At 71.8% G+C, this 115,343-nt stretch carries 99 protein-coding genes and 1 pseudogene (2 of these 100 only partly in view); 37 read left to right on the plus strand and 63 right to left on the minus strand.

Annotated elements, in window-relative coordinates:
* Positions 1-834: the 5' portion of an ABC-F family ATP-binding cassette domain-containing protein gene (locus tag ACIF83_RS36620; protein WP_399733666.1), read on the minus strand. It extends 786 nt beyond the left edge of the window; only the first 834 of its 1,620 coding nucleotides appear in the window; its start codon is at positions 832-834; the stop codon falls past the left edge of the window.
* Between the two features lie 160 nt (positions 835-994).
* On the minus strand, positions 995-1,651 hold the full coding sequence (locus ACIF83_RS36625) for a histidine phosphatase family protein (RefSeq protein WP_399733669.1): 657 nt from the start codon (positions 1,649-1,651) through the stop codon (positions 995-997).
* A gap of 71 nt (positions 1,652-1,722) precedes the next feature.
* Here ACIF83_RS36625 and ACIF83_RS36630 point away from each other — a divergent pair, with 71 nt between their 5' ends.
* Together ACIF83_RS36630 and ACIF83_RS36635 are read left to right on the plus strand one after the other, a co-directional pair.
* Entirely contained in the window at positions 1,723-3,216 is a 1,494-nt protein-coding gene (locus ACIF83_RS36630; RefSeq protein ID WP_393481357.1) for a bifunctional phosphatase PAP2/diacylglycerol kinase family protein, read from the plus strand.
* A gap of 99 nt (positions 3,217-3,315) precedes the next feature.
* Entirely contained in the window at positions 3,316-4,158 is an 843-nt protein-coding gene (locus ACIF83_RS36635; RefSeq protein ID WP_399733674.1) for a class I SAM-dependent methyltransferase, read from the plus strand.
* Here the strand turns inward: ACIF83_RS36635 and ACIF83_RS36640 are convergent.
* The 4 genes from ACIF83_RS36640 to ACIF83_RS36655 all read right to left on the minus strand — a co-directional run bounded on the left by ACIF83_RS36640 (position 4,139) and on the right by ACIF83_RS36655 (position 8,563).
* Entirely contained in the window at positions 4,139-4,804 is a 666-nt protein-coding gene (locus tag ACIF83_RS36640) for a GvpL/GvpF family gas vesicle protein (protein WP_393481363.1), read from the minus strand. The two genes, ACIF83_RS36635 and ACIF83_RS36640, sit on opposite strands and share 20 nt — an antisense overlap.
* A 53-nt stretch (positions 4,805-4,857) precedes the next feature.
* Complete coding sequence (locus ACIF83_RS36645; protein ID WP_393481366.1) at positions 4,858-6,705, minus strand: transketolase; 1,848 nt, start codon at positions 6,703-6,705, stop codon at positions 4,858-4,860.
* Positions 6,702-8,024 (minus strand): NAD(P)/FAD-dependent oxidoreductase, encoded by a 1,323-nt coding sequence (locus tag ACIF83_RS36650; RefSeq protein ID WP_399733679.1) that lies wholly within the window; start codon positions 8,022-8,024, stop codon positions 6,702-6,704. The genes ACIF83_RS36645 and ACIF83_RS36650 overlap by 4 nt, the downstream gene beginning before the upstream one ends.
* Before the next feature lie 116 nt (positions 8,025-8,140).
* A complete protein-coding gene (locus ACIF83_RS36655) occupies positions 8,141-8,563 on the minus strand; it encodes a phage holin family protein (protein ID WP_399733682.1) in 423 nt (140 codons plus the stop codon).
* Between the two features lie 101 nt (positions 8,564-8,664).
* Between ACIF83_RS36655 and ACIF83_RS36660 the strand changes: the two genes are divergently transcribed.
* Complete coding sequence (locus ACIF83_RS36660; RefSeq protein ID WP_393481373.1) at positions 8,665-9,012, plus strand: VOC family protein; 348 nt, start codon at positions 8,665-8,667, stop codon at positions 9,010-9,012.
* 13 nt (positions 9,013-9,025) lie between these two features.
* Here the strand turns inward: ACIF83_RS36660 and ACIF83_RS36665 are convergent, their stop codons facing one another.
* The 8 genes and pseudogenes from ACIF83_RS36665 to ACIF83_RS36700 form a co-directional block, all read right to left on the minus strand.
* Positions 9,026-11,056, minus strand: coding sequence for a DUF5107 domain-containing protein (locus tag ACIF83_RS36665; RefSeq protein ID WP_399733685.1), 2,031 nt, complete (start codon positions 11,054-11,056; stop codon positions 9,026-9,028).
* A gap of 40 nt (positions 11,057-11,096) precedes the next feature.
* Complete coding sequence (locus tag ACIF83_RS36670; protein ID WP_399733688.1) at positions 11,097-11,669, minus strand: GNAT family N-acetyltransferase; 573 nt, start codon at positions 11,667-11,669, stop codon at positions 11,097-11,099.
* A 33-nt stretch (positions 11,670-11,702) separates the two neighbouring features.
* Positions 11,703-12,050, minus strand: a pseudogene (locus ACIF83_RS36675) (CocE/NonD family hydrolase C-terminal non-catalytic domain-containing protein); the annotation flags it as partial.
* Between the two features lie 155 nt (positions 12,051-12,205).
* Positions 12,206-13,129 (minus strand): LD-carboxypeptidase, encoded by a 924-nt coding sequence (locus ACIF83_RS36680; protein WP_399733691.1) that lies wholly within the window; start codon positions 13,127-13,129, stop codon positions 12,206-12,208.
* A complete protein-coding gene (locus tag ACIF83_RS36685; protein WP_399733693.1) occupies positions 13,126-15,144 on the minus strand; it encodes a prolyl oligopeptidase family serine peptidase in 2,019 nt (672 codons plus the stop codon). Before ACIF83_RS36685 ends, ACIF83_RS36680 begins: the two co-directional genes overlap by 4 nt.
* Before the next feature lie 3 nt (positions 15,145-15,147).
* Positions 15,148-16,455: a M20/M25/M40 family metallo-hydrolase gene (locus tag ACIF83_RS36690; RefSeq protein WP_398140284.1), complete on the minus strand. Its 1,308-nt coding sequence runs from the start codon at positions 16,453-16,455 to the stop codon at positions 15,148-15,150.
* Positions 16,448-17,281, minus strand: a complete 834-nt coding sequence (locus ACIF83_RS36695) for a M55 family metallopeptidase (RefSeq protein ID WP_399733697.1) — start codon at positions 17,279-17,281, stop codon at positions 16,448-16,450. Before ACIF83_RS36695 ends, ACIF83_RS36690 begins: the two co-directional genes overlap by 8 nt.
* Before the next feature lie 114 nt (positions 17,282-17,395).
* A complete protein-coding gene (locus tag ACIF83_RS36700) occupies positions 17,396-18,115 on the minus strand; it encodes a class I SAM-dependent methyltransferase (protein ID WP_393481393.1) in 720 nt (239 codons plus the stop codon).
* Positions 18,116-18,394: 279 nt separating this feature from the next.
* Here ACIF83_RS36700 and ACIF83_RS36705 point away from each other — a divergent pair, with 279 nt between their 5' ends.
* A complete protein-coding gene (locus ACIF83_RS36705; RefSeq protein ID WP_393481752.1) occupies positions 18,395-20,014 on the plus strand; it encodes an ABC-F family ATP-binding cassette domain-containing protein in 1,620 nt (539 codons plus the stop codon).
* Between the two features lie 50 nt (positions 20,015-20,064).
* On the opposite strand, the gene ACIF83_RS36710 is transcribed toward ACIF83_RS36705, so the two are convergent.
* The 5 genes from ACIF83_RS36710 to blsE all read right to left on the minus strand — a co-directional run bounded on the left by ACIF83_RS36710 (position 20,065) and on the right by blsE (position 25,804).
* A complete protein-coding gene (locus tag ACIF83_RS36710) occupies positions 20,065-20,637 on the minus strand; it encodes a TIGR00730 family Rossman fold protein (RefSeq protein WP_393481396.1) in 573 nt (190 codons plus the stop codon).
* 10 nt (positions 20,638-20,647) lie between these two features.
* On the minus strand, positions 20,648-22,528 hold the full coding sequence (locus ACIF83_RS36715; protein ID WP_399733702.1) for a hypothetical protein: 1,881 nt from the start codon (positions 22,526-22,528) through the stop codon (positions 20,648-20,650).
* A 104-nt stretch (positions 22,529-22,632) separates the two neighbouring features.
* Positions 22,633-23,817, minus strand: coding sequence for a DegT/DnrJ/EryC1/StrS family aminotransferase (locus tag ACIF83_RS36720; RefSeq protein ID WP_393481402.1), 1,185 nt, complete (start codon positions 23,815-23,817; stop codon positions 22,633-22,635).
* A gap of 35 nt (positions 23,818-23,852) precedes the next feature.
* Positions 23,853-24,719 (minus strand): CGA synthase-related protein, encoded by an 867-nt coding sequence (blsF, locus tag ACIF83_RS36725; protein WP_393481404.1) that lies wholly within the window; start codon positions 24,717-24,719, stop codon positions 23,853-23,855.
* A 77-nt stretch (positions 24,720-24,796) separates the two neighbouring features.
* Positions 24,797-25,804, minus strand: a complete 1,008-nt coding sequence (blsE, locus tag ACIF83_RS36730; protein ID WP_393481407.1) for a cytosylglucuronate decarboxylase — start codon at positions 25,802-25,804, stop codon at positions 24,797-24,799.
* 568 nt (positions 25,805-26,372) lie between these two features.
* On the opposite strand from blsE, the gene ACIF83_RS36735 reads away from it, so the two are divergent.
* From ACIF83_RS36735 to ACIF83_RS36745, 3 genes are read left to right on the plus strand one after another with little or no spacing between them, the layout of a single operon-like run.
* Entirely contained in the window at positions 26,373-27,104 is a 732-nt protein-coding gene (locus ACIF83_RS36735) for an FAD binding domain-containing protein (RefSeq protein WP_399733706.1), read from the plus strand.
* The gene (locus tag ACIF83_RS36740; RefSeq protein WP_393481412.1) at positions 27,101-27,601 is read left to right on the plus strand and encodes a (2Fe-2S)-binding protein; all 501 of its coding nucleotides are present in this window, start codon (positions 27,101-27,103) and stop codon (positions 27,599-27,601) included. Before ACIF83_RS36735 ends, ACIF83_RS36740 begins: the two co-directional genes overlap by 4 nt.
* 10 nt (positions 27,602-27,611) lie before the next feature.
* The gene (locus ACIF83_RS36745; protein ID WP_399733710.1) at positions 27,612-30,995 is read left to right on the plus strand and encodes a molybdopterin cofactor-binding domain-containing protein; all 3,384 of its coding nucleotides are present in this window, start codon (positions 27,612-27,614) and stop codon (positions 30,993-30,995) included.
* A 98-nt stretch (positions 30,996-31,093) separates the two neighbouring features.
* Here the strand turns inward: ACIF83_RS36745 and ACIF83_RS36750 are convergent, their stop codons facing one another.
* Both ACIF83_RS36750 and ACIF83_RS36755 read right to left on the minus strand, forming a co-directional pair.
* On the minus strand, positions 31,094-32,365 hold the full coding sequence (locus ACIF83_RS36750) for an MFS transporter (protein ID WP_398140290.1): 1,272 nt from the start codon (positions 32,363-32,365) through the stop codon (positions 31,094-31,096).
* A complete protein-coding gene (locus ACIF83_RS36755; RefSeq protein WP_398140291.1) occupies positions 32,362-33,591 on the minus strand; it encodes an ATP-dependent carboxylate-amine ligase in 1,230 nt (409 codons plus the stop codon). The genes ACIF83_RS36750 and ACIF83_RS36755 overlap by 4 nt, the downstream gene beginning before the upstream one ends.
* Before the next feature lie 337 nt (positions 33,592-33,928).
* Here ACIF83_RS36755 and gntD point away from each other — a divergent pair, with 337 nt between their 5' ends.
* Both gntD and ACIF83_RS36765 read left to right on the plus strand, forming a co-directional pair.
* The gene (gntD, locus tag ACIF83_RS36760; RefSeq protein ID WP_393481424.1) at positions 33,929-34,912 is read left to right on the plus strand and encodes a guanitoxin biosynthesis L-enduracididine beta-hydroxylase GntD; all 984 of its coding nucleotides are present in this window, start codon (positions 33,929-33,931) and stop codon (positions 34,910-34,912) included.
* A gap of 72 nt (positions 34,913-34,984) precedes the next feature.
* Positions 34,985-36,310 (plus strand): hypothetical protein, encoded by a 1,326-nt coding sequence (locus ACIF83_RS36765; RefSeq protein ID WP_393481427.1) that lies wholly within the window; start codon positions 34,985-34,987, stop codon positions 36,308-36,310.
* A 204-nt stretch (positions 36,311-36,514) separates the two neighbouring features.
* On the opposite strand, the gene ACIF83_RS36770 is transcribed toward ACIF83_RS36765, so the two are convergent.
* From ACIF83_RS36770 to ACIF83_RS36780, 3 genes are all read right to left on the minus strand, one after another.
* Positions 36,515-38,968: a SpoIIE family protein phosphatase gene (locus ACIF83_RS36770; RefSeq protein ID WP_399733715.1), complete on the minus strand. Its 2,454-nt coding sequence runs from the start codon at positions 38,966-38,968 to the stop codon at positions 36,515-36,517.
* Positions 38,969-39,121: 153 nt separating this feature from the next.
* A complete protein-coding gene (locus ACIF83_RS36775) occupies positions 39,122-41,518 on the minus strand; it encodes an MFS transporter (protein WP_399733718.1) in 2,397 nt (798 codons plus the stop codon).
* Between the two features lie 166 nt (positions 41,519-41,684).
* The gene (locus tag ACIF83_RS36780) at positions 41,685-42,128 is read right to left on the minus strand and encodes an SRPBCC family protein (protein WP_393481436.1); all 444 of its coding nucleotides are present in this window, start codon (positions 42,126-42,128) and stop codon (positions 41,685-41,687) included.
* A gap of 134 nt (positions 42,129-42,262) precedes the next feature.
* Between ACIF83_RS36780 and ACIF83_RS36785 the strand changes: the two genes are divergently transcribed.
* The 4 genes from ACIF83_RS36785 to ACIF83_RS36800 all read left to right on the plus strand — a co-directional run bounded on the left by ACIF83_RS36785 (position 42,263) and on the right by ACIF83_RS36800 (position 46,091).
* A complete protein-coding gene (locus ACIF83_RS36785) occupies positions 42,263-43,327 on the plus strand; it encodes an Rv2578c family radical SAM protein (RefSeq protein WP_393481439.1) in 1,065 nt (354 codons plus the stop codon).
* Positions 43,328-43,463: 136 nt separating this feature from the next.
* Complete coding sequence (locus ACIF83_RS36790; protein ID WP_399733722.1) at positions 43,464-45,026, plus strand: alpha/beta hydrolase; 1,563 nt, start codon at positions 43,464-43,466, stop codon at positions 45,024-45,026.
* A 69-nt stretch (positions 45,027-45,095) separates the two neighbouring features.
* The gene (locus ACIF83_RS36795) at positions 45,096-45,533 is read left to right on the plus strand and encodes a RidA family protein (RefSeq protein ID WP_399733725.1); all 438 of its coding nucleotides are present in this window, start codon (positions 45,096-45,098) and stop codon (positions 45,531-45,533) included.
* A gap of 39 nt (positions 45,534-45,572) precedes the next feature.
* Positions 45,573-46,091 carry a GNAT family N-acetyltransferase gene (locus ACIF83_RS36800; RefSeq protein ID WP_399733728.1) on the plus strand — a complete coding sequence of 173 codons (519 nt, stop codon included), beginning with the start codon at positions 45,573-45,575 and terminating at the stop codon, positions 46,089-46,091.
* 7 nt (positions 46,092-46,098) lie between these two features.
* Here ACIF83_RS36800 and ACIF83_RS36805 read toward each other — a convergent pair whose 3' ends face one another.
* Positions 46,099-46,680 carry an adenylosuccinate lyase gene (locus ACIF83_RS36805; protein ID WP_393481451.1) on the minus strand — a complete coding sequence of 194 codons (582 nt, stop codon included), beginning with the start codon at positions 46,678-46,680 and terminating at the stop codon, positions 46,099-46,101.
* Positions 46,681-47,068: 388 nt separating this feature from the next.
* On the opposite strand from ACIF83_RS36805, the gene ACIF83_RS36810 reads away from it, so the two are divergent.
* The 10 genes from ACIF83_RS36810 (at position 47,069) to ACIF83_RS36855 (ending at position 59,448) form a co-directional block, all read left to right on the plus strand.
* Complete coding sequence (locus tag ACIF83_RS36810) at positions 47,069-48,874, plus strand: 3-hydroxyacyl-CoA dehydrogenase family protein (RefSeq protein WP_399733732.1); 1,806 nt, start codon at positions 47,069-47,071, stop codon at positions 48,872-48,874.
* 151 nt (positions 48,875-49,025) lie between these two features.
* A complete protein-coding gene (locus ACIF83_RS36815) occupies positions 49,026-49,865 on the plus strand; it encodes a TetR family transcriptional regulator (RefSeq protein ID WP_399733735.1) in 840 nt (279 codons plus the stop codon).
* A gap of 432 nt (positions 49,866-50,297) precedes the next feature.
* On the plus strand, positions 50,298-51,641 hold the full coding sequence (gene ccrA, locus ACIF83_RS36820) for a crotonyl-CoA carboxylase/reductase (protein ID WP_393481460.1): 1,344 nt from the start codon (positions 50,298-50,300) through the stop codon (positions 51,639-51,641).
* A gap of 9 nt (positions 51,642-51,650) precedes the next feature.
* Positions 51,651-53,678, plus strand: coding sequence for a protein meaA (locus ACIF83_RS36825; RefSeq protein WP_398140298.1), 2,028 nt, complete (start codon positions 51,651-51,653; stop codon positions 53,676-53,678).
* The gene (locus tag ACIF83_RS36830; protein ID WP_393481466.1) at positions 53,675-54,634 is read left to right on the plus strand and encodes an HpcH/HpaI aldolase/citrate lyase family protein; all 960 of its coding nucleotides are present in this window, start codon (positions 53,675-53,677) and stop codon (positions 54,632-54,634) included. Before ACIF83_RS36825 ends, ACIF83_RS36830 begins: the two co-directional genes overlap by 4 nt.
* A gap of 5 nt (positions 54,635-54,639) precedes the next feature.
* Complete coding sequence (locus ACIF83_RS36835; protein WP_189980545.1) at positions 54,640-55,152, plus strand: MaoC family dehydratase; 513 nt, start codon at positions 54,640-54,642, stop codon at positions 55,150-55,152.
* Positions 55,152-56,357 carry an acyl-CoA dehydrogenase family protein gene (locus ACIF83_RS36840; protein ID WP_393481470.1) on the plus strand — a complete coding sequence of 402 codons (1,206 nt, stop codon included), beginning with the start codon at positions 55,152-55,154 and terminating at the stop codon, positions 56,355-56,357. The genes ACIF83_RS36835 and ACIF83_RS36840 overlap by 1 nt, the downstream gene beginning before the upstream one ends.
* A 170-nt stretch (positions 56,358-56,527) precedes the next feature.
* The gene (locus tag ACIF83_RS36845; RefSeq protein ID WP_399733741.1) at positions 56,528-57,184 is read left to right on the plus strand and encodes a phosphatidylserine decarboxylase; all 657 of its coding nucleotides are present in this window, start codon (positions 56,528-56,530) and stop codon (positions 57,182-57,184) included.
* A 22-nt stretch (positions 57,185-57,206) separates the two neighbouring features.
* Positions 57,207-58,025, plus strand: a complete 819-nt coding sequence (pssA, locus tag ACIF83_RS36850; RefSeq protein ID WP_393481755.1) for a CDP-diacylglycerol--serine O-phosphatidyltransferase — start codon at positions 57,207-57,209, stop codon at positions 58,023-58,025.
* 205 nt (positions 58,026-58,230) lie between these two features.
* A complete protein-coding gene (locus ACIF83_RS36855) occupies positions 58,231-59,448 on the plus strand; it encodes an alpha/beta fold hydrolase (protein ID WP_398140299.1) in 1,218 nt (405 codons plus the stop codon).
* Positions 59,449-59,469: 21 nt separating this feature from the next.
* Here the strand turns inward: ACIF83_RS36855 and ACIF83_RS36860 are convergent, their stop codons facing one another.
* Positions 59,470-60,588 (minus strand): glycerate kinase, encoded by a 1,119-nt coding sequence (locus ACIF83_RS36860; protein WP_398140344.1) that lies wholly within the window; start codon positions 60,586-60,588, stop codon positions 59,470-59,472.
* Positions 60,589-60,770: 182 nt separating this feature from the next.
* Between ACIF83_RS36860 and ACIF83_RS36865 the strand changes: the two genes are divergently transcribed.
* On the plus strand, positions 60,771-61,844 hold the full coding sequence (locus ACIF83_RS36865) for an ADP-ribosylglycohydrolase family protein (protein WP_393481477.1): 1,074 nt from the start codon (positions 60,771-60,773) through the stop codon (positions 61,842-61,844).
* 28 nt (positions 61,845-61,872) lie between these two features.
* The gene (locus tag ACIF83_RS36870; RefSeq protein ID WP_393481479.1) at positions 61,873-62,388 is read left to right on the plus strand and encodes an NUDIX domain-containing protein; all 516 of its coding nucleotides are present in this window, start codon (positions 61,873-61,875) and stop codon (positions 62,386-62,388) included.
* A 39-nt stretch (positions 62,389-62,427) separates the two neighbouring features.
* Here ACIF83_RS36870 and fdxA read toward each other — a convergent pair whose 3' ends face one another.
* The 13 genes from fdxA to gap form a co-directional block, all read right to left on the minus strand.
* Positions 62,428-62,748 carry a ferredoxin gene (fdxA, locus tag ACIF83_RS36875; RefSeq protein WP_393481482.1) on the minus strand — a complete coding sequence of 107 codons (321 nt, stop codon included), beginning with the start codon at positions 62,746-62,748 and terminating at the stop codon, positions 62,428-62,430.
* Entirely contained in the window at positions 62,745-63,881 is a 1,137-nt protein-coding gene (ispG, locus tag ACIF83_RS36880) for a flavodoxin-dependent (E)-4-hydroxy-3-methylbut-2-enyl-diphosphate synthase (protein ID WP_393481485.1), read from the minus strand. The genes fdxA and ispG overlap by 4 nt, the downstream gene beginning before the upstream one ends.
* Positions 63,882-63,894: 13 nt before the next feature.
* Positions 63,895-65,742: a 1-deoxy-D-xylulose-5-phosphate synthase gene (locus ACIF83_RS36885; RefSeq protein ID WP_399733747.1), complete on the minus strand. Its 1,848-nt coding sequence runs from the start codon at positions 65,740-65,742 to the stop codon at positions 63,895-63,897.
* A gap of 28 nt (positions 65,743-65,770) precedes the next feature.
* Positions 65,771-66,760 carry a 4-hydroxy-3-methylbut-2-enyl diphosphate reductase gene (ispH, locus tag ACIF83_RS36890; RefSeq protein ID WP_393481491.1) on the minus strand — a complete coding sequence of 330 codons (990 nt, stop codon included), beginning with the start codon at positions 66,758-66,760 and terminating at the stop codon, positions 65,771-65,773.
* A complete protein-coding gene (gene ptlI, locus ACIF83_RS36895; RefSeq protein ID WP_399733751.1) occupies positions 66,757-68,154 on the minus strand; it encodes a pentalenene oxygenase in 1,398 nt (465 codons plus the stop codon). Before ptlI ends, ispH begins: the two co-directional genes overlap by 4 nt.
* Positions 68,155-68,186: 32 nt before the next feature.
* Positions 68,187-69,197 carry a pentalenene synthase gene (gene ptlA / locus ACIF83_RS36900; protein ID WP_393481497.1) on the minus strand — a complete coding sequence of 337 codons (1,011 nt, stop codon included), beginning with the start codon at positions 69,195-69,197 and terminating at the stop codon, positions 68,187-68,189.
* A 298-nt stretch (positions 69,198-69,495) separates the two neighbouring features.
* Positions 69,496-70,509, minus strand: a complete 1,014-nt coding sequence (locus tag ACIF83_RS36905; RefSeq protein WP_393481500.1) for a polyprenyl synthetase family protein — start codon at positions 70,507-70,509, stop codon at positions 69,496-69,498.
* Positions 70,506-71,429, minus strand: coding sequence for a neopentalenolactone/pentalenolactone F synthase (gene ptlD, locus ACIF83_RS36910; RefSeq protein ID WP_393481503.1), 924 nt, complete (start codon positions 71,427-71,429; stop codon positions 70,506-70,508). Before ptlD ends, ACIF83_RS36905 begins: the two co-directional genes overlap by 4 nt.
* 53 nt (positions 71,430-71,482) lie before the next feature.
* A complete protein-coding gene (gene ptlE / locus ACIF83_RS36915) occupies positions 71,483-73,243 on the minus strand; it encodes a neopentalenolactone/pentalenolactone D synthase (RefSeq protein WP_393481761.1) in 1,761 nt (586 codons plus the stop codon).
* Between the two features lie 62 nt (positions 73,244-73,305).
* Complete coding sequence (gene ptlF / locus ACIF83_RS36920) at positions 73,306-74,118, minus strand: 1-deoxy-11-beta-hydroxypentalenate dehydrogenase (protein ID WP_393481506.1); 813 nt, start codon at positions 74,116-74,118, stop codon at positions 73,306-73,308.
* Between the two features lie 143 nt (positions 74,119-74,261).
* Positions 74,262-75,713 (minus strand): MFS transporter, encoded by a 1,452-nt coding sequence (locus ACIF83_RS36925; RefSeq protein ID WP_393481509.1) that lies wholly within the window; start codon positions 75,711-75,713, stop codon positions 74,262-74,264.
* Positions 75,714-76,568 (minus strand): 1-deoxypentalenic acid 11-beta-hydroxylase, encoded by an 855-nt coding sequence (gene ptlH, locus ACIF83_RS36930; protein WP_399733757.1) that lies wholly within the window; start codon positions 76,566-76,568, stop codon positions 75,714-75,716.
* Positions 76,569-76,682: 114 nt separating this feature from the next.
* Positions 76,683-77,687, minus strand: coding sequence for a type I glyceraldehyde-3-phosphate dehydrogenase (gene gap, locus ACIF83_RS36935; RefSeq protein WP_399733760.1), 1,005 nt, complete (start codon positions 77,685-77,687; stop codon positions 76,683-76,685).
* Between the two features lie 135 nt (positions 77,688-77,822).
* Between gap and ACIF83_RS36940 the strand changes: the two genes are divergently transcribed.
* From ACIF83_RS36940 to ACIF83_RS36950, 3 genes are all read left to right on the plus strand, one after another.
* A complete protein-coding gene (locus ACIF83_RS36940) occupies positions 77,823-78,284 on the plus strand; it encodes a MarR family winged helix-turn-helix transcriptional regulator (RefSeq protein ID WP_399733763.1) in 462 nt (153 codons plus the stop codon).
* Between the two features lie 95 nt (positions 78,285-78,379).
* The gene (locus ACIF83_RS36945; protein WP_399733766.1) at positions 78,380-78,730 is read left to right on the plus strand and encodes a hypothetical protein; all 351 of its coding nucleotides are present in this window, start codon (positions 78,380-78,382) and stop codon (positions 78,728-78,730) included.
* A gap of 115 nt (positions 78,731-78,845) precedes the next feature.
* Positions 78,846-79,580, plus strand: a complete 735-nt coding sequence (locus ACIF83_RS36950; RefSeq protein WP_393481523.1) for an NAD-dependent deacetylase — start codon at positions 78,846-78,848, stop codon at positions 79,578-79,580.
* A gap of 81 nt (positions 79,581-79,661) precedes the next feature.
* Here ACIF83_RS36950 and ACIF83_RS36955 read toward each other — a convergent pair whose 3' ends face one another.
* The 5 genes from ACIF83_RS36955 to ACIF83_RS36975 form a co-directional block, all read right to left on the minus strand.
* Positions 79,662-80,153, minus strand: coding sequence for a methylated-DNA--[protein]-cysteine S-methyltransferase (locus ACIF83_RS36955; protein WP_393481526.1), 492 nt, complete (start codon positions 80,151-80,153; stop codon positions 79,662-79,664).
* A 22-nt stretch (positions 80,154-80,175) separates the two neighbouring features.
* Entirely contained in the window at positions 80,176-81,663 is a 1,488-nt protein-coding gene (locus tag ACIF83_RS36960) for a DNA-3-methyladenine glycosylase 2 family protein (RefSeq protein WP_393481529.1), read from the minus strand.
* Positions 81,664-81,804: 141 nt separating this feature from the next.
* The gene (locus ACIF83_RS36965; RefSeq protein ID WP_399733770.1) at positions 81,805-83,883 is read right to left on the minus strand and encodes a hypothetical protein; all 2,079 of its coding nucleotides are present in this window, start codon (positions 83,881-83,883) and stop codon (positions 81,805-81,807) included.
* Positions 83,884-83,909: 26 nt separating this feature from the next.
* Positions 83,910-85,463, minus strand: a complete 1,554-nt coding sequence (locus tag ACIF83_RS36970) for a serine/threonine-protein kinase (RefSeq protein ID WP_399733773.1) — start codon at positions 85,461-85,463, stop codon at positions 83,910-83,912.
* Complete coding sequence (locus tag ACIF83_RS36975) at positions 85,460-87,190, minus strand: FHA domain-containing protein (protein WP_399733776.1); 1,731 nt, start codon at positions 87,188-87,190, stop codon at positions 85,460-85,462. The genes ACIF83_RS36970 and ACIF83_RS36975 overlap by 4 nt, the downstream gene beginning before the upstream one ends.
* Positions 87,191-87,300: 110 nt before the next feature.
* On the opposite strand from ACIF83_RS36975, the gene ACIF83_RS36980 reads away from it, so the two are divergent.
* Together ACIF83_RS36980 and ACIF83_RS36985 are read left to right on the plus strand one after the other, a co-directional pair.
* The gene (locus tag ACIF83_RS36980) at positions 87,301-88,371 is read left to right on the plus strand and encodes a hypothetical protein (protein WP_399733779.1); all 1,071 of its coding nucleotides are present in this window, start codon (positions 87,301-87,303) and stop codon (positions 88,369-88,371) included.
* Positions 88,372-88,374: 3 nt separating this feature from the next.
* Positions 88,375-88,896, plus strand: coding sequence for a hypothetical protein (locus ACIF83_RS36985; protein WP_399733782.1), 522 nt, complete (start codon positions 88,375-88,377; stop codon positions 88,894-88,896).
* 152 nt (positions 88,897-89,048) lie between these two features.
* Here ACIF83_RS36985 and ACIF83_RS36990 read toward each other — a convergent pair whose 3' ends face one another.
* The 4 genes from ACIF83_RS36990 to ACIF83_RS37005 form a co-directional block, all read right to left on the minus strand.
* Positions 89,049-89,924, minus strand: a complete 876-nt coding sequence (locus tag ACIF83_RS36990) for a methylenetetrahydrofolate reductase (RefSeq protein WP_393481544.1) — start codon at positions 89,922-89,924, stop codon at positions 89,049-89,051.
* Between the two features lie 753 nt (positions 89,925-90,677).
* On the minus strand, positions 90,678-91,130 hold the full coding sequence (locus tag ACIF83_RS36995; protein WP_393481547.1) for a hypothetical protein: 453 nt from the start codon (positions 91,128-91,130) through the stop codon (positions 90,678-90,680).
* A gap of 33 nt (positions 91,131-91,163) precedes the next feature.
* A complete protein-coding gene (locus tag ACIF83_RS37000; protein WP_393481550.1) occupies positions 91,164-91,634 on the minus strand; it encodes an SHOCT domain-containing protein in 471 nt (156 codons plus the stop codon).
* Positions 91,635-91,790: 156 nt separating this feature from the next.
* A complete protein-coding gene (locus ACIF83_RS37005; RefSeq protein ID WP_399733786.1) occupies positions 91,791-92,435 on the minus strand; it encodes an HdeD family acid-resistance protein in 645 nt (214 codons plus the stop codon).
* A gap of 246 nt (positions 92,436-92,681) precedes the next feature.
* Between ACIF83_RS37005 and ACIF83_RS37010 the strand changes: the two genes are divergently transcribed.
* A complete protein-coding gene (locus ACIF83_RS37010) occupies positions 92,682-94,091 on the plus strand; it encodes a DUF2252 domain-containing protein (protein ID WP_393481556.1) in 1,410 nt (469 codons plus the stop codon).
* A 9-nt stretch (positions 94,092-94,100) separates the two neighbouring features.
* Here ACIF83_RS37010 and ACIF83_RS37015 read toward each other — a convergent pair whose 3' ends face one another.
* The 6 genes from ACIF83_RS37015 to ACIF83_RS37040 form a co-directional block, all read right to left on the minus strand.
* Positions 94,101-94,298 carry a hypothetical protein gene (locus tag ACIF83_RS37015; RefSeq protein ID WP_386576123.1) on the minus strand — a complete coding sequence of 66 codons (198 nt, stop codon included), beginning with the start codon at positions 94,296-94,298 and terminating at the stop codon, positions 94,101-94,103.
* Positions 94,299-94,398: 100 nt separating this feature from the next.
* Positions 94,399-94,917, minus strand: coding sequence for a hypothetical protein (locus tag ACIF83_RS37020; protein ID WP_393481559.1), 519 nt, complete (start codon positions 94,915-94,917; stop codon positions 94,399-94,401).
* Between the two features lie 18 nt (positions 94,918-94,935).
* Positions 94,936-96,555 (minus strand): MFS transporter, encoded by a 1,620-nt coding sequence (locus tag ACIF83_RS37025; RefSeq protein WP_398140310.1) that lies wholly within the window; start codon positions 96,553-96,555, stop codon positions 94,936-94,938.
* 14 nt (positions 96,556-96,569) lie between these two features.
* Positions 96,570-99,227 (minus strand): LuxR C-terminal-related transcriptional regulator, encoded by a 2,658-nt coding sequence (locus ACIF83_RS37030; RefSeq protein WP_399733791.1) that lies wholly within the window; start codon positions 99,225-99,227, stop codon positions 96,570-96,572.
* Positions 99,228-99,339: 112 nt separating this feature from the next.
* Positions 99,340-100,680 (minus strand): hypothetical protein, encoded by a 1,341-nt coding sequence (locus ACIF83_RS37035; protein ID WP_399733794.1) that lies wholly within the window; start codon positions 100,678-100,680, stop codon positions 99,340-99,342.
* 164 nt (positions 100,681-100,844) lie between these two features.
* The gene (locus ACIF83_RS37040) at positions 100,845-101,813 is read right to left on the minus strand and encodes a YhjD/YihY/BrkB family envelope integrity protein (protein WP_399733797.1); all 969 of its coding nucleotides are present in this window, start codon (positions 101,811-101,813) and stop codon (positions 100,845-100,847) included.
* Between the two features lie 249 nt (positions 101,814-102,062).
* On the opposite strand from ACIF83_RS37040, the gene ACIF83_RS37045 reads away from it, so the two are divergent.
* A complete protein-coding gene (locus ACIF83_RS37045; RefSeq protein WP_393481573.1) occupies positions 102,063-102,521 on the plus strand; it encodes a DUF6325 family protein in 459 nt (152 codons plus the stop codon).
* Between the two features lie 88 nt (positions 102,522-102,609).
* On the plus strand, positions 102,610-102,918 hold the full coding sequence (locus ACIF83_RS37050) for an SHOCT domain-containing protein (RefSeq protein ID WP_393481576.1): 309 nt from the start codon (positions 102,610-102,612) through the stop codon (positions 102,916-102,918).
* A 12-nt stretch (positions 102,919-102,930) separates the two neighbouring features.
* Here ACIF83_RS37050 and ACIF83_RS37055 read toward each other — a convergent pair whose 3' ends face one another.
* Complete coding sequence (locus tag ACIF83_RS37055; protein WP_393481578.1) at positions 102,931-103,344, minus strand: CBS domain-containing protein; 414 nt, start codon at positions 103,342-103,344, stop codon at positions 102,931-102,933.
* 447 nt (positions 103,345-103,791) lie between these two features.
* On the opposite strand from ACIF83_RS37055, the gene ACIF83_RS37060 reads away from it, so the two are divergent.
* Positions 103,792-104,268, plus strand: coding sequence for an SRPBCC family protein (locus tag ACIF83_RS37060; RefSeq protein WP_393481581.1), 477 nt, complete (start codon positions 103,792-103,794; stop codon positions 104,266-104,268).
* A gap of 206 nt (positions 104,269-104,474) precedes the next feature.
* On the opposite strand, the gene ACIF83_RS37065 is transcribed toward ACIF83_RS37060, so the two are convergent.
* The 5 genes from ACIF83_RS37065 to ACIF83_RS37085 all read right to left on the minus strand — a co-directional run bounded on the left by ACIF83_RS37065 (position 104,475) and on the right by ACIF83_RS37085 (position 110,025).
* Positions 104,475-104,984, minus strand: coding sequence for an O-acetyl-ADP-ribose deacetylase (locus ACIF83_RS37065; protein ID WP_393481584.1), 510 nt, complete (start codon positions 104,982-104,984; stop codon positions 104,475-104,477).
* Positions 104,981-106,390: a phytoene desaturase family protein gene (locus ACIF83_RS37070; RefSeq protein ID WP_393481587.1), complete on the minus strand. Its 1,410-nt coding sequence runs from the start codon at positions 106,388-106,390 to the stop codon at positions 104,981-104,983. The genes ACIF83_RS37065 and ACIF83_RS37070 overlap by 4 nt, the downstream gene beginning before the upstream one ends.
* 88 nt (positions 106,391-106,478) lie before the next feature.
* Positions 106,479-107,324, minus strand: coding sequence for an inositol monophosphatase family protein (locus ACIF83_RS37075; RefSeq protein ID WP_399733803.1), 846 nt, complete (start codon positions 107,322-107,324; stop codon positions 106,479-106,481).
* A 91-nt stretch (positions 107,325-107,415) separates the two neighbouring features.
* Positions 107,416-109,224, minus strand: a complete 1,809-nt coding sequence (locus ACIF83_RS37080) for a gamma-glutamyltransferase family protein (protein ID WP_399733806.1) — start codon at positions 109,222-109,224, stop codon at positions 107,416-107,418.
* A gap of 39 nt (positions 109,225-109,263) precedes the next feature.
* Complete coding sequence (locus ACIF83_RS37085) at positions 109,264-110,025, minus strand: lysostaphin resistance A-like protein (protein WP_399733810.1); 762 nt, start codon at positions 110,023-110,025, stop codon at positions 109,264-109,266.
* Between the two features lie 225 nt (positions 110,026-110,250).
* On the opposite strand from ACIF83_RS37085, the gene ACIF83_RS37090 reads away from it, so the two are divergent.
* Positions 110,251-111,315: a biotin/lipoate A/B protein ligase family protein gene (locus ACIF83_RS37090; RefSeq protein WP_393481598.1), complete on the plus strand. Its 1,065-nt coding sequence runs from the start codon at positions 110,251-110,253 to the stop codon at positions 111,313-111,315.
* A gap of 196 nt (positions 111,316-111,511) precedes the next feature.
* The gene (locus tag ACIF83_RS37095; RefSeq protein ID WP_398140320.1) at positions 111,512-112,177 is read left to right on the plus strand and encodes a hypothetical protein; all 666 of its coding nucleotides are present in this window, start codon (positions 111,512-111,514) and stop codon (positions 112,175-112,177) included.
* A 21-nt stretch (positions 112,178-112,198) separates the two neighbouring features.
* Here the strand turns inward: ACIF83_RS37095 and ACIF83_RS37100 are convergent, their stop codons facing one another.
* Positions 112,199-112,741 (minus strand): TlpA family protein disulfide reductase, encoded by a 543-nt coding sequence (locus ACIF83_RS37100; protein ID WP_393481604.1) that lies wholly within the window; start codon positions 112,739-112,741, stop codon positions 112,199-112,201.
* Between the two features lie 115 nt (positions 112,742-112,856).
* Between ACIF83_RS37100 and ACIF83_RS37105 the strand changes: the two genes are divergently transcribed.
* Positions 112,857-113,342: a DUF3515 family protein gene (locus ACIF83_RS37105; protein WP_399733813.1), complete on the plus strand. Its 486-nt coding sequence runs from the start codon at positions 112,857-112,859 to the stop codon at positions 113,340-113,342.
* 30 nt (positions 113,343-113,372) lie between these two features.
* Here the strand turns inward: ACIF83_RS37105 and ACIF83_RS37110 are convergent, their stop codons facing one another.
* On the minus strand, positions 113,373-113,912 hold the full coding sequence (locus ACIF83_RS37110; RefSeq protein WP_399733816.1) for an FHA domain-containing protein: 540 nt from the start codon (positions 113,910-113,912) through the stop codon (positions 113,373-113,375).
* Positions 113,896-115,343, minus strand: the 3' portion of a protein-coding gene (locus ACIF83_RS37115) for an AAA family ATPase (protein ID WP_398140323.1). 556 nt of this gene lie beyond the right edge of the window; the window shows 1,448 of its 2,004 coding nt (coding positions 557-2,004); its start codon lies beyond the right edge, outside the window; its stop codon occupies positions 113,896-113,898. The genes ACIF83_RS37110 and ACIF83_RS37115 overlap by 17 nt, the downstream gene beginning before the upstream one ends.

Raw genomic sequence — 115,343 nt, forward strand, 5'->3', positions numbered from 1 at the left:
CTTCTTCAGCTGGGCGTGCTTCTCGTCCCAGCGGCGGCGCAACTCCTCGAAGCGGGCGAAGCGTTCGCGGCGGGCCTCGTGGTAGGTGGCGAAGCCGCCGCCGTGCACCCAGGCGTCGGCACCGGCCGGACCGGGCTCCACGGAGACGATCTTCTCGGCGGCGCGGGCGAGGAGTTCGCGGTCGTGGGAGACGAACAGGACCGTCTTGCGGGTCTCCTTCAGCTGCTGTTCCAGCCAGCGCTTGCCGGGCACGTCCAGGTAATTGTCGGGCTCGTCCAGCAGCAGGACCTCGTCGGTGCCGCGCAGCAGTGCCTCCAGGACGAGACGCTTCTGCTCACCGCCGGAGAGGGTGCGCACCTGCCGCCACTGGGCCCGCTCGTACGGCATGCCGAGGGCGGCGGTGGTGCACATGTCCCAGAGGGTCTCGGCCTCGTAGCCGCGCGCCTCGGCCCAGTCGGCGAGGGCCTGCGCGTACTGCAGCTGGGCGGCCTCGTCGTCGACGGTCATCATGGCGTGCTCGGCCCGGTCCACGGCCTCGGCCGCCTCACGGATGCGGGGCGTGGCGACGGAGACGAGCAGGTCGCGGACGGTCGTCTCGTCCCGGACGGAGCCCACGAACTGGCGCATCACGCCGAGGCCGCCGCTGACGGTGACCGTGCCGCCGTGCGGTTTCAGTTCGCCGGAGATCAGCCGCAGGAGGGTGGTCTTCCCCGCGCCGTTCGGGCCGACCAGAGCTACGGCGGCGCCTTCGCCGACCCGGAACGAGACATCGCCGAGCAGCGTCCTCCCGTCGGGGAGGTGGTACTCGAGGTGTGCGGCTTCCAGATGTCCCATGAGGAGGCATTCTGTGGGGCGCCGCCGACCTGGGGCAAACGCATATCCCGCGCACTCCGACGGCGCCTGCCTCATCGTCCCGGCGCACTCGACGGCGCCTGCCCCCTCAGCCCGACCCGCTCCGACGACGCCCGCCCCTCAGCCCGCCGACGCCCGCCCCTCAGCCCGCCGCGCCCACCGGCGCCCCGGCGGGCCCGCCCTCGCCGACCGGTTCGACCGTCGCGCCGGCCCAGGACAGCGCCTTGAAGCCGTCGGACGGGGAGCCCTCCAGGATCACCACGCCGGTGTTCTCCAGCGGGCGGGCGGCGGCGAAGGCCACGTCGACGTTGTCGGCGCGGGCGGCGGTCCACATGCGGATGGCGGCACCGTGGCTGATCATCGCGACGCTCCCGGCGCCGCTCGCTGCGGCCTCGGCGATCACGGCGTCGTACCGGGCCAGGACCTCCTCCCCGTTCTCCCCACCGGGGATCCTGAGCGTGGTGTCTCCGGCCGCCCACGCGAACACCGTGCGCATGTAGCGCTCGCCCTCCGGGGAGTCGCCGGGCACCATCTCCAGGTCGCCGGCGGTGATCTCACGGATGCCGTCGCGGACGATCACCCCAAGGGCGCGGGCCGCGGCCAGCGGGGCGGCCGTGAGCTGGGTGCGGGTCAGGGTGGAGGCGTAGAGGGCGTCGATGTCCTCGTCCGCGAGCGCGGCGGGCAGGGCGGCGGCCTGCGCCTCGCCGAGCGGGGTCAGGCCAGGGCCGGGTACGGCGGTGTCCAGCAGATGGTCCAGGTTGGACGGGGTCTGGCCGTGGCGGATGAGCAACAGACGCATGGCAGGGCCCTCCGGGTGTCGATCATCGCCCGCCGGACAGGAAACGTCCGGTTCAGGGTACCCGGCAGCCTATGAGCCCAGACGTCGATCTCACTGTCGCCAAGCCCGGCCCCCATCCCCTGCGCCACCGGCTGCTCGCTCTCGACAGCCGGCTGTTCGCGTTCGCGGCGGCGCGGCACTGGCCGTTCGCCGAGCCCGTGCTGCCGCGGCTGAGCCGGAGCGCGAACCAGGGTGTCCTGTGGTTCGCGACCGCGGCCGCGATGGCGGCGAGCCGTACGCCGCGGGCCCGCCGGGCGGCCGCCCGCGGGCTGGCGTCGCTGAGCCTGGCCTCGCTGGCCATCAACACGCTCGGCAAGCGCTCGGTGCGCCGCCCCCGGCCCGCCCTGGATCCGGTCCCGCCGGTCCGGCACCTGAAGCGGCAGCCGATCACCACGTCGTTCCCGTCCGGTCACTCCGCGTCGGCGGCCGCGTTCGCGACCGGCGTCGCCCTGGAGTCACCCGCGTGGGGCGCGGTAGTGGCTCCCGTCGCCTGGTCCGTCGCGCTCTCCCGCGTCTACACCGGCGTCCACTTCCCGAGCGACGTGCTCGCGGGCGCCGTGCTGGGCGCGGGTGCCGCGTTCGCCGTACGGGGCATGGTGCCGACCCGCGCCCAGGTCGTGCCGCCGGCCCGGCCCCGCGCCGAGGTCCCGGCTCTGCCCGACGGGGCGGGGCTGGTCGTCGTGGCCAACTCCGGCTCGGGCACCGCGGACCGCGTGCGCGCCCTGCGCCTGGGCCTGCCGCTCACCGAGGTCGTCGAGTGCGAACCGGCCGACGTGTCGGTCGAGTTGGAGAAGGCGGCGGCGCGTGCGCGGGTGCTCGGCGTGTGCGGCGGGGACGGGACGGCGAACGCCGCCGCCGAGGTCGCCCTGCGCCACGGCCTGCCGCTCGCGGTGCTGCCCGGCGGCACCCTGAACCACTTCGCCTACGACCTCGGCGTGGAGGACGTCCGCGACCTCGCGCGGGCGGTCCGGCGGGGCGAGGCGGTGCGCGTGGACGTCGGCCGGTTCGCCTGCGGCGACCGGCGGGGCATCTTCCTCAACACGTGCAGCCTGGGCGTGTATCCGGAGCTGGTGCGGGAGCGGGAGCACTGGTCGCGCCGGATCGGCGGCTGGCCGGCCGGGGTGCTCGCGGCACTGCGCGTGCTGCGCGCGCACGGGCATCCGATGGAGGCCGAATTCCGTGGCCAGGTACGACCGTTGTGGCTGCTGTTCGCCGGGAACGGCACCTACCACCGGATGGGCCTCGCCCCCGGCCGCCGCGTCGACCTGGCCGACGGGCTGCTCGACGTGCGGGTGGTGCACGGCGGCCGCCGCCCCGCACTGCGCCTGCTGGCGGCGGCACTGGCCGGCCCGCTGACCCGCTCCCCCGCACATGCGGCGGTCCGGGTGAGCCGCCTGCACATCGCGGGTCTCGCGCCCGGCACGCTCCTGGCCCACGACGGCGAAGTCACCGAGGTCTCGGGCGAAGTGGCGCTGGAGAAGCTCCCCGAGGCGCTCACCGTGTACCGCCCCCTGCACGGACACTGACGCCCCATCAGTCCACATGGCAAAACGCAGTTCTCACCATTCGACATGGAGACCTACGGTGAGGTGTAGCGACCGAAGCTCGGACAGGGGAGTTCAACCATGCCGAAATCGCAGGAGACCGCCGTCTACACGCACGGGCACCACGAGTCGGTGCTGCGGTCCCACACCTGGCGTACCGCCGCCAACTCCGCGGCCTATCTGCTCGGTTCGCTGAAGCCCCACATGAAGATCCTGGACATCGGCTGCGGCCCGGGCACCATCACCGCCGACCTGGCGGAACTGGTCCCCGACGGCCGTGTCACCGGTGTCGACCACGCACCCGGGATCCTGGAGCAGGCCCGGGAGACCGCGGCCGGACGCGGCCTGGCCAACGTGGACTTCGCGGTGGCCGACGTGCACGCTCTGGACTACCCCGACGACACCTTCTGCGTGGTCCACGCCCATCAGGTGCTCCAGCACGTGGGCGACCCGGTGCAGGCACTGCGCGAGATGCACCGGGTGACGAAGCCGGGCGGGTTCATCGCCGTACGTGACGCGGACTACGCGGCGATGACCTGGTATCCGGCGGTGCCGGGTCTGGACGACTGGCTGGACCTGTACGAGCGGGTCGCCCGGGCCAACGGCGGCGAGCCCGACGCCGGGCGCCGGCTGAAGGCCTGGGCGCTGGCCGCGGGCCTCACCGACATCACGGCCACCTCCGGCACCTGGACGTTCGCCACGCCCGAGGAGCGGGCCTGGTGGAGCGCGCTGTGGGCGGACCGCACCCTCGCCTCGGCCTACGCCGGACGCGCCACGCAGGGCAGGCACGCCACGGCGGAGCAGCTGCGGGCGGTGTCGGAGGCGTGGCGGGAGTGGGGCCGGCGGGACGACGGCTGGTTCACCGTCCTGCACGGGGAGATCCTGTGCCGCAAGGAAGCGGCGGTCATGGCTCGTCCCCGCTGAACTCCCCGGAGAACGAGTAGGCGGCCCAAGGCCCGGTGAGGTGCACCCGCACTCCGGGCACCTCGGCCTTCGCGCGGTCCACCAGCTCCACGAACTCCTCGGAGTCTCCCCGGCGCACCAGATAGGCCGCGTCGAGTGTTCCGGCGGGCGCGGGGTGCAGCCGGGAGTCCTCGGCGTGCCGGGAGAGCCGCTCGTGCAGGGCTCGGGCGGGCACGGCGGGCTCGCTGTCGCCCCTGTCGTCCCTGTCGTCGCTTTCCGTGTAGGCCCTGACGCGCCACTCCACCCGGCCCTCCAGCCGGTCGAGGACGCGCCGGAAGTCGTCCTCGCGGGCCTCGACCATCGTCCGCACCCCGCTGTCGTCCCGGAAGACGGTGCCGGGTCTGAGCGGCAGCGGGGTGGTGACGGTGGTGAGCGCGTCGATCACGCCTCGGTGGGCGCGGGTGGTCTCGGCCAGCCAGTCGTGGTCGTCCCGACGGGCGCGCAACGCCTCCTCACAGAAGTCTCCCTCGGGGACCGTGCTGACGACCACGACCAGCCCGTGGTGGTGCAGCAGCGCCGGCGGGGCGCCTCCGATGCCGGTCAGCTGGGCCTGCAAGGGCGCTCCTAGCGGGCGGCAGACGGCGTAGACGTAGCGCAGTCCGGTCATGGGGCCTCCTCAGGCGGGCTCGGCCACTTCATGGGCGGATGGGCGTGCCTCGCTCAGCGCACGACCGCCTCCTCGACCAGCAGTTTCGCCGCCGCCGCGATGCCCACGGCGTCGATGCCGGCCGCGTGCAGCTGCTCGTCGGGCGCCGCCGAGCCGGGCATGGTGCGCACCGCGAGCCGGACCAGGCGGGGCACGGGCCGGGCGTCGGCGAACGCCTCCGCGACGGCGTCGCCGAGGCCGCCCTGCTCGTGGTGGTCCTCGACGGTCACCAGACAGCCGGTCTCCTCGGCGGCCCGGCGCAGGGTCTCCACGTCGACGGGCTTGACCGAGTACAGGTCGACCACCCGCACCTCGATGTCCTCCTCCGCGAGCCGGTCGGCGGCGGCGAGCGCCTCGTGCACGGTGACGCCGGCCGCGACGAGCGTCAGCCGGTCCCGGTCACCGGAGCGCAGCACCTTGCTGCCACCGACCGGGAACTCCTCCTCGGGACCGTAGATCACCGGGGTCGCGCCGCGCGAGGTGCGCAGGTAGCGGATGCCGTCGAGTCCGGCCATCTCCGCGACCAGCCTGGCGGTCTGGTTGGCGTCGCACGGGTACAGCACGGTCGAGCCGTACAGGGCCCGGAACATCGCGAGGTCCTCCAGACCCATCTGCGAGGGCCCGTCCTGCCCGATCGCGACTCCCGCGTGCGAGCCGACCAGGTTGATGCCGGAGCCGCTGATCGAGGCCATCCGCAGGAAGTCGTGGGCGCGGGTGAGGAACGCCGCGAAGGTGGCGGCGTACGGCACCCAGCCGCGGGCCGCGATGCCGACGGCCGAGGCGACGAGCTGCTGTTCGGCGATGTAGCACTCGAAGAAGCGGTCGGGGTGCTCCTTGGCGAACACCTCGGTACGGGTGGAGTCGCCGACCTCGCCGTCCAGGGCGACGACGTCGCCACGGGCGGTGCCGAGCGCCGCGAGGGCCTTGCCGAAGGCGTCCCGGGTGGCGACCTCGTCCCCCTTGTCGTACTGCGGCAGTCGGACGACCTCGGTGGTGAGCGAGCGGAGCATCGCGGCGGCGGGCGGCTCGCCGACGCGGACGCGCAGATCGCGCGGTCCGCCCAGTTCGGCGACGGCCTCCTCGGGTTCGGGCAGCGGCTTGCCGTGCAGGCCCTCGCGGTCCTCGACCGAGGCGACGCCCCTGCCCTTGAGGGTGCGGGCGAGGATCACCGTGGGCTGCCCGGTCCGCGCCACCGCCTCGCCGTAGGCCCGGTCGATCGCGTCGACGTCATGTCCGTCGACCTCGATGGTGTGCCAGCCGAAGGCAGCGAAGCGGCGGGCGTAGGCGTCCAGGTCGTGGCCGTGCCGGGTCGGGCCGCGCTGGCCGAGCCGGTTGACGTCCACGATCGCGGTCAGGTTGTCCAGGTGCTCGTACGCTGCGTGTTCGGCGGCCTCCCACACCGAGCCCTCGGCCAGCTCGCTGTCCCCGCACAGCACCCACACCCGGTAGCCGACGCGGTCCAGACGCTTTCCGGCCAGCGCGATGCCGACACCGACCGGCAGACCCTGGCCCAGCGAGCCGGTGGCCGTCTCCACCCACGGCAGCCGGCGCGGGGTCGGGTGACCTTCGAGGCGGCTGCCGATCCTGCGGAAGGTGAGCAGCTCGCCGTCCTCGATCACACCGGCCGCCTTGTAGGCGGCGTACAGCAGCGGCGAGGCGTGTCCCTTGGAGAGCACGAAGCGGTCGTTGGCGGGGTGCTCGGGGCGTTCGAAGTCGTAGCGCAGATGGTGGGCGAGCAGGACGGCCATCAGATCGGCGGCGGACATCGAGGAGGTCGGATGCCCGGAGCCCGCCGCGGCGGCGGCCCGCACACTGTCGACGCGCAACTGCTGGCCGAGTTCGGCGAGTTCGGCGGTGTTCATGAGTCTCCTTCGGGGGGTTGCTGGGGAGCGGGCTGCTGCGCGGCCTCCGCGTCCAGGGGCACCGCCCCGGACCGGACGAGGCCCAACTGGACCGCTTGGCGCGGGAGTAGGGCGTCCAGGAGCCAGTCGGCGGCGACACGGACGCGGTTGCCGGGCAGCGCGGCCAGGTGGTAGCCGCGGGTGACCGCGCCGGCCGGCAGGCCGGACAGCGGGATGCCGAGCGGGTTGGCGGCGGCCCGGACGCCCCCGAGGTCGACGGCGAAGCCCAGGTCCCGGTGGCGGTAGGCGCGCCGGCGCCGGCCGAGACCCAGCGAGGCGGCCACGTTCTCGCCGGCCACCCGGCCCTGTCGCCAGGCGTGCTGGCCCGTCATGGGCGTGAACTCTCCCGGGTGCTGCAGATCCGGCACGGCCGCCGCGTCCCCGCAGGCGAACACGTCCGCGTTCCCCGGCACCTGGAGGTACGGATCGACGATCAGCCGGCCCCGCTCCAGCGGCTGTCCGACGGCCTCGACCAGCGGATCCGGCCGGACCCCGACGCACCACACCAGGGTCCGTGACTCGACGAACTCCCCGTCGGTGAGCAGCACCCCGTCCCGGGTGGCCTCCTTGACGGAGGTCCCCGTCCGTACGTCTATGCCGCGCGCCCGCAGCACCCGGTCGGCCGTGCGGGAGAGCCGCTCGTCCAGCTCCGGCAGCACCCGGGGTGCGGTGTCCAGCAGGATCCAGCGGGGCCGCCCGGCGCCCGCCTGGTGCCGGCGCGCGAGGCTGCCGGTGAGCAGCTGCATCTGTGCGGCCACCTCGGTGCCGGTGTAGCCCGCGCCGACCACCACGAACGTGCATCTCGCGGCGCGGACGGCGGGGTCGTCGGCCGTGGCGGCCAGCTCCACCTGCCGGGTCACGTGGTCGCGCAGGTACAGGGCCTCGGGCAGCCCGCGGAACCCGTGTGCGTGCCGGGCGACACCCGGGATCGGCAACAGCTTGTTGACGCTGCCGACGGCAAGCACCAGCCGCTCGTAGCCGACCGTCCCGCTGCCGCCCTCGGGATCCGTGTAGTGGACGGTGCAGCGGTCGAGGTCGACACCGTGCGCCTCGCCGAGCAGCAGCCGCACCCCGCGCAGGGTGCCGGGGAGCGACACGGTGACCCTGCGGGGCTCCAGGAGCCCGGCGGCCACCTGGGGCAGCAGGGGCAGATACAGGAAGTAGTCGGTCGGGTTGAGCAGCGTGATCAGGGCACGGCCCCGGGTCACACGGGCGAGGGTGCGAGCGGCCCGGTACCCGGCGAAACCGGCGCCGACGATCACGACGCGTGGTCGACTCACGGTGTGCCTCCGGCGGTGTGGCTCCTCCGAGGCTTTCCGCGTAACCGGGGCCGCGCCACCCAAACGCCGCTCACCTCACCCGGACGCCGGTGCGGGCCCCGTCGCGCCCTGCGGGGTCAGGCCCGGTGGTGCGGGCCTCCGGGGTCCAGGTCCGGTCGGACCGGGGCTTCGGACGGCATCGGCGGGTAGGGCGTGCCGGGTGTGCCGGGCAGGGCGGCGGCCTCACCCACGGCGGCCGCATGCGGATGCTTCGGGTGGGCGGCGCCGCGCAGCAGGTAGGCGATGACGCCGAGGAGCGCCGCGGTGATCAGCGCGGCGGCCCAGCCGGGCAGGCCGGTGGCGAGGCCGAGGCCCAGGGCGAGCGCGAGTGCGCCGCCCGCGTACAGGGCGGCGGCGCCCGAGGCGGCGTAGAGCAGGGCGGTGCGGCGCTGCCTGCGGGTCTGCTCGCGCAGCTCGTCGCGCACCGTCTCGCGTGCCACCTGAGCCAGCTCTTCGACGAGGTGCTTGTCCAGATGTTCCAGGTGATCCAGGTGATCCATGTGCTCCATGAACTGCGAGTACCCACCGCGCACGATGCGTAACAGCGTCGGCCACGGCCCAGGCCTGTGCGCGCCCGCCCGCCCCAACTAGGCTCTTCCGCATGGAGATTCTGGGCGCCTCGCTGCGCATCTGCGTCGACGACCTCGAAGCCGCGATCCCCTTCTACGAGCGTCTCGCGGGCGGCAGAGCGCTCCGGTTCGAACGCGGGGGCGTGCAGGTCGCCGCGATCGGCTCCTTCCTGCTGATGAGCGGTCCCGAGGCCGAGCTGGACCTGCTGCGCAAGGTGGCGGCCACGATCGCCGTGAAGGACGTGGACGAGGCCCACCGGCTGCTCACGGAGCTGGGCGCCCAGATCGTCGCGGGGCCGGTGCCGACTCCGGTGGGCCGGAATCTGCTCGCGGTGCACCCGGACGGCTCGGTCTTCGAGTACGTCGATCACGGCGGCTGAGCCGCACGGCCGCTCAGGGCGTGTCCGGGCGCATCCGGAAGTCGAAGCGGGCGGGCAGGGGCTCGTCGGTGAGCCGGGCCCACAGCCGGCCGATCGCCTCCGCGCCCTCCCGCAGGTCGGCGACCTCGAAGCCCGCGTCGAAGACGGCCCGGGCGTCGGCGCGCCGCCCCTCGGCGAGCAGCAGCTCGGCCTCCAGCAGCCGGAACCGGCCGCGCCCCCGGACGGCGGGAAGCAGCCGCTCCCAGACCGCGCGGGCATCCGCCGTGCGCCGGGCCCTGAGCAGCGCCTCCAGGGCCTCCCGGCCGAGCGCGGCCACGGCGGCCGTCCAGGCCTCACCTTCGTCGCGCCGCTCGCGGCACAGGTCGTCGAAGGCCTCCGCGTACCGTTCGGCGGCCCGCTCGTGGTGGCCGGACTCCTGATCGGCCACGGCGAGGCAGCGCAGCAGGGGCCACAGGGACGGGGCGAGCGGGAGGGCACGTTCCCAGCTGCGGACCGCCTGGGCGCGGTCGCCGGCGTGCCACTGGGCGACGCCGAGGTGGTACTCGGTGTGCGGGGTGGCGGGCGCGGTCTCCAGCATGTCCCGCCAGTGCGGGGCGACGAGCGTCTCACCGGGCGGGCGGACCCGGCGCGGCTCGGGCAGCGACCCGGTGCGCAGCAGCTCCCGCCAGGGCGCCTGCGCCTCGCCGAGGGTGGACTCGGCGAAGGGTGTGCCGGGCAGTTTCCAGTCGGCGCGCAGGACTTCGAGCGCGCCCCAGCCGGAGCCGGTGGCCAGGATCTCGCCGGGTTCGGTGTCGGCGTACGGCTTCCAGGCCGCGTGCGCCTCCTCGACGCTGGCGCGCGGCAGCACCGCGGCGAGCCGCTCCTCGGCGCCCTGGACGACCGACGGCCACTCGCCCTCGGCGGGTGTGTCCAGCGGGCCGTACGCCTCCAGCCAGGACACCTCGCTCTCCGGGTCCAGCCGGACGTGCTCCAGCTGGGTGCGGGCAAGTCCCGCCTGGATCTCGCAGTAGCCGCCGGCGCCGGGCTCGGTCAGCCACTGCTGCCAGCGCCGGCCGCCGGGTCCGCTGCCCCACACGAACAGCTTGCGGCCGCGCAGCACGTCGGTGGAGGTCTGCACCAGCCCGTGCCCGTCCGCGTCCAGCGCGGCGATCCAGCGGCGCCGCTCGTCGGGCACCTCGTAGAAGTAGTCGGCGGCGTAAGGGCTGTTGAGGGGGTGGGAGCGGTCGATGCCGTCGTGCGAGGGGACGGGCACCCGGCGCAGGCGGCGCTCGTAGCCTATGGGGGTACCTCCCACGCCCTCAAGGCAGTGGGGGAGCCAGGCCTCCTCGGCCGGGGCGAGGATCCGGCGCTCCTCGGGCACGGCGATGTTGGACCACCAGTACGTGGGCACCGGGCGCTCGTGCGGATTGCGGATCCGGACGCCGACGTGCAGGAAGTCGGAGCCCTCCGGGAGCCACAGGTCGACCTGGAAGGGCAGGTCGCGCAGCCGCTCCCACTCCCACAGGCGCAGCATCTCGCCGCCGTCGGGGGCGGGGACACGGGCGGCGTGCAGGGGGGCGCAGGAGAGCGTGGTGTGGCCGGTGGCACCGATGTTCCACTCGATGCCACCGGAGAACCAGGCGCCGTTGAGGGCGAAGCAGGCGGGCTGAAACACTGGGTTGCGGTAGAGGAGTTCGCGTCCGGTGGGCAGGTGGACCAGGGAGGCGATCCGGCCGCCGAGGCCGGGCAGGACGGTGGCGCGCAGCCGGTCGTTCTCGATCACCAGGGCGTCGAGGGCGCGGGGCTCGCGGGTTCGGCCGTACCCGTCACGGACGCGCACCGGAAGCAGGCTGCGCAACGGCTCGTGGCCGAGCTGCCGGGCCATGTCCCTCGGCATGTCGTCCCGATCGCCGGCGTCGACTCGGTGGACCTCGTCATGGTGGTCCCCCCGCTCGAGCGAAGCCGAGAGTGAGGGAGGGAGGAGAGGGGGCAGGGGGTTGTCGGGTCCCAACTGCGCGGCCGGCAGGGTCAGTACCTCACGTCGGATCCTCGTCACGTGGACCATGGAACCCGGGGTGCGGGGAGTCGGCCAGGGGCGCTGCCGGTCAGGATTGCGCAAAGGCGCCCGCGGCGGGGTCGCGCATCTCGGCGGTGAGTGCCCAGCGTTCATGGTCCCGCCAGGCCCCGTCGATGAAGATCATGTCGGGTGAGAAGCCTTCCAGGCGGAAGCCGGCGCCCCGCGCCATCGCGACGGAGGGGGCGTTGTCGGGCTGCGCGTTGATCTCCAACCGGTGCAGCCCCAGTGGCCCGAACGCGTACCCGATCACCAGGTCGAGGCCCTCGCGCATCAGCCCCCGGCCGGCCGCGTGGGCGAAGGCGCCGTAGCCGAGGGCGCCGCACTGGAAGCCGCCGCGGACGATGTTGTTGATGTTGATGAACCCGGCGATGTCCCCGGTGTCCTTCTCGCACACGAGGAAGCCGGCCTTGGTCGGATCCTTGATGAGCGGCCCGGCGTAGGCGGCGTAGCCCTCGTCGGTGTCCGGCGGGAACAGCCACGGCCGGTGCAGGTCCTTGCTCTCCCTGGCCCGGGCGGTGAACTCGGGACCGTCGTCGAGCGTGAAGGGGCGGATGCCCACGCGGGGGCCTTCGGCGAGGTAGCGGAATGCGGTGTGCGGCATCCCGCCAGCCTACGTCTCACCGGTCGCGGTGACTCAGCCGAGCACCGGAAGCTCCAGCACCCGGCGTCCCCGGGCGCGCTGACCACGGTGACCGGCCTGATCCCCCGGTTCCCGCAGTACGCGTCGTCGCTCGTCGCGATCACGAACCGCAGCCGGTGCCCCTTCGTGTACCGGTGCACGATGCCCCGGCAGGGTCACGGTGAAGCGCCTGGTCACGTCGGGCACGCGGACCGGCGCGACCAGCCGGTGCACCAGTGTCTGCGTGCCGTCGGGCGCGACGTCGTACAGCTTGGCGAACAGGACGAGCCCGTCGGCGGCGTTGCCCGAGTTCTGCGTCCGCTCGGCCGTCGGTGGGCGGGTCGGCGGCTCGCCGGTCCAGCCGGGATCCGGGCACGCGTCGGGGCACGAAAACCTCCACACTGAGGCACCGCGGATACCAGCCGGTAGGTACCGGCCGGTCCTCATGCTGTGACACGTGCCGGACCAGGGTCAATCTGCCTGCGTGTGGTTTCTTGACGGAGATTCAGTAGGGAATCTCAGCGCAGGGCGGGCTGGTCCAGCGCCAACGTGCCCGCGTCCGCGTCGAGTTCGGCAGCGACACCGAAGGGGACGGTCAGCGCGCCCTCGCAGTGCCCGAATCCGAACTCCTCGACGACGGGCACGCCGAGCGGACCGAGGCGGTCGGCGAGCAGGGGCCGCACCCGCTCGTAGGGACCGCACCGCACCCAGGAGCCGAGCAGCACCCCGCGCACCCCGTCCAGCCAGCCGGCACGCAGGAGTTGGGTCAGGTAGCGATCCAGGCGGTACGGCTCCTCGCCCACGTCCTCCAGGCACAGCAGCCCGCCGCTCGCCGAGGGACGGGCATGCGGGGTGGCGAGGTCCGCGGCGAGCAGGCTCAGGCAGCCGCCGAGGGTGACCCCGCGGGCCCGTCCGGAGACGAGGGCCGGGCCGCCGGAGGCGAGGGTGCGCACGGCCTCCGGCTCGAAGAGCGTGGACCGCAGATGCGCCTGCGCCCGCTCGTTCTTGATGAAGTCGATGCCGGCCGCCATCGGCCCGTGCAGGGTGGCCAGCCCCAGGCGGGTGGCGAAGGCCTCGTGCAGGACGGTGATGTCACTGAAGCCGACGAACACCTTCGGCCCGGCCGCCCGCATCGCCTCCCAGTCGAGCAGGTCGATCATCCGCTGGACGCCGTACCCGCCGCGGGCGCACAGGACCGCGTCCACCGCTGGGTCGCACCAGGCGTTCTGGAAGTCGGCCGCACGGTCGGCGTCCGTGCCCGCCAGGTAGGCGAACTCCCCGTGCCGATCCAGCACATGGGGTGCGACCACCGGGTCGAGGTCCCAGCCGCGCAGCACGTCGAGCCCCGCCTGCAGCCGCTCCTCGGGCACCGGCCCGCTGGGGGCCACCACGGCGACGCGTGCCCCGGGCGCCAGCCGGGTGGGCCGTACCAGCTCTCTCACGTGCGCAACTCCAACTCCGGGACACCGGGGACATCCAACTCGAACACCTGAGCGTACAGGGACAGCTCTGCCTCCAGCGCCCGCACCATGGTCTCGGCGCGACGGAACCCGTGCCCCTCCCCCGCGAAGGTGAGATAGGCGTGCGGCACGCCCCGGCCCGCGATCCCGGCGAGGAAGCGCTCGCACTGGGCGGGCGGGCAGATCACGTCGTCCAGGCCCTGGAGCAGCAGGAAGGGCACGGTGAGCCGGTCGGCGTGCGTGGTGGGCGAACGCTCGGCGTACCGCGCGGGCACGTCGGTGAGCGGGCCGATCAGCGACTCCAGGTACCGCGACTCGAAGTCATGGGTCTCCCCCGGCCCCCAGGTGGCCAGGTCGAGGACGGGGTAGACGATGGTGCCGCAGGCGTAGACGTCGGTCGTGGTCAGGGAGGCGGCGGTGGTCCAGCCGCCCGCGCTGCCGCCCCGGATCGCGAGCCGGTGGCGGTCGGCGGTGCCCTCCTCGGCGAGGGCCAGGGCGACGGCCGCGCAGTCCTCGACGTCGACCACGCCCCACTGCTCGCGCAGCCGCTCCCGGTAGGCACGGCCGTACCCGGTGGAGCCGCCGTAGTTGACCTCGACGACCCCGATGCCGCGCGAGGTGAAGTAGGCGATCTCCAGGTCCAGCACGAGCGGCACCCTGCTGGTGGGGCCGCCGTGTGCCCAGACGACATAGGGCGGCAACTCGCCGTCGAGGGCGGTGCGGCGCGGGTGGTGCGGCGGGTAGACGTGGGCGTGCACCTCGCGGCCGCCCGGGCCGGTGAAGGTGCGGATGTGCGGCTCGGGGTAGTACACCGGGTCGACCGGATCCCGGTGCCGGGCGCCGATCGCACGGGCGCGTCCGCTCCTGATGTCCAGCTCGACCACTTCGTATCCGGTGCGCGGGCTGGCGCCGACCGCAACGACCCGGCTGCCGTGGGCCGCGAGGCTCGGCGCGAACTCGGTCCAGGGGCCGGCGGCGTCGACCACCTCGCCGGACTCGGGATCCAGTATCCCGAGCACGGTTGCGCCCCGACCGTGGACGACCGCGATCAGCCCGTTGTCCAGCGGCGCGAACCAGCGCAGGCCGAGCTTCCACAGTGGCCCGGCGAACTCCTCCTCGCGCGGGCACAGCGGGGTGCCGTCCCGGTACAGGTTCCACCAGCCGTCGCGGTCGCTCGCGTACAGGAGACGGCCGGCCGCATCCCACTCCACCTGCGCGACGGCCTCCTGCGCACCGCCCGCGACCGTACGAACGGCATGCAGGGTGCCGTCGCCGCCGACCTCGCCGACGAGCAGTTCCGTGCCGTCCCACGGCATCCGCGGATGGTCCCAGGCCAGCCACGCGGCCCGACGCCCGTCGGGCGAGAGCCGGGGGCCGGTGACGAACCGGTGTCCGCCGTCGGTGAGTTCGCGTACGGCGGCCCGGTCGTCGGCGGCCGAGCCGTCCAGCGGTACGGCGGCCAGGACGCGCCGTACGTCGTCCGGACCGTCCCCGGTGAACTCCTCCAGCACGCACCACACTTCGCCGCGGGCGAGGTCCACCTGCGGTTCCGCCCAGCGCAGCCCGCCCCCCACCGGGGAGAGAGGGGTCAGCGGGCGCGGCTCGCCGCCGGGCTCGTACCGGTACAGGCGCTGGTCGGTGAAGTGCGTGAACACCACCAGGGGCCCGTCGTCCCGCATCACCCCGGTCCAGGGCAGGCCGCCGTACTCGATGACCCGGCTGCGCACGTTCCACGGCGCGGCCAGCAGTGACTCCTCCGTACCGCCCGCCCGTCTCCCGCCACCGCCCTTCCAAGGAGGCGCTTCGCGCCCCGCCTCTTCATTCAGCCGCCGCACCAGCGCCCGGCGGCCGCCCTCGGCGGGCCGGGGCTCGGTCCACCAGACCTCGTCCCCGACGAAGCCCACCCACTCCGGGTGCCCGTCGTGCGCGGCGGCCAGCGCCGCGTCGATGGGCGAGGGCCAGGAGCCGTACGCCTGCTTGTGCACCTCGTCCCCCATCTCCTAGGCCGTCCGCAGGAAGCGGTCGAGCACCCGGACGCCGAAGTGCAGCGCCTCCACGGGGACGCGCTCGTCGACGCCGTGGAACATCGCCTGGTAGTCGAAGCCCTCGGGAAGCCTCAGCGGAGCGAATCCGTAGGCGGCGTCGATGCCGAGCAGCGAGAACTGCTTGGCGTCCGTGCCACCGGTCATGCAGTAGGGCACCACGTGTCCCTCGGGCGCGAACTCCTCGACGGCCGCCCGCATCCCGGCGAACGTGGGCGAGTCGACGGGGGCCTGCAGCGCGACCGACCGGTGACGGAACTCCCAGTCCACGTCCGGCCCGGTGAGCCGGTCGAGGGTGGCGATGAACTCCTCCTCACCGCCCGGCAGATAACGCCCGTCGACGAAGGCCACCGCCTCCCCGGGGATCACGTTCACCTTGTAACCGGCGTCCAGCATGGTCGGGTTGGCGCTGTTGCGTACGGTCGCCTCGACCAGCTTGGCGGCCGGGCCGAGCTTCTCCAGCAGCGCGTCCACGTTGCCGAAGTCCGCTTGGAAGCCGTACAGGGCGGCGAGTTCGGTGAGCGCGGCCCGTACCGTCGGTGTGAGCCGCAGCGGCCACTCGTGCTCGCCGATGCGGGTGACGGCGGCGGCGAGCCGGGTCACCGCGTTCTCCTTGTTCACCTTGGAGCCGTGTCCGGCCCGCCCGCGCGCGGTGAGCTTCAGCCAGCCGGTGCCGCGCTCCCCTGCGGCGATGGGGTAGATCTCCCGGCCGGCGCCGTCGTGGAAGGTGAAGGCACCCGACTCGCCGATGGCCTCCGTGCAGCCCGCGAACAGCTCCGGATGCCGGTCGGCGAGGAACCCGGAGCCGTCCTCGGCGCTGTCCTCCTCGTCGGCGGTGAACGCGATGACGATGTCGCGGCGGGGCCTGATGCCCTGCCGGGCCCAGGAGCGGACGACCGCGAGGATCATCGCGTCCATGTTCTTCATGTCGACGGCGCCGCGCCCCCACACGACGCCGTCGCGGATCTCGCCCGAGAAGGGGTGCACGCTCCAGTCGGCGGCCTCGGCCGGAACCACGTCCAGGTGGCCGTGGACGAGCAGGGCGTGGGCGGACGGGTCGGTGCCCGCGATCCGGGCGACGACGTTGGTCCGCCCCGGTGTCCGCTCCAGCAGCAGGGGTTCCAGGCCGGCTCCGGCCAGCCGCTCGGCCGCGTACTCGGCGGCGGGCCGCTCCCGGCAGTCGCCACCGCCCCGGTTGGTGGTGTCGATCCGGATCAGGCCGGAGGTGAACTCCACGACCTCGTCCAGCGCCTGCTCGTCAGCCATACTGCTCCTCCACCGCGGCCGAGACGATCGTGGTGACCGCCTTGAAGGTCCGGATTCCCTCGTACATGGTGTCGCTGGTGTACGCCACCTTCCGCTCGCCGATGCGCGCGACACCCGGGACGACGGTCGCCGCCATCGCCAGGTGCTCGGCGTCGAACTCGACGGCGACGGTGAACGGCCCCCCTTGCACGGGCTCGTGGCGGACGGCCAGCCGCGCGGCCTCCTTGGCCGCGGCGCGGATGTCGGCGGCAGTCCGGGACGGGGTACGACATACCGCCGCATACCGGGACACATGGTCCTTGACCGCGACCTTCAGCGCCTCGGGCGCGTACCCGAGGGCGTCCTCGCAGGCCAGGTCGTCGCCGGTCACGAGCACGACCGGTACGCCGTACTCGGCGACGACATGCGCGTTGAGCAGACCCTCGCTCGCGCGGACGTCGTTCACCCACACCCCGGTGATCTGGTTCGCGAGGTAGGTGTGGGCGAGGACGCCCTCCATGCCGGCCCCCGCGTGGTAGCCGACGAACGCGATGCCGTCCACGTCACCGTGCTGCACGCCCTCCACCATGGACAGCGCCTTGTGCCGCCCCGTGAGCATCTCGACCCTCTCGTCGAGCTGCTCCAGCAGCAGGTTGCGCATGCTCCAATGGGCCTCGTTGACGAGCACCTCGTCGGCGCCGCCGTCGAAGAAGCCCAGCACGGCTGCGTTCACGTCCGAGGTGAACATGGACCGGCACCGCTCCCACTGCGGTGTGCCCGGGAGCACGTCGGCCGGCCAGGTGACGCCGGTGGCACCCTCCATGTCCGCACTGATCAGGATCTTCATGCCCGGCACGTTACGCGTCCTGACCGGGGACAGGCTACGACGGGGCCGCGCAGGGCGGCGGCCACGGCGGCCGCCGACCCCGCGCCGGAGGAGGCTCCTGGGTCCGAGGCCCGCTCACTTCCCGGCCAGCACGAACCAGCGCGCCGGCAGGTCGATACGGGTGCCGTCGGTGAGGTACTCGGTCTGCGGCAGGGCCGCCTCGCCGGTCGCGAGCACGTCCAGGCCGGCCTCGCCGAGCAGCCGCGGGATCTCCTCGTCCTCGGCGTCGGCGGGCTTGAGACCGTGCTCGAAGACGCGGCGCAGCTTGGGCGGCGGGCCGTCCGGGCCGGTGGCGGCCCGCTTGAGGACGTCCCGCGAGCCGGAGGTCAGTTCGATGACGAAGGCACGTCCCTCGGTGCCGATGATCTCGGCGACCGCGGCGGCCACCGCGGCGCGTGCGTCCGGCTCGCTCTGGTGGATGACGGCCCGCATGTACACGTGGCTGTCGCCGAGCCGCTCGTGCAGGGCCCGTACGGCGCCGGTGTCGGTCAGGTCGAGCTGCTGGAACTCGACGGTGTCGCCGTCCCCGGCGTGGCGGGCGTGCTCGACGGCGGCGTGCGAGAGGTCGACGCCGACGGCGCGGGCGAACCGGGTGGCGAGGTAGCGGGTCTGGGTCCCGTTGCCACAGCCCAGGTCGACGATGGTGCGCGCGGTGTCCGCGTACGGCAGGAGCAGCTCGCTGTGCGGCTGCGCGGTGAGGGAGGGATCGGAGTCCCAGATCGCCTCGCCCGTCGCGTCGGAGGTCTCGCGCCAGTAACTCTCCCACGCGTTGCGATAGTTGTCCGAGACGTTCATGACGATCTCCCCACGGTCGGTTCCGTGATCGGGATATCGCGACGGTGGCGGGTTGGGCAAGGGGCGGGAGGTCACCTTCACCGGAAGTACGGACCCCGGGATGCGGGGCGGCACGGACACCGTGCGTCGAGACCAACCTGGGTGATTGCGCCCCGGCCACATCCCGGAAGGGAACACCAGAAGTGGTTGACCTCTGAGTCCCCTGGGGGGGTGGATCGCAGACAGATCGTCATCGACCGGTATTGAAGGCACACCTGTCAGCCGGAAAGAATGCTGGTCATGGGACATCTTGAAGTCGCTCACCTGACGTACTACCTACCGGATGGACGTGCTCTGCTGGCGGACGCTTCGTTCCGTGTGGGCGAGGGGGCGGTGGTCGCTCTCGTAGGACCCAATGGAGCGGGAAAGACCACGTTGCTCCGGCTGATCTGCGGTGAGCTCCAACCGCATGACGGGTCGATCACGACCAGCGGTGGGCTCGGCGTGATGCCTCAGTTCATCGGCTCCGTACGAGATGAGCGAACTGTTCGTGATCTGCTGGTCTCGGTGGCACAACCACGGGTACGCGATGCCGCACTCGCGGTCGACGAGGCCGAGAAGGCCATCATGGAACGCGATGACGAGGCCGCGCAGATGGGCTACGCGCAGGCTTTGAGCGACTGGGCGGAGGCCCGGGGCTACGAAGCCGAGGCCGTCTGGGACATGTGCACCATGGCCGCGCTCGGGCTCCCGTACGAAAAAGCCCAGTGGCGTGCGGTACGAACCCTTTCCGGCGGTGAGCAGAAGCGGCTTGTGCTCGAGGCCCTCCTGCGCGGTCCTGACGAGATGCTGTTGCTCGATGAGCCGGACAACTACCTCGACGTACCCGGCAAGCGATGGCTCGAGGATCGGCTCAACGAGACGCGCAAGTCGGTCCTGTTCATCTCCCACGACCGGGAACTGCTGACGCGCGCCGCGCAGAAGATCGTCAGTGTGGAGCCGACTCCCGTGGGGTCGGAGGTGTGGGTGCATGGTGGCGGCTTCGCCACCTATCACGAGGCACGCGCGGAGCGGTTCGAGCGGTTCGAGGAGCTGAGGCGCCGTTGGGACGAGAAGCACGCACAGCTGAAGCGGCTGGTGGTCGACATGCAGCAGTACGCCGCGCGCAGCGACGAAATGGCCTCGCGCTATCAGGCGGCGAAGACACGACTGCGTAAGTTCGAGGAGGTCGGACCCCCTCCGGAGCCGCCGCGCAAGCAAGAGATCACCATGCGGCTACGCGGGGGCCGCACCGGGGTACGGGCCGTGACTTGCGAAAATCTGGAGCTGACCGGGTTGATGCAGCCCTTCTCGCTGGAGATCTTCTACGGCGAGCGGGTTGGGGTGCTGGGGTCCAACGGATCGGGGAAGTCGCACTTTTTGCGGCTGCTGGCGGGTGAGGAGGTCGGGCACAGCGGCCTGTGGAAGCTGGGCGCGCGTGTCGTACCGGGTCATTTCGCGCAGACGCACGCACATCCGGAGCTGATGGGTCGCACCCTGGTCGAGATTCTGTGGACCGAGCACGCCAAGGACCGGGGCGGAGCGATGTCGCTGCTGCGTCGTTACGAGCTGGATCGGCAGGGCGACCAGGCCTTCGACCGGCTGTCCGGTGGCCAGCAGGCCCGTTTCCAGATCCTGCTGCTCGAACTGGCGGGCACGACGATGCTGCTGCTGGACGAGCCCACCGACAACCTCGACCTGGAGTCCGCGGAGGCGTTGCAGGAGGGTCTCGAGGCGTACGAGGGGACGGTGCTGGTGGTCACCCACGACCGCTGGTTCTCGAAATCCCTCGACCGTTTCCTGGTGTTCGGCGCGGACGGTGTCGTACGCGAGTCTCCCGAGCCGGTGTGGGACGAGCGGCGCGTGGCGCGGTCCCGATAGCGAAGTGGGCGGCCCCGGAGGGGCCGCCCACTTGGATCGGGGATCGGCCGTCAGCTGCCGGGGGCGAACAGGTGCGGCAGCGGCTGGTGCATCCGGAGCAGTTCGAGCACGTCCGTGGCATGGGCGGCCACGGAGATGTTGTCCAGGTAGCGTCGGTGGACGAACCCTTCGTCGGCGGCGTGCCGCAGGAAGCCGAGCAATGGCTCGTAGAACCCATATGTGTTGACCAGGGCGCAGGGTTTGTCGTGGAAGCCGAGCTGAGCCCATGTGACCACCTCGAAGAACTCCTCCGCCGTGCCCATCCCGCCCGGCAGACTGACGAACCCATCACCCAGCTTGGCCATGAGGGCCTTGCGTTCATGCATGGAGTCCACCACGTACTGGGCAGTCAGCCCCTGGTGCGCGACCTCGTGTGCGACGAGGTCGCGGGGGATGACACCGATGACTTCGCCGCCGTGGGCGAGGGCGGAGTCGGCGACGATACCCATCAGGCCGGTGGAGGCACCACCGTAGACCACCCCGATCCCGGCCATGGCCAGGGTGCGCCCCAACGTGGCCGCTTCCGTGGCGTATTCAGGTCGTGCGCCCTCCGAGGCGCCGCAGAAGACGGTGATGCGCTGCACGGCTGGCTCCTCAGATTCCGCGGGCGGCCGGCTCGGCCGGGGTGACACCGAAGTGACGGCGGGCCGTGGAGACACCGAGGTCCTGCACCGCGAAGGCCGTCATGTAGTAGGCCTGGGACGGCGTGTTCGGGTCGACCGTAAGGCGGAAGCTCGCCTCGGCCTCCTTGCCGGGAGCGACCTTCACCTTCTGCCTGGCGGGCTGGATCTCGCAGTCCGAACGCAGGTAGCGCGGCACGAACAGGCCGATGTTCACCGCTGCTTTGCGCTGCGCCTGGACCCGGACCCTGACCTCGATGGTTTCGCCCGCGGCCGCCTCGTCTTCCGCGTCGATCCACACGGCGGGCGCGCCGGGGATCCGGAAGGAGACGTCGCCGCAGCGCAGGCAGATCACGGACAGGGTGTCCAGCGCGGTGGGGACGAGAGCCTTCTTGGTGAACTCCTGGGCGGGGCGCCCGCAGGTGCACTCGACGGTGCGTACGGACGACTCGTCCAGCACGCTGCGGACCCCGAAGTGGCCCGGGTAGTCGGCGAGTTCGTTCTCCGGGTCCTCGGCAAGCACGGTCCCGATCGTGTGGTCGAGCGATTGCAGGTCGGCTGTGAGGTCGGTGTGGATCCGCTCGGGCCCTTGGGCGGTGGGCTCCTGGCGAGTCACCCAGCGCTCGACCTTGCGTGCCAGTTTCTCCAAGCGCGGGCGCAGCGGGTTGTTGTGCGGGAGCAGATCGCTCGCCAGGTATGCCGTCAGCCGGGTGGACGTGGTGAGCAGCAGCGGGTCGGGTCGTTGTGCGGGGCTCTCGGGGGCGCTGCCGGTGTCGTCGGCCAGCCCGTAGTGCACGAACGCGGGGTAGGGCTGGGCGGTGCCGATGCTCGCGTTCAGCACCGGCGTGGAGGCGGTGCCGGCGAGCGCTCCACGCATCCAGGCGTCGTTCTCGGGCCGGTCGGAGTCGTGCACGGTGAGGGCGGCGACGACGTCCTTGGCCGGGCCGTCGATGGCGTTCAGCATCAGCTGGTACTTGGGGTCGTACACCACCGCGTCCGCCAGCGGTCCGCTGTTGCACGAGCTCAGCACGACCTCGACCGCCCGCACCTCGTGCAGGCGGATCAGCTTGTCCTTGGGCTTGTAGCAGTCGGGGCCGTAGGCGCAGCGCGGGCCGAGCAGGTCGGCCCGGCGCGGGGCGGCGGTGCTCAGCCCGCACAGCGTGAACTCGGCGAGATTGACGGAGTCGTCCTTGCCGTGGCCCTGGAAGAGCACTCGGCGCCACAGAGGATCCAGGACCTGGGCCTGGATGTCGTCGGCTTCCAGGCGGCGTTCGTCGAAGACCCGGACGCCTTCGACAGGCACGGGCCGGTCCGTGGCCGTGAACAGGCCCAGCTCGGTGACCTCGGGTGCCACAGCGGCGTACTGCTTGGCGGTGAACCAGGCCAGCGAGGCGGCGTCGCGGCCGGTCAGGAACGCGAGATTGAGTCCCGGATGGGCGTAGGCGGCAAGAGCGGTCTCCCGTACGGTCCCCAGCGTCAGCTTGTCGTACACACCGACCACGAGGAGCGAGCGGGCACCGGGGTCGGTGGCGAAGAGTTGTGCGTCGAGCCTGTCCTCGGGCACCCACTGTGCGGCCATGGGACGGATCAGCTCCACCAGGCCCGCCGGCAGGTCGTGTTCGCCGAGCAGGACGCCGCGGGCGTACGGGGTGGGGCGGGCCACCGTGGCGTACAGGGCGGCGGCGCGTTCGGCGGAGGCCACCAGGTCCGCGCGGTCGTCGAGCCACACCGGGACGGTCGTAGGAGCGGGCGTCGCGAGAAAGTCGCGGACCGCAGTGCGGTACCCCTCCTCGTCGGCGAATACGGTGAAGATCGAAGCCGGTCGGGACTCGGTCCCGCGGGACACAGGGGGCATGGGGTGGTACTCCTCGGTCAAGGATCGGATGCCAATCGTGCGGTGCCCTCGGGGTTGTGTTCCCAGGGCACCGCACGACCGGCGGGGCGTTCGGCCCCGTGGTGTCACAGCTGGCGCAGCACCTCGGCGAGCACCTTCGCCGACTTCTCCTGCTCGGCGGCATCCAGTTCCGGCGAGAGCGGCAGGCACAGGATGCGGCCCATCCGTTCACGGGTGGCGGCGAAGCCGTCCCGGCTCAGGAAACGCGGGATGTCCTCGGTCGCGAGGTTCCACGGGAAGCCGTCACCGTAGAGGGATCGGCGTCCGGCGAGCACGGGGTGCGCGGGCAGGTCGTACTTGTCCAGGGTCCAGCTGGAGATGCCGGCCTCGGTGACGGCCTTGACGGCGCGGTCGCGCAGTTCGCGGCTCTCGAAGCTTACGCGGATGCTCACCCGGGTCTCGCCTTCACGGCGCGGCAGGACGGTCATGTCGAGCCGCTCACTGATCGCCTCCGCGGCGAACGTGTAGTGCCGCTCCAGACCCTCGAGGATCTCGTCGAGGTGGCGGAACTGCTGGAGCTGGATCGCGGCGACGCCCTCGCTGGTGACGAAGTTCTCGCCGTAGAAGGCCTCTTCGCCCCAGATCGGGTAGCGGCCGGGTATCCGGATGGAGCCGTGGTCGTGGTACGAGCGCATGACCTCGTAGGCCTGCTCGTCATTGGTGGTCAGCAGGCCGCCCTCGCCGGAGGTGAGCACCTTGGCATGGTGGAAGCTGAAGGTGCCCGCGTATCCGACCGTTCCGGCGTGTCGGCCGTCGGGGAAGCGGGCCCCCATGGCCTGGGCGGTGTCCTCAATGACGTACGGGACGTGTGCGGGGATGTCGGCGACCGAGCCCTCCATGTGCGCGACGATGACGCGCTGGGCATCGTCCGGCAGCAGGGAGGTGTCCAGCATCAGCCGTTCGTCGACGTCGACGGGGATCGGGATGAGGCCGCAGGACAGAACGGCACCGGCCACGGCCACGAACGTTACCGCCGGGATGTAGACCACGTCGCCGACCGAAGGCCGGGTCGAGATCAGGGCAAGGCGCAGGGCTTCCGTGCAGTTGTGCACACCGAGTGTCCGCTTCGCGCCGAGGCGCTCGCAGACGGTGCGCTCCAAGGTGACCGCGACCGACTCGGTCTCGGTCTGGTAGCGGAAGAGGATGCCGTTGTCGATGGCCTGACGTAGCTCCCCCATGTCGGACCAGTTGAGGTAATTGGCGCCGAAGGGGAGCATGCGTAGCCCAAGCCGCTTCTCGAGGCTGCTCACAGCGTTCACTTTCCTTAGCTATGCGGGGGGGTCGTCTATACGGGCGCGAGGACCAGTTGGCGGAGCTTGCGGGCGACGCGCTGGGCGCCGCTGAGGTCGTCGTCGCTGTCCGACACCGCCCAGTCGATCCCGGCAGGCACGGTCCACGCGTCGGGGGCGGTACACACCGGCACGGGCACCGCCTTGGTGACCTTGTCGAGCAGGTCCTGCTGTATGTCATCGAGGGCAGGCAGCAGGGTCAGGGGCGCGCCTCTGCCGCGGGCGAGGGTGAGCGCTGCCAGCGTCGGCGTGGCCGTGAACACCCCGCAGCCGGAGTGGAGTTCGTCGAGATCGCAGTCGGCGGTGTCGAGGACCGTGGTGTCGGTCACATCGGCCGCCAGGGCGCGCAGTTCGTCGACGGGGCCGTCGCACACCACCGTGCAGGGGCCCTCCGCGGCCTCGGTCAGCCGTGGCAGCAGCGGCAGCAGCGCCCGGCGTGCGGCGTCGAGCACGTCGGCGGTGCCGGCGGTGCCGGTGCCGAAGGCGACCAGAGCACCCTTGCGCTTGCCGCTCCAGCCGCGGCGGGCCGGCGCGAACGACGCCACGGGCGTGACACCGCGGGACAGGTCCGCCGTGTCCTCGTACCACGTCGGGCGGTGGGCCATGCGCAAGTCGGCCTCCACCGGCACGACCGTGGGCGCGGCGTCCGCGTACAGATGAAGGGCTGGAATGCCCTCGGCCCGCAGGGTCCGGGTCGCCCACGGCTCGTCGACGACGAGCGCGGCTCGGACCGTGTGGGCCGCGATCGCCGCGCGGAGTTGGTCGGGGTCCTCGGCGGTGACGCGGACCACCTCCATCTCCGTGACGTGGTGGGCCGCGCGGCGGGCGGCGGTCTGGGAGTCAAGGGTGCGCCCGGCAACCACGAGGACATTCCAGGGGGACGAATTGGCTGGGGTGTGATGCATCATTCTCCGACCTGTGACGACGCGTCGACTCGGGCTCAGAACTGCCACTCGGGCACGCGGCCCAGACGCGCGACGTCGTCGCTGTATCCGGCGGCGGTGGTGGAGCACCCCGTGCAGACCGTGGGCCCTTGGTCCCGGAAGTAGCCCTGGTGCTTACGGAACCGGGGGCTGTCCAGCCACACGGCGCCGTCGTCCTGGACGACCGGGGCACCGCCCATGACCTCGTCCTCGGAGCGGTGCGGCAGGCAACTGCACCCGAACGCACGGTTGTTCTTCGCGTCGAGGTAGATGACGTCGTCGACCAGGTGACACAGCGGTTCGCTGGCGCGCGGCGTGACGGAGGTGGTGAAGTAGCGCTCCTGCTCCTCGGGGGTGTCGCCGTAGAAGCGGCGCCCGAGGGGGATCAGGTGGGTGGCCGGGTCCGCCTCGTAGATCGGGTCGCAGACCTTGCGGACGTCGTCGGGGTCGGAATAGGCGATGTGCCGGTTCAGCTTGATCGCAGAGAGTTCCCACTGCCGCACGCCGACCTCGGTGAGGATGGTCTGGAGCTGGGGCATCTCCGCGTAGTTGTGCGGCCCGACCACGGTATTGACCCGGGGCAATATGCCCAACTCGGCTGCCATCCGCAGGCCTTGGATTCCGTTCTCGAACATGCCCGGGCTGCGGCGGAAGACGTCGTGGGTCTCGGGCGAGGCGCCGTCGATGCTGACGATGACCTGGGCGAGGCCCGCGGCTTGCAAGGCCTCGATCTTGCGGGGCAGCATCATCCCGTTGGTGATGATGGACATCTTCATGCCGTGGTCGGTGCCGAGGCGCACCAATTCCTCGACGTCGTTGTGCATCAGGGGCTCGCCCCCGGTGAACCGCACATATCCGACGCCGGTCCGCTTCGCCTCGGGAAGGATCGCGGCGAAGTCCTCGACGGAATACCTGAAACGGTCCCGCGAGAGGCCGTATTCACACATGAAACAGTCCGCATTGCACGCTTCGAGAATGCGTATGAAGAGATACCTGTCACGCCCAGTCAAGCGTCTGTCCTCCACAAAAGGGTATAGCGAAGTCAGCCCTGCTGATACTTTGAGAAGCCCACGGCGCGAATGCCGGACAGAACGTGCATCCGAAGACCTATGCACCACACCCCTGAACATCCCCCGTTGATCCGGCGACACTACCCCAAGAATCCAAAGCGATACAAGATCTTGATCTTGACCGGTGCCTCAACTACCCTCCGCCCACTGCCTGGACGGCAGCCCTCCGGTTGGGTGCTTTCGTCGCCTTTATCGCGGCGGGACCGACCGCCGCCTTCGACAAAGGTGTCCGTAAAGACGGCACACAACCGCAGCTGGGCGCAAACTCGGAACGATGAATTCCGGATCTACGCGAACCGGCCGACGGGGTGAAGCTATCCGCATCACCGCGTGAGCTCAAGGGTTGATCACCCTCGGGGTTTCGTCTAACGTGCTTCTGCTCGTGGGCCCCACGGTGAGGCCGAGCGAGCCGGGGACGGGGATCAAGGAATACTTATCTCGGGGGCTTCTTCTCGTTTCCACCCTGCCGCCCCAAACGGAGCTGATTTCGCAACAGAGGCGGTGAATGCGGACCATGCATCGGGTGCTCGTTCCGAAAACACTGGACGAACTCCATTCCGCGCTCTCCCAGGGGGGCCAGGTCGTCGGCGGCGGTGCCGGCATCATGTCGGGGGCGATGCATCCCCGGCCGCCGGCCGTCGCCATCGATCTGAGCGGGCTCGGGCTCGAGGGCATGGACCCGGTCGCGGGCCATGTGGGCGCGATGGTCCGCCTGGCCGCACTGGAGCGCTTCGAGCTCACCGGCCGCAATGCCGTCGCCGCGGCCGTGGCCGCCACGGCCAGCCCCACCGCGCGCCGGCTCATCACCGTAGGCGGGGTACTGGGCGGTCGGCTACACGGCGGCGACCTCACGCCCGCACTTGCCGTGCACGGGGCGTGCGTCCAGGTCCTTACCCGCGACGCACCGCAACTGCGCTGGCTGCCCCTGCTCGACCTGGCGGACCTGGCACGCCCCTTCGCCGTCCTGCGCGTGACGCTCGGGGCGGCCGGCCCCAGCGCGTTCCGGCGTATCGCGGGCCATCAGACGGTGGCGCCGAGCCTGGTCAGCGTGGCCGGGCTGCGCCACCCCAACGGCACCCACACCTTCTGCGTGAGCGCCGCCACCCCACGCGCCGTCCTCGTCGACGCCGAACGCCTGCCCCCTGTCGAGAAGTTCCTCGACGACCACCGCGCCTCAGCCGCGTACCGCAGAGAGATGACCAGCGTCCTCATCTCCCAACTGACCCAGGAACTTGCCGGTCTGGAGGCAGCGTGACCGACTCCCCGTCCACCGACCGCCCCCGCATCGTGGAGGTGGACGGCACACCGACCGAGATCGTGGCGTCCCCCTGGGAGGCCACCGCCTGGTGGCTGCGGGAGCAGGGCCACACCTCCGTCAGGGTCGGGTGCGAGGAAGGCACCTGCGGCGCCTGCGTCGTCCTCGTAGACGGCACAGCCACCCCCTCCTGCCTGCTCCCCGTGGGCCGACTGGCCGACGGGACCCGTATCGCCACGGCGCGTACCCTGCACGCGTGCCCGGAGGGGGCGGCCCTGGTCGACGCGCTGGCCGACGACAGCGTCGTCCAATGCGGCTTCTGCACCCCGGGCATCGTGGCCAGTTGCGTCGCGGCACACCGCGAGGGACTGGATCTGGGCGACGCAGAGGTCGTACGGAACGTGCTCAGCTCACACGTGTGCCGTTGCAGCGGCTACACCGGCCTGGTCAGGGCCATCACGCGGAAAGGTACCGCGGAAGTGTCACAGCAGAAATGAGCAACCATTCATGTCGCCGACCCCCTCAGCCGCCGCGTCCATGACCCGGTCCGACGAGCGGCCGCGTGCCCGAGAGACCCGCGCCAAGGCAGCCGGCGAGGCGTTGTTCGTACTGGACCGCCTACCGCAGGACATTCTGTACGCACGACTGCTGCGGGCCCGCGGCCCGCACGCGAAGGTACGGATCGACCGCGCCCTGCTCGCCTCGATGCCCGGGGTGCTGGCCGTGCTCGGCCCCGAGGAGGACCCCGGTGTACCGCACACGGCCAATCCGCACGGCGGACGCGAGGACATGGCGGTCTTCACCGCCGAGGCCCGGTTCGCGGGGGACGTGGTCGGTGCCGTCGTCGCCCGCAGCCGGGCCGAGGCCCGCGCCGCCGTCGCGGCGGCCGGGGCGGTGGTCGAAGAGCCCCTGCCCGCGGTGCTCGACGTGCGGGCGGCCCGGGCGAACGGTGCCCCGCCGGCCCACCGCGAATTCGCCGACAGCGGCAACCTCCTCGCCGAACTCGCCTTCGGGACCGACGAGGACGACGTCGCGCGGGCGCTCGCCGCCAGCGAGCACGTCTTCGACGAGACCTACCGCACGGACGCCACCGCGCACGCCTTTCTCGAACCGCTCACCTCCGCCGCCGAGTTCGGTCCGGACGGCACCTGCCGCGTGTGGTCGAACACCCAGTGCCCGGTGCTCAGCCGGGACATCCTCGCGCGCATTCTCGGCGTCGCACCGAACGATCTCAGGTACGAACCGGTCGCCATCGGCGGGTCGTTCGGCGGCAAAGAGGAGTTCCTGCTCGACGCCGTCGCCGGCCTGTGCAGCCGGGCCGTGGACGGTCGTGCGGTCGTCGTCGAGACGGATCGCAAGGAGTTGACGGCCATGTTCCGGCTGCGTCATCCCTTCAGCGTGCGCGTGACCACGGGGTGCGACGCGACCGGCAGGATCACGGCCCGCCGCATCCACGCTGTGTCCGAGGGCGGCCCGTACGCCCTGCACAGCCCCGCCGTGCTGGCCAACGGGCTGACGCTCGCCCTGTCGATGTACCCCGTGGACATGGCACGGGCCACCGGTGAGTGCGTCGCCCTCAACCGGACGCCCGGAGGCGCCTATCGCGGCTACGGCGCACCCCAGGTCGTCTTCGCTGTGGAATCACAGCTGAACGAGATGTCCGATGCGCTCGGCATCGACCCCGTCGCGCTGCGGCGGCTCAACTCGCTGCGGCCGGGTGACATCGACCCTGTGCACGGCTGGCGTGCCGAGTCGTACAACGTGCTGCGCTGCCTGGCCGAGGTGGAGGCTCTGCCGCCGCTCGAGCGCCGCACCGACCATCCCCGGTTGCGTCGCGGGCGCGGCATTGCCTGCTTGGCCAACGTCTCGGGCGTCACGGGCGCCGCAGGCGTCGACGAGGCCCGTGCGCGCTGTTCCGTGCGCGCGGGGCGCATTGTCGTCACCACGGCCTGCCCGGATGTCGGGCAGGGCCTGCACTCGCTGCTCGCGACCGTCGCCGCGCAGGAGACCGGTGTGCCCACAGCCCTCGTCGACGTGGAGTTCGACGCACACGGCCAGGACCGCGGGATCTACGCGTCCCGCGGCACCTATCTGAGTGCGAATGCCGCGGCCCTGGCCGCCCGTCAGCTCAAGGCGGGGCTGCCCTCGCACACGCTCGCGCCCGACGCGGCGGCCCTGCCGCCCCTGTGGGACGGGCACACGGCCGAGGCCACCTTCCGAGCCCCCGACAACGCACTGGTCGCCGGGGTACAGGTGGCCGACGTCGAAGTGGACACGGACACCGGGCAGATCAAGGTCCTGAAGGTGACCTCTGTCCACGACGTCGGGCGGCTGATGCAGCCGGACGCCGCGCGGGAGCAGGTCATCGGCGGTGTCGTCCAGGGGCTCGGCAGCACTTTGACGGAAACCCTGCCGTTCGACGGCGACGGCGCCGCCTACGACGCGACACTGCTCGGCCTCGGTGTGCCGGGGGCGGCCTGGCCGGTGGAGGTGGATGCCGTCTTCCCCGAGGAGCCGCATCATCCGGTCGGCCCGCTCGGCGCGAAGGGCCTCGGCGAGTCACCGCTGATCGGCATCGCGGCGGCGGTCTCCGCCGCCGTGCACGACGCGGTCGGGGTCCGGTTGCGCCACACGCCGTTCACACCCGAAAGAACCTGGCGAGCCCTGCGCGACCACCAGCACGAGGACGCACAGGCCTGCGACAGAGCACAGAGAGGAATGACGGCCATGGCGGCACAGCGGCGCAAGCCATTCGGTCTCGTCGTGCACGGCAACCCGTTCGGCTGGGGAAGCATGGGCAAGATCTGCCATGTCCTGGACCGACTGCCCGAGGCACGGTCCGTCCTGCTCGGCAAGAGCCTGGGGCACGAGATCATTCGCGAGGGCGTCCTGGAAGGTTCCTACCCGGGAGTCGAGGACCTGGGCGGGCCGGAGGCGGCCCAGATCGTGGCACGGCACGACATCGACGTCGCACTGGTGGCCAACGACCCCGAGGGCGCCGACCGGTTGGCGTCGCTGGGCATTCCGGTGGTGTTCATGGACAGCCTGCCGTTCCTGTGGACCGCGGCCGATCCCATGCCTGCCAAGGCGGCCGCTTACTGTGCCCAGCGCGCCCTCGAACTGCCGACCGCCGCCAGGGAGGCGCTGCGCAGGGTCGAGCCCGTCGACTGGGTGGGAGCCATCCTGCCCGCCCCCACAACCACGGTGGACCACGATCCGCGCCGGATCGTGATCAACGTCGGTGGCCTGGAGTCGCCGTTCGGCCGCAACCTGGGCGACAGCTATCTGCGGGCGGTGCTGCCACCACTGCTGGATGCCCTCGCACAGCAGCATGCCGACGCCGACATCCATCTGTGCGGCAAGGTCAGTTGGGAGGCACTCAAGGCCCTCGGCATCAGCACCGACCGGCTGACCTCGGTCGGCATCCGGACCGCCGACGAGTTCGACCGCCTGGTGGCCGGCTGCGGGCTCGCCGTCACCTCGCCCGGCCTGACCACCCTGCTGCAGCTTCAGCACCACGGCATGCCCGTGGTCACCTTGCCGCCGCAGAACGTCAGCCAGGTCCTCAACGCCCGCGCCTTTTGGACCGGCCAGCCACAGTCCTGCCACATGGACTGGCCCCAGGGGGTCATCGACTGGGCCCGCTTCTGGGATCTGCGGGATCAGGGCGAGGAAGTCACCGTCCGCTACATGTATGAACGCATCCGCGCCGCCGCCGACGACGTCTCGCTCCACCCGCTGCTCGGCTCGGAGGCCCACACCGCGGTGCGCAGCGGCTCCTCGGGCGCCCCGCAGCCGCTGCTGCTGGAACTGCTCGGGACGGACGGCGCTGCGGAAGTGGCCGACGTGATCCGCGCCCAGGCCGCCGCGCGTGACCGGTCCGTGCGATGAGTCCGAGCCGCCGGATGCGAGCAGGGGCCGGTACGCGGGTACCGGCCCCTGTCGGACCTGTGCGTGATGCCGCACCAGAACCGGCGGGCAAGGCGCTGCTACGCCTCGTGCGCGGGTTCCTCCGCGGCGACGCCGGTGCCGGCCTCCTGCTCGGCGTCGCTCGGCCCGGCCGGATCCGCCAGGCGGTCGCGCACCAGGTGGCCGAGGACGGTCACGGCCAGGGCTGCGCAGGCGGCGGTGGCAAACACGGCGGACGGGCCGAAGGGATCGGCCATCAGGCCGGCGACCTGGCTGCCGGCGGCCATGCCGATGGCGTTGGCCGTCATCACCCAGGTGAACGCCTCGGCCAGCGTCTGCTGCGGCGCGAGCCGGCTGACCAGCATGAACTCCATCGCGGTCAGCGGAGCGATCGAGACGCCGCCGATGGCCAGCGCAACCCCGAGACTCCAGTTGTCCCAGGCGAGAGCGGCGAGGCCGAGGCCTGCGGCGAAGGCGATCAGGCCCCAGGTGAGCTGGTGTTCCACGCGAGCGGTGAACTTGCGCCGCCCGTACCAGACACCGCCCAGCGCACTGCCGACGCCGGAGCAGGCGTACAGCACTCCGGCCGCGCCGGGCGCACCGTACTTCTCGGCGGAGGCCGGGACGGCGAGGTTGAACATGCCGAGGGCGAAGGTGCAGCCCGCGAGAACCACGAACAGCAGGATCAGCGGACGCGAGCGCAGCGGCCCCGCCCAGTCCCGCTTGACCGCCCCGGTGACGCCCAGTTCCTTGCCTGCCTTCGTCCAGGCCAGACCCACCGCGCCCACACAGGCGATCACCGCGCCGATCAGGATGGCAGTGCCCGCCGACAAGCAGGCGATCAGCACGCTGAGCAGCAGCGGCCCGCAGATGACGAACACCTCGGCGAGCACGGCCTCCATGGCGTAGGCAGCCCGGCGCTCGGCCTCGTCGGTCAGCCATGTGCCCCACAGCGCCCGGATCGCACCGCTGACCGGAGGGATCGCGCCACCGGAGAGCAGCGCCCACACCAGTGCCGCGCCCACATGATCCGGAACGCTGTGGACGAGTCCTGCCAGCAGCGCCGGGAAGAGCAGGCCGGTGACTGGCAGGACGACCCGTTGGCCGCGCCGGTCGACCTCGCGCGCGATGAGCGGGCCGAACAGCGCGCCCCCGACGGTGTAGGCGCCGAGCACGAGACCGGCGGTGCCGTAACTGCCGGTGCGGTCGGCGACGTAGAGGACCATGCCGAGACTGACGAGGTACAGGGGCATCCGGCCGAGGGCGCCCCACACCACGGGGGCCCGCACGTCCGGGTTGCGGAAGAAGGCCATGAACCCCACCTTCTCCGTTCCCGTCTCCGCTGTGCTCATGATGCGGCCGACACCTCGAATTCGAATCGGTCGAGAATGTACTGCATGCGCGCGGCGGTCTCCTCGACGCTCTCGCCTTCCACGTGCAGATATCCGGAGGAGGCGTTCGACGCACGGCGCGGATCGACCCTGTCACCGGTCTTGAACTTGAGCTGTCCTCCCACCACACCGGGCATCCGCTTCAATTCGTCCAGGCCGGTCATCCGGGTAATCGTCCCCGCGCGCACCGGCAGCAGCAGATCACCGACACAGCGCTTCTGCGTGTACTCGAGTTCCGGGAAACGACCGAGGTAGGTGTCCAGCGTCACGGCGAACACGTCAAAGCCGTGCGAGAGCCCATGGTTCGTAGGTATCTCGCATCCGGCGATCCTTGCCCCAATTTCACTCATGTGGTAGGAGCCGTCCTCCGAGAGGAAGAACTCCATATGCAGATAACCGTGGTCGATACGCATTCCGTCGACCAGCTTCTGCGTCAATTCCTTGACATCCACCGGCAGCGTCGACGGATCAACGATCGTGACATTCGCATTCATCGACCCGGATACCGTCTCAAGCAGCGCGGCAGGCGTCCACGACGGCCAGGCGTCGAGAACCACTCCTCGCGCCACCACGGCACAGAGTTGATACTCCTTGCCGGTCAGGAATTTCTCGACCATCCATTCCCGCTGGTCGAGTGCCGGCAGCTCCTCCAATTGCTCGGGACCGTCAATCTTGTAGGTGTCGATCGATGCGAAAGAGTCGACCGGCTTGACGATGAGCGGCCATCCATGCGTATCCGCGAAGGCCCTGATCTCCTCGACCGTCGCCACCTCGCGGTACTCAGCACAGGGGATGCCGAGCTCCTGGAAGCGCTCCTTCATCTGCGGTTTTCTCCGCACCATGGTCACCTGCTCGGTGTCCAGGTGAGGCAGGCCCACCAGGCCCGCGAAGCGCTGCGACACCTCCTGGAGAGGCTCGTGCGGATTACAGAAGAAACGGGGCTGCACCTCGCGCGACGCAACCCATTCCCGGTAGTGGTCCGCCGCCGACTCCAAGGTCTCACCGGCTCGCACCACAAAGGTCGGAAACCGCTCTGTGCGCGCCACGTACGATTGTGGCAGGGCGTTCGACCACGGCTCAAAGCGGAGCAGAATTACATCTATGTCCGGGCGCTCCATGACATAGTCCGTGAAGCTACCCGGACGGTCATCCACGAGCAGCAGACATGGTCGTTCGACGTCAGGCACGACCATCCCCCCTCCATATTCCACCGTCGTCGACGGTTTTCGCGAGATCTCTCACAGTCTGCACGACTCCCGAAGGATTGTCACCCGTGAACCGACCCCACTTCTCCCGACATAAAAGAGGGGCGAATCCGGGCATCCCACCCCCGGCGGACCGAACCTGCTCTCCGTCGGAAGTCAAGGCTTGCTCTTGAGATTTGCACACCGTATCTTGAGCGTCGCTTCCGCTGCTACCCCGGAGGCGCAGTCAGTGATCCGGCCGCCGGGAGTGTCACAGTCAATTTTCGCTGGGGGATCGAAAATGCCGCAACTCTCTTCTGTTATCATTTACAGCCTTTCCATGGCCGAGGTCGATCAGATCGAGGCACTGATATCAGAACTGCTCGCCGATGGAGCAGAACCCGCGTCCCATGAGTTCAACGATGATGTCTGGCGGCACATCGGCGCCTTGCCCGAAGGGCTGCGCGGATTCCTTCAGGAGTTCCGTCGCTCCGAGCCGGCCGCGGCCTGCGTCGTCGAGGGCCTGCCCGTCTTCGACGACGAAGTCGGCCCGACCCCGCTGCACTGGCGGGACGCCGCGGCAAGCACCACCACCCGACGCGAGGAGTGCTACCTCGCACTGCTCACGGGTTGCCTCGGTGACGTCTTCGGCTGGTCGACCCTGCAGGCGGGGCGCCTGCTGCACAACGTTCTGCCCATCCCGGGCGAGGAGGAGCAGCAGAGCGGCCACGGCAGCGACGTACTGCTCGAGTGGCACACGGAAGACGGGTTCCACCCCTACCGCTGCGACTATCTGGGCCTGTTCGGGGTGCGTAACCACGACAAGGTGCCGACCACCTTCGCCTCGATCCGGGACACCCGGATCAGCGACGACGACCGCGCTCTCCTCTTCGAGAAGCGGTTCCTGATCCTTCCCGACGAGGAGCACCTGCGGCAGCTGGCAGAGACCGACCCCACCTCGACGGGCCTGCGCAGGCTGCGGGCCATGCGGGAGGAGCCGGAGCCGGTGGCCGTCCTGTTCGGCGCGCAGGACGACCCCTACCTGCGTATCGACCCCTTCTTCATGACGTGCCTCGAGGGTGACGCCGAGGCCGAAGCGGCGCTGAAGCGGCTGATCGCCGAGCTCGAGAGGGTGCAGCAGGACATCACCGTGACCGCCGGAACCATGCTGTTCATCGACAACTACCGTGCCGTGCACGGCCGCAAGGCGTTCGTCTCGCGTTACGACGGTACGGACCGGTGGCTGAAGAAGTCGGTCTCCACCCGCGATCTACGCCGCTCCAGCGACATGCGGACCTCCACGCACACCCGCATCATCGCATGAGCTCCCGGGGCCTGACCCCGGCCCTGACCGGCCCCCCGTCACCTGACCCGACGCCACTGTGAGGCTTGCACCGTGCTGCTCGACTGGACCACTTGGCACAACGGCTGGACCGCGCCAGGCTCCACCGCCGACGCGATCTTTCGAGGACTACTCGCCCTGGTTGTGCTGCTTGCCGCCTTCGAGCCCATCAAGGAGCTGGACACGAGTGTCAGTTGGCGGGCAGACACCCTCGGGGCACGCCTGGGGACCCGGTGTGTCACCCCCGGGGCGCGTATCGCCCTGTCCGCGCTGCTCGTCGTGGCAGCCGCCCTGTTCACCGCGGACCTGCTCAGCGTCGTCGCGCTCGTGGTGATCGCGGCGGTCTTCACCCTCCTCGCGGTGGTCTACCTCTCACAGGAGTTCGCCGGGTACGTCACCGAAGAGGACGACGGGACCAAGAAGTTCAAGGTCCACCACCACTTGCACCTGACGGGCATGGCCGTGCTCGCGGCTTCCGCGGCCGGCGTCGCGGCCGTGGTGGCCGGACACGCCGACGAGCCGCGCACGGTGACGCTGTGGATCGCCCAGGGCGTATGGGCGGCCATCGGCGCGCACTACGTCGTCTCCGCTGTCTCCAAGGTCCGCAAGCGGGGCCTACGTTGGCCGGACCGCAGACTCTTCCCGTTCTACATCACCTTGTTCGCCCACTACCGGCGGGGCGACGGCAAGCTCGTCGAGGAGAAGGGCCTGCCCTGGACCCTGGTGCGCAACCCCGACTGGGGCGTCGTACTGCTGTGGACAGCACTGCTGATGGAGTTCAGCACTCCGCTGGTCCTGCTCGGCTACGGTCCGCGCCTGGTCCTCTGCGCCTGCCTGGTGATCTTCCACCTGAGCACCCTGTGGCTACTCGCCGTCGACTTCCGCGAGAACGCCATGCTGGCCGCCCTGGCCGCCCTGCCCCTGCCCTCTCTGGGCGGCTCGCTGGGTGAACTGCACCTGGACCCGCTGCCCTGGGCGGTCTTCGCGGTGTGCGTCGTCCTCTCCTTCGCCTTCGACGATCGGGTCTTCCCCTTCTCGAACCTGCCCATGTTCGCCGCCGCGTACAAGCCCATCTCGGTCATCACCCTGCGCTCGCTCGACGGCACCGTCCGCTACGCCACCCCCACCTACGCCCACTGCCCCACCACAGGGCTGTCACGGGAGTACGCCGCCGCGCATTCCGAGAGCGACGGCCTGGAGGCCTTCTTGAACCGGGTACGGGAGCGGACAGCCCGCCAGGACCCTCCCCTCCCCTCCGACGCAGCCCTATGGGCCGAGGTCATCGATGTGACACCGGCCGGCCATGTCGTGACCTCACCCTCCCTGGTGGCCCACCTCCGTCCGTCGGACCACTCCGACGCAGGACCGCACGCCCAGTGAGTCCTCCCGTGCAGAGCGCCGTACCACCGCCCTGGCCAGGCAGTCCTTCGCCGATCCCGGCGCCCTCGCCAAGGCCACCGAGCTGGCCACCACTCAGCTCAACGCTCATGCCAGACCGTGGATTCGGGGCCGTCCGGCTCCACCCGCCCGCACCAGAAGACGCCGCTACGTGTACATGCTTGAGGGACGCGGCCGCCTCCCGGTTCACTGCCTTCCGATGACGGCCTGTTCGAACCAGACGGTCTTGCGGTGCCCGGTGGCGCTGGCGCCCCACTCGCGGGCCAGCCGGCTGACCACGCGCAGTCCGCGGCCCGACTCGTCGTACGGTCCGGTACTGAGCATCGCGGGCAGGCCCGGTTCGTCGTCCGTGACCTCGAAGAGCAGGGCGTCGGTGCGGACCACCCGCAGTCCGATCCGGCCGCCCGAGCCGTGCTGGACGGCGTTGGTGACGACCTCGCTGACCAGCAGCTGCGCCGTCTCCACCGTCTGCGGCAGACCCCACTCCAGCAGCTGGTCGTGGACCAGGCGCCGGGCCCGGGCCACCTCCTGCGGGGCGGCGTCGAGGTGCCACTCGGCGACGTGGTCGTCGGGGATGCCGTTGAGCCGGGCCATGAGCAGGGCGACGTCGTCCTTGCGGCCGCCGCGGGTGTTGAGGGCGCGGATGATGGTGTCGCAGGCGACGTCCATGGAGGCCGCGGGGTGGGCTGCGGACTCGCAGAGCGCGGCGAGGCCCTCGCCGATGTCGGAGCCGCGCACCTCGACCAGTCCGTCGGTGCACAGCACCAGCCGGTCGCCGGGCTTGACGCGGACGACGGTGGACTCGAACGCGACACCGCCGACCCCTATGGGAGCGCCGGTGGGCAGGTCGAGCAGTTCGCTGCGGCCGTCCTCGGCGCGCACCAGGACGGGCGGGATGTGTCCCGCGTTGGCGAGGTGCAGTTCGCCGCGGATCGGGTCGTAGACCGCGTACAGGCAGGTGGCGAGGTAGTTCTCGCCGAGTCGCCGGGCCAGGTCGTCCAGGTTGCGCAGCAGTTGGGCCGGCGGAGTCTCCATGGTGGCCATGGTCTGTACGGCCGTACGCAACTGGCCCATCATGGCGGCCGAGTTGAGGCCGTGGCCCATGACGTCGCCGACCACGAGGGCGGTGCGCGAGCCGGGCAGCTTGATGGTGTCGAACCAGTCGCCGCCGATCCGGCCGAGCCGGGTGCCGGGCAGATAGCGGGTCGCCACGTCACAGCCGGCCATCCGCGGGGTCACCTGCGGCAGCATGCTGTCCTGGAGGGTGTCGGCGACGTTCTCCTGGTACGTGTACATGCGGGCGTTGTCGAGCACGAGGCCGGCGCGGGCGGCGAGTTCGGCGCCGGTGGTGCGGTCCATGTCGTCGAACGCCGGGCGGTCGGGGCGGCGCATGAGCACCATGAAGCCGAGCACGACGTTGCGCGCCTTGAGCGGCACGATGAGCAGGGAGCGGTGGGTGATGAGCGGCCTGAGGTCGCGCTTCTCGAACTCGCCGGAGATGCGGTTGGACAGCTCCTCGGTGACCCTCGGGATGAGGACCGGTTCGCCCGTGACCATGCACTTGTAGAACGGGGTGTGTTCGGGGAAGGCGAAGGCCTCGCCGACCGGCACGGTGTCGTCCCAGCGGCCCGGTTCGTCGTTGTGCTCGACCCACACCCGGAACATCACGGTGCTGGCGTCCGGCGGGCCGTCCGGGAAGCCCTCGCCGGCCAGGACGGCGGCGCGCAGGTGGGTGCCGGCGAAGTCCGCGAAGCGCGGTACGGCGGCACTGGTGACCTCGCGGATCGTCTCGCCGAGGTCGAGCGAGGTGCCGATGCCGGAGCTGACCTCGTTGAGGAACTCCAGCCGCTCGCGCACGGCGGCGTACTCGAGGTCGTACTCGGCTCCGGTGGGGATCACGGGCGCGGTGCGCTGCTGCGGTACGACGGCTTCGACGGGGCCGCGGCCGGGGCGGCGCGGGACTCCCCAGTACGGGGTGACGGGCACCCGGTCGTACTGGCTGAACTCCAGGACGGGGTAGCCGAGTTCGAGGACCTGGGAGACGATGCGGCCGCTGAGTTCCGGGCCCATGTTGGGCAGGATCTCGGGGAGCCGGCGTTCCAGGTCCTCGGAGGCGGGCAGCTCGGTGTGACGGGCGAAGCCGGGCGAGATGCGTTCGGCGGTCTCGTCGTCGTAGCCGCGCTCGTCGCGCAGCCGGGTGGCGTCGGCGGCGAGGACCAGCAGCCGGGACGGTCCCGGGCCGATCAGCGGGTAGGCCCACCAGAGCACGTCGATGCGGGTCCGGTCGCCCTCGTCCGGGCACAGACGGGCGCGGCCCGCGGTCGCGTAGCCGGTGCGACCGTCGAGGGAGGACTCCAGGTCGGGGCCAAGCCCGTCGTGCGCCTGATGGAGACCGTAGGTGTCCGGCAGCGCGTCGTCGGGGAGGTCGTCGGAGAGTGCACCGGAGACGGGGAGCAGGTCGACTGCGGGACGCCCGATCGCGTCCTCCCGGTCCACGCCGAACAGGCGGCGCGCGCCGCTGCTCCAGTGGGACACCAAGCCGTCGCGGTCGACGACGACCACGCCCAGCGGAACCCGGCCCGCGGCCGCGTCGCCGGCGCCGCGGCCGGGAGGTACGTCCCGCTCGCTGCCACGGTCCATGGCCCAGGCCCTCTCTCCCCACGGCTGTTCGCAAACGATCTGTGCCGCCCGCCACTACGGTACGGCGGCGGCCGGTCGCGATGTGTGGCAATCCTGGAATTTGTTTCACCGGATCGCCCCGGCGCGCAGCTCAGCGCCCTGCGGGCGCGCAGCTCAGTCCTCGTGGCCGAGTTGCAGGTCACGTTCGGTGCGGCCGCCGCGCGCGACCTGCAGGACGGTTGCGACTGGTGGGTAACCTGCGGCGATGACGGTGTACTCGCCGGAGGACAGGTCCACGAACCGGAACGAACCGTCCGCTGCGGTGGTGAGGGTGTCCACGACGTTGCCCGCGGCGTCCAGCAGCGTCACCCGGGCGTCCTCCACGGGGCGGCCGCCGTTCGTCCGGACGGTGCCCTTCAGGACGGCGCCGCCCGCGAGTTCGATGTCCTGCCGGGTCTCCCGGGCGGCCTGGACGGTGACCGGGAGGGCGGCTGGGCGGAAGGCGGGGGCGCTGGCGGCGAGGGTGTACTCCCCGGCGACCAGTTCGGTGATGACGTAACCGCCCTCGCGGCCGCTGCGGGTGGCCGCGACGACCTCGCCGTGCACGTTGGTGAGGGTGACGGTGGCGTCCCGGACGGCGCTGCCGTCGGCGGTGAGCACGCTGCCCGCGAGGCGTCCGGCGCCGCCGAGCACGACGTCGAGTTCGACGGGCCGCTCGCCGACGGTCACGGAGACGGCCTGCGGCTGGTGGCCGCCCGCGGCGGCGATGAGCACGTACGAGCCGGAGCCGGGGGTGGCGAGCGCGTACCGTCCGTCCTCGCCGCTCGCGCCCCGCCCGATCTGCTGTCCGGAGACGTCGATGAGGGTGAGCGCCGCGCGGGGCACCACGGTCCCGTCGGGGTGCTGCACCGTGCCGCACACCGGGATTCCGGCGGTGTGCGGCGAACGGGCCTGTGGGATGGGGGCGTTCACGGCGGGGGGCTCCGTCTCGGTGGCGTTGTGGGACACCAGCGGTTTCTCCTTGAGGAAGAAGGCGATGAGCAGGCCGAGGACGAGCACCGGGACCAGGTAGAGGAAGATCCGGGGCATCGCGTCGGCGTAGGCGCGGATGTAGGCGTCGCGCAGGGCCGGTGGCAGCGCGTGGACGAGCTGCGGGGTGAGCGACTCGGGGTCGGGCAGCCGGGCGCCCGCGCGTGGGGGCAGTTCCCGGTGCAGGGCGTCGGCGAGCCGGTCCGCGAAGAGGGTGCCGAAGACCGCGGCGCCGACGCTGCCGCCGATCTGCCGGAAGTAGGTGTTGGCGCTGGTTGCGGTGCCGAGGTCGGCGGGGCGCACGGAGTTCTGCACGGCGAGGACGAGGACCGGCATCACCAGGCCGATGCCGGCGCCGAGGACGGCCATCCAGATGCTGTAGTGCAGCCGGGGTGTGCCGGTCTCCAGACGGGACAGCAGCCACATGCCGACTGCGGAGATGACGCAGCCGAGGAGCGGGAAGAGTCTGTAGCGGCCGGTGAGGGTGATGAGCTGCCCGCCGATGACGGAGGCGCCGACGATGCCGGCCATCATGGGCAGCATGAGCAGCCCGGACTCGGTGGCGCTGGCCCTGTCGACCATCTGCAGGAAGGTCGGCAGATAGCTGGCCGCGCCGAACAGGGCGACGCCGATCACCAGGCCGACCAGACCGGTGACATTGAAGACGGAGTCCCGGAACAGCCTGAGCGGGATGAGGGGTTCGGCGGCGAAGTGCTCGGCGACGAGGAAGAGGACGGTGGCGGCGAGGGCGCCCGCGCCGAGGCCGAGGATCTCCCGGGAGTCCCAGGCGTACTCGGTGCCGCCCCAACTGGTCAGCAGCACCAGGCAGGTGGAGGCCGCGGCGAGCAGCAGCGCCCCGAGCACGTCGAGCCGGGCGCGGACCCGCGGCCTGGGCAGCTTGAGGACGACGGTGACGACGGCCAGGGTGACCACGCCGAAGGGGACGTTGACGTAGAAGCACCAGCGCCAGGAGAGATGGTCGGTGAAGTAGCCGCCGAGGAGCGGTCCGGCGACGGAGGCGAGGCCGAAGACCGCGCCGATCAGGCCCATGTAGCGGCCGCGCTGCCGGGACGGCACGATGTCGGCGATGATCGCCTGGACGCCGATCATGAGCCCGCCGGCGCCCACGCCCTGGAGGGCGCGGAAGGCGATCAGCTGGTCCATGCTCTGCGCGCGCCCGGCGAGCGCGGAGCCGACGACGAAGACCAGGATGGCGAACTGGAAGACGCCCTTGCGGCCGACGAGGTCGCCCAGCTTGCCGTACACGGGCAGGCCGATGGTGGAGGTGAGCAGATAGGCGGTGATCGCCCAGGACATCCGGTCCAGGCCGTGCAGCTCGCCGACGATCTTCGGCAGCGCGGTGGCGACGATCATCTGGTCCAGCGCGGCGAGGAGCAGGGCGAGCATGAGCCCGAAGAAGACCAACCGCACCCGGCGCGCGCCGAGTCCGGCGGCCGGGGCGGAGGTCGGAGGTTCGTCGGCGGTCTCCGCCGGGGCCGGTGTCGCGGCCGGCTCGTGCTGCACCAGAGTCGTCCCGCCCACGTACGGCTCCCCTCGTCGCGCCTGTCACACATTTCCCGCGTAAGGCGACAACTGCGAACAAGTACGGCGAGTTACGGTGCAATCCCGGACGGGACAGAGATCCACTCGAACCGGTGAGGGGGCGCAACGCCGGGCGCAACACCCCTTCACCGGCGGGAGTTTGGCCCTACTTCTCCACCTGGGCGGCGAGGTTGGCGAGGATCGCGTCGTAGATGCGGCCGAGGCCCTTGGGCGCGAAGGTCTTCTCGAAGAAGCCGCCGATGCCGCCGGCGCCCTTCCAGGTGGTGGTGACGACGACCCGGGAGCTGCCCTCGCCGGCCGGGGTGACGCGCCAGGTGGTGACCATGGAGGAGTTGCGGTCCTTCTCGACGAGTTCACCGTCGCTGGGCTCGCTGACCTCCAGGAGGCAGTCGCGGACACGCTTGCTGGTGGCCTGGAGCTTCCAGTGGACGAGGGTGCCCTCGCCGTCGCCGCCCTCGCGCACCTCGTACTCGCTGAAGTGCTCGGGCAGCAGCTGCTGCCGCGTGCCGCTGTAGTCGGCGAGCGCGTCGAACACCTGCTCCGCGTTCGCCGCGACGACCCGCTCCGTGGTGGCTTCGACCTGCGCCATTGCGTTCCTCCAGGACCTGGTTTCTCGGGGTTGGAGCAAGCCAACCACCCCGGCGCCCGGCCACCCAAATCGGGGTCGCACGATCATGGGAACGTATGTTCTATTCTGTGCGCGAGCGCTACCTAGGAGGCGTCATGCGCTGGGAGAACCTCACCGTGGACTCCGGGGAGTCCGGCGGTCACGGCCGGGCCGCCGATGCCGCGCTGTTCGGCGCGGACGCCGTCGTCACCCGCACCTTCGACACGCCGGAGTTCCGCGGGATCACCTTCCACGAGGTGCGAGCCCGCTCGGTCCTGAACCGGGTGCCGGGCGCCTCGCGCATGCCGTTCGAATGGACGGTGAACCCCTACCGTGGCTGCACGCACGCGTGCGTGTACTGCTTCGCCCGCAAGACGCACAGCTACCTGGACCTCGACACGGGGATCGGCTTCGACACCCAGATCGTGGTGAAGGTGAACGCGCCCGAGGTGCTGCGCCGCCAGCTGGCCTCGCGCCGCTGGCAGGGCGACCACGTGGCGATGGGTACCAACGTCGACTGCTACCAGCGCGCCGAGGGCCGCTACCGGCTGATGCCGGGCATCATCTCGGCGCTCACCGAGCACGCGAACCCGTTCTCGATCCTGACCAAGGGCACGCTGATCCTGCGCGACCTGGAGCTGCTGACCCGGGCGGCCCGGGTGACGGACGTCGGCATCTCGGTCTCCGTGGGCTTCACCGACACCGAGCTGTGGCGCACGGTGGAGCCGGGCACACCGGCGCCCGAGCGCCGCCTGGACGTGGTCCGCACCCTCGGCGAGCACGGCATCGGCTGCGGGGTGCTGATGGCCCCGGTCGTCCCGTTCCTGAGCGATCACCCGGCCCAACTGCGGGACACCGTGCGGGCGATCGCGGCGGCCGGGGCCACCTCGGTCACTCCGCTCGTGCTGCATCTGCGGCCGGGCGCCCGGGAGTGGTTCATGGCCTGGCTCGGCCGGCACCACCCGCACCTGGTGCGCCGCTACGAGCGGCTGTACGCGGAGGGCGCCTACGCGCCCAAGTGGTACCAGCGCCGGATCACGCGTCAGGTGCACGAGCTGGCACAGGAGTACGGCATCGGGCCCTCGCGCGCGGGCATGGCCCGGCGGATCCGGCCGGCCGAGGCCCCGCCGGCCGCCGAGCCTCCAGCCGTGTCCGAGCCGACCCAACTCACCCTTCTTTGAGCGCGTTGGAGGGCATCCCTCGACCCAATTGGGTCAACTATTGACATAGTAGGTTCTTCAGGGCGCTCTCTTCGGGACGATGCGGCGAGAACCGTGAGCCTCGCGGTTCGCATCACCCTCCGTCCCGGGAGGACCCATGAGGACACGCGCAGCGATGCTGTGCGCAGCCGCCGCCGTGGCGGCGGGCTCGGTCACGGCCGTGCCCGCGCAGGCGGCCCCCACCGCTCCGGCGGCGAAGCTCACCTGGAAGACCTGCGGCACCAGCGACTACCCCACGCTCCAGTGCACGTCCCTGAAGGTGCCACTGGACCACACGCACCCGTCCGGCACGCAGATCACCCTCGCCCTGTCCCGCGTCCCGCACACCGCGGCGACGTCCCAGGGCCCGCTGCTGGTCAACCCCGGCGGCCCCGGCGGCAGCGGTCTGACCCTCGCCGGGTTCGTCGCGTCCGCGCTGCCCAGGAGCGTGGCGGCGCAGTACGACGTCATCGGCTTCGACCCGCGCGGAGTGGGCCGCAGCACCCCGGCCCTCGACTGCTCACCCCGCCACTTCAGGACGGTGCGTCCCGACACCGTGCCCGCCACGGCCGCGCTGGAGCAGAAGAACCTGCAGCGCGCGCAGTCCTTCGCCGCCGCCTGCGGTCGCAGGTACGCGAGCGTCCTGCCGTACATCAACACCGTCGAAGCGGTCCAGGACATGGACTCGGTCCGGCAGGCCCTGGGCGCGCAGAAGATCAGCTACTTCGGCTACTCCTACGGCACCTACCTGGGCGCGGTCTACGCCAAGCTCTTCCCCGACCGGGTCCGCCGACTGGTGCTGGACTCCATCGTGAACCCGACCGGCATCTGGTACGAGGACAACCTCGGCCAGGACTACGCCTTCGACGACCGCCACCGGGCGCTGATGGCGTGGATCGCCAGGTACGACTCCACGTACCGGCTCGGCAAGGACCCCGCGAAGGTCGAGGCCGCGTGGTACGCGATGCGCAAGGCCCTGGCGAACAAGCCGGCCGGCGGCAAGGTCGGCGCCTCCGAACTGGAGGACACCTTCATCCCCGGTGGCTACTACAACGGGTACTGGCCCTACCTCGCCCAGGCGTTCTCGGCCTACGTCCGCGACAAGAACGCCGAGCCGCTGGTGGAGGCGTACCAGCACTTCGCCGCCGTGGACGCCTCGGGCGACAACGGCTACAGCGTCTACACGGCGGTGCAGTGCCGTGACGCCTCCTGGCCGCACTCGTGGAACCGCTGGCGGACGGACACCTGGGGGGTGTACGCGAAGGCACCCTTCATGGCCTGGAACAACGCCTGGTACAACGCACCCTGCGCGTACTGGCCGGCCGGCACCCTGAAGCGGGTGAACATCGCCAACGGCAAACTGCCGCCGACACTGCTGTTCCAGGCGACGGACGACGCGGCGACCCCGTATCCCGGCGGTGTGACGGCCCACCACCTGCTGGCCCGCTCCAGCCTGGTGGTCGAGGACGGCGGCGGCAACCACGGCATCACGCTGAGCGGCAACAGCTGCCTGGACAAGTACCTGTCCGACTATCTGACGAGCGGCAAGGTCCCGCACGGCACCGGCACGGCCGACGCGGTGTGCCGGAAGTCCCCGGACCCGAAGCCGCTCAAGGCGAAGGCGGCCTCGACGTCGTCGCGCGGCTCGACCCTGCACGGCCTGCTGGGCCTCCGCCGCTGAACGGCTCCTGACGGCCCGTCGGGGGCATGGCGGGAGGTGTTGTCGGACCCGTGGTCCACCATGGGACGCATGAGCGAACCGACCCGCATCCCCGCCCCCGACGGGGTCGCGCCCGCGGCCCAGTACAGCCACGTGGTCAGCGCGACCGGCCGCCTCGTCGCCGTCTCCGGCCAGCTCGCCCTGGACGAGGACGGCAAGCTCGTCGGCGAGGGCGACCCGGCCGCGCAGGCCCGGCAGGTGTTCGAGAACCTGAAGCGCTGTCTGGCCGCTGCGGGGGCCGGCTTCCAGGACGTCGTCAAACTGACCTACTTCGTCACGGACATCGCCCACCTGCCGGCGATCCTTCCCCAAGCTCTCAACTGCGTTCGAGCAGGGGAGACCCCAATGGCCCGCGCCGCGCACATACCCGACGACCGTCTTCCGGCGGCCTCGGCCGTCCAGGTGGCCGCGCTGGTCGCCCCGGAGTTCCTGATGGAGGTCGAGGCGCTCGCGGTGGTGGGCGGATAAACAGGGGCGCATGCGGGAGCGGATCTCTAGGGTGCCGCCATGAACAACCCGTTTCCGCACATCCGTCCGATGACCCTCGACGACTGCGACCGCGTCTCGGAGATCCGTGTCCGCGGCTGGCAGCACGCCTACCGGGGGCTCATGCCGCAGCCGTACCTCGACGCGCTCAGCGTGGCGCGGGACGCCGAGAAGCGGCGGGCATGGTTCGGACAGGGGGACGGCGCGGTGGCGAACCTGGTCGCCGAGCAGGACGGCCGGATCGTCGGCTGGGCGGCGCACGGGCCCTACCGGGACGGTGAGGTGCGCACCGGGGACTGCGAGTTGTACGCCCTCTACCTCGATCCCGAACACATGGGCAGTGGGATCGGGCGGGCGCTGCTGGCCGCGTCGGTCGAGCGGTGCTCGGGGTACCCGCGCATGTTCCTGTGGGTCCTGAAGGAGAACACGCGCGCCCGCCGCTTCTACGAGCGGGCCGGTTTCCGTGCGGACGGCGCCGAGGAGCCCTTCGACGTGGACGGCGTGGCCGTACCCGAGGTGCGGTACGTCAGGGAGCTGTGAGCGGGCGTCAGCTCTGCTTCTGCTGCGGGATGCGGGCCAGCGCGTGCACCGCCGCCTCGGCGAGCGCCGGATGCGCGAGGGCCTCGTTCAGGACCCGGCGGGCGCGGCCGTCGCCGAGGGTGCCGAGGCCCTCCACGCAGGCCAGCGCCACCCGCCGGTACGGGTCGTGCGGGCGCAGCCGCCGCTCCAGGGTGGTGATCAGCGCGGGCACGGACTCGGGGGCGTGCAGCTCGACCAGGAGCCGTACCGGGTGCAGGGCGTAGGCGACGCGCAGTTCGTTGGTGGCGAGCGCGGCGGCCGCGCGGGCCGTGCGCGGGTCGCCGAGGCGGGCGAGCGCGTAGGCGGCGGAGGCGCAGCGCGGTGGGTCGCGGTGGTTGAGCAGCAGCACCAGGGACTCGAAGGCACGCCGATCGCCGGCGACGCCCAGCCGGAACGCGGCCAGCTCCCTGGCCCACAACGGCTGTCCCGGCGCGGTGAGCACCTCCGCCAGTTCGTCATGGTCCTCGGTCGCCGCCAGCTGCTCGTACGCCGCCGAGCCGCGCGACTCCTGCCGCATGCGTTCCGTGAGCGATCGCAACTCTTCGTCCACGAAGACCAGCCTAGGCGGGGCGCACCCGTGGAGGGAGCTACATCACAAACTCGGTCCGGCCCAGGTCTGGCGCGCTCGTTACTCGCCGGTTAAGCTCAGACGAGCGAGTTACCCACTCGCACATCCACTGACGACGGTTTGGTGACGCAGCCGTCGTGAGTTGGTCGGTTCGGTACATCGGTACCGCAGTACGACCCGGCTCCGGGACAGGGCCGGTCGGAATCAGCCTCTCCCGGGCGTGTGCACGCCCGTGGCGACGGCCCACCGGGCGTGTGCGCCTGCAGCCCGGAAACACCCGCATCTCCTTTCTTTTCTCTCCGCCCCGGTGTGCGCCTCCTGGCGCACCCGGTGCGTTCCCAGTCGTCACCCTCATTCCTGGAGTCCCGCGATGGCCACTCCCCTGTCCGACACCCCCCTGTCCCCGCTCAAGACGATCGCCGTCGTCGGCCTCGGCACCATGGGCACCGGCATCACCGAGGTCCTCGCGAAGGCCGGACGCGAGGTGATCGGCATCGACATCAGCGAGGACCAGGCCGCGAAGTCCGTCGCCGCCCTGGAGGCCGCCACCGCCCGCGCCGTGGAGCGCGGCCGGCTCACCGAGCAGGAGCGCGCCGACGTCCTCGCCCGGGTCCGCACGTCCACCGACATCGGCGCGGCCGCCGACGCCGACCTGGTCATCGAGGTGGCCCCGGAGTCGTACGAGATCAAGCACCAGATCTTCCGCGACCTGGACGCCGTCGTCCGCCCCGGGACGATCCTCGCGACCGGCACGAACGCCCTGTCGGTCACCCGGCTCGCCGCCGACTCGGCCCGCCCGGAGCGCGTGCTCGGCCTGCACTTCTTCAACCCGGCCCCGGCGATGAAGCTGGTCGAGGTCGTCTCCTCGGTGCTGACCGCACCGCAGGCCGTCGCCGCGGTCACCGACCTCGCGATCGAGCTGGGCAAGGAGCCGGTCGCGGTCGGCGACCGTCCCGGCTTCGTCGCGGACGGGCTGCTGTTCGGCTACCTCAACCAGGCCGCCGCGATGTACGAGGCCCGGTACGCCTCCCGCGAGGACATCGACGCGGCCATGCGGCTCGGCTGCGGCCTGCCCATGGGCCCCCTCGCCCTGCTGGACCTCATCGGCATCGACACCGCGCGTACGGTCCTGGAGGCCATGTACGCCGAGTCCGGCGACCGGCTGCACGCCCCCGCCCCGATCCTGAAGCAGCTCAGCGAGGCGGGCCTGACCGGCCGCAAGTCGGGGCGCGGCTTCTACACGTACGAGGAGCCGGGCAGCGCCACCACCGTGCCCGACGCGCTGACCCCGGTCGAGGGGAACACACAGGTCACGGGCCGTTCCGTGCGCTCCGTCGGAGTCGCGGGATCGGGCACGATGGCCTCCGGGATCGCCGAGGTCTTCGCCAAGGCCGGGTACGAGGTCGTCCTCGCCGCCCGCAGCGAGGAGAAGGCCCAGGCCGCCAAGGCGCGGATCGGCAAGTCCCTCGCGCGCTCCGTGGACAAGGGCCGGATGACCGCCGAGGCCGCCGCCCAGACCCTGGACCTGGTCACCCCGGCGGGCTCCTACGACGCCTTCGCCGACGTCGACCTGGCCGTCGAGGCGGTCGCCGAGGACCTGGAGATCAAGCAGCAGCTGTTCGCGACGCTGGACAAGGTCTGCAAGCCGGGCGCGGTCCTCGCCACCACCACCTCCTCGCTGCCGGTGGTCGCCTGCGCCCGCGCCACCTCGCGCCCGCAGGACGTGATCGGCATGCACTTCTTCAACCCGGCCCCGGCGATGAAGCTGGTCGAGGTCGTCCGCACGGTCCTGACGGCCGACGACGTCCACGCCACCGTCCGCGAGGTCTGCGCGAAGGTCAGGAAGCACGCCGTGGACTGCGGCGACCGGGCCGGGTTCATCGTGAACGCGCTGCTGTTCCCGTACCTGAACAACGCGGTCAAGATGGTCCAGGAGCACTACGCGTCGCTCGACGACATCGACGCCGCGATGAAGCTCGGCGGCGGCTACCCGATGGGCCCCTTCGAGCTGCTGGACGTCGTCGGTCTGGACGTCTCGCTCGCGATCGAGAAGGTGCTGCACCGCGAGTTCCGCGACCCGGGCCTGGCCCCGGCTCCGCTGCTGGAGCACTTGGTGGCCGCGGGCTGCCTCGGCCGCAAGACCGGCCGCGGCTTCCGCGAGTATGCCCGCCGCTGACGGCGTCGGTGACTGGTTCGACGGTGCCTCCGAGGGCGCGGACTGGGGCGGGCTGCTGGGCCCGGTGGCGTTTCCCGCGCTCTCCGGACCCGGCACTCCCCCGCCCTCCACGGGCGGGGGAAACCCCGGACCTGCGCATCGAGCTGCGGACATGCAGTACGTTCGGGTCATGTCCCAGCCCGCCAAGTCCTCACGTACACCAGCCACGCCCGACGCGCCGGAAAGTGCCGCAGGCAGTCGCGCCGCCGCCCAGCGGCTGAAAATGCGCCGAGAGCTGGCGGCCGCAGCGATGGAGCTGTTCGCGACCAAGGGGTACGAGGCGACCACCGTCGACGAGATCGCGGCCGCGGCCGGGGTCGCGCGCCGCACCTTCTTCCGCCACTTCCGCTCCAAGGAAGAGGCGATCTTCCCCGACCACGACGACACGCTGATCCGTGCCGAGGCGGTCCTCAACGCCGCCCCCGCGCACGAGCACCCGCTCGACACCGTGTGCCGTGGCATCAAGGAAGTCATGAAGATGTACGCGGGCCGGCCGGAGATCTCGGTCGCCCGCTACAAGCTCACGCGCGAGGTGCCCACCCTGCGCGAGGCGGAGATCGCCTCGGTCGCCCGCTACGAGCGCCTGTTCACCCGTTATCTGCTCGGCCACTTCGACGAGCACGCGCACGCCGACGACGCCAACGACGACCCGCTGCTCGCCGAGGTCGCCGCCTCCGCCGTCGTCACGGCCCACAATCACGTCCTGCGGCGCTGGCTGCGGGCGGGCGGCCAGGGCGACGTGGAGGCCCAGCTCGACCACGCCTTCGCGATCGTGCGCAAGACCTTCGGCACCGGCATCGGCGCCGGACGCGGCTCGGCGCCCAGGCCGGCCGCGACCACGGCCCCGGCGACGGTGTCCGCGCACGGCGAGGTGCTCGTGACGGTCGCCCGCACGGACGCCCCGCTGGACGAGGTCATGCGCACCATCGAGGAGGCGCTCAAGGAGCGCTGAGACGCTCCGAGCACGCGCTCCCGCTGTGACAACGGCCACCCCACGGGGTGGCCGTTTTGGCATGTCAGAGGCCCTTTTCCGGCAGATTTCAGAAGCCGTTCGATCGATCATCGCTCATTTGTTACGTAAAGATTTCATCTGAGGCGAACTCATGGCACTCAGTGCCTTGCCACCTGACACGCGGTGTCATACGTTGAAGGTGTCCGGGCGGCCGGCGAGCAGAGACCGATCGTTCGCCGGCTGTCCCCGCAAGCTCATGGCCTGCGCGCCCGGACGCCTGCGTCACAGGCAACCTCCCGCGCCACAAAGCGCTGCCGAAGCACCACCTCGCCGAACCGACGGCATCACCCAAAACCCTCAGCAGCTCTCCCAGCAGCACCGACGAACCCCCAGCGCCCCTCCCTCAGGGCGCTCACCGCCGGAGGCAATACCGTGACCGTGAAGGACATCCTGGACGCGATCCAGTCGCCGGAATCCACTCCGGCCGACTTCGCCGCTCTGCCGCTCCCCGAGTCGTACCGTGCGATCACCGTGCACAAGGACGAGACGGAGATGTTCGCGGGCCTTCAGAGCCGCGACAAGGACCCGCGCAAGTCGATCCACCTGGACGAGGTGCCGGTGCCCGAACTGGGCCCCGGCGAGGCGCTGGTGGCCGTGATGGCCTCCTCCGTCAACTACAACTCCGTGTGGACCTCGATCTTCGAGCCGCTGTCGACCTTCGGGTTCCTCGAGCGCTACGGCAAGGTCTCCGAGCTGACCAAGCGCCACGACCTGCCGTACCACATCATCGGCTCCGACCTCGCGGGCGTCGTCCTGCGCACCGGCCCCGGCGTGAACGCCTGGAACCCCGGTGACGAGGTCGTCGCGCACTGTCTGTCCGTCGAGCTGGAGTCCAGCGACGGCCACAACGACACGATGCTCGACCCCGAGCAGCGCATCTGGGGCTTCGAGACCAACTTCGGTGGTCTCGCCGAGATCGCGCTCGTCAAGTCCAACCAGCTGATGCCGAAGCCCAAGCACCTCAGCTGGGAGGAGGCCGCGGCCCCGGGCCTGGTCAACTCCACCGCCTACCGCCAGCTGGTCTCCCGCAACGGCGCCGGCATGAAGCAGGGCGACAACGTCCTGATCTGGGGCGCGAGCGGCGGACTCGGCTCGTACGCCACGCAGTTCGCGCTCGCGGGCGGCGCCAACCCGATCTGTGTCGTCTCCAGCGACCAGAAGGCGGACATCTGCCGGTCCATGGGCGCCGACGCGATCATCGACCGCAACGCCGAGGGCTACAAGTTCTGGAAGGACGAGCAGACCCAGGACCCGAAGGAGTGGAAGCGCTTCGGCAAGCGCATCCGCGAGCTCACCGGCGGCGAGGACATCGACATCGTCTTCGAGCACCCCGGCCGCGAGACCTTCGGCGCCTCGGTCTTCGTCACCCGCAAGGGCGGCACCATCACCACCTGCGCCTCGACCTCGGGCTACATGCACGAGTACGACAACCGCTACCTGTGGATGTCGCTGAAGCGGATCATCGGCTCGCACTTCGCCAACTACCGCGAGGCCTGGGAGGCCAACCGGCTCATCGCGAAGGGCAAGATCCACCCGACCCTGTCGAAGGTCTACTCCCTGGAGGAGACCGGCCAGGCCGCGTACGACGTGCACCGCAACCTCCACCAGGGCAAGGTCGGCGTGCTCTGCCTGGCCCCCGAGGAGGGCCTGGGCGTGCGCGACGAGGAGATGCGCGCCAAGCACATCGACGCCATCAACCGCTTCCGGAACGTCTGAGAGCCTTAGATGACAGAGCGTCAGAAGGACCGTCCGTGGCTCATGCGGACGTACGCCGGCCACTCGACGGCCGAGGCGTCCAACGAGCTGTACCGACGCAACCTCGCCAAGGGCCAGACCGGTCTGTCGGTGGCGTTCGACCTGCCGACGCAGACCGGCTACGACCCCGACCACATCCTCGCCCGCGGCGAGGTCGGCCGGGTCGGCGTGCCCGTCTCGCACCTCGGTGACATGCGCCGGCTGTTCCAGGACATCCCCCTGGAGCAGATGAACACCTCGATGACGATCAACGCCACCGCCATGTGGCTGCTGGCGCTCTACCAGGTCGTCGCCGAGGAGCAGGGTGCGGACATCACCAAGCTCCAGGGCACGACCCAGAACGACATCGTCAAGGAGTACCTGTCCCGGGGGACGCACGTCTTCCCGCCCGGGCCGTCGCTCCGCCTGACGACGGACATGATCGCGTACACGGTCTCCCACATCCCGAAGTGGAACCCGATCAACATCTGCAGCTACCACCTGCAGGAGGCCGGGGCCACGCCGGTGCAGGAGATCGCGTACGCGATGTCCACCGCGATCGCCGTCCTCGACGCCGTGCGCGACTCCGGCCAGGTGCCGCAGGAGCGCATGGGCGACGTGGTCGCACGCATCTCCTTCTTCGTGAACGCGGGCGTCCGCTTCGTCGAGGAGATGTGCAAGATGCGGGCGTTCGGCCGCATCTGGGACAAGGTCACGCGTGAGCGGTACGGCATCGAGAACCCGAAGCAGCGACGGTTCCGCTACGGCGTCCAGGTCAACTCGCTCGGCCTGACCGAGGCGCAGCCGGAGAACAACGTCCAGCGGATCGTCCTCGAGATGCTGGCCGTGACCCTCTCCAAGGACGCGCGTGCGCGTGCCGTGCAGCTGCCGGCCTGGAACGAGGCCCTCGGCCTGCCCCGCCCGTGGGACCAGCAGTGGTCGCTGCGCATCCAGCAGGTCCTCGCACACGAGAGCGACCTGCTGGAGTACGAGGACATCTTCGAGGGCTCGCACGTCATCGAGGCGAAGGTGACCTCCCTCGTCGAGGAGTCCCTCGCCGAGATCGACCGGATCCAGGAGATGGGCGGCGCGATGGCCGCCGTCGAGTCCGGCTACCTCAAGTCGCAGCTGGTCTCCTCGCACGCCGAGCGCCGGGCCCGGATCGAGTCCGGCCAGGAGAAGATCGTCGGCGTCAACATCTTCGAGACCACCGAGCCCAACCCGCTCACGGCCGACCTGGACACCGCGATCCAGACGGTCGACCCGGCGGTCGAGGCCCGGGTCGTCGAGGCGATCGGAGGCTGGCGCGACACCCGCTACCAGCCGCCCTTCAACCACCCGCGCCCCTGCAAGGCGCTGGAGCGGCTGAAGGAGGCCGCCAAGGGCACCGACAACCTCATGGAGGCCACCCTGGAGTGCGCCCGTGCCGGGGTCACGACCGGCGAGTGGGCGGGCGCGCTGCGGGAGGTGTTCGGCGAGTTCCGCGCGCCGACCGGTGTCTCCTCCGCTCCCATCGCCGTTCCCGTCGAGGCGGGCTCGGCGCTCGCCGAGGTCCGCGCCAAGGTGGACGCCACCGCCCGGGAACTGGGCGTCGGCAAGCTCCGCTTCCTGGTCGGCAAGCCCGGCCTGGACGGCCACTCCAACGGCGCCGAGCAGATCGCCGTCCGTGCGCGTGACGCCGGCTTCGAGGTGGTCTACCAGGGCATCCGGCTGACGCCCGAGCAGATCGTGGACGCCTCGCTGGCGGAGGACGTGCACGCCGTGGGCCTGTCGATCCTCTCCGGCTCGCACGCCCAGCTGGTGCCGGACGTGCTCCAACGGCTGCGTGTGGCCGGTGCCACAGATATACCCGTGATCGCTGGTGGCATCATCCCGAATGGTGACGCCGACCAGCTGCGGGCCGCAGGAGTGGCCGCGGTCTTCACCCCGAAGGACTTCGACATCACCGGGATCATCGGCCGCATCGTCGACGAGATCCGGAAAGCGAACAAGCTCGACCCCCTGGAGGTCCCCGCATGACCGTCAACCGTCTTCGTCCGCGGCGTTCCTGCCTCGCCGTGCCGGGGAGCAACCCCCGCTTCCTGGAGAAGGCGCAGGGCCTCCCGGCCGACCAGGTCTTCCTGGACCTGGAGGACGCGTGCGCACCGCTGGCCAAGCCCGAGGCGCGGCACACCATCGTCAAGTTCCTCAACGAGGGTGACTGGACGGGCAAGACGCGGGTCGTGCGCGTCAACGACTGGACGACCGAGTGGACGTACCGTGACGTCGTCACCGTCGTCGAGGGGGCCGGCCAGAACCTCGACTGCATCATGCTGCCGAAGGTGCAGACCGCCGAGCAGATCGTCGCCCTGGACCTGCTGCTGACGCAGATCGAGAAGACCATGGGCTTCGAGGTCGGCAAGATCGGCATCGAGGCGCAGATCGAGAACGCGCAGGGCCTCAACAACGTCAACGCGATCGCGCAGGCCTCCCCGCGCGTCGAGACGATCATCTTCGGCCCGGCCGACTTCATGGCCTCCATCAACATGAAGTCGCTCGTCGTGGGCGAGCAGCCGCCCGGCTACCCGGCGGACGCCTACCACTACATCCTGATGAAGATCCTGATGGCCGCCCGCGCCAACAACCTCCAGGCGATCGACGGCCCCTACCTGCAGATCCGCAACGTCGAGGGCTACCGCGAGGTCGCCCAGCGCGCCGCGGCCCTGGGCTTCGACGGCAAGTGGGTGCTGCACCCGGGCCAGGTCGAGGCGGCCAACGAGATCTTCTCGCCCTCCCAGGAGGACTTCGACCACGCCGAGCTGATCCTGGACGCGTACGACTACTACACGTCCGAGGCCGGCGGCAAGAAGGGCTCCGCGATGCTCGGCGACGAGATGATCGACGAGGCCAGCCGCAAGATGGCCCTGGTCATCTCCGGCAAGGGCCGCGCCGCCGGCATGCAGCGCACGTCGAAGTTCGAGATCCCGGAGGCCTGAGCGCGATGCAGTTCGGACGCACCTACGAGGAGTTCGAGGTCGGGGCGACGTACAAGCACTGGCCGGGCAAGACGGTCACGGAGTACGACGACCACCTGTTCTGTCTCCTCACCATGAACCACCACCCGCTCCACATGGACACCAACTATGCGGAGAAGACGACGGACTTCGGCAAGAACGTCGTCGTCGGGAACTACATCTACTCGCTGCTGCTCGGCATGAGCGTGCCGGACATCTCCGGCAAGGCGATCGCCAACCTGGAGATCGAGTCGCTCAAGCACGTGGCGCCGACCTTCCACGGCGACACGATCTACGGCGAGACGACCGTGCTCGACAAGTGGCCGTCGAAGTCGAAGAACGACCGCGGCATCGTCTACGTCGAGACCAAGGGCTACAAGCAGGACGGCACCCTGGTGTGCGTCTTCCGCCGCAAGGTCATGGTGCCCACCGAGACGTACACCAAGGAGCGCGGCGGCGAGCAGCCCGGCCGCCCGGAGCTGAAGCAGCAGGAGAAGTAATGGCACGCCTCGCCCGGACCGCCGGCCTGACCGACGTCCAGCAGGAGATCCTCTCCACCGTTCGGGACTTCGTCGACAAGGAGATCATTCCTGTCGCGACCGAGCTGGAGCACCGCGACGAGTACCCGCAGCAGATCGTGGACGGCCTGAAGGAACTCGGCCTGTTCGGTCTGATGATCCCCGAGGAGTACGGGGGCCTGGGCGAGTCGCTCCTCACCTACGCGCTGTGTGTGGAGGAGATCGCCCGCGGCTGGATGTCGGTGTCCGGCATCATCAACACGCACTTCATCGTCGCGTACATGCTCAAGCAGCACGGCACGCAGGAGCAGAAGGACCACTTCCTTCCGCGCATGGCGGCCGGCGACATCCGGGGCGCGTTCTCGATGTCGGAGCCGGGCCTGGGCTCCGATGTGTCGGCCATCACATCGAAGGCGGTCAAGGACGGCGACGAGTACGTCCTGAACGGCCAGAAGATGTGGCTGACGAACGGTGGCACCTCGTCCCTGGTGGCCGTTCTCGTCCGAAGTGACGAAGGACACCCCGAGGGCACCGCGCCCCACAAGTCGATGACGACCTTCCTGATCGAGAAGGAGCCCGGCTTCGGCGAGGTCCGCCCCGGCCTCACCATCCCGGGCAAGATCGAGAAGATGGGCTACAAGGGCGTCGACACGACCGAGCTCATCATGGACGGCCTGCGGGTTCCGGCCGATCGGGTGCTCGGCGGCGTCACCGGCCGAGGTTTTTACCAAATGATGGACGGCGTGGAGGTCGGCCGCGTCAATGTGGCGGCGCGTGGCTGCGGCGTCGCTCAGCGTGCCTTCGAACTGGGTGTCCAGTACGCCCAGCAGCGGCACACCTTCGGCAAGCCGATCGCCCAGCACCAGGCCATCCAGTTCAAGCTGGCCGAGATGGGCACCAAGGTCGAGGCTGCGCATGCCATGATGGTCAACGCGGCACGCAAAAAGGACTCCGGGGAACGAAACGACCTCGAAGCAGGGATGGCGAAGTACCTCGCCTCCGAGTACTGCAAGGAGGTCGTGGAGGATGCATTCCGGATCCACGGCGGCTACGGCTTCTCCAAGGAGTACGAGATCGAGCGCCTCTACCGGGAGGCTCCGATGCTGCTCATCGGCGAAGGTACCGCCGAGATCCAGAAAATGATCATCGGGCGCAGGCTGCTCGAAGAGTATCGATTCCAGGGCTGATTGTCCGGATACGGGGTGTTTTCTTCGAGAAGAAGATCACACCCCGTTGACACTCTTCGGCCGCCGACTCGGCTTCCTGGCTTGCCCAGTTGTGGCCCGCGCCCGGTACGATCCCGGGAAAGCCGCCGTCCCCCGTCAGAGCGCGGCATCATCCGCTACGAAGGTCATCCATGCCCCACAGCCAAACCTCTGCACCTCGCGACCGCCAGGTCGGCGTACGCCTCGCGCGCGGAGCATCGCCGTGGCTTCTCCCGACCGTCGCCACCGCAGCCCTCAGCCTCGCCCGCGCCCGCCGTTCCGGCGCCGCCAAGGCCGTGGCCTTGCCCGCCACCGCGCTCGCGGCGGGCATGCTGTGGTTCTTCCGCGACCCCGAGCGTGAGATCGCCCAGGGCCGCGTCATCTCGCCTGCCGACGGCGTGGTGCAGAGCATCATGCCCTGGAAGGACGGCCGCACCCGCGTCGCGATCTTCATGAGCCCGCTCAACGTCCACGTCAACCGCGCGCCCCTCGCGGGAACGGTGACGTCGGTCGAGCACATCCCCGGCGGCTTTGTTCCAGCTTTCAACAAGGAGAGCGAGAACAACGAGCGCGTAGTCTGGCATTTCGACACCGAACTCGGCGACATCGAGATGATCCAGATCGCCGGCGCGGTGGCCCGCCGCATCGTGCCCTACCTCCCGGAGGGCACGAAGGTCGAGCAGGGCGACCGTATCGGTCTGATCCGCTTCGGCTCGCGTGTCGACCTCTACCTGCCCGAGGGCGTGGAGGTCGCGGTCGAGGTCGGTCAGAAGACCGTGGCTGGGGTGACTCGCATTGACCGTGATTGATCCGGAGACCCAGGCGGGCTGGGTGCCCGAGGCAGACGAGGTGGACGAAGAGGAGGAGATGCCCCTCTCTCTCCGCCTCTCAATAGCGGACACCCTCACGCTGGGCAACGCCACGTGCGGCTTCATGGCGGTGTACTTCACCACCACCGGCATCCTGATCCCGCACCTCACCGACAGCCAGGAGTCCGGCATGGCGCGCAACAGCGCGGCCACGGCGGTCATCCTGATGCTGTGCGCAGCCGTGTTCGACCTGTTCGACGGCCTGGTGGCGCGCAAGCTCCGTTCCTCCCCCATGGGCGCCGAGCTGGACAACCTCTCGGACCTGATCAGCTTCGGCCTGGCGCCCGCGTACTTCGTGCTGGTCTACGGCATGGTCGCGGACGACGCGTACCAGAAGGTGGCGGCGGTCGGGGCAATCGTGGTGCTCCTGGCCGTGGTGCTGCGTCTGGCACGCTTCTCGTGCGTGACGCCGACGAACGGCATGTTCCAGGGCATGCCCTCGCCGTTCGGGGCGCTGACGGTCGTCTCGATCGTGCTCCTGGAGCTGCCCTTCTTCGCGACGCTCCTGGCGATCCTCGGTACGGCCTGGCTGATGGTGAGCCGGGTCGAGTACCCGAAGCCGCGGGGCCGCCTCGCCGTGGCCATGCTGTCCTGGATCGTCCTGTCCATGGGCCTCCTGACCGCCTGGGCCTTCGACGCCCCGGGCGGCCAGCTGCTCCTCCAGACGGGCTGCGCCCTGCAGCTGGTCATGGGCGCGGTGATCCCGCTGTTCGCCACGGCGCGCCGGGTGAACAACTTCCGCGACAACCGTCGGGAGGCACGGGCGGCACAGCTGCCCTGACCCTCCGCACCGACACACCGGGTGTGGCCCGAGCCTCCGAGGCTCGGGCCACACCCGTTTTGCGTTCAAGGGCTGCGTTCGGCTCCCCTTTGACCCGTCAACTACCCCCGTTTTCTGTCGAGTTGCACTGGTTCAGGGGCTGGAGGACGGTGGAAACAGGGGGATTTTCCGATATTCATCCCGCTATGCGGATGGGAGGACGGCCATGCCCGGACCTGTACAGACAGACCACCCGGTCGTGCACACCTCGAACAACCCTGCCAACCCGAACAAGCAGGTGAACCTCTTCGTCCGGGAGTGGGACGGCACCCAACACGGCCAAGACCCCGAGCCGGTACTGATGCTCCACGGCAGAAGCGTGCCGGTGCTCGCCGGATACGACCTCGTGCTTCCCGGAGTGCCCGGGGACGACGCCCTCAGGTACAGCTGGGCCCAGCAGCTGGCCAAGGAGCACTACGACGTGTACATGATGGACGTGCAGGGCAACGGGAAATCGCCGCGCCTGATGATGGACGACCCGTGCAACGCCAACCCGTCCCAGCGGGACGACGTCCTGGGCTCGCTCGCGGCCCCGTGCGGGACTCCCCCGTACCCGCACGAGTTCGGCACCTCGCAGAGCGAATGGGCGGAGCTGGCCACCGTCGTCAAGTTCGTCAGGTCACGGTGCATGAACAAGCCGATCCACTTCATCGGCTGGTCCGCCGCAGGACCGATCATGGGTCCGTACGCCCTCCTGCACCCCACGGAGGTCAAGAGCCTGTTCTTCCTCGCCCCGATCTTCGCGCCGCTGGGACGGTGGTCGGAGAAGCCCACGGACCCGTTCGGGCTCCCCAAAGGGGTCACGAACCTGCCCGTGACCCCGCCGCAGGCCATGTTCGGTTTCCCGATGCACGTCAACAGCAAGACCGGCTTCAAGATCGCATGGGACCGCGAGACGGGCAGCCCGCTCCAGCGGGAACCCGGCATCGAGGACACGGTGTGGGCCGCCATGATGGACAGCGACCCCGTCGGCGCCAAGTGGGGTCCCCTGCTGCCGGACGGCACGCACGAGGGCGTCCACAGGTTCCGGAACTCCTTCTGGTGGGGCTGGAACAACCAGACCGCGACGTACAACAGCGTGCTCGGCAACCAGGTGCCCATCGCCATCGTCCACGGCGAGCTGGACCGGACCGCCAACACCCCGCCGACGCTCCCTGTGCCGGCGGTCCTGCGCTTCTCCGTCCCGGACCTCTACACGGCCGTCCCGGGGCCGGACAAGCTGATGTTCCAGCTGGCCGGCGCGGGACACTCCATGGTCTGGGAGCGCCCCGCCAAGACCCTGCACCAGATCACGAAGCAGTGGCTGGCCCACCAGAAGGTGTGGGGCCTCACGAGCGGCAGCTACTACCGGGACCTGGACGGGGAGCTGACCGAACTGGAGTAGGACGGACCGTGCGGCGACCGCTCAGAGCAGGAAGTCCTGACCGATCCGCTCCGCGACCCGCTCCAGGATCGGCCCGGCGTCCGCGATGCACTTCGCCACGTCCGGCTCCACGGACGTCAGCGGGTACGCCCGGCCGATCCCGGCCCGCTGCAGCGCCTCCTGCGGCAGAGCGAGCCGGCCGCACACCGCGACGACGTCCTTGCCGGCCGCCCGGGCCGCCGCGGCGACCCCCGCCGGCGCCTTCCCGTGCAGCGTCTGCTCGTCCAGCGAACCCTCGCCGGTGATCACCAGATCGGCCCGGTCCAGCGCCGGTGCGAAGCCGAGCACGTCCAGCATGACCTCGATACCGGGCCGGAAGCGGGCGCCCAGGAGGAGCGCGCCGTAGCCGATGCCGCCGGCCGCCCCGGCGCCCGGCGCCGCCGCGTGCTCGGCGGCGCGCGGCCCCACGGCCGCCTCCAGGACCTTGGCGAAGTGGGCGAGCGCCGCGTCCAGGGCCGCCACGTCGTCCGGGGCGGCGCCCTTCTGCGGGCCGTACACCGCGGGCGCGCCCTGCGGCCCGGTCAGCGGGTTGTCGACGTCGCTGGCGAGCACCAGCTCCACGGCGGACAGGCGCGGGTCGAGACCGGACAGGTCCGCGCGGGCCAGCTCGGCGAGACCGCCGCCGCCCGGCGGGACCGGCTCCCCGTCCCCGTCCAGGAACCGGGCGCCGAGCGCCGACAGCATGCCGGCGCCGCCGTCCGTCGTGGCGCTCCCGCCGACGCCGAACACGATCGTCCGCGCACCCGCGTCCAGCGCGGCCCGGAGCAGCTCTCCCGAGCCGTAGGTGGAGGCGGTCAGCGGCGCGAAGACACCGGCCGGCAGCCGCTGCAGGCCGCTCGCCTCGGCCATCTCCACCACCGCGGTGTCGCCGCGCAGCGCGAACGCGGCCGTCACCTCCTGGCCGAGCGGCCCGGCGACCCGGATCTCCCGGCGCTCGAAGCCCGCCGCGACCGCCGCGTCCACGGTGCCGTCGCCGCCGTCGGCCACGGGCAGCGCCTCGACGTCGAGGCCGGGCACGACCCGGCGCAGCCCGGCCGTCACCCGCTCGGCGACCTGCACGGCCGTCAGCGAGCCCTTGAACTTGTCCGCGGCGATGAGCACCCTGCGGGTCTCGTTCACTGCAGCGTCCGCCACCTTGCTTTCCCCTTGCTCTCCGGGCCCCGCGCACGTCAGGGCCAGTCGCGCCGCTGCGACCTTAACCGGAGGACACCCCCGCCGTCATGCCCCGACCGAACCCTGGGCAGCGCCTGGGAGCCGGCTGGGAAAACGGGTAGACCCCAGCCATGAGCAATCAGGGCACCGGGCCGGGCCTCGCCGACCGCATCCACGGGGGCTGGCTCGGCCGGATCGCGGGCAACATGCTCGGCAAGCCGGTCGAACAGGGCGAGGTGTGGACCCGCGAGCGCATCGACCGCTATCTGCGGCAGGCCGCCGCCCTGCCGCTCACCGACTACCTGCCGGAGCCCGCCGACGCGGCCGACGGCGCCGTGCTGCGCCCGGAGTGGCGGCAGTGCGTGCGCGGCCGTATCCACGGCAGCTGCCGCGACGACGACGTCGACTACGCCGTCCTCGGCCTGCATCTGCTGGAGACCCACGGGTTCGACTTCAGCACCGAGCAGGTCGGCGACCTGTGGCTGCTCAGGCTGCCGTACCTGCAGACCTTCACCGCGGAACGGGCGGCGTACCGCAACCTCGCGAACGGTCTGAAGCCGCCGCTGACGGCGACGTACGACAACCCGTACCAGGAGTGGATCGGCGCGCTGATCCGTGCCGACGTCTACGGCTGGACCTGCCCCGGCGACCCACCCCGCGCAGCCTCACTGGCCCGCCGGGACGCGGTGCTCTCGCACACCGGCAACGGCGTGTACGGCGCGATGTTCGCGGCCGCGCTGATCTCGGCGGCGTTCACCGCGCCGGGGGTGCGGGAGGCGCTGGAGACCGCGCTCGCCGTGATCCCGGCGAGCAGCCGGCTGGCCCGGACCGTGCGCCGGGTCGTGTCCCTGCACGAGACCCGGCTGCCCTGGGAGGAGACGCTGGCCACGGTGTCCGCGGAGACCGCCGGCCTCGGCTGGATCCACACGGTCCCGAACGCGGCCGTCCTCACGGCCGGGCTGCTCTACGGCGACGGCGACTTCACCCGGACCATCGCCCTCACCGTCCGCGGCGGCCTGGACACCGACTCCAACGGCGCCACGGCCGGTTCGGTGGCCGGGGTGCTCACCGGCGCGGCGGCCGTCCCGGCCCAGTGGAAGGACCCGCTCGAGGACACCGTACGGAGCGCGGTGTTCGGTTTCGACGGGGTACGGATCAGTGCGCTGGCCGAGCGCACCCTGCGCCTGGCGTCACCTGCGCCGTAGCCGTCCGGTGCCTGGTTACTCTTCCTGCGTGACCACGACCAGTGATTTCGCCACGTACATCGCGAGCCTCCCCCGCGTGCTGGCCGGTGCCGCCGCGCTCTTCCGGGACGACGAGGGGCGCGTGCTGCTCGTCGAGCCCAATTACCGTGAGGGCTGGGCACTTCCGGGCGGCACGATCGAGTCGGACGACGGCGAGACGCCCCGCCAGGGGGCGCGCCGCGAGACGCTCGAGGAGATCGGCCTGGACCGGGAACTCGGCCGGCTGCTGGCGGTCGACTGGGTGCACGGCACCGGCCGGCCGCCGCTGGTGGCCTACCTGTACGACGGGGGCGTCCTGTCCGAGAGCGAGTTCAAGGCCATCCGGCTGCAGGAGGAGGAACTGCTGTCCTGGCGTCTGGTGACCCGCGAGGAGATCCCCGGGTACCTGCCCGGCGCCCTCGGCCGCCGCGTCCTGGCCGCACTCGACGTGCTGGCTCAGGGCACGGGCACGGCGGAGCTGGAGAACGGCCACCGGGTGGCCCAGGACCTGTCCCCCAGGTCCTGATGCCGCCGGGATGCGGGTGACCCCGGCGGCGGGCACGTTTCAGGCCGTGCGGACCGGCTGCCCGGCGACAACCGGGTGGTCGCGGTCGATGAGCCCGTGGGCCGCGGCGCCCCCGGGCGAGCCGAGGTCGTCGAAGAACTCGGCGTTCGCCGCCCTGTACTCGGCCCACTCCGTGGGGGTGTCGTCCTCGTAGAAGATCGCCTCGACCGGGCAGACCGGCTCGCAGGCTCCGCAGTCCACGCACTCGTCGGGGTGGATGTACAGGGCGCGCCGTCCTTCGTAGATGCAGTCGACGGGGCACTCCTCGATGCAGGCCTTGTCCTTCACGTCGACACAGGGTTGTGCGATCACGTAGGTCATGGAAGCTCCCTCTTCATCCGGTCCCTCTCCATCTGCTCGGCGAGCTTGAGTGCCTCGTCGATGAGGGTCTCCACGATCTTCGATTCGGGCACGGTCCGGATAACCTCTCCCTTGACGAAGATCTGCCCCTTGCCGTTGCCGGAGGCGACGCCGAGGTCGGCCTCGCGGGCCTCGCCCGGGCCGTTCACCACACACCCCATGACGGCGACGCGCAGCGGCACCTCCATGCCCTCCAGGCCGGCGGTCACTTCGTCGGCGAGCCGGTAGACGTCGACCTGGGCGCGGCCGCAGGACGGGCACGACACGATCTCCAGCCGGCGCTGCCTCAGATTCAGCGACTCCAGGATCTGGATGCCTACCTTGGCCTCCTCGGCGGGCGGGGCCGACAGCGACACACGGATGGTGTCCCCGATGCCCTCGCTCAGCAGCGCGCCGAAGGCCACCGCCGACTTGATCGTGCCCTGGAAGGCGGGTCCGGCCTCGGTGACGCCCAGGTGGAGCGGGTAGTCGCACTGCTGGGCGAGCAGCCGGTAGGCGCTGACCATGACCACCGGGTCGTTGTGCTTGACGGAGATCTTGAGGTCCCGGAAGCCGTGCTCCTCGAACAGCGAGCACTCCCACAGCGCGGACTCCACCAGCGCCTGCGGGGTGGCCCTGCCGTACTTGGCGAGCAGGCGCCGGTCGAGGGAGCCCGCGTTCACCCCGATCCGGATCGGGACGCCCGCGTCCCCGGCGGCCCGGGCGATCTCCTTGACCTTGTCGTCGAACTGCCGGATGTTGCCCGGGTTGACGCGGACCCCCGCGCATCCGGCGTCGATGGCGGCGAAGACGTAGCGGGGCTGGAAGTGGATGTCGGCGACGACGGGGATCGGGGACTTGCGGGCGATGGCCGGCAGGGCGTCCGCGTCGTCCTGCGAGGGGCAGGCCACCCGGACGATCTGGCATCCGGCCGCGGTCAGTTCGGCGATCTGCTGGAGGGTGGCCCCGACGTCGGCGGTCGGGGTCGTGGTCATGGACTGCACCGAGACGGGTGCGTCGCCGCCGACGGCGACGGAGCCGACCCTGATCTGCCGGCTGACGCGGCGTGGGGCGAGGCGCAACGGCACGGTGGGCACCCCGAGCGAGACGGACATGGCACGTTTCTCCTCAGTGTGGGGGTACGACTGGGTGGGGCACGGCGCGGTGGGTGCGGCGCACGGCGGCGCGGCTGTAGGTCAGCGCCGCCGCCAGGTCGTCGGCGATACGGGGGGCGGTGAGTCCGGCGGAGTCGAGGATCTCGGACCGGGAGCCCTGGGCGAGGAACCGCTGGGGCAGACCGAAGACACGCACCGGGGCGGGCGCGCCCGCGTCGCTCAGCGCCTGGGCGACCGCGGCCCCGGCTCCGCCGGCCCGGCCGTTGTCCTCGACCGTGGCGACCAGCCGGTGTCCGAGGCTCAGTTCCACCAGGGCCGGCGGCACCGGCTTGATCCAGCGCGGGTCGACGACGGTGACGCCGACGCCCTCCGGGGCCAGCAGCGCGGCGACCTCGAGGCAGGTGCCGGCCATGGCCCCTACGGAGACCAGGAGCAGGTCCGCGTGCTCCCCCCGCCGGAGCACGTCGACCCCGCCGACGGTGCGGACGGCGGGAACGTCCTCGCCCGTCGTGCCCTTGGGGAAGCGCAGGGCGGTCGGGCCGTCGTGGACGGCGACGGCCTCGCGCAGGGCGCGGCGCAGGGTGGCGGCGTCGCGGGGCACCGCGAGCCGCAGCCCGGGGACGAGGTTCAGCAGCGACAGGTCCCACATGCCGTTGTGCGAGGGGCCGTCGTCGCCGGTGACGCCCGCCCGGTCCAGCACCAGGGTGACCGGGGCGCGGTGCAGGGCCGCGTCCATGAGCAGCTGGTCGAAGGCGCGGTTGAGGAAGGTGGCGTAGATCGCCACCACCGGGTGCATCCCGCCCAGGGCCAGGCCCGCGGCGGCCGTGACCGCGTGCTGTTCGGCGATGCCCACGTCGAGGGTGCGTTCCGGGTGGCGGGCGGCGAACTCGGTGAGGCCGGTCGGGTGGAGCATGGCGGCGGTGACGGCCACCAGGTCCGGCCGCTCGGCGCCGAGTTCGGCCAGTTCCCGGCCGAACACGGCGGTCCAGGAGGGCGAGCCGTCATCGCTCGGCCGGCCGGAGCGCAGCGGACGTACGGCGTGCTGCCGGTCCGCCTCGTCCTGCTCGGCCGGGGCGTGGCCGCGGCCCTTCTCCGTGACGCAGTGCACGACGACGGACCGGCCGAGGTCCCGCGCCCGGCGCAGGGCCGCCTCCACGGCCGTGATGTCGTGCCCGTCCACGGGACCCAGGTAGGCCAGGCCCAGGGTCTCGAACAGGCACTCCGGGGTGGTCCCGGTGCGCAGCGCGGCCAGGTGCTCGGCGATGCCGCCGGTGGTGGGACCGTAGGAACGGGTGTTGTCGTTGAGTACCACGATCACCGGGTGGCCGGGTGCGGTCGCGATGTTGTTCAGCGCCTCCCAGGCCATGCCCCCGGTGAGCGCCCCGTCCCCGAGGACGGCCACCACGGCGTGGTCCGTGTCCCCGCGCAGCCCGTACGCGCGGGCCGCGCCGGCCGCCCAGGACAGCACGGTGGAGGCGTGCGAGTTCTCGATGACGTCGTGCGGGGACTCGGCACGGCACGGGTACCCGGACAGTCCGCCGCTCTGCCGGAGCGAGCCGAGGGCGCCGGCCCGGCCGGTGAGGATCTTGTGGACGTAGGACTGGTGGCCGGTGTCCCACAGGATGCGGTCGCGGGGGGACTCGAACACACGGTGCAGCGCGACGGACAGTTCGACGACCCCGAGGTTGGGGCCGAGGTGTCCGCCGGTGCGGGTGACGGTGTCCACCAGCAGCCGCCGGATCTCCGGTACGAGCCGGTCGACCTGCTGCACGGACATGGCCCGCAGATCCTCGGGGCCCCGTAACTCCTCGACGATGCTCTTCTCGGTGCTGGTCTCCGGCGCGCGTGTCTGCGTCGTCACGCGTGTCTCCTCTGCTGCGTCCATCGGTTCATCGCACCTGCGCCTCGTCGGCCAGCGGGGTGCGCGGGATCCGGCCGGTGACCGGGTCGGCCAGCCGGGCCGGCATGGCGAAGACCACGTCCTCGGGCATCGCCTGCTGCAACTCCACGTCGCCGTGACCGAGTTCGGCCAGCAGGGCGAGGAGCCCGCGGACGAGGACCTCGGGCGCGCTGGCCCCGGCGCTGACGCCGATGCTCGCCACGCCGTCCAGCCAGGCCTCCTGGAAGTGGTCCCGGTCGGGGACGAGGTGGGCCCGGCAGCCGTGCTCGCGCGCCACCTCGACCATGCGCAGCGAGTTGCTGGAGTTGCCGGATCCCACGACGAGGACCAGGTCGTGACGGCGTGCCAGGTCCTTGACGGCGTTCTGCCGGTTCTGGCTCGCGTAGCAGATGTCGTCACCGCCGGGGGCGACGATGTCCCGGAACCGCGCGCGGAGCGCCTCGACCACCTTGGCGGTCTCGTCGAAGGACAGGGTGGTCTGGGTCAGGAAGGCCACCGGGGTGTCGTCCGGCAGGCCGAGCCGGGCCACGTCGTCCACCGTCTCGACCACGACGGTGCGTTCGGGCGCCTCGCCGAGGACGCCGTCGACCTCCTCGTGGCCGGCGTGGCCGACCAGCAGTATGGTGCGGCCGTCGCGGGCGAAGCGCAGGGCTTCCTGGTGCACCTTGGCCACCAGCGGGCAGGTGGCGTCGATGACCTCCAACCGGCGCCGGTCCGCGCCGCTCCGGACCGCCGGGGAGACACCGTGCGCGGAGAAGACGCACACGGCGCCGTGCGGGACGTCCTCCTCGCTGTCCACGAAGACCGCGCCGCGCTTCTCCAGTTCGGAGACGATGTAGTGGTTGTGCACGATCTCCTTGCGCACGTACACCGGTGCGCCGTGCAGGTCCAGGGCCCGCTCCACGATCCCGATCGCCCGCCGTACACCGGCGCAGAAGCCGCGCGGCTGGGCCAGGACGACCTTCCCGCCCCGGCTCACGCGGCGTCACCCCCGCCGAGGCGCGGCGAGGGGACCGCTCCCACGGTGGGGCGCCCGGTGCGGGTGCTGATGCGCAGCCGCAGCCTGCGGGGGTGGTAGACGGTGGCCAGCGGGACCGGCCGGACGTCGGCGTCGGGCTCGCAGGTGATCCGCCACTTGCCGAGGATGGTGGCGAGACCGAGGGCGGCCTCGGTGCGGGCGTACAGGTCGCCGATGCACTTGCGGGCGCCGGTACCGAACGGCATGAACGCCTGCCGGGCGAGCGGGTTGACCCGGTCCGGCAGCCAGCGGTCGGGGTCGAAGCGGTGCTCGTCGGGGTAGGCCTCCTCGTTCAGCGCCACCGCGGCGGGGCTGAAGACGATGGTGGTCCCCTTCGGCAGGTGCCGGCCCGCCAGTTCGGTGTCGGCGGCGGTGAGCCGGGTGAACAGCCAGGCCGGCGGGTGCAGTCGGAGGGTCTCGCTGATGATCCGGTCGGTCAGCGAGAGGTTCGGCAGGTCGTCCCACTGCGGTGCCCGGCCGCCGAGGACGGTGTCGATCTCCTCGTACAGTGCGGCCTCGATGTCGGGGTGCTGGGACAGCAGGTGGAAGATCCAGGTGAGGGTGCCGGCGACGGTCTCGGTGCCGGCCGCCATGACGGTGATGACCTGGTCGTGGATCTCGGTGTCGTCCAGCCGGCTGCCGTCCTCGTCGCGCGAGGCGAGCAGGGCGGAGAGCAGGTCGTCGTGTTCGGCGTCGTCACTGCGGTAGTCGTCGATGAGCTGCTGGGTGGTCGCGTGCAGGTAGTCCAGGTTGCGGCGGTAGCGCCGGTTGGCCGGGGTGGGCAGGCGGCGCAGGAAGCGGGGCAGGAACATCTGCCGGAACAGCCCGTTGAGCACGGTGTCGAAGGCGCGTTCCACGCCGTCGGCGAGTTCCTTGCTGACGGGGGTGGAGTACAGGGTGCGGGCCACCGTGCGCAGGGCCATGCCGTACAGCTCCTGGAAGGCGTCGACGACCATGCCGTCGTGCCAGCGGTCGGAGGTGGCCTCGATCTCGGCGTGCATGGCGGTGGCGTAGCGCTTGAGCTGGGAGCGCTGGAAGGCCGACTGCATCAGTCGGCGCTGTCGGCGGTGGTCCTTGAACGGGCAGGTGACCAGGCCGTTTCCGGCGATGTCACGGGCCCGGTCGTAGAAGACGCCGCCCTTGTCGTAGGTGCGGTCGTTGGTCAGCACGTCGCGCAGCAGTCCGGGATGGCAGGGGACGTAGGCGGAGGTCGGACCTATCTTGATCTTCACCAGGTCGCCGTGGGCGGACAGCGAGGACATGAAGCGGACGGGCTGGCGCATCATCTGCAGGGCGTGGCCGACGACCGGGACCGCCCCGGGGGCCGTCCCGGCGCTGTAGGTCTGCTGGGGCATCGCAACCTCACATCGGGTGGGTGGTTGGGGGGCTAGCGGCTGCTGCCGAGTTCTTCGAGGTAGCCCTGGACGCTGGCGGCCACCGCGAACTCGGCGTCGTAGCGGCCCGAGGAGCGGTGCCAGTCGTAGGAGCCGCGGATCACCGTGCGCACGGCGTCGGTGCGGTAGCGCTCCACGGCCTCGCGCTCGGCGGCGTCGAGGTCGTAGATGTCGCACACCTTGGACAGGCAGCTCTCCAGCAGGAGGTACTGGGAGAGGCGGGCGTGGACCTCGTCCTGGAGGTGGGCGATGCTGCGGCCCTTCGGCCAGCCGTGCTCCCGCTGCAGGATGAAGACCAGGTTGTTCCGCTCGCCCCGGGCCTCCTCCTTCTCCAGTGACGCGATGTCGTTGAACATCAGGTTGACGTCGATGGCGATCTGCAGCATCGCGGAGAGCACCGCGCTGTCGAAGACCCGCTGGGGCACCTCGAAGTGCCCGGCGGCCTCGGCCATGTCCACGGTGGGCTGGACTCCGATGGTCTGCCGGCGTACGGCCAGGTACTGGGCGGCGCAGTCGTAGGGGGTGTCGTGGAAGCGGCTGAGGGCCTCGTCGACGTATCCGGTGAAGTAGTTGCGCCAGTGCCGTGCGCTGCGTGCGCGCCAGGAGGGGGACATGCCCGCGCAGCTGCGGTGCCAGATGTCGGCGAAGCCGTGCGCGATGGGCGGTGCGGTGTCGGGCAGCGGGCCGTCGAGGGCGGCCGCCACCGCGTCGGTGAGGCTGCGGGTCTCCTCCGGGTCCTCGCCGCGCGGTCCGTCGAAGAGGTCGTCGAAGAGGAAGAACCACGACATCAGGTCGACGCCCAGGTCGAGGTCGGCGCCGGCGGTGTGCGGGTAGAAGCGCGAGGCCAGGTCGGCGTAGGCGCCGCGCAGATGACGTGTGGCGGCGGCCTCGGTGGTGATGAGGCCCAGGGAACGCGGCCACTCCAACTGGTGGGCCTCGGCGCGGCGGTGGTCGGGGCTCTGCCGACCGGGCAGCGGTATTCGGAAGTCGACGTCCTGCGGCATGGTGATCTCCGTGGTGGGGCGCTGGGGAAAGCGGCGGTGGCGTGGGGCGGCGGGTCATGTCCCGCGGGAGGACGACCGGGCGGCGCTGCCCTACGGCGGATACGGACGGGTGGGGGGAGACCGCGGGCCACGCTGCCCACGGCGGGAGGGAGGCTCCGGGGCGACGCTGCCCGCGGAGCCGGGGCCTGCCTGCCGGCACCGTCGCCCTCGGGGGTGGCGGCGGGGCCTCGGCCCGTGTCCCTCACGGTCCCCGACAGTGCTGACAGATCTCTTACGGGGACTGGTCCGGCCGGACTTCTCACACCTCGCGGCGGACGATGAACCGCCCGACCGCGAGCAACTCCTCACACGCCCCGGCGTCCAGACCGGCACCGCGCAGCGCCGCCTCGCCCAGCGCCATCCGGCGGGCCGCCTCGGCCTGGGCCCAGGCGCGACCGCCTGCGGCCTCGATCAGGTCGGCCGCACGGCGCAGCTCCGCCGGGTCGGGGTCGCCGGGCGCGGCCAGCCACGCGGCGAGTTCGACGCCGAGGGTGCCGCCCTGGTTGAGCGCGTAGGCGACCGGGAGGGACTTCTTGCGGGCGCGCAGATCGGAGTGGACCGACTTGCCGGTGGTGGCCGGGTCGCCCCAGATGCCGAGGACGTCGTCGGTGAGCTGGAAGGCGAGGCCGACCTGCTCGCCGTAGAGCGCGAGGGCGTCCACGGCGGGCTGCGGTGCCCCCGCCAGCAGGGCACCGATCGCGGCGCTCGCCGCCAGCAGCGCGCCGGTCTTGCCGCCGGCCATCTCCAGGCATTCCTCGACCGTCACGTGCTGGCGCTGTTCGAAGGCCATGTCCTGCACCTGACCGTGGATCAGCCGCCGGGTGGTCCGGGCGAGGAGTCCGGCCGCGGGTGCCGCGGTGGGCAGCCCGCAGTCGAGCAGCACCTCCTGGGCGAGGGCGAGCAGCGCGTCGCCGGTGAGGATCGCGCTGGAGGCGCCCCACAACGACCAGACGGTGCGGCGGTGGCGGCGCTCCTCGTCACCGTCCATCAGGTCGTCGTGCAGCAGGGAGAAGTTGTGCACCAGCTCGACGGCGACCGCGCCGGGCAGCGCGGTCTCGGGCCGCGCTCCGACCGCCTCGGCCGACAGCAGGGCGAGGGCGGGGCGTACGGCCTTGCCGCCGTCGGCCGCGGTCGGCGCGCCGGCGGCGGTGATCCAGCCGAGGTGGTAGGCGGCCTGGTGGCGGGTCCGGCGATCGAGCAGGTCCAGGGCGGTGCGCAGTCCGGGCGTGGTGACGTCCCGGCCGCGGTGCAGGCTCGCGGGGGTGACGGTCACGCCATGGCCTCCGCTCGCCAGGGCTCCACCGGGTCGTCGAAGATGGCCACCACCTTGCGCAGGATGCGCCGGTCCGCCGGGTCGAAGGGCGTCTTCGCGTGGATGGTGCCGAGCTGGTCCCACATGACGATGTCGCCGGGCTGCCAGGTGTGGGCGTAGGTCAGCCCGGGGGCGCCGGCGCAGCCGCACAGTTCCTGGAGCAGTTCCTTGCTGGCGGTGGGGTCGAGTTCGAGGACGCGCTTGGTGTTGAGCGAGTTGACGTAGACGGCGTGGCGGCCGGTGCGCGGGTTGCGGGCGATCATCGGGTGGACGGTGGAGGTGCCGTCCTCGGGCAGGATCCCGGTGGCGTCGTCCGGTCCGGTGCCGCCCTCGGGGCCGGCGAGGGAGACCTCGCCCTGGAAGCTCTCCTCGATGGTCTCCTCGTAGCCGGAGCGCAGGGCGTGCCGGGCCCGGTAGCCGTGCAGCCGCCGGCGCAGCTGCGCGGGCAGGGAGTCGTAGAGCGCGTACATGTCGGTGAACAGGGTCTGTCCGCCGCCGGAGACGGGGAGTTCCACGGCCGCGAGGAAGCCGATCCGGGACACCCGGGGCCGGAAGGAGTAGTCGGTGTGCCAGTCCATCCAGCCGGCGTCGCCGACGCCGATCTTCCGTCCGTTCTCCACGATGTTGGAGATGATCAGGATCTCGTTGTGGTCGGGGCTGGCGCCGGTGGTGAGCCCGGTCTTGGGGATGTGCCCGAAGCGGCGCCCGAAGCCGAGCAGTTCGTCGTTCGAGGGGTCCCGGTGGCCGCGGAAGACCAGCACCAGGTGCCGGTCGAGTGCGGCCCAGACCCGCTCGACGGTGGTGTCGTCGAGGTCCGGGGTGATGTCGGCGCCGTGCACGACGGCTCCGACGGAGGAGCCTGGTATCGGCGAGACGTCCATGGCCTTGCGTCCCCCTTCATGGATGCTGCGTGGTTGCTGCGTGGACGGGTGGGTCAGTCGGTCAGTTCGAGGTGGGCGAGGTCACCGGCCTCGCGCCAGGTGCGCAGGACGTTCACGAACTCCACCGAGCCGCCGCCGTAGCTGCCGTTGAGGACGTGCAGCTCGCTCGGGCGGCCCTCGTTGTTGAACAGGCCCGGGGTGCACGACTCGGCGTAGTCCAGGTTGCGGCCCGCGAGCCGGAGGATCTCCTCGACCCACTCCTTCTCGCCCGTGGCGGACGCCTCCACGACGTGCCGGCCCCGGTCCTGGACGGCCTTGAGGATGTGGGCGATGTGCCGGCTCTGCTCGCCCAGCATGTACGGGACGTTGACGTGCAGGCCCGACTGGACCTTGGAGAGGACGAAGCAGTTGGGGAAACGATTCACCATCAGTCCGTGCAGCGTTCGTGCCCCGTCCGCCCACTTCTGCGACAGTCGCAGCCCGTCCCGCCCCACCACCTCGTAACCGGCCCGGGCGGTGTACGGCACCGCGTACTCGGACTCGTAACCCGAGGCGAAGACCAGGCAGTCCACCGGGTACTCGCGGCCGCCCGCGACCACCGCGTGCTCGGTGAGCCGCTCGATACCGCGCCCCTCGGTGTCCACCAGGGTGACGTCGGACCGGTTGAAGGTCTCCAGGTAACCGTCGTGGAAACAGGGCCGCTTGCAGAACAGCCGGTAGTACGGCTTCAGGGCGGCCGCGGTGGCGGGGTCGTGGACGGCGGCGTCGACGCGGGCCCGCAGCTCCTCCATCTTGCGGAAGTCGGCGCGCTCGACGGCGCCGGCCGCGTCCTCGGGGCCGGTCCCGGCGGACTTCGGCAGGATCGCCGCGAGCCGGGCGGTGATCTCCGTCCAGCCATCCGCGACGAGGTCCTCCTCCGCGGCCACTCCCGAGGTCAGCGCGTGGAAGTTGTCCATGCGCCGCTGCTGCCAGCCCGGTTCGAGTCCCTTCGCCCAGTCCGGGTCGGTGGGCCGGTTGGCCCGTACCCCCACCGCGGGCGGGGTGCGCTGGAAGACGTAGGTGTGTGCGGCCGCCTCGGCCAGGTGCGGGATCACCTGGACGGCCGTCGCGCCCGTCCCGACGATGCCGACCCGCTTGTCCCGGAGCTCCGCGAGGCTGCCCGGGACTCCCCCGCCGGTGTAGCCGTAGTCCCAGCGGGCGGCGTGGAAGGAGTGCCCGCGGAAGGTCTCGATGCCCTCGACGGAGGGGAGTTTGGGCCGGTGCAGCGAGCCGATCGCCATGCACACGTACCGGGCCCGGAAACGGTCGCCGCGGTCGGTGCGCACCAGCCAGTGCGCCGTGTCCTCGTCCCAGCGCAGTTCGGTGACCGAGGTCTGCAGCAGCGCGTCCCGGTAGAGGCCGTAGTGCCGGGCGACGGCCTGGCAGTGCGCGAGGATCTCGGCGCCGGTCACGTACTTCTCGGTCGGTACGGTGCCCAGCTCTTCGAGCAGCGGCAGGTAGACGTAGCTCTCGACATCGCACCGGAGCCCGGGGAACCGGTTCCAGTACCAGGTCCCGCCCACGTCACCGGCCGCGTCGATCAGGCGGATCCGCTCGAAGCCGCACGTCTCGCGCAGCCGCGCGCCCACCAGCAGACCTCCGATGCCGGCGCCGACGACGGCGACGTCGACCTCGTCGGTGACGGGGTCCCGGTCGACCGGCTCGGAGCAGGGGTCGGCGGCATAGCGGGACAGCTCCCCGCGCGCGGACCGGTACGTCCGGCCGGCGGCCGCCGTCAGGCGCTTGTCGCGCTCCTCGCGGTACTTCGCCCGCACCGTCTCGATGTCGACGGTGCCGGCGGTGTCGGCCGTGCCGGCGGGGCCCGACGCGCCGTCGGCTAAGGGGTCTGTTCCAGAGCGTTCCACAGCGTCTCCTGCGTGGGGTGGACAGGTGAGGTCAGGTGGCGCCGTACGTCGTCGAACTGGTCGCGCAGCCGGGTGGGCGCGTCGGCGTTCGTGAACAGGTAGAAGCGGTCGGAGCCCAGCGCGTCCCACACGGTCTCGGCCACCAGCTCGGCGGAGACGGTCGTGTCGCCGGTCGCGTCCCGTGGCGCGGCGAGCCCGCGGACCATCGGGGTGTCGACCCGGCCGGGACAGAGCACCGAGACCCGTACGGGGGTCCCGGCGAGGTCGGCCCGCAGGCTGCGGGCCACGGCCAGGTCGGCGTGCTTGGAGGCGGCGTAGGCCGCGCTGCCACTGCCCACGGCGAACGCCGACATGGAGGCGGTGTGCACCAGGTGCGCGGGCCGCCCGCTCGCCAGCAGCCGGGGCACGAAGGCGCGGGCGACATGGACGTGCGCCCAGTGGTTCACCTCGAACACCTCGCGCATCCGGTCCAGCGGCACGGACCACAGCGGCATCCCCACGGGGCCGACGACACCGGCGTTGTTGCAGACCACGTCGATCTCGCCGAGCGTGCCGTACGCCGTCTCGGCCAGGGCCGTCACCGCGTCGGGGTCGGTGAGGTCCACGGTCTCGGCGCGTACCCGCGCGCCGCGCGCGGTGAGTTCGGCGGCCCGGCGGTGCAGGGCGGCACCCTGGATGTCCGCCATCACCACCTCGGCTCCGGACCGGGTGAGGCGGGCGGTGAGGGCGAGACCGATACCGCTCGCCGCGCCGGTGACCACGGCCGTCCTGGGGTGTAGGTGCACGGGACCGTCCGTTCCTCGCGTCCTGGGGCGGGCAAGGCACGGGCCGCGTCCTTGCGACCCGGAGGGGGCTGTGCGGGGTGGGCGTACGCCCTGGTCCCGGTGGCCTCCACCCGGTGGGGAGCCGGACGGAGGCCACCGGTGGTTCAGGCGGGGTCGGGCAGTCTGAGGCTGATGGCGAAGATGGTCACCGAGAAGACGGCCAGCAGGGCGAGGACGATCACCGCTGCCGAGGAGTGGCCCATCGAGTCGCCGAGGGCGAGGTAGAGGGTGCCGCCCACCGTCGCGCCCAGGGCGGTGGCCGTCTGCTGGCTGGTGACCAGCACACCGCTGCCCATGCCGGCCTGGGCCGGCGGGACGTCGGCGAGGATCATCCGGAACAGGGTGGGCCCGATCAGCGCCTGTCCGACGCCGGTGAGGGCCAGCACGGCCAGCACCAGGACCACCGGGACGTCCGGCCAGGTGACCCCGATCAGCAGCGCCATCAGCAGCAGTCCGGCTCCCTGGACGGTGGCACCGAGGGTCACGATGCGCCGGCCGAGGACCGCCGCGATCTTCGGGGTGAACAGCGCGACCACGAAGAAGGCGGAGGCGAACGGGGACAGCACCGCTCCGGAGCCCAGCCCGCCCAGACCGAAGTCGTTCTGGGCGACCAGGGCGTAGACGAACATGAAACTGCCGAACCCGATCGAGAACGGCACCATCGCGAGCAACCCCCGGCGCATCCCGGACTGCGAGAGGACCGACGGGGGCAGCAGCGGCGAGCCGCCTTCCGCCTCCAGCCGCCGCTCGACCCGGACCAGCGCCAGCACCGCGGCGGCCGCGACCACGGGCAGCGCCCACAGCCACAGCGGCCAGCCCAGTGCCTGCCCCTCCACGATCACCAGCAGGACGCAGACCAGGGCCACCCCGAACAGCAGGGTGCCGGTCAGGTCGAAGCCCGGCCTGCGTTCGGCCCTGGTGTCCGGCATGTGCCGCACGGCCAGCAGCGCGGCCACCCCGACGGGCACGTTGATCAGGAAGACCGACCGCCAGCCGACCCCGGCGATGTCCAGCGAGACCAGCAGTCCGCCGAGGATCTGCCCGGCCACCGCCGCGAGTCCGGCGGTGGCGCCGTAGAGGCTGATGGCGCGGGCGCGGGCCTGGCCCTCGGTGGCCGCCTGGATGGTCGCGAGGACCTGCGGTACGAGCATGGCCGCGGCCGCGCCCTGCAGCAGCCGGGCGGCGATGAGGAAGCCGACGCCCGGGGCCACACCGCACAGCGCGGAGCTGAGGGTGAAGGCGATCAGGCCCCACACGAAGAGCCGGCGTCTGCCGTAGGCGTCGCCCAGGCGCCCGCCGAGAACGAGCCCGAGCGCGTAGGCGATGCCGTAGCCGGACACCACCAGCTCCAGTGCGGTCTCGCCGCCGTTCAGGTCGTGGCCGATCGTGGTCAGCGCCACGTTGACGATGAAGAAGTCGACGATGGACAGGGCGAACCCGGTGAGCACCACGACCAGACCGGTGGTGGACAAGCCGGCCGGCCGGTCGGCTTCCTGCGGGGACGGCTGCTCCTGGGTTCCGGGAGCGCCGGTGGGGGGTGCTTCGCGATGAGTCATCTATTCAACCGAGCTGGGGGTTCCGGTGATCTTGGACATGATTCCCTTGGCGGGATCCCTCGCCGACTCCGTCCACGGGGTCAGCGCGTTGAAGCCGCGCTCCGACGCGGCCGGCTGCACACGGGTGTCCATCGACATCCGCATGACGGGCGGGGAGGACAGGTTCGGGACCGACCTGTGGCAGGTGTAGGCGTGCAGGAACAGGACGTCGCCCGGCTCCATGGCGGAGTGCCGCAGGGTCTCGTCCTCACCCATCAGCTCCGCGGGTATGCCGCGCACCGGGTGGCCGAACCTGCGGAAGGACTCGTGGACGACGTGCTCGCGCGGGCCGCGCCGGTGGCTGCCGTCCGCGAGCGCGACCCCGCCGGACTCCTTGGTCGTCGCGATGAGCGGTATCCAGGTGGGGCGGAAGTCCTTGTTGGGGCCTATGTAGAAGCCGTCCTGGTGGAACGGCGTCAGGTGGGCGAACGACGGGTTCTCCGCGCCCGCGGCCGAGGGGTAGTAGCGGATGGTCGTGGAGCGGAAGACGAAGACGGGCTCGCCGAAGACCTGCTCGAACACCCTGAGGGTCGAGGGGTGGTTCCAGAACTCGTTGTACTTCACGTACTTGTGCATCGCCACCTCGTCGACCTCCTCGAAGGAGTCGATGCCGATGTCGTCCAGCGTGGCCTTCGGGTCCGCCGCGCCCAGCGCGATCAGGCCCTCCAGCATCTGCTCCGCGGCGGTCCGGACGAGGTCGCGGTCGAGGACGCCACGCAGATACAGGTAGCCGTGCTCCTCGAAGAAGCCGTCGAGCGCCTCACGGTCGTCGAGCAGAGGCGCGCAGTCCGTGTATTCCCCGGTCACGTACGTCATGGGTTCCCGTCCTTGTGACATGGCCTGGTGGCATGGTCCGAAGGGGCGTGAGACCTGTCCCGCCCGGCATCGCGGGAAGGCCGACGACGGTGGCGTCGGTGGCCGGCCGGCGCGTCAGAGGGTGGCGCCGACCAGCAGGGCGAGGTCGATGAGACGGTTCGAGTAACCCCACTCGTTGTCGTACCAGCCGACGACCTTGACCTGCCGGTCCGTGACGCGGGTCAGTTCGGCGTCGAAGACGCAGGAGGCGGGGTCGCCCACGATGTCGGTGCTGACTAGGGGCGCCTCGGTGTACGACAGCAGGCCCTTGTAGGCACCGGCCGCGGCCGCCGCGTACGCCTCCTTCACCTCGGCAACGGAGGTGCGCCGGCTCGGGGTCACCGTCAGGTCGGTGACCGAGCCGGTGGGCACGGGCACGCGCAGGGCGAACGCGTCCAGACGGCCGGCCAGTTCCGGCAGCACCAGGCCGATGGCCTTGGCGGCGCCGCTGGAGGTCGGCACGATGTTCAGGCCCGCGGCACGCGCACGGCGCAGGTCCTTGTGCGGGGCGTCCTGGAGGTTCTGGTCCTGGGTGTAGGCGTGGACGGTGGTCATCATGCCCGCCTCGATGCCGACGCTCTCGTGCAGCACCTTGGCCAGCACGGCCAGGCAGTTGGTGGTGCAGGAGGCGTTGGAGATGATCGTGTGGCGCTCCGGGTCGTAGGCGTCCTCGTTGACTCCGAGCACGACCGTGATGTCCTCACCGCTGGCCGGGGCCGCGATGATGACCTTCTTCGCCCCGCCGTCGACGTGGGCGTGCGCCCGGGCGGCGTCGGTGAAGATGCCGGTGGACTCGATCACGATGTCCACGCCGAGATCGCCCCAGGGCAGGGCGCCCGGGTCGCGCTCGGCGAGCACCTTGATCGTCCGGCTGCCCACGCGGATCGCGCCCGGCTCGGCGGCGATCTCCTCGGGGAAGCGGCCCAGGATGGAGTCGTAGGCCAGCAGGTGGGCCATGGTGTCGACGTCACCGAGGTCGTTGACGGCGACGATCTCCAACTCCGAGCCCCGCGCGGCCATCGCGCGAAAGACGTTGCGGCCGATGCGTCCAAAACCGTTGATGCCGATGCGCACAGTCATAGATGTGTCCCTCGCCTTGCGCTGCTGGGTGGTTGACGCGCCGTTGCGCCGAGGTGCGATGCCGGACCACACATCACCGCGGGGCGGGGACGTGGTGCATCACGACCTTATATAAGCATGCGATATATTTCCAGGGTGACCCTTCCTCAGAACACCAGCCACGAGGCCGACTTGGACGTCGACGACCTCACCAGGGCGATCGAGAACTTCAACCGCTTCTACATCCGGCTCGCCTCCGTGCAGAAGCTGTCGTTCACGACGCTGTCGGTGCTGGACACGCTGGCCTTCAGGGGTCCGACTCGGCTGACGGACCTGGTCAGAACGGAGCAGTTGAGCCAGCCGGGCATCACCCAGCTGGTGACCCGGCTGGAACGGGACGGACTCGTGGAACGCCGCCCCGACCCGACCGACGGCCGTGCCGTCCTGGTGCACATCACCGAGGAGGGCCGGAAGATCGGCCAGGCCCGGCACGAGGACCGGGCGCGCCATCTGCAGCCCCTGATCGGCGAGTTGACGCCCGAGGAGCAGCAGACCATCGCCGCGGCCCTCCCCGTCCTCGCCCACTTGGCCGAACTCGGCATGCGGGCAAGGCAGTAGGACGAGGCATGCGTCGGTCGTTCCCGTTCCGGCGGTACTTGTACGACGGCCACCTGGGCCATGCGGGACGCTAGCATCCGGAGCCCCGCACCGAAATGGTCCAATCCACCGCCCGCAAGGAACGCGCCACACCGATGCCCCACCCCGCCCACCCGGACGACGACCGCGGCTGCGTCCGTCTGGTCCTCGCCGTGCCCCTGACCCTGCTGACCCTCACCGCCGCGTTCTTCTGCTGGACCGCGCTGACCATCCGCCCCTCGGGCCCCTGGGACGACCAGGCGTACGCCGCGATCGAGCTGTCCTGCGTCCTGACGCTCACGGCCGCGGGCGCGGTACAGGCCCTGCGGCTGCTGCCGTCGGTACGGCGGTCGGTGGGGTGGGGCTGGGTGACACCGGCGCTGGCTCTGGGGGTGGTGGCGACGGTGCGGTGGACCTGGCTCGGCTGAGGGGTCTCGGCGCGGGTGGCCGAGGCTACAGGTCTGCTCGGCCGAAGGAGGCCGGCCCTGCGACCGACCGATATCCGCTCGCGGCCCCCGGGCCGCCCGGCCTACCCTCGACCGCATGAGCAAGCCCCTAGTCGCCGTGCTGAGCGGGGCCGGCATCTCCACCGACTCCGGTATTCCGGACTACCGCGGCCCCAACGGGCTGTGGCGGCGGGATCCGGAGGCCGAGAAACTGGTCACGTACGAGTACTACATGAGTGATCCGGAGATCCGGCGGCGCTCGTGGCAGATGCGACGCAAGAACCGGACGCTCCAGGCCGAGCCGAACGCCGCGCACCTGGCCATCGCCGAGCTGGAGAGGTCGGGGGTGCCGGTGCGGGTGATCACGCAGAACGTGGACGGGCTGCACCAGCTGGCCGGCCTGCCCGCCCGCAAGGTCCTGGAGCTGCACGGCACCGCACGCAGCGTCGTCTGTACGAAGTGTCACGCCCGCGGTCCCATGGAGGACGCGCTCGCCCGGGTCGAGGCCGGTGAGGAGGATCCGCCGTGCCTGGAGTGCGGCGGGATCCTGAAGTCGGCGACCGTGATGTTCGGCCAGCGGCTCGACCCGGTCGTCCTCGGCGAAGCCCTCGCCATCTCCAAGGCCTGCCAGGTGTTCATCGCCGTCGGGACCAGTCTCCAGGTGCAGCCCGCGGCCGGGCTCGCGGGTGTCGCCGCCGACCACGGGGCACGGCTCGTCATCGTGAACGCCGAACCGACGCCGTACGACGAACTCGCCGACGAGGTCGTACGGGAACCGATCGGTACGGCACTGCCGGAACTGCTGCGCAGTCTGCGTGAGGGGAGCGAGTAGGCCGGCTCGCTCGAACGGACGCGTCGGCGGGTGTCGGCGGCCTGGTCACGGCATGGGTGGCATCTCCGGCTGCACTGACGGCTAGAACAGGGCCGTCCCCCGCTCGAAGTCCAGCAGGCGGCGCTTGCGGTCCAGGCCGCCGCCGTAGCCGGTGAGGTCGCCGCCCGCTCCGATGACGCGATGGCAGGGCACGATGATGCCGATCGGGTTCTTGCCGTTGGCGAGGCCGACCGCGCGGGACGCCCCGGGGTTGCCGAGGGCCTCGGCGAGTTCGCCGTAGGAGCGGGTCTCGCCGTACGGGATGCGGGTCAGCTGGTCCCACACGCTGCGCTGGAACGGGGTGCCGTTCAGGCGGAGTTCGAGGGTGAACTCCGTCAACTCGCCGGCGAAGTAGGCCGTCAGCTGCTTCTCGGCGTCGGCGAAGGGGGTGTCGTCGGGGCTGCCGAAGGTCTCCTCCGGCGGGCGGTGGCGCTGGCCGGTCATGTACAGGCCGCACAGGACGCCGTCGTCGGCGACGAGGGTGAGGGGGCCGTAGGGGCTGTCGATGACGGTGTGCTGTTTCGTCTCGCTCATGTCGCTCATCTCTCGGAGGTCCTCACACGGGCAGGAAGTTGATCGGGTGGCTGTCGGTCGCCCACAGGTACTGGACCGCGTAGGCCCGCCAGGGACGCCAGGCCTCGGCGCGGGCGGTCAGCGCGGCCGGAGTGGCGGGCAGGCCCAACTCCCCTGCGGCGCGCCGGATTCCCAGGTCGGTGGCGAGGAAGGCGTCGGGGTCGCCGAGGGCACGCATGGCGATGACGTCGACCGTCCAGGGACCGAAGCCGGGCAGGTCGAGCAGGCGCGCGCGGGCTTCCGCCCAGTCGGACTCCACTCCCAGGTGGAGTGCGCCGTCGGCCAGTTGACGGACGAGGGTGGTGAAGGTGGTGCGCCGGGTGCGGGGCATGGCCAGGGTCTCCGGGTCCACGTCGGCCAGCGCCTCGGGGGACGGGAAGAGGTGGGTGAGTCCGCCCTCGGGGTCGTCCAGCGGCTTGCCGTGGGCGGTGACCAGGCGGGCCGCGTGGGTACGGGCGGCGGCCGTGGAGACCTGTTGCCCGAGCACGGCCCGGACGGCGAACTCGGCCTCGTCGACCGTGCGCGGCACCCGGCGGCCCGGCGCCTTGTCGACCAGGGGCGCGAGGAACGGGTCCGCGCGCAGGTGGTCGTCGACCGCCACCGGGTCGGCGTCCAGGTCGAGCATGCGTCGGCAGCGGCTGGCGGCCACGGTCAGATCACGCAGGTCGCTCAGCGTGAGGCGGCAGGCGATGTGGTCGGGTTTCGGGGTGAGGGCGACGATTCCGTGTCCGTACGGCAGCCGCAGCGTGCGCCGGTACGCCCCGTCCCGCCACTCCTCCACGCCCGGTACGGCCGTGGCGGCCAGGTGGCCGAAGAGGTTGTCGGGGTTGAGCGGGGCCCGGAACGGCAGCCGCAGCGCGAGAGTCCCGGGGGTGCCCGGAGCACCGGTCCGGCCCTTCGGCGCCCGGGCGCGCAGCTCGCTCGGGGACAGGGCGAACACCTCGCGCACGGTGTCGTTGAAGGTGCGGATGGAGGAGAAGCCGGCTGCGAAGGCGATCTCCGCCATGGGCAGCGGGGTCGTCTCGACGAGGAGGCGGGCGGCCTGGGCGCGCTGGGCACGGGCCAGCGCGAGGGGGCCGGCGCCCAGCTCGGCGAGCAGCTGCCGCTCCACCTGCCGGGTGCTGTAGCCGAGGCGGGCGGCAAGCCCGGGCACGCCCTCCCGGTCCACCACCCCGTCGGCGATCAGCCGCATGGCCCGGGCCACCAGGTCGGCGCGCTGGTTCCACTCCGGGGAGCCGGGGCTGGTGTCGGGGCGGCAGCGCTTGCAGGCCCGGAACCCGGCCTGCTGGCAGGCGGCCGCGCTCGGGTAGAAGGTCATGTTCTCCGCCTTGGGCGGGACGACCGGGCAGCTGGGCCGGCAGTAGATGCGGGTGGTCAGGACGGCCGTGAAGAACCACCCGTCGAACCGCGCGTCCTTGGACTGCACGGCGCGCACGCAGTGCTCCCGGTCGAAGTGCGTCCCTGTCTGCATGCGTCCAGGATCGACCAGCGCGGGGGGCGTCCGCTGGCGAGAATCCGACACGTACCTGGGTCCGGCCAGGGATCCGGTGGCGTGCCCCGGCCGCCCTCGCGGCAAGCGTGACGGTCCGGGGCTTCAAGGGCTTCAAGGGCTTCAAGGGCAGACGTAGGTGAAGCTCGCCTCGGCCTCCATCGGGGTCCGCTGGTGCGCGATCCGCAGCCGGGCGGTGCCCTGGAAGCGGCCGGGTCCGCGGACCGTCCAGCGCAGGTGCACCCGGAGCCGGCGCTCACCTCGGTGCGCGGTGCGGACCAGCTCGCCCGAGTCCTGGCCGTCCCCGCGCAGCCATCGGTACGTGACGGGTCCGCCCCGCCCGTCGGTGGTGACGACACCGACCAGGTCTGCCGTCCGACCGCAGTGCAGCGTCCCGGCGGGTGCCTGGACCCGGACGGCGACGACCGCGGGGGCGGGGGTCGGGCGCAGCAGGAGCCAGAGCAGGACGGCGGCCATCGCCACGACGGCGGTGCTGATGACCCAGCCCCGGTGTCTTCGGCGCGAGCGCTGCCGGGCGGGTACGGCGGCTTCGGTACGCCACCGGGCTCGCAGCACGTCCTGCTCGTCGGCCGGAATCCCGGGCCCGAAACGGAGCAGGATCTCGCCGGAGTCCTCCCCGGCGGGTACCGGGGGCGAGGTGATGCGGTGGCGCTTGCCGAGGACGGTGGCTTCGGTGTCGGGGGTGGTGGAGCTTTGGACGCGGCCGGGGGTGGTGAGCTGGTCGGCTGTGGCTGACGTTGTGAGCTGCTCGGCCGCTGCTGAGGCGGCGGGCCGGTCGGCGGGTCCCGAGGCAGCGGACCGGTCGCCGGGTCCCGAGGCAGCGGACCGGTCGGCGGGTCCCGAGGCGGCGAGTTGCTCGACCGCCGCTGCGGCAGTGAGGTGCCCGGCGGCTGCCGAGGCAGAGGACCGGTCGGCGGGCGCCGAGGCGGCGGGCCGGTCGCCGGGTCCCGAGGCAGCGGACCGGTCGGCCGGTCCCGAGGCGGCGAGTTGCTCGACCGCCGCTGCGGCAGTGAGGTGCCCGGCGGCTGCCGAAGCGGTGAACTGGTCGGCGGCTGCTGCGGCGGTGAGCTGCTCGGCCGCTGCCCATGGGTGAGGTGATGTGGCTCGCCGGTCCGGGGCTGTCGTGGCGGATGTGGGGGCGGTGGGCTCGGCGGCCCCCGGGCGTGGAGCGGTGGGCGCCGTTAGCGTCGGCGTCGGGTGCCCCGGTGGGGCCGGGCTCTCGGGAGCCGCTGGAGTCGGGGGTTGCGGTGGTGTGGCCGGTGCGGCGAACCGCGGAGCCGATGCTGCCGCCGCCACGCGCAGTGCCGTACGGCGCAGGAAGTCCGCCGGGAGTGCCGCGCGCCCGGCCACGAGCGCGGCCCGGGCCGCCGCGAGGCCCTCGGACCCGGCGGTGGTGGCGCAGTGGGCGAACAGGGCCGCCGCGGGGGTTCCGGCCTGGGTCCAGGCGGCACCGAGGGTGCGGGCCAGGGCGGCCCAGGCCGCCGTGTCGGCTGCCCGGCGGTCCGGGTGCGGAAGGTCGCCGCCCGGCAGGGGTACGGCCACCGCCCCCGTGTCCGCACGATCCGGGCGCGGCAGATCACCCGGCAGAGGTACGGCCACCGCCCCCGTGTCCGCACGATCCGGGCGCGGCAGATCACCCGGCAGGGGTACGACCGCCCCGCCGGTGTCCGCCGTCGGAGGTTCGGTGTGCGGCGCGTCGCCCAGCACCGTGCTCAGTCCCGCCTCGGACAGCAGGGCCACGCCGTCCGGCGCGAGGAACACGGTGTCCGGGCAGAGCGAGCCGTGGGCCAGGCCTGCCGCGTGCAGGGCCAGCAGGGTCTGTGCGGTCTCGTTGAGGATGCTCGCCGCGCTGCCCGCGTCCGGGCGGGGGCCGTCGGCGGACAGGACGTCGGCCAGCGCGGGGGCCGGCGTGCGGGCCGTGAGCAGCCACACCTCGCCGGCCTCGGCCACGAGGTCGACCGTGCCGAGCAGTCCTGGCAGCCGGAGCTTCGCCGTGGCGAGCACCGCGGCCGCCAGGCGCTCGCGGGTGCCCTGCGGCCCGAGCAGGGCCTGGTCGATGCGCAGCGCCCCGAGCACGGGCTCGCCGGAAGCGTCCGGGAGCAGGGCGTGCCAGGTGCCGAAGCGTGTGTCCCGTGACCAGCCGGACAGGGGCCGGCCGGCCACTGTGGTGGCTGTCGTCATGTCGATCCGTTCTCGTCGGGCGGTGTTCAGCACGGCGGTGCGTCCAGGGAGGCCGTCTGGGGGCCGTTGGCGGCCGCCGGGTCGCTGCTGAGCGTGACGTCCCAGGTCCCGCGGCAGGGGTGGTTGGAGAAGTCCGCCTCGAAGGTCAGGTCGTACCGGGTACTCCCGGACAGGGGCTGGGACTGGGAGCCGTACGGGTCGGCGGGGCTGTCGACGTAGTAGTTCGCGGTGACGCTCAGTGGACCGGTGCCCGTCGTCTCGACGGTCACGGCCGCGACGAGCGTGCCCGGTTTCTGCCCGCGCTGCCACGAGCCGATGGTGATGGTGATGTCGCCGGGCGTGGCCGCGCTGGGAGCCGCGGTGGTCGGGGTCCCGACCGGTGCGGTCGTGTCCGTGGACGCCGTGGGCGAGGACGACGGGCTGTCCGAGGGGGTGGCCGAGGGGGTGGTGTCGGCCGTGGGCGGGACGCTGCTCGGCGAAGTGGACGCTGAGGGTGAAGTGCCGTATTTCGTGGGTGAGTCGTGCGGTACGGGGGTCGAACTCGCGACCGTCGTCGACGTCTCGTGCGGGCGGCCCGTCGCATACGTCGCTCCGCCCGCGACGACCGCCAGCGCGGCCACCCCGCCGGTCGCCACCTTCCATCCCCCGCGCCTCAGCCGACCCAGCAGGGTGAGTGCGGTGGCCGAGCCGTCGAGCGTCGCGGTCGTGGTGAACGGGAACAACAGGGCCAGCAGCGCCGCGAGTTCGGCGAGCCGACGGCGGCCGCGCTCCTCCCAACCGGCGCCGTACCCCTCGGTGGCGGCCCGTTCCAGGTCGGTGAGGAAGGCCTCGACTCCGGGCCGGTCCGCCGGGTCCTTCGCCAGGCCCGTGCGCAGCAGCCCCCGCACCGGTGCGGGTACGTCGTCCAGCGGGGCCGGTGCGCGCAGGTGCTGAAGTCGCAGGGCCATCAGGTCGTCGGCGGGGAACGGGCGCCGTCCGGTCAGGCACTCGTAGAACACCACGGAGGCCGCGTAGACGTCGGCGGCCGGGCCGGCCGGCTCGCCGTCCCACTGTTCGGGCGCCATGTAGGCGGGCGTGCCGGCGGCCTCGGTCTCCCGGCCGCTGCGCACCGCGATGCCGAAGTCGGCCAGCGCGCTGGTGCCGTCGGCGCGGACCAGGACGTTCTCCGGCTTGTAGTCGCGGTGCACCACCCCGGCCGCGTGGGCCGCGCCCAGCCCGAGCAGGGAGCCCTTGAGCAGGACGAGCGCGGCTTCGGGGCCGGTCGCCCCGTGCCGGCGCAGCAGGTGGCGCAGGCTGACGCCGTCCACCGCCTCCATCACGATCGCGGCACCGGCACGTGCCTCGACGTACTCGTAGAGCCGCACCACGCACGGGTGCCGCAGCTCGCCGAGCAGTCGGGCCTCGGCCCGGAACCGGGCCAGGAACTCGCGGTCCGTGCGCAGGCGTTCGCCCAGGTACTTGATCGCGACGGGCACGCCGGTCGCGGTGTGCCGGGCGAGGACGACCCGGCCTCCGGCCCCTTCGCCCAGCGTGCGGACGGTCTCGTAGCCGGGTACGGCCCAGCCGGCGTCGTCGGTCATGCCGTCCCCTCCACGGGCGCGGCGGTCCCGGCGCCCTGCGGTACGTCCTTCGCATCCCGCCGGCGCCGTACCCGGCGCAGCACCCAGCGCACGGGGGCGGCCCACACCGGGAAGGCGATCAGGGCGACGACGGCCGCCTCGATCACCGTGGTCCACGGCTCGGCCAGCCGGCCTTCCAGCAGGTCGCCGATCCGGGAGCGCCAGGCCAGCAGGGCGAACGCGAGGAAGCCGTAGCTGCCCACAACGACGGCGAGGCCGTAGGCGGCCATGCCCGCCTGGCGCGGCCCCGGACGGTTGCCCGCGCGCAGGTCGCGCCACAGGCCCGTGCGGAAGTAGGCGCTCGCCTCCTCGCGCAGCCGCGGCACCCGCAGCGCGTCGGTCAGCGCCTGGTATCCGTCCAGCGGCATCAGCGGGTTGAAGTTGTAGAGCGTGTTCAGGTAGAGGCCGAAGGCCAGGTGGTAGAGGACGGCCGAGGCGGGTCCGGCGGGCAGCAGGGCCGCGCCCGTGGCGCACCAGCCCGCCAGCGCCGCCGTGGACAGCGGCCCGGACAGCGCCACCACGACCCGCGACCAGCGGGAGCCGAACCACATGTCGCTGGTGTCCACGAACGCGAACGGCATGCCCATCATCAGCAGGAACCCGCCGCGCCGGACCTTGCGGCCGTACGACTTCACGGCCAGCGCATGCGTCAGCTCGTGCACGAGCAGCGCGGTGACGTACCCGGCGGCCAGCAGGACCGGGCCCCACAGGCCCGCCCCGCCGAAGTCCAGCAGGTGATGCCGGTCCTGGGCGGCGAAGAACGCGACCAGGCCGCCGGCCACCGACAGCCAGGCGAGCAGGACTCCGGTCCGGGTGAACAGCCTCCAGCCGAAGCCCTGGTAGAGCCGGGTCACCAGCCCGTCGAGGCCGGGAACGGAGATCTCCAGTTTCAGCAGTGCCCGGTACACCGCGCGCGCCGCCCGGCGCCAGCCCTTCGGCCGCTCCTGCTCCGGCCGGCCGGGCAGACCGCGCAGCAGGCCGGCGTCCGCGAACGCGGCCAGCGCGGACTCGATGCGGGGCAGGGCGAGTTCGCCGTAGCGCTCTGCGTAGGCGAACAGCAGGTCCCGTACGGTGTTCTCGCCGTCGACGGCGTGCCACAGGAAGACCTGGCGCTCGTCCAGCTCCAGATAGCGGCCGGTACGGGTGGAGCTGAGCACCCAGCGGGGTGCGCCGCGTTCGGTGGGGATCCGTTTGAGGGCCCAGCCGGAGCGGCGGCGGGGGCGCGCGGTGAGCGGGCCGCCCGCTTCCGGGGCCTCGTCCTGTCCTGCGGTGGGCAGTTGGGTCAGCTGGGTGCCGACGACCATCGTGCGGGAGCCGATCCGGGTGTCGCGGGGCTGCTCGAACACCAGGCGTACGTCGCCCACGGACAGCTCGGTGCCGTCGGCGAGCGGGGACGCGCCGCCGTGCAGGTCGACGCCGGCGACGGCGGTGCCGTTGAAGGAGTCCAGATCCTCGATCCGGAAGCCCTCGGCGGTGCGGACGACACGGGCGTGGCGGCGCGAGACGCTGCCGTCGGACAGGACCACGTCGTTGTCCTCGTCGCGGCCCAGCGTGGTGACCGGGCCGGTCAGCGGGACGAGCAGCGTGGGGTCGTCGAGGCCGCGCAGCTGGGGCGCGGCGTACGACGTCGGCGCGGCACCCCGGCGCGGGGTGCCGCAGTGCAGGCAGTACGGGAAGTCGCGTCGCACGTGGACGCGGCAGACATGGCAGAGCATGCGGTGGCTCAGCCTCCGCCGGAACCGCTGAGGAACGTGCCACCGTTGAAGCCGCCGTCCGCGTCGGGCGCGGAGGGTGACAGGTGGGTGGCTATGTCGCCGGTACCGGGCAGGCCGATGCCACCGCGTACGGTCGTACCGTCGCGTCCGAGGGTGCCTTCGCGGCCACCGCCCCCGCTGGGACGGTTGGTGTTCTCCGGATCACCACCGCCCTCACCACCACCGCCACCACCGCTGTCACCGCTGTCACCGCCGCCATGGCCACCACCGCCACTCGGACGGTTGGTGTTCTCCGGGTCACCACCACCCTCACCACCACCGCCACCACCCTCACCACCACCATGGCCACCACCGCCACTCGGACGGTTGGTGTTCTCCGGATCACCACCACCCTCACCACCACCGCCACCACCCTCACCACCACCATGGCCACCACCGCCACTCGGACGGTTGGTGTTCTCCGGGTCACCACCACCCTCACCACCACCGCCACCACCCTCACCACCCTCACCACCACCATGGCCACCACCGCCACTCGGACGGTTGGTGTTCTCCGGGTCACCACCACCCTCACCACCACCACCGCCACCACTGTCACCGCCGCCATCGCCGCCATCGCGGTCGTAGATGCCTCCGTGACCGAAGTGACCGGCGTCCCCGCCGCCTTCACCGCCTACACCGCCGAAGCCGCCGTCCCCGCCGGCACCGCCGAAGCCGCCGTGGCCACCGAACCCGCCGTCACCGACACCGTCGCCACCGAGGCCGCCGTCGCCGAACCCACCATCGCCGAAGCCGCCATGACCGAACCCACCGTCACCGAAGCCACCGGCTCCCAGACCCCCGTCACCGAAGCCGCCGTCGGCACCGCCGCCGAACCCCCCGAAGTCTCCCTCGGCTCCGCCGAACCCGCCGTCGCCCCCGGCACCGAAATCACCGAAGCCCCCTTCGGCACCCCCGCCGAGGTCCGCGCCGACGCCCCCCTCGTTCCCTTGCTCGCCGAAGTCACCGAAGTCACCGAACTCGCCCGGCCCGCCGATCGGTTCAGCGGACGACCGGTCCAGCAGAGGGCCGCCGAGCAGGCTGTGGGAGCCGGTCGACGCCACGTCGACGCCGCCGACGCCCTCCTGACCCGCCGCGGGATCCGGCAGCTCTGACGAGTGACCGGCGGAAGCCGGGCCACCGGCGTCGTGGTCGCCGGAGACCTGGTCCGCCGGGACGGCGTGGGTCGTCGAGACGGCGTGGGTCGTCGAGACGTCGTGCCCGGCCCCGGAGACGTGGTCGGCCGGTACGGCGTCGTGGTCGGCCGGGATGTCGTGGTGTGCCAGCGCATGTGCCGCGCTGCCGAAGAACAGGGACGACTTGGACAGCCGGGGATCGAGTGCGGCCGGCCCCCCGTCGGTGCCGGACTCGATGCGGAGGGAGCGGAGTTCGGCGACCTGCGCGGGCGACAGGCCGAGTCTTCGCGCCACCTCGTCGGTGTCGCCGTCGAGTTCGGCGCGGAAGGCCGGGTCCACGGCCAGGCGGGTCAGAGCAGCACGATAGGCGTCGTCGGTCATGGTTCGGTCTCCGTCGGTCTGCGGGGCACTTATGCCGATCGCGGCGGAGCCGAGGATCCCCCCTGGTCGGCGGCAACTGCCATTTCCGGCCATCCCCGCCGATACCTGCAGGAGACGTTATAGAGCTCTGGCATGACCAGCGCAAGAGCAACAAGCAGGGCGGTAGGCGGGTCCCGGGCGTCCGGCCGGGCCACACGCCCACCGATCAGAAATGGCCACCGACCCACCGGCATGCCGTCGAGATGTCGAACAGGAAGCGGAAGCCTGCCCGCCGGTCAGACCTCCCGGTCTCCCCGCCGGAAGCGGGCGATCCACTCCGCCGTGGTGCGCAGGCCGCCGAAGGTGTAGAAGTGCACCTTCACCTCGCCGTGCCGTGCGGGGTCGTACCCCTGAGCGAGCGCGTGCAGGAAGCGGTCGGGGCCTGCCGTGCCCATGAGGTTGGTCAGCGAGAAGCCGTACTTGCGGGCGATGGAGGCGCTGGTGCCGACGCCGAAGCGAGTGGCGTAGGTCACCAGCCGGCGCACGCCGGCCGGGCCGGGGACGCCGATGCGCACGGGCAGGGCGACGCCCCGGGCGCGGACGTCCGCCACCCAGCCGAGCACCCGGTCGGCGTCGAAGCCGAACTGTGTGATGACGTCGCCCGCGATCCGCTGCGCCCCGAGCACCGCGCTCTTGTCGCCGAGCGCCGACCACAGGGTGTGTTCGGTGATCGCCGGGTGGCCCTCCGGGTAGCCGCTGATGCCGACGTGCCGTACGCCGTGGCGTTCGAGCAGCCCGGTGCGGATGACGGCGAGGGCGTCCTCGTACGGGCCCTCGGGGCGGGCGGGGTCACCGCCGACGACGAAGACGTTCTCGGCGGTGCCGTCCGCCGCCAGGCCGGCCAGGAACTCCTCCAGGTGCCGTTGGGAGGGCAGCCGGCGGGCGGAGATGTGCGGGACGGGGACGAAGCCGAGCCGTTTGACCGCGCGGGCGGCCGCGAGCCGCATGCCCGGGTCCTCGCCGGCGAGGAAGGTGACGTTGATCCGCGTGCCCAGGGGGATGCTGCCGTGCGCCTCCTCCAGCTTCGGCACGTCCTTGCCGGTCATCTCCAGGGAGAAGTCGTCCAGCAGCGAGGTGCCCACCGCGGGCGGGACGGTGGCGGTGGGGTTCATCGTGCTCCTCGTACGGCTGCCTGCGACCGCGCACGCCCGTCATCGGCTACGTACGACTTCGGTCCTTACCTCGGCCGATGATGCCACGCGTACTCGCGGGCAGAGCAGCCGGGAGAGGGGCCGGCCGGTGTCTTCTCGCTCACGTCGGTGACACGGGAGTGGCCCCCAGGCGTCCCTGGGCGTGCGTACCCGGCGCCGTGGCAGGTGTGTCGTGGGGCGTCGGGCCGCCCGGTCGCCGTGGCAGGAGGGCCGCCGCGGCCAGGCCGCCCAGGCCGATCACCGCCGGCGTGATCACCGCGGCGGCGTACGCGCCCTTGCTGAGGCCGGAGACCCAGGATGCCGGCGATCGCCGTGCCGAAGGACGAGCCGAGGTCGGACACGCTGCGGGACAGGTGGCACGAGGTCGGCGACCTCGCCGACTCCGCCGGGTCCCATGAACCGGGTGATCACGATGGCCGGGTCGGACCGATGCAGCTGCCGGACGGACCGGCCGTCGCCGTTCCGGTCCGTCCGGTCCGGGAGCCCCGCCGCCGGACGGCAGTGTCCGCCGCGCTCGCTGTCGCGGAGCGCGGCGGACACATTGGGCGAGTCGAAGCGGGGAGTGCACCAGCAGTCGACGTTCCCGCCGGACGACACCAGGGCCGCTGTCCGGAGGCCGCCGACCATGCCGTGGTCGGCGATGGGCGGATACCGGTCCGCCGGTTCTCCTACGGCCAGGTGCTGCTGCGGGTTCCCTGCGACCGGGTCGGTGCTCTACGGGCTCATGGTGGTCTCTTCCCCCTGGACCACGCACAGGGCCCAGATGATGAAGCCGGAGATCGCGATCATCACGACCGACCAGACCGGGTAGTAGGGCAGGGACAGGAAGTTGGCGATGATGACCAGCCCGGCGATGCCCACACCGGCGACGCGTGCCCAGGGCGCCGGCCGGACCAGGCCGAAGCTGACGACCATGGCGAGCGCGCCGAGGACCAGATGGATCCAGCCCCAGCTGGTGAGGTCGAACTTGAAGACGTAGTTGGGCGTCGTGACGAAGACGTTGTCGTGGGCGATCGCCATGATGCCCCGGAACACACCGAGCAGTCCGGCGAGCAGGAGCATGACGCCCGCGAAGGCCGTCAGGCCGCCCGCCCACTGCTGTTTGGCGGTGCGCTGGCCCGCTGCACGAGTGGTGTGGCTGGGACGTGTGGGGTGTGTCGCGGCCATGCGGCTGCCTCGATTCGTTCTCGTGGGTGGTGCTCAGTGTCCGGACGTGGTGGGGGTGGAGCCGGGGCGCTGCGCCGGTCCGGCGCCGCTGAGAACCAGCTCCTTGGCCCTGCGGTACTCGTCCTCGGTGATGTCGCCGCGGGCCCGGATCTCGGAGAGCTTGGCCAGTTCGTCGACACTGCTGGTCGGTGCGGTGCCTCCCTTCGCGGTCTCACGGACGTAGGAGTCGAAGGCCTCCTGCTGTGCGCGCGCCTGCGCGATCTCCCGCTTCCCCATGCCCTTGCCACGGGCGATCACGTAGACGAGGACGCCCAGGAAGGGCACACAGATCACGAAGAGCAGCCAGCCCGCCTTGGCCCAGCCGCCGATGTCGTCGTCACGGAAGACGTCGACGATGACCCGGAACAGCAGGATGAACCACAGGATCCACAGGAAGAACCACAGCATGGTCCAGAAGGCGCTCAGCAGCGGATAGTCGTACGCGAGGTAGTTCGTCGCGCTCATGCTCTCTCCTCCGTCCGGGGCACCGGCCCGGAAGAGCTCCTGAAGCTCTCAGGCCGGTCACTGCCGTTTTCAGCGTGCACACGGCGAGGCGGGAGAGTCCTCACCCGAGGCGGGTGATCGTGGCGGGTGAGGACGGCGGCCGGGACGCCCGCCCGCTCACTCCACCCGGTCCGAGGTGCCCTGCAGCACGCCGCTCCGGCGCAGCGCGGACCGCCACGAGAAGGCGACCCACACCTCGGCCAGGCCCAGCAGCACGAGCCACAGGCCGAGCAGCCGGGTCAGCACCCGCGCCGACTCGGTGGGCAGGGCCAGCACCACGATCCCGGCGACGATGCCGAGCACCGCCGCGGCCAGGACGACACCGCGGTGCGGGAGGTCCTTGGCCGAGATCGCGGTGTAGAGGGTCACGATGCCGGATGCCAGCCAGGCGAGCCCGACGATCAGCGACAGCGCGGTGATGGTCTGCAGCGGGTTGCGCAGACAGAGCACGCCGGCGAGGACGAAGAGCACCGCGACCAGCACCCCGGCGAAACGTTCGCCATGTGCCTCGCGGGCGAAGGCCGTGACGAACCGGAACGCGCCGGCGAGCAACAGGTAGAGGCCGATGATGACGGCCAGGACGTGCAGCGTCTCGTCCGGCCAGACGAGGATCAGCACGCCGGGTACGAACGTCACGACGGCCGACCCCAGAATCCAGGTCCACGACCCGGCGAGCGCCGTCATGGCGTCCCCGGGGCCGGCGGTCGTCCCGTCGGACGGGTGCGGCGGTCCGGTCGGTGCCGGACCACGCGACTCGGTCATGGCTCCTCCTCGCGCGATCGAACGGGTCGCCTCCGGACCGCCGGCGGGGGCGGCGTGCGCAACCCCTCACCGGAACAGCGTGCCGCGCCGGGCCGCTGCGGCGGGTCACCCACCACGGGTGATCCCTGTGCCCGGCCGCGGGGGTGGGGTGGGTGCACGGGCGGGCGGGCCGTGCGCGGTCCTGCCGCCCCCGCGGCAGCCGGGGCCGGGAGCGGACGGCTGGCCGCCGGAACTGGAGAGTGGATCATGACCGCACCGAGCGCCTTCACCGGCTCCTCGTCGCTGGCCGACCGCGCGGCCTACGGCCGCGACGCCCGTACCCGCGCCCCACGTTCGGGCCACAACGTGTTCGAGCCCGCACCGGACCGGCCCGACGTGATCGATGTGCTGGAGCGTCAGTCGGCCACCCGGGTGCCCGAGTTGGTGCCGATCCGCTACGGCCGCATGCTCGAGTCCCCGTTCCGCTTCTACCGGGGCGCGGCCGCGGTGATGGCGACGGACCTCGGCCCGCTGCCCGACACCGGGCTCCAGGTGCAGCTGTGTGGAGACGCCCACCTGCTGAACTTCCGGCTGCTGGCCTCGCCGGAGCGCCATCTGGTCTTCGACATCAACGACTTCGACGAGACCTTTCCGGGACCGTTCGAGTGGGACGTCAAGCGGCTGGCGGCCAGTTTCGTCATCGCGGCCCGTGCCAACGGGTTCCCGGCCAGGCAGCAGGACGACGCGGTGCGCACCTGCGTTGCGGCCTACCGGGAACGGATGCGGGAGTTCGCCGGCATGCGCACGCTGGACATCTGGTACGCCCAGGACGACGCCGACCGGATGCGCGCGCTGCTGGCCTCCGCGATGGACAAGGAGGGCAGGCGCCGTACGGCCGAGGCGGCCGCGCGCGCCCGTACCCGCACCTCGATGGAGGCCTTCGCCAAGCTCACCCGGCGCACGCCCGCGGGCCGGCGGATCGCTCCGGACCCGCCGCTGATCATCCCGCTGCGGGATCTCCAGGGCTCGGCCGCCCGGCAGAACGAGGACAAGGAGCTGCAGACCCTGCTGGAGGGCTACGCGCGCACCCTGCCCTCGGACCGGCGGCACCTGCTGCGTCACTACCGGCTGGTGGACATGGCCCGGAAGGTGGTGGGCGTCGGCAGCGTCGGGACCCGCTGCTGGATCCTGCTCCTGCTCGGCCGGGACGACGACGATCCCCTGCTGCTGCAGGCCAAGGAGGCGCAGGAGTCGGTGCTCGCGGCGCACACGGGTGGCGAGCGGTACGACAACCAGGGCCGCAGAGTGGTGACCGGGCAGCGGCTGATCCAGACCACCAGCGACATCTTCCTGGGCTGGACCCATGTGCTGGGCTTCGACGGACACGGCCGGGACTTCTACGTACGCCAGCTGCGCGACTGGAAGGGCATCGCCCGGCCGGACACCATGGACCCGCCCCTGCTGAACCTGTTCGGGCAGGTGTGCGGGGCCTCCCTGGCCCGGGCCCACGCCCGCTCCGGGGATCCCGTCGCCATCGCCGCGTACCTGGGCGGCAGCGACCGCTTCGACCGCGCGCTGACCGATTTCGCGCAGGCGTACGCGGACCAGAACGAGCGGGACTTCGCGGCCCTGCGCGAGGCGGCGCGTTCGGGCCGGATCAGGGTGGCGGTGCCATGAGCGTCGCTGTCACTCCGGCAGTTGCCGCATCTCGACGACCCGCAGCCCCAGCGACTGGAAGCGGGTCAGCAGCCCGTAGAGGTGCGCCTCGTCGATGATGCGACCGAACAGCACCGTCTGACCGGACATCTTGACATGGTCCAGCTCAGGGAAGGCCTTGGTCAGCGTCTCCGACATGAGTCCATCGACACGGATCTCGTAGCGCATGTGCCGTTCTCCCGCCGCGGGCCTGCTGCGGTCTTCTTGCGATGCTGCTCCGCGCGGCGGCGCCCGGCCTCACCCGGCACAGGTGATCCGGGGTCCGGGTTCAGTGCGACAGGGCGAGCTTGAACGAGATGATCACGAGGCCGAGCAGCAGATTGATCGCGGCGGTGACCGACACCAGCCGCCAGGAGGCTCCCGCCTGCCGTGCCCCGGCCGCGGACCAGCCCACCTGCCCGGCCACGGCCACCACGACCGCCAGCCAGACGGCACCCTCCACGCCCAGGCCCAGCAGCGGGCTCACGACGACGGCGAGCGCGGGCGGGACGGCGGCCTTGACGATCGGCCACTCCTCGCGGCACACCCGCAGGATGGTCGCACGGTCCAGGGACCCGTGCGCGAGGCGGGCGCCGAACAGCTGGGCGTGGACGTGCCCGACCCAGAAGACGAGGCCGGTGAGCAGCAACAGCACCACCAGTTGCAGGCGGGGAAACGCTCCCAGGGCCCCGGCGCCGATCACCACGGACGCGGCGAGCATCGACCCGTAGACCGCGCCCGTGTAGTCGGCATGGGCGCGGCGCCCGGCGCGGCCTGCCCGCGCTGTGGTGTCGTCGGTCGAGGACATCGCCGTGACCCTTCGTACTCACTCGGTGGCGTCGGTCGGGGCGTCACCTTTCGACGACCGCGGGCGCCGGGCTGGTGCGGTCGGCAGGTGGGGTGTGACGAGGAGACTCGCGAGGGTGATCCCGCCGGTGGCGAAGATGGCCGCCTTCAGGCCGTCGAGCTGTGCCGCGGCGTACGACTCCGTGACGGCGTCGACCTCGGACGGCGGCAGTCCGGCCTGCTCGGCCGCCGAGCGCACCTGGTCGGTCGGCACGAAGTTGACGCCTGCTTCCAGGGCGACACCGGTCTGCCGGCGCGCCTCGTCCGACAGCTGCGGGTTGTCCTGTACCTGCACCGTGAACGCGTGTGCCAGCGCGCCGATGAGGATCGACCCGATGAGTGCGGTGCCCAGCGCCGAGCCGAGGTTCTGCGCCGTGAACTGCAGGCCGCCGACCTCGCTGCGTTCCGCCTCGCCCACGCTGGACTGGACGACGTTGCCGAGCTGCGAGGCGAGCAGTCCCATGCCGATGCCGAGCACCGCCATGGCCCCGGCGAACTGTGCGTCGTCGATGACCGGGTCGATGGTGGCCAGCAGCCACACGATGGCCGCCGCCAGCATCAGCAGGGCCAGCCGTACGACCCGGCGCGGCCCCGCGGTACGCCCGAGTCGGGCGGCGGTCAGGGAGGTGACGAGCATCGTGACGGACACCGGCAGCAGCCGCAGCCCTGTCTGGAAGGCGTCGAAGCCCTGCACCACCTGCAGATACAGCGGGATGGCGAAGAACAGGCCCAGCAGGATCAGGTTCTGGCCCAGCAGGGTCAGCAGACCGGATCGCAGGGGCGGCACGCCGAGCAGGGACAGGTGCACCAACGGATCGGCGCCCTTGGCCTCACGTCGGCGCTCCCAGTGCACGAAGAGGGCCAGCACGGCCACCCCGGCGGCGACGACGAACAGGGTGGGCGCGAAGCCCAGGACGGTGAAGGGCGGGTTGCGCGGCTCCACCCAGCCCCAGGTGCTGCTCTGCAGCACCCCGAGCACGCCCAGCCCCAGTCCGGCAGCCGAGAGCGCCGCACCGATCCCGTCCAGCCGGGGCGGCGGTCCGGTCCGCGCGGACTCGCCGATCACCCGGTGGCAGCACAGGACGGCGACGACGACCACGACCTCGCCGGCGAAGACCAGCCGCCAGGTCAGATACGTCGTCACCCAGCCGCCCAGCAGCGGGCCGACGGCGATGCCGGCACCGGCCAGCCCACCGATCACGCCGTAGGCCACCGCCCGGTCCCTGCCCCGGTAGGCCTCGGCGACCAGGGCCGCCATGGCCGGCAGCACCATCGCGGCACCGAGGCCCTCGATGACGGACCAGCCCAGCGCGAGGACCCACAGGGTGGGCGCCAGCGCGGTCACGGCGGACCCGATGCCGTAGACGACCAGGCCGAGCAGGAACAGGCGACGGCGGCCGTGGATGTCGCCGAGCCTGCCCCCGATGATCATGAATGCGGCCATCACCAGCGCGTACAGCGTGATGACCGCCTGGATCGAGGTGACCTCGGTGTGGAAGTCCTCGACCAGTTGGCTGATGGAGACGTTCATGACGGACGTGTCCAGGACCATCAGGAACTGGGCCGTCCCGAGCACGATCAGGGCTCGCCAATGTCCCACGCCACCACCTCGGCTCACATCAGTCCGCGTTCACGGGCCCGCCGGACCGCCTCGCCGCGCCGGTTCACGCCGAGCTTGCGGTAGACGCTCTTGAGGTGGGTCTTGACCGTGTTCACGGAGACGTACAGGTCGGCGGCGATCTCTTCCGTGGACATCATCTGGCCGAGGCGCCCCAGCACCTCGAGCTCGCGTCCGCTCAGCTCCTCGACGACCAGCGGCGCCCGCTCCTCGGCCACGCGGGGAGCGGGGTCGCCGGAGGTGAGCCAGCCCGCGGCGAGGCTCTGCAGCGGCGGGGTGTCCAGCAGGTGCCGAATGCGTGGTCCGGCTTCCAGGAACGGGCGCCGCAGCCGCTCCCGCCGGGCCTCCAGCAGGGCCCGGGCGAGCAGCTTGCGGGCGGTGGCGACGTCCCCGGTGTCCTGCGCGGCGCGGGCGCGCACCAGCGCGGCACACACGCTCACCGCCGGGCCGGTACGGCTCCGGGTGCGCAGCTGGTCCACCAGGCCGAGGGCCGCGTCCCGGTTGCCCACGGCGAGCTGGGCCCACGCCAGTTCCGCCGCGTACGCCGGCTCGGTGCCGTAGGGCACGTCGTCCAGCACCTTCGCGGCGGTGTCCGACCGGCCCTCGGCCAGCTGGGCGGCGGAGGTGACCAGCGCCGTGTGGACCTCGGCCCACGGGGAGGTCACGTCGGCCGGGACGGCGGGGTCGGCGGCCTCCGCGGCGGCCCGTGGGTCGCCCCGCGCCAGCAGCAGCCGGGCCGTCACGAGGGATCTGCCCGCCGCCGTCACCGGGTCGAGCGCGGCGGGGCCGGAGTCCGCCGCCTCCTCCAGGAGGGCTTGGGCCTGCGCGAGGTCGTCGCGGTCCACGGCCACCGCGGCCAGCACCAGCCGCCCGAGATCCGCGCCGGAGGGCCGGTGCAGACCGAACTGTTCGGTCTCGCTGAGCGCCGCCAGCGCCTTGCGTTCGGCCCGGCCGAGCCAGCCGTTCAGGTAGTCGATCAGCGCCAGCTGTCCCAGGGAGTCCTGGCGGGGCAGTGCGGTCGCGACGCCGCTGGGGCAGCCGACCACCTCGGACAGTGCGGCCCGGGCGTCCTCGAAGCTGCCGGCCCACAGCCGGGTCGAACCCAGATGGGTGAGCAGGAGTGCGGTGAGTTCGGGGTGCTTCTCCAGGAGGTGGGCCGGGACCTCGTGGCGCAGTTCCTCGGCCGTCGCCACGGCCTTCTCGGCCCGGGAGGGAGAGCCGGTCAGCCGGGCGGCCAGCGACTCCAGCAGCACGCAGCTCAGCCGGAGCGCGGGATCGGGCTCCTCCTCGGCCAGCTGCTCCTCGGCCTGGCGCAGATGGTTCAGGCCGCGTTCGAGGTCGTGCTCGGCCAGGTCGCGGGCGGCCCGGACCACGTCCGGGGCCGCGCCCTCGGCCTCGGGCCCCATCCGCGCGAACAGCTCGCCGAGGTCGTCCGCGCGCAGGCCGGTGAAGAACTGCCCGATCGCGAGGTCGTCGACGAGGGCACCGGCGGTGAACTCCCAGTCGCCGGCGGCGGCGCCGTGCGCCAGCGCCTCCGGCAGGGACCCGGTGGACCGCAGCCACTCCCCGGCCCGCCGGTGGAGTTCCGGCTCCAGGCCCGGATGGCGGGCCCGCAGATGAGCCCGGAGGATCTCGCCGAACAGCGGATGCAGCCGGTACCAGGCGTGCCCGAGGTCCTCGACGAACGCGTTCTGCCGGTGCAGGCCGGCCAGGACCGGTTCGAGACCGCTGCGGCCCGTGAGCGCCTCCGCCAGCGCGGGGCAGAAGCGGTCCACGACGCTGACGCGCAGCAGGAGGTCCTGGGTGCGGGCCGTCTGCCGTTTCAGCACCTCGGCGAGGAGGAAGTCGGCGACCGTGCTCCGGCCCGCCTCGAACTCCCTGAGGTAGGCCTCGGGATCCTCGCTCTCCTGGGCGGCCATGGCGCACAGGCGCAGTCCGGCGGCCCAGCCCCGGGTGCGCTCGACCAGGGCCCGGGTGGCGTCGGCCGGGAGCCGCAGGCCGTGCAGCTCCAGGAGGTCGGCCGCCTCGTCGGGGGTGAAGGCCAGCTCGGCGTCCCGGATCTCGGTCATGGCAGCGGCCGCCCGGTAGCGGTGCAGCGGCAGCAGCGGTTCGGTGCGGGTGACGAGGATCAGCCGCAGTCCGGGCCCGGCGTGGTGCAGGACGAACTCCAGCTGCTCCGCGGTCTGGGGGGCCGTCTGGCGGTCGAACTCGTCGAGGACCAGGATCGCGGGCCGGTCGTGGCCGCTGAGTTCGTCGGCCAGGCGCGCCAGCAGCTTGTGGTCCACGTGGCTCGCGTCCGCGGGGCAGCCGATGTCGGCGCAGAGCGGTACGCCGGCGGCGCGCAGGGCGTGCAGCACGTAGGCCCAGAACATGCCGGCGCCCTGGTCCCCGGCCTCGTTGGTGAACCAGGCGACCGGTCGCCCGAGTCCGGCGGCCCAGTCCGCGACCAGCAGGGTCTTGCCGGCCCCGGCCGAGCCGTTGACCATCGTCAGCGGCGTGCCGAGGGCCTTGTCCAGGTGTTCGACCAGCCGCGGGCGGCGCAGGAAGGTGGCCGGCCTGGCCGGCGGGGCGAACCGAGTCTGCAGGAACGGCTCGCCCAGGGGATCGGCACACACGTCGGCCGGTCCCCCGGTGTTCTCTTTCCTCGTGGCCATCGGGTCACCACCACGGTCCGTGAGGCAGTGGGCGGCGCTCCACTCGATCAGAATCGCAGGCTTCGCGCTCCGGCGCAGTTCACACGGGTCCGGCGGCCCCTCGCGCTTGCTGTCAGGGCCGGTCGGCGGGCGGTTGCGGCGCCGCTCGGACCGCGTCCTGCTCGGTGCGGCCGCCGGCCGCGAGCACCGCGAGCACGGCCAGCACGGCGAGCAGGACGACGACCAGGAGCAGGACGGTGAGCACGGTCGGGTGGTTCCAGAGCGCGAAGACGAGCACGACGACCAGCAGCGCGGCGAGGGTGAGGCCCTTGCGGTAGGCCAGGGTCCAGGTGCCGACGCGCCCGGTGTGGACGTGGTGGGCGGCCGCCCACCGGGCGGCGGAGTCCGCGGTGTTGTCGGAGGCGCCCCGGACGGCCACGGGCAGGCGGCCCGGACCGACGAGGTAGGCGCCGAGGGCGATGACCACGCCCAGGACGACGGCCGTCCGCAGGCTGACCTTGAGGAAGCGGAGCAGGGTGTCGAAGACGGCCGCGGCGGCGGCCTTCGACTGCACCTGGGGCGGCAGGTGGTCCAGGTAGTAGCGGCGGGCGACGACCAGGGCGACGGCCACCACCAGACAGGCGAAGGCGGCGCCGAGGGCGGTGCGTGCCAGGGCCCGGCGTCGCTGGCGGGCCAGGAAGACGCCCAGGGCGCCGAGGAGGACGACGAGGACGGGGAACCAGTTCCCGACGACGTCGAGCAGGTGTGCGCCCTTACGGGCCTTGGCGAGCTGGTCGGAGTGGAAGAGCACCATCTGCTTGTCCACGTCCGGGATCTTCTCGGCGGGCTTCAGGCCCGCGTCGACCAGCTCCTTCTTCACCTCGTCGACGGCCGTACCGACGTTCAGGGTGACCGTGCCGCCGCTGACCCCGACGGCTCCGCGGCCCTCGCCGGTCAGGGCGTGCACGACGGCCTGGTGGGCGGCGCGGTTGGCGGTGCGCCAGGTCGTCGCGAACACGTCGCTGTCGACGACACGGGTGGCGATCTTGGTCACCGCCTGGTTCACGGCGGAGTCGATCTGCGGCCCCAGCCCCTTGAGCGCGTCGGCGGCGCGGGGCGGCAGCCCCTGGGACTGGAGCCAGGTGGCGATGTCGGCGGCGACCTGCGGGCCGTTCACCCGGGCGCCCACGGCCTCGGTGATCCGGTGGACCGCCGCGTCCTGGACGGCCGGGTCCGTGGCCAGCGGCGCGACCGTGGACACGTACCGGTCGGTGTCGAGCGCGATGTCCTTCACCCAGACCGCGAGCAGGGCGACGGGGACGAGGATGCAGGTCAGCACGATCAGCACGGCCGAGGCGGTGCCGCGTGCGGCGCGCGCGGCCGCCCCGCCCCCGCTCCGGCGCGCCCCTGCTTCACCGTCGGCCGCGGGCTCGTGGTCCGGGCTCGGGGGGTGCGGGGCGGGCGGCTCGGTCACGGTGCCTCCGGCGCAGTGGGGGTGCCTGAACCCCCATTGCGTCAGCCGCACCGGCGCGGCGCGCGCTGGGCAGGCCGAACGGAGGACGCCGAGGCCTGTCGTCACATTCCCGTCGTCCGCCCGGAGGGCGGGCCACGCGGCAGGCAGGAATGGCCGGACAGGCCCTAGGTCTCCCGGCTCCACTGCGGCGGCGGGCTGCCCAGGCGTCTCGCCAGCGGGGGCTCCTGTGCGGCGACGGCGCCCACGCTGATGCTGACGGCGACCGCGACGGCGACCACGATCATCCAGGACAGCAGCAGGAACACCAGGCCGAGGGAGCCGTAGTCGGCCAGGGCCCGGTTGATGGCCCTGGGCATGTACAGCGGCGCGGTGTTCGTCAGGACGGTCAGGACGACCGCCGTGATGACAGCACCCGGCAGCAGGGGCATCCAGGTGATCCGGCCGCCGAGCAGCAGATGCTGCGTCCACCACCACAGGCCCACCGCGGTCACCAGGGTGAGGGGGATGCCCAGCCAGGCGCCCAGGCCGAACCCGTCGCGCATCGGGCCCTGCAGGAGCATCGACCCGAGCCACAGGACGAGCCAGGCCACCCAGCGCCAGGGGGCGACGCGGGTGCCCGCTCTGGGGATCTCCCAGGCGCGCTTGCAGAGCCGCTGCAGGGCCCGGCTGACGGCGGTGGCCGAGATCAGCACCATCAGTCCGCCGACGACGCCGGTGGCCTGCCGCAGATCCTCCGTGGTCGGCTGGAGCACCTTCTCCAGCTCGGCCTGGGCGGCACCCGTCAGGCCCAGCACCGCGTGCACGGACCTGACCAGCTGCTGCCTCAGCAGCTGCGGAGCGTAGGCCGCGACCACGAACAGCAGCGGGACGGCGGTGAGGAAGCACTGCGCGGCCAGCCGGGTCGCGGAGTCGAAGATGTTCACGGACACCATGCGGTCCGCGAGATGGGTGACGACCGGGAACCGGGTCTCGGCCTCTTTGTGCAGCGACTTCGCCCGGGCCACCAGCGCGGTGGTGCGCCGCTGCCACCACCCCGGCCCGGGACGCCGCTCTCCCTGCCCGCCCTGTCCCATCAGGGTCCCGCGAGCGCGCTGCGGCGGTGCGACCGGCGCCCGGCCGCGGACGGCGCCCACGCGGTGGTCGGCATGGCGTTGCTCATGTCCCTTCGACGCGCCTTTCCCTTCGACGCTCCTTGCCCTGCGACCAGAGTGGGGGCCGGAGCACCCGGCGGCACCCGGAGGCCGGGGCAGAGGGGGCGTCGCGCGCGGATGTGCGAGGCTCTGGGGCGCGTGCTGGAATGGCCAGGAGGGCTGACGACCGCCGACGCGGGGGCACTGCCACGGAGCCGCGGACGGCCCCCTCCCTGTTCCCGAGGAGTGGCCATGAACGGCATCGAAGATATGGGCCCGGTCGACTACCTGGTCATCGAGTTCCCCGGCAACCGTATGACGGGCGAGGCGTTCCCCCTGCTGGTGGATCTCGTCGAGCGCGGCCTCGTCCGGATCATCGACCTCGCCTTCCTGCGCAAGGAGACCGACGGCTCGGTCGTCGCGATGGAGTTGCGGGACCTCGGCGACGAGGTCGATCTGACCGTCTTCGAGGGCGCCTCGGCCGGCGTGCTGGATCAGAGCGACCTGGACGAGGCCGGCAACGCGCTGGAGCCCGGCAACTCGGCCGCGGTGCTGGTGTACGAGAACGTGTGGGCCGCTCCCCTCGCCCGCGCGCTCAGGCGCAGCGGGGCACAGCTCGTCGCGAGCGGCCGTATCCCGGTGCAGGCCCTGCTGGCGTCCCTGGACGCCACGGAGGAGACGACTCCCCCCGGCGGCTCCGCGGTCGCCTGAACGGCCGTACCGACACCGGTCGCCCGAACGACGGGACCGAACACCGGTCGACTGAACGGCCGGACCGAATCATGGGAGATGACCGAACATGCCCGGACTGCTTCGGGGCGTCGCACGCACCGCCGTCGTCGCCGGAACCGCCACCGCCGTGTCCAACCGCGTCTCGCGACGGCAGGCGGGGCGATGGGCGCAGCAGGACTACGAACAGCAGCAGGCCTCTGCACAGCAGGAGCCGGCGCCGCCCGCTCCTTCCGCTCCTCCCGCAGCGCAGGCCGCGGCCCCCGACGAGATGACCCAGAGGATCGATCAGCTCAAGCAGCTGGCCGACCTGAAGGCACAGGGGGCCCTGACGGAAGAGGAGTTCGAGAGCCAGAAGCGCCGGCTCCTGGGTGGGTGACCTCGGTCGGCGTCAGGCGTAGACCCTCTCGACGAAGTCGTGGATCTGGCGGTCCGTCAGATGCCTGGCCAGATCGGCCTCGCTGATGATGCCGACGAGCTTCTTCTCCTGGATCACCGGCAGCCGGCGTATCTGGTTCGTGGACATCTCGTCCAGCACCTGCTCCACGGTCGCGTTCGCGTCGATCCAGCGCGGCGTGCCCTGGGCCAGGTCTCCGCACGTCACCTTCGACGGATCGTGCCCCTTGGCCACACACTTCACGACTATGTCACGGTCCGTGACGATGCCGCACAGTCGTTCGTCGGCGTCACTGACGGGCAGCGCACCCACGTTCAGACGGGCCATCAGCTGCGCGGCCCGGTCGAGGGTCTCGGTCGCCGGGATCCACTGGGCCCCGGAATGCATGATCTCTGCGGCGGTGGTCATCGGTTCAACCTCCTGAGACACACGCCCGTACGGGTGAACAAGGGCGTCCTTCTCTCACCGTACGAGCATGTCCGCGTCCCCGCGCGATGTCCCGGACCGGCCGCGCCGCCCTACCGGTGTTCGTGGTTCTCCGATCCAACCCGCTTCCGCCTGCGGCGGGATGGTGTAGCCCAGGTGTGTCATGATCCACCGCCCGGACGACATCCGCCTGCACGCCCTGCGCGGCCATGATGGCGGTGCTCCGGTCGATGCCCCCTGGGTGTTGCTGACCTCCGGCGAACGCTTGAGGGTGCAGTTGATCACCATGGCCCGCAGGTCGGACGACCGGGGCGGCCGCCACCAGCGCCTCCGGATGCCCCAGGTGTACCGCGCGGCTACTGTCGAGAGACTCCCTCGTCCCCCGTCCCCCGTCCCACAGAAGGCATCTCCGGAAGGAGTGTGGTCGGCGTGGCCCGCAACCGCCGTCTGATCCTGAGCTCGCCGTCCGAGGTCTGGAGCCTGCTCGCCGACGGCCATCGCTACGGGGAGTGGGTGACCGGAACCCAGCAGGTGCTCGCCGCGGACCCGCAGTGGCCCGCCGTGGGCGCACGCCTGCAAGTCCGGGTCGGCGTCGGCCCGTTGACCCTGGACGACACCTGCGTCGTGCGCATCTGCGAGCCGCGGCACCGCCTGGAGCTGGAGGCGAAGGCGGATCCCTTCGGTGCGGCCCGTATCGCCATGAACCTGATCCCCTGGGGCGAGCACACGCTCTTCGTCCTCGACTGGCACCCGCTGCGCGGGCCCGGGACCCGGATGCACGGACTCCCCGTGGACTACATGGTCAGGATCCGCAACGGCATGATGCTGACGAAGCTGGCCCGGATCGCGCTGCGCGAACACGGCGAACGCGCCGATGGGGACCTGCTGCACACGGGCAGCGGATGACGACCCGGCAGGGGTGACACCCCGCGCGCCCGCTGCGCTGTACGGGATGGCTCCTCGACGGGGCCCGCGGTACCTCTTCCGTCCTGACCTCCCGGCGGGGTATCGCACGCCGGGGCGGGCAGGCGCACTCCCCCTACGCCTGCCCGCTCCGTGCACCGGTCCTGCGGCGAGCAAAGCGGCGAAGGCCGCCCGGCGTCGGCGTTCCCTCAGCCGAGTTCTCTGGTGAACACCTCGTACGCCCGTTCGTCGAAGAGGACGAACCGCACCTCTTCCACAGCTGTCCGGGCGGCTCGCACCGTGTCGAGCGCGATCCGTGCCGCGTCCTCCATCGGCCATCGGTACACGCCGGTGGAGATCGCCGGGAACGCGACCGTACGGGCTCCCAGCTCGTCGGCCACGCGGAGGGACTCCCGGTAGCAGGAGGCGAGCAGGCCGGAGCGGTCCTCGGAGGCGGACCAGACGGGACCCACCGTGTGAATGACCCAGCGGGCGTCCAGGTTGCCCGCCGTGGTGGCGACCGCCTGGCCCGTGGGCAGGCCCTTGCCGTAGTGGGAGGCCCGGAGCCCCCGGCACTCCTCCAGGATCGCGGGGCCGCCGCGGCGGTGGATCGCGCCGTCCACGCCTCCTCCGCCGAGCAGGGAGGAGTTGGCCGCGTTCACGATCGCATCGGCGCTCTGTCGGGTGATGTCGCCCTGGGCCAGGGTGATGGTGATCATGCCTGCCTCAGCCTTCTCCACACGGCCTTCGCCGCGTTGTGCCCCGACATGCCGTGCACGCCGGGTCCCGGCGGGGTGGCCGAGGAGCAGATGAAGACGGCCGGATGGGGGGTGTGGTACGGGAACAGGGACAGTCTGGGGCGCAGCAGGAGCTGGAGTCCGGAGGCCGCGCCGCAGGCGATGTCGCCCCCGACGTAGTTGGCGTTGCGCGCGGCCATCTCGGCCGGGCCCGCGATGGCTCGGGCGAGGATCCGGTCACGGAAGCCGGGGGCGAACCGCTCCAGCTGGCGTTCCATGGCGTCCGTGAGGTCGCCGGTCCAGCCGTTCGGGACGTGGCCGTACGCCCAGAAGACGTGCTTGCCCTCGGGAGCCCGGGTGGGGTCGGCCACGCTGGGCTGCACGGTGATCATGAACGGTCTGTCGGGGGCGCGGCCCTCGCGGGACGCGGCCCGCAGGGCGGTGCCGATCTCGCCCTTGCTCGCGCCGATCTGCACGGTGCCGGCGCCCCGGGCCTCGGGGGCGGTCCACGGGACCGGGCCGTCCAGCGCGTAGTCGATCTTGAAGACGCTGGGGCCGTAACGGTAGTGGTCGTAGTAACCGCCGAAGCCGGCGATCCGGGCGAGCGCGGCGGGTGAGGTGTCGAAGACGTACGCGCGGGCGGGCGGCAGGTCGTCCAGGCGCTTGACCTCGTAGTCGGTGTGCACGGCGGCGCCGAGGTCCTGGAGGTAGGCGGCGAGGGCGTCGGAGATCGCCTGGGAGCCGCCGCGGGCCACGGGCCAGCCGCGGGCGTGCGCGGCGAGCGCGAAGACCAGGCCTACGGCGCTGGTGGCGAGGCCGTTCAGCGGGGCCATGACATGGGCGACGAGGCCGGAGAAGAGGGCCTTGAACCGCTCGTCGTGGAAGCGGCGCATCAGCACGGTGGAGGGCGGCAGCCCGGCCAGGCCGAAGCGGGCGAGGGTGACCGGGTCGCGCGGCAGCGCGGTCAGCGGCAGGGACATGAAGTCCCGGGCGAGCGTGTCCCACCTGGGCAGGAACGGCCTGACCAGTCTGCGGTACGCGCCCGCGTCGCGCGGGCCGAAGGAGGCGGCCGTCTCGGCGACGGAACGGGCCAGCACGGCTGCGGAGCCGTCCGGGAACGGGTGCGCCATGGGCAGGTCGGCGTGCAGCCACTGGAGGCCGTAGCGCTCCAGGGGCAGCGCGCGGAACGCGGGCGAGTTGATGCCGAGGGGGTGGGCGGCCGAGCACGGGTCGTGCCGGAATCCGGGGAGGGTCAGCTCCTCGGTGCGGGCGCCGCCGCCCACGGTGGACCGTGCCTCGAACAGGGCGACGGAGAAGCCCCGGCGGGCCAGCTCCACGGCAGCGGTCAGTCCGTTCGGTCCCGCACCCACCACGACTGCATCGAGCATCGACGGCACCTTCGGACCCCTTCGTCAGCCGATGGCCACTCAGGTTCAGGATATGCCGGGGGACTGACACACCCCGGGGCCGGGTGGCTCAGGCGCCGGTGCGCAGCAGATCCACGATCCGGCGGGCGGTGTCGGCGTCCCGGGCGGCGGTGAACGGCAGTACGTTGGCGCCGGTCACCCGGAACGGCTCGCCGGTGCGGGTGAGGTGGATGCCGCCCGCCTCCTCGACCAGGAGCAGGCCCGCCGCGTGGTCCCAGGCGGCCTCCCAGGAGAAGGCGACCGCGTCCAACTCGCCCCGCGCCAGGGCGAGATACTCCAGGCCCGCCGAGCCGCAGGGGCGCGGGGCGAGGCCGTCGGTCCACAGGGCGCGCAGCGCGCGCTTCTGCTCGTCGGTGGTGAAATCGGGGTGGGAGGTGGCGACGGTGAGGTCACGGCCGGGTGCGGGCGGGCCCGCGAGCAGCCGCTCGCCGTCGAGGAAGGCGCCCCGGCCGCGGACGGCCGTGGCGAGCTGGTCCCGCGCGGCGGCGTAGGTCCAGGAGGCCAGGACGGTGCCCCGGTGGGCGAGCGCGACCAGGGTGCAGAAGCCGTCGTCGCCGTGCACGAACTGCCGGGTGCCGTCCACCGGGTCGATGATCCAGACGGGCGCCTCGCCCTGGATCGCGTCGTACGTCGCCGGGTCGGCGTGCACCGCCTCCTCGCCGACCACCACCGAACCGGGCAGCAGTGCCTCGAGGTCTTCGGTGAGCTGCTGCTCGGCGAGCCGGTCGGCGTCGGTCACCAGGTCGTGCGGTCCGCTCTTCTGGTCCACCTCGTGCTCGGCGAGGCGGCGGAAGCGGGGCAGGATCTCGGTGGCGGCGGCCTTGCGGACCGCTTCCTCGACGTCTGCCGAGCAGCGGGTGAGAAACTCGTCGATGGTTTCCGTGTCTTGGATCATGCGTCCATGAGAACACGCGCCACTGACAATCCCCGCCCGTCCGGTGGACGCCAGGTGGAATCGGGATGAAGAGCGGGTGCCGCACCTCCCGTCACCGGCCGACCGCGTATCCCTGCATCCCGCGCGGGTTCGCCGCGGCCGAGAGCACGCCGGTCTCCGGGTCCCGGGCCACCGCGCACAGGCGGCCCTCCGACCAGCCGGGGCCGACGGTGACGTCGTGGCCGCGCCGCCGCAGCTCCTCGATCACGTCCGGGTCCGTGCGGGACTCCACGGTCACGCTGCCGGGGCGGCGGCCGCGCGGGTAGAAGGAGCTGGGGAAGCTGTCGTTGTGCCAGTTCGGGGCGTCGATGGCGCCCTGCAGGTCGAGGCCGCCACGGACCGGGGCGCGCAGGACGGCGGCGAGGAGGAAGTGCAGCTGCCACTGGTCCTGCTGGTCGCCGCCGGGCGTGCCGAACGCGAGTACCGGGACACCGTCGCGCAGGGCCAGGGACGGGGTGAGGGTGGTGCGAGGGCGGCGGCCCGGGGTGAGGGAGTTCGGCAGCCCTTCCTCCAGCCAGGTCATCTGCAGCCGCGTGCCGAGCGGGAAGCCCAGCTCCGGCACGACCGGGTTGGACTGCAGCCAGCCACCGCTGGGCGTGGCCGCGATCATGTTGCCCCAGCGGTCGACGACGTCCAGGTGGCAGGTGTCACCCCGGGTGCTGCCGTCGGCGGCGACCCGGGGCTCGGCGACGGTCGGCTCGCCCGCGCCCATCGGGTTGAAGCCGGTGTCCTGACCGGCCTCCACGCGCGCGCGTGCCTGGACGGGAAGGCGCGGAGCGCGTCCGCCGGGGCTGCCGGGGCGCAGCTCGTACGACGCCTTGGCGCCGACCAGGAGGCGCCGCCCGGCGTTGTAGCCGTCCGAGAGCAGCTCGGCGAGCGGCACCTCGGCCGCGTCCCCGTACCAGGCCTCGCGGTCGGCCATGGCGAGCTTGCAGCCCTCGACCAGCAGGTGGACGTAGTCGGCAGAGCCGTAGGCGGGCAGCTCGGGCGGGAGCAGCGCGAGCTGCTGGAGGAGGACGGGGCCCTGGCTCCAGGGGCCGGCCTTGCACACGGTCCAGCCGTTCCAGTCGTACGTCACCGGCGCCTCGTAGCTCGCCGACCAGCCTGCGAGGTCGGCCGCGGTGAGGGTGCCGGTGTGCCGTTCGCCGCTGGTGTCCAGCGTGGGCCGCCGGGACTGCCGGACCAGCGCCTCTGCGATGAAGCCGGAGCGCCACACCTCGCGCGCGGCATCGATGCGCGCCTCCCGGTCGCCGGTCCCGGCGGTCTCGGCGAGCAGCCGCTTCCAGGTGGCGGCGAGCGCGGGATTGCGCAGCAGCTCCCCGGGCCGCGGCGCCCTGCCGGCCGGCAGGTACACCTCGGCCGAGGAGGTCCACTCGGTCTCGAACAGCTCCCGGACGCTCTCCACGGTCGCGCCGACGTTCTCCACGGGCGCGTGCCCGTGCTCGGCGTACCCGATGGCGTACTTCAGGACGTCGTCGAGGGACTTGGTGCCGTGGTCGCGCAGGAGCAGCAGCCAGGCGTCGAAGGCGCCGGGCACCGCGGCCGCGAGCGGTCCGGTACCGGGTACGAGATCCAGACCGAGCCCCTTGTAGTGCGCGACCGTCGCGCCGGCCGGGGCCACGCCCTGCCCGCACAGCACGCGCACCTCGCCGCCCGCCGGGGCGAGCAGGATCGGCACCTCGCCGGCGGGCCCGTTCAGGTGCGGCTCCACCACGTGCAGCACGAACGCGCCGGCCACGGCCGCGTCGAAGGCGTTGCCGCCGCCCTCCAGTACCGCCATCGCCGACTGGGAGGCCAGCCAGTGGGTGGAGGACACCATGCCGAAGGTGCCCTGAAGGGTGGGCCGGGTGGTGAACCGCATCTCTCACCTCGCTGTTGCGCACGTCCGTCGATCAGCAGGCTATCGATCGGTCGTGGCGCCGCTCCAAGGGTGGGGTTCTTCCTGAACAGGACTCTCCTGGGCGGGGATTTCCGGTGTGCCCGGTGCCGGACGTCCCGCCCAGGGCGGTGCCACGGGAAAGCCCGTGACGGGTGCGTACGGGGTGGCGAAGGCGGGTGGCTGGACGGGCGGGAGCGGCGCGGGGGCCGTCCGGGCCGTCGGGCGGCGGCGGAGCAGCCACACCACCGCTGCCGTGTACAGCGCGATGCTCGCGACGTCGAACGCGACCAGCGGCCAGGTCGCGTCCGCCGCGGTCTCGTCGCTCTTGAGCCCGTCGACGGTGGCCGCCGAGAAGGCGAAGGCGAGGATGTTGTTGACCGTGTGCAGCCCGATGGACGCCTCCAGACCGCCCGTGCGCCAGGTCAGCCAGCCCGCCGCCGCTCCGAACACCACCAGGTCGGCGAACCCCCAGGGCGTGCCCCAGCCGTGGGCGGCGGCGAACAGGCCGGCCTGGGGCAGGAGCGCGCACCAGGGCGAGCGCAGGAAGGCGCCGACGGCCTGCGTCAGCCAGCCCCGGAAGACGTACTCCTCGGCGGCCGCCTGCAGGGGAACCAGGACGACGAGCATGGCCAGTGCGGGCCCGAAGACCGACCATCCCGCCCACCGGAACTCCTCGCCGCCGTCAGCGGGCAGCAGGAGCATGCCGCCCATCGCCAGGCCGACGATCGGCAGGGCCGTCAGCACGCACAGGGTCAGCCAACGCCATCGGAGCCTCCCGGTCACGGAGGAGACCGTGCCCGCCGGGCGCTGCCCGATCCAGCGCACGGCCAGCAGTACGACCGGGGTCGCCAGGGCGAGGAGCAGGCGACCATCCTCGCCTACGAGAGCGGACTGGTCCGGCCCCGCGCGCTGTGACGCACCGGACGCCGTGACGGAGGCGATCGCCGCCCGGGAACACCGCGACCACCTGCGACGTTGATCTCGTGCGGCAGAACGGAGGCCCAGGCAGTGCACGGTGAGTACAAGGTGCCCGGCGGCAAGCTCGTCGTCGTGGACGTGGAGGTCGAGGACGGCGTGCTGCGCCACGTGCGCGTGGCGGGCGACTTCTTCCTGGAGCCGGACGAGGCACTCGACGCGGTGAACCGTGCGCTGGAGGGTGCTCCGGCGGACACGGACGCGTCCGGACTGGCCGCGCGGATCGACGCGGCGCTGCCCGAGGGGACCGTGATGTACGGGCTGACCTCGGAGGGCGTCGGGACCGCGGTGCGCCGGGCGCTCGCGCACGCCACGGACTGGACCGACTACGCCTGGCAGCTGATCCACGAGCGCCCGCAGTCCCCGGCGCTGCACATGGCCCTGGACGAGGTCCTCACCGCCGAGGTCGCCGCGGGTCGGCGGCCGCCGACGCTGCGGGTTTGGGAATGGGGCGCCCCGGCGGTGATCATCGGCAGCTTCCAGTCGCTGCGCAACGAGGTGGACCCGGAGGGCGCCGCCCGGCACGGCATCGAGGTGGTGCGGCGGATCTCCGGCGGCGGCGCCATGTTCGTGGAGCCGGGCAACACGATCACCTACTCGCTGTCCGTGCCGGAGTCACTGGTCCAGGGCCTGTCCTTCCAGGACAGCTACGCCTACCTGGACGACTGGGTGCTGGGTGCCCTCGGCGAGATGGGGATCCGCGCCTGGTACCAGCCGCTGAACGACATCGCCACCGACCAGGGCAAGATCGCGGGCGCGGCGCAGAAGCGGGTCGTCGGCGCCGACGGCGGGCCCGGCGCCGTACTGCACCACGTGACGATGTCGTACGACATCGACGCGGACAAGATGGTCGAGGTGCTGCGGATCGGGCGGGAGAAGCTGTCCGACAAGGGGACGAAGAGCGCGAAGAAGCGGGTCGATCCGCTGCGGCGGCAGACGGGGCTGCCGCGCGAGGCCGTCATCGAGCGGATGATCGAGTCGTTCCGGGGGCGGTACGGACTCGTGAAGGGCCGGGTGACCGACGAGGAGCTGGCGCGGGCACAGGAGCTGGCCCGTACGAAGTTCACGTCCCCGGAGTGGACGGCCCGGGTGCCGTAACCCGCGACCGACCCGCGCGGCCCGCGCTCAACTCGCGGACAAAAAGGGGCACACGGGACGTCGATCGTCGGGCTCCGTCACCATGCAGGCACACAGCGAGTTGGCACTTCCGCCCCACAGGGAGTCGTGTGACACTGTCGTCGCAGTCCACCATGCGGACCCCCCTCCGCACCCCCTCCCCCACGAGAAGTGAGCCGTGCGTTCTCTTCCTCTGCCGCTCGCCCTCACCGCGCGTCTGACGCCGGTCGCCGTGCTGGCCTGCGCCGGCTGGGCGATGTCGTCGGGCCCGGCCACGCCGTCCGCCGACGCTCACCGGTCCGCCCAGGGGACGCCCACCCGGTCGGCCTCCGCCCCGTCCTCCACCGCGGCGTCGAAGTCGTACGACACCGCGCCCACCCCCTGCACGAGCGTGCCCGTGGCGACCCTCAAGTCGCTGGTGCCCGGGGCCAAGACGGCGGGCAAGGAGATCCCCTCGACCGACACCGCGCTGCGCCGCACCTGCTCCTGGAACGCCCTGCAGGGCTACGACTACCGCTGGCTCGACGTCTCCTTCGAGGTCACCGGGTCGGAGCAGGACGCGAAGAAGGAGTACGAGCAGCGCGTCACCGAGAAGAGCGGCGGAGGGGCCGTTCCGGGGCTCGGTGACACCGCGTACTCCATCGTGAACCTCACCACCGAGGACAAGCAGGAGACCCGCGAGGGCGTGGTGCTGGCCCGCGTCTCCAACGCGCTGGTGATCGTCACCTACAACGGCAGCGACTTCGAGACGAAGAAGGCCCCGAGCACGGACGAGATCAACAAGGGGGCCATCAAGGCCGCGAAGAGCGCCGTGGCCGCCCTGCAGGGCGGCGGGTCCGGCTGACGGAGCAGGGCCGACGGCCCTTCAGGACCGTACGAGCGGCCTCACCAGGTCGCGCACGTCCCGTTCGGTGACGGGCCCGCTGTGGACGTTCGCCATCCTGCCGCGGGTGTCGATGACGACCGTGAACGGCACCCCCTGCGGCACCGAACCCCTGGGGAACGTCAGCACCTTGCGGCCGGAGGGGTCGCTGAAGCTGGGGTAGGCCAGGTGGTGGTCCTGCTGGAAGGACCGGCCGTTGACGGGCTCCGTGTCGGTGTTCAGCCCGAGCACCTGAACGCCCTCGGCGGCGAGGTGCTTCTGCGCCGCGTCGAGTTCGGGCGCCTCGGCCCGGCAGGGGCCGCACCAGGAGGCCCACGCGTTGAGCACCACGACCTTGCCGCGGTAGTCGGACAGACGCAGAGGCTTGCCGTCCAGACTGTCGCCCCTGAGGTCGGGCGCGGCCGCACGCCGGCCGGCGGGAACGGGCCCGCTCTTCTCCCCGGAGGGATCGGCGGTGGCCATGCCGGCATGGCAGGAGGCCAGCAGCAGGCAGGCTGCGGTCCACAGCAACGGTCGCGTCTTCACGAGAAAGGAGTATCTCAACCGCCCCATGGGGGACGGATCTTGGGGTGCGGTAGGTTCCGAGGCGACTGATCACCGGCTGGTGCCGGAACCACGACACACGGGGGCTGTAGTGAGGATGCGGTACGCGGTCGGGGCCGGGGCGCTGGCGGTCCTGGTGGCCGCGGGCGGCTGGGGATGGTGGGCCGGACAGGGCGGCGGTGCGCGGTACGGGCTGCGCGCGGCCGAGCGGGCGTCCGGGCCGGCGTGTACGGGCCTGGCCGGGCGCTGGCCCGGGCGACTGGACGGTCACGACCGCGAAGGGGTGGGGGTGACCGGCGCCGAGGCCTGGGGCGGTGGCGCCGTCACTGCCCGGTGCGGGCTGGTCTCGCCCGGCCCGTCGCCCGACCCGTGCATGAGCGTGAACGGCGTGGACTGGCTGCTCGAACTGGCACGGTCCCGGCAGTCGGGGAAGAAGGTCCTCGTCTCCTACGGCCGCACCCCCGCCGTGGAGGTGACCATCTCCCCCGGCGTGCGGGCCGTCGACGCGGTGATGATCGACCTGTCCAAGGCCGTCGCCCCCATCACGCAGCGGTCGCACTGCCTGGATTCCCAGGGCCACTGACGCGCTCGGCGGCTCCCGGGCCGCCCACCGCTAGGACGCCGCCTCCCTGGACTCCTCCGCGATCCCCCGGACGATGAATTCGACCCCGGGCCCGAGTTCGACCCGGTCGCCGTCGCGCAGGCGGACCCGGGAACCCGGCACCAGGACGCTGTCGTTGACGCGGGTGCCGTTGGTTGCGCCCTGCGGGACCTCGGTCAGCCAGGCCGTCCCGTCCGAGGCGTGGTCGAGGGTCGCGTGCTGGGCCGAGACCGTGTCCTCGTCGGCCAGCAGCTCGGACGCCTCGGGGGCCCAACTGCTGCTACGCCCCAGCCGGATCTCCGAGCCGCGCGGCACGTCGAGGTGCCGGCCGCCGCGGAAGACCAGCCGCACCGCGCGCCCCGGGATCCGGGGACTCGGCCGGCCCGAGCCGACCGGGGTGCGGCATCTGGGACACGCGGCCATGCCGACGGGGACGATCGCGTCGCATCGCCCGCACTTGGTACCGACGGGCGTCGGGGGTGGGGGTGGGGGTGGGGCGAACTGGTCGACGGAATCCCAATCGTCGTCATCGAAGTCAGATGCCTCCGTCACCGGCGTCTCCCTTCTTGAGCACGACCGTCGTGTCCACCCGTCCGCTCTCGCTCTCCCGCACGTCCGTCACCACGACCGTGGTGTCCGGCCCGAGGTCGGGCGCCGCGAACAGCTCCCGGGCGAGCGGGTTGATGAGATGCGTCTCCAGCACCATGCCGATGCCACGGCCGCCGTTCCACTTGTCCCGGGTGCAGTGGTCCAGCAGCTCGCTGCGGGCGTTGTCCTCGATCTCCAGGGCCAGTCGGTGTCCCTGGGCCAGCTGGCGCTGGATGTTGCCGAACTGCAGATCGAAGATCTGCTTGGCGACCGCGTCGGAGATGAAGTCGAAGACGACGACGTTGCCGCCGATCCGGTTCATCAGCTCCGGCCGGCCTATGACGTTCTCGAAGTGCTTCTTGACGTTGTCCTTGACGGTGGCCTCCAACTCCTTGTAAGGCGTGCCCGGTTCGACGATCCACTTGCGTTCCTGGGTCTCCGGGTCCGTGCGCTGGACACCGAGGTTGGAGGTGAAGATGAGCACGCACTCGCTGAAGTAGGTGGTGACCCCCTGTCCGTCGGTGAGCCTGCCGTCCTCCAGAACCTGCAGGAACTTGTCGAGGATGCCCTTGTCGGCCTTCTCGATCTCGTCGAAGAGGATGACGCGGAAGGGGTTCTCCCGTACGGCGGAGGTCAGTTCGCCGCCCGCCTCGTAGCCGACGTAGCCAGGGGGCGCGCCGACGAGCCGGTCGGCGGAGTGGGCGGCCGAGAACTCGCTCATGTCGAAGCGGAGATACGCCTGGTCGCTGTCGAAGAGGACGGAGGCCACGGCCTTCGCCAGTTCCGTCTTGCCGGTTCCGGTCGGGCCGGCGAAGAACAGCACACCGCGCGGCCGGTGTCCCGGGCTGGTCGCCTGCGCCCCGGAGAGCCCCAGCGCGGCACGCTTGAGGATGTCCAGGGTCATCGCCACGGCCGCCTCCTGCCCCAGCACCCGGCGGGGGATGGACCGCTCGTTCTTGGGGTTCTCCCCGTCGAGGATGCGCTGACGTATCTCGCCCCGGCTCCAGGGGTTCTTCTCCACGCCCAGCCGGTAGATCCGTACTGCGTCGGGCATGGCGGCGAACGGCATGGCGCGGGAGCGGGCGAGCTTCACGCTCTCCTCCATGGCCTGCAGGCTCATGCCGGTGGCCGCCCGGGCGAAGGCGCCGACGTACCGCGCCGTCTCCTCCGCGTCCGCGCCGGCGGGCGAGGCCGCACCGCCGCCCGATCCCTTTCCGGCGTACCGCTCGTAGCGCTCGCGCAGGAGACGGGCCATCGTCGTGCGCTCGTCCGCGTCCGGCTCGGGCACGGCGACGGCTCGGATCCGCTCACTGCCGGAGATCAGCCATCCGGGTATGTCCCGCTCCCCCTCGGCGAGCCAGATCACCGGGTTGAACCGGCCCGGTTCGCTGGGGA

The sequence above is a fragment of the Streptomyces sp. NPDC085866 genome, assembly GCF_044541035.1.
GTDB lineage: Bacteria > Actinomycetota > Actinomycetes > Streptomycetales > Streptomycetaceae > Streptomyces.

Excerpts from the sequence above, each read along its gene's own strand:
- ACIF83_RS36705 (WP_393481752.1), top strand. The coding sequence starts at position 18,395 with ATGGGACATCTTGAAGTCGCTCACCTGACGTACTACCTACCGGATGGA.
- ACIF83_RS36655 (WP_399733682.1), bottom strand. The coding sequence starts at position 8,563 with ATGGATCACCTGGATCACCTGGAACATCTGGACAAGCACCTCGTCGAA.
- ACIF83_RS36690 (WP_398140284.1), bottom strand. The coding sequence starts at position 16,455 with ATGGCTGACGAGCAGGCGCTGGACGAGGTCGTGGAGTTCACCTCCGGC.
- ACIF83_RS36830 (WP_393481466.1), top strand. The coding sequence starts at position 53,675 with ATGACCGTCAACCGTCTTCGTCCGCGGCGTTCCTGCCTCGCCGTGCCG.
- ACIF83_RS37045 (WP_393481573.1), top strand. The coding sequence starts at position 102,063 with ATGAACGGCATCGAAGATATGGGCCCGGTCGACTACCTGGTCATCGAG.
- ACIF83_RS36835 (WP_189980545.1), top strand. The coding sequence starts at position 54,640 with ATGCAGTTCGGACGCACCTACGAGGAGTTCGAGGTCGGGGCGACGTAC.
- ACIF83_RS36800 (WP_399733728.1), top strand. The coding sequence starts at position 45,573 with ATGAACAACCCGTTTCCGCACATCCGTCCGATGACCCTCGACGACTGC.
- ptlH (WP_399733757.1), bottom strand. The coding sequence starts at position 76,568 with ATGACGTACGTGACCGGGGAATACACGGACTGCGCGCCTCTGCTCGAC.
- ACIF83_RS37030 (WP_399733791.1), bottom strand. The coding sequence starts at position 99,227 with ATGGCCACGAGGAAAGAGAACACCGGGGGACCGGCCGACGTGTGTGCC.
- ACIF83_RS36970 (WP_399733773.1), bottom strand. The coding sequence starts at position 85,463 with ATGACCGACGACGCCGGCTGGGCCGTACCCGGCTACGAGACCGTCCGC.
- gntD (WP_393481424.1), top strand. The coding sequence starts at position 33,929 with ATGGCCGAGGTCGATCAGATCGAGGCACTGATATCAGAACTGCTCGCC.
- ACIF83_RS36995 (WP_393481547.1), bottom strand. The coding sequence starts at position 91,130 with ATGGCCGCGACACACCCCACACGTCCCAGCCACACCACTCGTGCAGCG.
- ACIF83_RS36825 (WP_398140298.1), top strand. The coding sequence starts at position 51,651 with ATGACAGAGCGTCAGAAGGACCGTCCGTGGCTCATGCGGACGTACGCC.
- ACIF83_RS36780 (WP_393481436.1), bottom strand. The coding sequence starts at position 42,128 with ATGGCGCAGGTCGAAGCCACCACGGAGCGGGTCGTCGCGGCGAACGCG.
- ACIF83_RS37010 (WP_393481556.1), top strand. The coding sequence starts at position 92,682 with ATGACCGCACCGAGCGCCTTCACCGGCTCCTCGTCGCTGGCCGACCGC.
- ACIF83_RS36660 (WP_393481373.1), top strand. The coding sequence starts at position 8,665 with ATGGAGATTCTGGGCGCCTCGCTGCGCATCTGCGTCGACGACCTCGAA.
- fdxA (WP_393481482.1), bottom strand. The coding sequence starts at position 62,748 with ATGACCTACGTGATCGCACAACCCTGTGTCGACGTGAAGGACAAGGCC.
- ACIF83_RS36845 (WP_399733741.1), top strand. The coding sequence starts at position 56,528 with ATGCCCCACAGCCAAACCTCTGCACCTCGCGACCGCCAGGTCGGCGTA.
- ACIF83_RS36700 (WP_393481393.1), bottom strand. The coding sequence starts at position 18,115 with ATGAACGTCTCGGACAACTATCGCAACGCGTGGGAGAGTTACTGGCGC.
- ACIF83_RS36965 (WP_399733770.1), bottom strand. The coding sequence starts at position 83,883 with ATGACGACAGCCACCACAGTGGCCGGCCGGCCCCTGTCCGGCTGGTCA.
- ACIF83_RS36815 (WP_399733735.1), top strand. The coding sequence starts at position 49,026 with ATGCAGTACGTTCGGGTCATGTCCCAGCCCGCCAAGTCCTCACGTACA.
- ACIF83_RS36925 (WP_393481509.1), bottom strand. The coding sequence starts at position 75,713 with ATGACTCATCGCGAAGCACCCCCCACCGGCGCTCCCGGAACCCAGGAG.
- ACIF83_RS36750 (WP_398140290.1), bottom strand. The coding sequence starts at position 32,365 with ATGAGCACAGCGGAGACGGGAACGGAGAAGGTGGGGTTCATGGCCTTC.
- ACIF83_RS36865 (WP_393481477.1), top strand. The coding sequence starts at position 60,771 with ATGAGCAATCAGGGCACCGGGCCGGGCCTCGCCGACCGCATCCACGGG.
- ACIF83_RS36810 (WP_399733732.1), top strand. The coding sequence starts at position 47,069 with ATGGCCACTCCCCTGTCCGACACCCCCCTGTCCCCGCTCAAGACGATC.
- ACIF83_RS37065 (WP_393481584.1), bottom strand. The coding sequence starts at position 104,984 with ATGATCACCATCACCCTGGCCCAGGGCGACATCACCCGACAGAGCGCC.
- ACIF83_RS36855 (WP_398140299.1), top strand. The coding sequence starts at position 58,231 with ATGCCCGGACCTGTACAGACAGACCACCCGGTCGTGCACACCTCGAAC.
- ACIF83_RS36685 (WP_399733693.1), bottom strand. The coding sequence starts at position 15,144 with ATGGGGGACGAGGTGCACAAGCAGGCGTACGGCTCCTGGCCCTCGCCC.
- ptlI (WP_399733751.1), bottom strand. The coding sequence starts at position 68,154 with ATGCCCCAGCAGACCTACAGCGCCGGGACGGCCCCCGGGGCGGTCCCG.
- ACIF83_RS36640 (WP_393481363.1), bottom strand. The coding sequence starts at position 4,804 with ATGACCGGACTGCGCTACGTCTACGCCGTCTGCCGCCCGCTAGGAGCG.
- ACIF83_RS36785 (WP_393481439.1), top strand. The coding sequence starts at position 42,263 with ATGCGCTGGGAGAACCTCACCGTGGACTCCGGGGAGTCCGGCGGTCAC.
- ACIF83_RS37105 (WP_399733813.1), top strand. The coding sequence starts at position 112,857 with ATGCGGTACGCGGTCGGGGCCGGGGCGCTGGCGGTCCTGGTGGCCGCG.
- ACIF83_RS36625 (WP_399733669.1), bottom strand. The coding sequence starts at position 1,651 with ATGCGTCTGTTGCTCATCCGCCACGGCCAGACCCCGTCCAACCTGGAC.
- ACIF83_RS36695 (WP_399733697.1), bottom strand. The coding sequence starts at position 17,281 with ATGAAGATCCTGATCAGTGCGGACATGGAGGGTGCCACCGGCGTCACC.
- ACIF83_RS36745 (WP_399733710.1), top strand. The coding sequence starts at position 27,612 with ATGTCGCCGACCCCCTCAGCCGCCGCGTCCATGACCCGGTCCGACGAG.
- ACIF83_RS36955 (WP_393481526.1), bottom strand. The coding sequence starts at position 80,153 with ATGAGCGAGACGAAACAGCACACCGTCATCGACAGCCCCTACGGCCCC.
- ACIF83_RS37020 (WP_393481559.1), bottom strand. The coding sequence starts at position 94,917 with ATGTCCTCGACCGACGACACCACAGCGCGGGCAGGCCGCGCCGGGCGC.
- ACIF83_RS36715 (WP_399733702.1), bottom strand. The coding sequence starts at position 22,528 with ATGCCCCCTGTGTCCCGCGGGACCGAGTCCCGACCGGCTTCGATCTTC.
- ACIF83_RS36840 (WP_393481470.1), top strand. The coding sequence starts at position 55,152 with ATGGCACGCCTCGCCCGGACCGCCGGCCTGACCGACGTCCAGCAGGAG.
- ACIF83_RS36635 (WP_399733674.1), top strand. The coding sequence starts at position 3,316 with ATGCCGAAATCGCAGGAGACCGCCGTCTACACGCACGGGCACCACGAG.
- ACIF83_RS37055 (WP_393481578.1), bottom strand. The coding sequence starts at position 103,344 with ATGACCACCGCCGCAGAGATCATGCATTCCGGGGCCCAGTGGATCCCG.
- ACIF83_RS36790 (WP_399733722.1), top strand. The coding sequence starts at position 43,464 with ATGAGGACACGCGCAGCGATGCTGTGCGCAGCCGCCGCCGTGGCGGCG.
- ACIF83_RS37005 (WP_399733786.1), bottom strand. The coding sequence starts at position 92,435 with ATGACCGAGTCGCGTGGTCCGGCACCGACCGGACCGCCGCACCCGTCC.
- ACIF83_RS36630 (WP_393481357.1), top strand. The coding sequence starts at position 1,723 with ATGAGCCCAGACGTCGATCTCACTGTCGCCAAGCCCGGCCCCCATCCC.
- ACIF83_RS36770 (WP_399733715.1), bottom strand. The coding sequence starts at position 38,968 with ATGGACCGTGGCAGCGAGCGGGACGTACCTCCCGGCCGCGGCGCCGGC.
- ACIF83_RS36945 (WP_399733766.1), top strand. The coding sequence starts at position 78,380 with ATGGTCCAATCCACCGCCCGCAAGGAACGCGCCACACCGATGCCCCAC.
- gap (WP_399733760.1), bottom strand. The coding sequence starts at position 77,687 with ATGACTGTGCGCATCGGCATCAACGGTTTTGGACGCATCGGCCGCAAC.
- ACIF83_RS36795 (WP_399733725.1), top strand. The coding sequence starts at position 45,096 with ATGAGCGAACCGACCCGCATCCCCGCCCCCGACGGGGTCGCGCCCGCG.
- ACIF83_RS37080 (WP_399733806.1), bottom strand. The coding sequence starts at position 109,224 with ATGCGGTTCACCACCCGGCCCACCCTTCAGGGCACCTTCGGCATGGTG.
- ACIF83_RS37050 (WP_393481576.1), top strand. The coding sequence starts at position 102,610 with ATGCCCGGACTGCTTCGGGGCGTCGCACGCACCGCCGTCGTCGCCGGA.
- ACIF83_RS37015 (WP_386576123.1), bottom strand. The coding sequence starts at position 94,298 with ATGCGCTACGAGATCCGTGTCGATGGACTCATGTCGGAGACGCTGACC.
- ACIF83_RS36950 (WP_393481523.1), top strand. The coding sequence starts at position 78,846 with ATGAGCAAGCCCCTAGTCGCCGTGCTGAGCGGGGCCGGCATCTCCACC.
- ispG (WP_393481485.1), bottom strand. The coding sequence starts at position 63,881 with ATGTCCGTCTCGCTCGGGGTGCCCACCGTGCCGTTGCGCCTCGCCCCA.
- ACIF83_RS36670 (WP_399733688.1), bottom strand. The coding sequence starts at position 11,669 with ATGCCGCACACCGCATTCCGCTACCTCGCCGAAGGCCCCCGCGTGGGC.
- ACIF83_RS36665 (WP_399733685.1), bottom strand. The coding sequence starts at position 11,056 with ATGGTCCACGTGACGAGGATCCGACGTGAGGTACTGACCCTGCCGGCC.
- ACIF83_RS36990 (WP_393481544.1), bottom strand. The coding sequence starts at position 89,924 with ATGAACCCCACCGCCACCGTCCCGCCCGCGGTGGGCACCTCGCTGCTG.
- ACIF83_RS36645 (WP_393481366.1), bottom strand. The coding sequence starts at position 6,705 with ATGAACACCGCCGAACTCGCCGAACTCGGCCAGCAGTTGCGCGTCGAC.
- ptlD (WP_393481503.1), bottom strand. The coding sequence starts at position 71,429 with ATGGACGTCTCGCCGATACCAGGCTCCTCCGTCGGAGCCGTCGTGCAC.
- ptlA (WP_393481497.1), bottom strand. The coding sequence starts at position 69,197 with ATGCCGCAGGACGTCGACTTCCGAATACCGCTGCCCGGTCGGCAGAGC.
- ACIF83_RS37000 (WP_393481550.1), bottom strand. The coding sequence starts at position 91,634 with ATGAGCGCGACGAACTACCTCGCGTACGACTATCCGCTGCTGAGCGCC.
- ACIF83_RS37075 (WP_399733803.1), bottom strand. The coding sequence starts at position 107,324 with ATGATCCAAGACACGGAAACCATCGACGAGTTTCTCACCCGCTGCTCG.
- ACIF83_RS36960 (WP_393481529.1), bottom strand. The coding sequence starts at position 81,663 with ATGCAGACAGGGACGCACTTCGACCGGGAGCACTGCGTGCGCGCCGTG.
- ACIF83_RS37070 (WP_393481587.1), bottom strand. The coding sequence starts at position 106,390 with ATGCTCGATGCAGTCGTGGTGGGTGCGGGACCGAACGGACTGACCGCT.